Source organism: Lacibacterium aquatile, from assembly GCF_042683105.1.
Classification (GTDB): Bacteria; Pseudomonadota; Alphaproteobacteria; order Elsterales; family Elsteraceae; genus Lacibacterium; species Lacibacterium aquatile.
Window position 1 is genome coordinate 109912 of the sequence record NZ_JBHUIP010000016.1, and the last position, 109561, is coordinate 219472.

Annotated in this window: 117 protein-coding genes (1 of these 117 cut by a window edge); 54 read left to right on the forward strand and 63 right to left on the reverse strand. The window is 62.0% G+C overall.

Translation table 11 applies throughout. The features are described from left to right. The first annotated feature begins 59 nt into the window (after positions 1 to 59). Entirely contained in the window at positions 60 to 446 is a 387-nt protein-coding gene (locus tag ACFSM5_RS19950; protein ID WP_379878359.1) for a thermonuclease family protein, read from the forward strand. Between the two features lie 4 nt (positions 447 to 450). Here the strand turns inward: ACFSM5_RS19950 and ACFSM5_RS19955 are convergent, their stop codons facing one another. After that, on the reverse strand, positions 451 to 1728 hold the full coding sequence (locus ACFSM5_RS19955) for an MFS transporter (RefSeq protein ID WP_379878360.1): 1278 nt from the start codon (positions 1726 to 1728) through the stop codon (positions 451 to 453). 85 nt (positions 1729 to 1813) lie between these two features. Here ACFSM5_RS19955 and ACFSM5_RS19960 point away from each other — a divergent pair, with 85 nt between their 5' ends. Then, positions 1814 to 2413, forward strand: coding sequence for a TetR/AcrR family transcriptional regulator (locus tag ACFSM5_RS19960; protein ID WP_379878361.1), 600 nt, complete (start codon positions 1814 to 1816; stop codon positions 2411 to 2413). Here ACFSM5_RS19960 and ACFSM5_RS19965 read toward each other — a convergent pair. Further along, entirely contained in the window at positions 2410 to 3120 is a 711-nt protein-coding gene (locus ACFSM5_RS19965; protein ID WP_379878362.1) for a class I SAM-dependent methyltransferase, read from the reverse strand. The two genes, ACFSM5_RS19960 and ACFSM5_RS19965, sit on opposite strands and share 4 nt — an antisense overlap. Before the next feature lie 12 nt (positions 3121 to 3132). Then, positions 3133 to 3744 carry a peptide-methionine (S)-S-oxide reductase MsrA gene (gene msrA / locus ACFSM5_RS19970; RefSeq protein ID WP_379878363.1) on the reverse strand — a complete coding sequence of 204 codons (612 nt, stop codon included), beginning with the start codon at positions 3742 to 3744 and terminating at the stop codon, positions 3133 to 3135. Between the two features lie 199 nt (positions 3745 to 3943). Here msrA and ACFSM5_RS19975 point away from each other — a divergent pair, with 199 nt between their 5' ends. Next, entirely contained in the window at positions 3944 to 7969 is a 4026-nt protein-coding gene (locus tag ACFSM5_RS19975) for a CHASE domain-containing protein (RefSeq protein WP_379878364.1), read from the forward strand. 49 nt (positions 7970 to 8018) lie between these two features. Here the strand turns inward: ACFSM5_RS19975 and ACFSM5_RS19980 are convergent, their stop codons facing one another. Further along, positions 8019 to 8861 carry an oxidoreductase gene (locus tag ACFSM5_RS19980; protein ID WP_379878365.1) on the reverse strand — a complete coding sequence of 281 codons (843 nt, stop codon included), beginning with the start codon at positions 8859 to 8861 and terminating at the stop codon, positions 8019 to 8021. A gap of 116 nt (positions 8862 to 8977) precedes the next feature. On the opposite strand from ACFSM5_RS19980, the gene ACFSM5_RS19985 reads away from it, so the two are divergent. Beyond that, positions 8978 to 9868 (forward strand): LysR family transcriptional regulator, encoded by an 891-nt coding sequence (locus ACFSM5_RS19985; protein WP_379878366.1) that lies wholly within the window; start codon positions 8978 to 8980, stop codon positions 9866 to 9868. Between the two features lie 15 nt (positions 9869 to 9883). Here ACFSM5_RS19985 and fabF read toward each other — a convergent pair whose 3' ends face one another. After that, positions 9884 to 11170, reverse strand: a complete 1287-nt coding sequence (fabF, locus tag ACFSM5_RS19990) for a beta-ketoacyl-ACP synthase II (protein ID WP_379878367.1) — start codon at positions 11168 to 11170, stop codon at positions 9884 to 9886. 79 nt (positions 11171 to 11249) lie between these two features. Next, positions 11250 to 12428 (reverse strand): Tet(A)/Tet(B)/Tet(C) family tetracycline efflux MFS transporter, encoded by a 1179-nt coding sequence (tet, locus tag ACFSM5_RS19995; protein WP_379878368.1) that lies wholly within the window; start codon positions 12426 to 12428, stop codon positions 11250 to 11252. 49 nt (positions 12429 to 12477) lie between these two features. Between tet and ACFSM5_RS20000 the strand changes: the two genes are divergently transcribed. Then, positions 12478 to 13035, forward strand: coding sequence for a GNAT family N-acetyltransferase (locus ACFSM5_RS20000; protein WP_379878369.1), 558 nt, complete (start codon positions 12478 to 12480; stop codon positions 13033 to 13035). Positions 13036 to 13222: 187 nt separating this feature from the next. Here ACFSM5_RS20000 and ACFSM5_RS20005 read toward each other — a convergent pair whose 3' ends face one another. Together ACFSM5_RS20005 and ACFSM5_RS20010 are read right to left on the reverse strand one after the other, a co-directional pair. After that, positions 13223 to 13723 carry a heme-degrading domain-containing protein gene (locus ACFSM5_RS20005; RefSeq protein WP_379878370.1) on the reverse strand — a complete coding sequence of 167 codons (501 nt, stop codon included), beginning with the start codon at positions 13721 to 13723 and terminating at the stop codon, positions 13223 to 13225. Next, on the reverse strand, positions 13723 to 14769 hold the full coding sequence (locus ACFSM5_RS20010; protein ID WP_379878371.1) for an oxidoreductase: 1047 nt from the start codon (positions 14767 to 14769) through the stop codon (positions 13723 to 13725). Before ACFSM5_RS20010 ends, ACFSM5_RS20005 begins: the two co-directional genes overlap by 1 nt. A 122-nt stretch (positions 14770 to 14891) precedes the next feature. On the opposite strand from ACFSM5_RS20010, the gene ACFSM5_RS20015 reads away from it, so the two are divergent. Both ACFSM5_RS20015 and ACFSM5_RS20020 read left to right on the forward strand, forming a co-directional pair. Continuing rightward, positions 14892 to 15734 carry an AraC family transcriptional regulator gene (locus tag ACFSM5_RS20015; RefSeq protein WP_379878372.1) on the forward strand — a complete coding sequence of 281 codons (843 nt, stop codon included), beginning with the start codon at positions 14892 to 14894 and terminating at the stop codon, positions 15732 to 15734. Positions 15735 to 15786: 52 nt separating this feature from the next. Then, complete coding sequence (locus ACFSM5_RS20020) at positions 15787 to 16194, forward strand: DUF2000 family protein (protein ID WP_379878373.1); 408 nt, start codon at positions 15787 to 15789, stop codon at positions 16192 to 16194. Here the strand turns inward: ACFSM5_RS20020 and ACFSM5_RS20025 are convergent. The 3 genes from ACFSM5_RS20025 to ACFSM5_RS20035 all read right to left on the reverse strand — a co-directional run bounded on the left by ACFSM5_RS20025 (position 16191) and on the right by ACFSM5_RS20035 (position 18266). After that, on the reverse strand, positions 16191 to 17069 hold the full coding sequence (locus tag ACFSM5_RS20025; RefSeq protein WP_379878374.1) for an SDR family oxidoreductase: 879 nt from the start codon (positions 17067 to 17069) through the stop codon (positions 16191 to 16193). The two genes, ACFSM5_RS20020 and ACFSM5_RS20025, sit on opposite strands and share 4 nt — an antisense overlap. Further along, positions 17066 to 17791 (reverse strand): hemerythrin domain-containing protein, encoded by a 726-nt coding sequence (locus ACFSM5_RS20030; protein WP_379878375.1) that lies wholly within the window; start codon positions 17789 to 17791, stop codon positions 17066 to 17068. Before ACFSM5_RS20030 ends, ACFSM5_RS20025 begins: the two co-directional genes overlap by 4 nt. 163 nt (positions 17792 to 17954) lie before the next feature. Next, positions 17955 to 18266 (reverse strand): Dabb family protein, encoded by a 312-nt coding sequence (locus tag ACFSM5_RS20035; protein WP_379878376.1) that lies wholly within the window; start codon positions 18264 to 18266, stop codon positions 17955 to 17957. 131 nt (positions 18267 to 18397) lie between these two features. Here ACFSM5_RS20035 and ACFSM5_RS20040 point away from each other — a divergent pair, with 131 nt between their 5' ends. Both ACFSM5_RS20040 and ACFSM5_RS20045 read left to right on the forward strand, forming a co-directional pair. Further along, a complete protein-coding gene (locus ACFSM5_RS20040) occupies positions 18398 to 18871 on the forward strand; it encodes a hypothetical protein (protein WP_379878377.1) in 474 nt (157 codons plus the stop codon). Continuing rightward, entirely contained in the window at positions 18868 to 20208 is a 1341-nt protein-coding gene (locus ACFSM5_RS20045; protein WP_379878378.1) for a pyridoxamine 5'-phosphate oxidase family protein, read from the forward strand. Before ACFSM5_RS20040 ends, ACFSM5_RS20045 begins: the two co-directional genes overlap by 4 nt. 19 nt (positions 20209 to 20227) lie before the next feature. On the opposite strand, the gene ACFSM5_RS20050 is transcribed toward ACFSM5_RS20045, so the two are convergent. Together ACFSM5_RS20050 and norR are read right to left on the reverse strand one after the other, a co-directional pair. After that, positions 20228 to 21559: a BNR-4 repeat-containing protein gene (locus ACFSM5_RS20050; protein WP_379878379.1), complete on the reverse strand. Its 1332-nt coding sequence runs from the start codon at positions 21557 to 21559 to the stop codon at positions 20228 to 20230. Between the two features lie 229 nt (positions 21560 to 21788). Continuing rightward, positions 21789 to 23339 (reverse strand): nitric oxide reductase transcriptional regulator NorR, encoded by a 1551-nt coding sequence (norR, locus tag ACFSM5_RS20055; RefSeq protein WP_379878380.1) that lies wholly within the window; start codon positions 23337 to 23339, stop codon positions 21789 to 21791. 142 nt (positions 23340 to 23481) lie between these two features. Here norR and hmpA point away from each other — a divergent pair, with 142 nt between their 5' ends. Then, the gene (gene hmpA, locus ACFSM5_RS20060; protein ID WP_379878381.1) at positions 23482 to 24654 is read left to right on the forward strand and encodes an NO-inducible flavohemoprotein; all 1173 of its coding nucleotides are present in this window, start codon (positions 23482 to 23484) and stop codon (positions 24652 to 24654) included. Between the two features lie 13 nt (positions 24655 to 24667). Next, complete coding sequence (locus tag ACFSM5_RS20065) at positions 24668 to 25069, forward strand: hemerythrin domain-containing protein (protein WP_379878382.1); 402 nt, start codon at positions 24668 to 24670, stop codon at positions 25067 to 25069. Between the two features lie 48 nt (positions 25070 to 25117). Here the strand turns inward: ACFSM5_RS20065 and ACFSM5_RS20070 are convergent, their stop codons facing one another. After that, the gene (locus tag ACFSM5_RS20070) at positions 25118 to 26398 is read right to left on the reverse strand and encodes an MFS transporter (protein ID WP_379878383.1); all 1281 of its coding nucleotides are present in this window, start codon (positions 26396 to 26398) and stop codon (positions 25118 to 25120) included. Between the two features lie 193 nt (positions 26399 to 26591). On the opposite strand from ACFSM5_RS20070, the gene ACFSM5_RS20075 reads away from it, so the two are divergent. Beyond that, a complete protein-coding gene (locus ACFSM5_RS20075) occupies positions 26592 to 27179 on the forward strand; it encodes a TetR/AcrR family transcriptional regulator (protein ID WP_379878384.1) in 588 nt (195 codons plus the stop codon). Positions 27180 to 27359: 180 nt separating this feature from the next. Here the strand turns inward: ACFSM5_RS20075 and trhO are convergent, their stop codons facing one another. From trhO to ACFSM5_RS20090, 3 genes are all read right to left on the reverse strand, one after another. Continuing rightward, positions 27360 to 28271: an oxygen-dependent tRNA uridine(34) hydroxylase TrhO gene (trhO, locus tag ACFSM5_RS20080; protein ID WP_379878385.1), complete on the reverse strand. Its 912-nt coding sequence runs from the start codon at positions 28269 to 28271 to the stop codon at positions 27360 to 27362. A 71-nt stretch (positions 28272 to 28342) separates the two neighbouring features. Beyond that, the gene (locus tag ACFSM5_RS20085; RefSeq protein WP_379878386.1) at positions 28343 to 28732 is read right to left on the reverse strand and encodes a DoxX family protein; all 390 of its coding nucleotides are present in this window, start codon (positions 28730 to 28732) and stop codon (positions 28343 to 28345) included. 68 nt (positions 28733 to 28800) lie between these two features. After that, the gene (locus ACFSM5_RS20090) at positions 28801 to 29670 is read right to left on the reverse strand and encodes a pirin family protein (RefSeq protein ID WP_379878387.1); all 870 of its coding nucleotides are present in this window, start codon (positions 29668 to 29670) and stop codon (positions 28801 to 28803) included. 113 nt (positions 29671 to 29783) lie between these two features. Here ACFSM5_RS20090 and ACFSM5_RS20095 point away from each other — a divergent pair, with 113 nt between their 5' ends. Next, positions 29784 to 30686: a LysR family transcriptional regulator gene (locus ACFSM5_RS20095; RefSeq protein WP_379878388.1), complete on the forward strand. Its 903-nt coding sequence runs from the start codon at positions 29784 to 29786 to the stop codon at positions 30684 to 30686. 61 nt (positions 30687 to 30747) lie between these two features. On the opposite strand, the gene ACFSM5_RS20100 is transcribed toward ACFSM5_RS20095, so the two are convergent. Beyond that, the gene (locus ACFSM5_RS20100) at positions 30748 to 31500 is read right to left on the reverse strand and encodes an SDR family NAD(P)-dependent oxidoreductase (RefSeq protein WP_379878389.1); all 753 of its coding nucleotides are present in this window, start codon (positions 31498 to 31500) and stop codon (positions 30748 to 30750) included. Positions 31501 to 31675: 175 nt separating this feature from the next. On the opposite strand from ACFSM5_RS20100, the gene ACFSM5_RS20105 reads away from it, so the two are divergent. Further along, positions 31676 to 32596, forward strand: a complete 921-nt coding sequence (locus ACFSM5_RS20105) for a LysR family transcriptional regulator (RefSeq protein WP_379878390.1) — start codon at positions 31676 to 31678, stop codon at positions 32594 to 32596. On the opposite strand, the gene ACFSM5_RS20110 is transcribed toward ACFSM5_RS20105, so the two are convergent. The 3 genes from ACFSM5_RS20110 to ACFSM5_RS20120 form a co-directional block, all read right to left on the reverse strand. Further along, positions 32593 to 33219: a glutathione S-transferase gene (locus tag ACFSM5_RS20110; protein ID WP_379878391.1), complete on the reverse strand. Its 627-nt coding sequence runs from the start codon at positions 33217 to 33219 to the stop codon at positions 32593 to 32595. The genes ACFSM5_RS20105 and ACFSM5_RS20110 overlap by 4 nt on opposite strands. Positions 33220 to 33408: 189 nt before the next feature. Beyond that, positions 33409 to 34443 (reverse strand): glycosyltransferase family 4 protein, encoded by a 1035-nt coding sequence (locus tag ACFSM5_RS20115; RefSeq protein ID WP_379878392.1) that lies wholly within the window; start codon positions 34441 to 34443, stop codon positions 33409 to 33411. Continuing rightward, positions 34440 to 35249: a UDP-2,3-diacylglucosamine diphosphatase gene (locus ACFSM5_RS20120; protein ID WP_379878393.1), complete on the reverse strand. Its 810-nt coding sequence runs from the start codon at positions 35247 to 35249 to the stop codon at positions 34440 to 34442. Before ACFSM5_RS20120 ends, ACFSM5_RS20115 begins: the two co-directional genes overlap by 4 nt. A gap of 208 nt (positions 35250 to 35457) precedes the next feature. On the opposite strand from ACFSM5_RS20120, the gene ACFSM5_RS20125 reads away from it, so the two are divergent. The 12 genes from ACFSM5_RS20125 (at position 35458) to ACFSM5_RS20180 (ending at position 48559) form a co-directional block, all read left to right on the forward strand. Continuing rightward, positions 35458 to 36348, forward strand: coding sequence for a diacylglycerol/lipid kinase family protein (locus ACFSM5_RS20125; RefSeq protein WP_379878394.1), 891 nt, complete (start codon positions 35458 to 35460; stop codon positions 36346 to 36348). 84 nt (positions 36349 to 36432) lie between these two features. Beyond that, the gene (locus tag ACFSM5_RS20130) at positions 36433 to 38715 is read left to right on the forward strand and encodes a DUF262 domain-containing protein (protein ID WP_379878395.1); all 2283 of its coding nucleotides are present in this window, start codon (positions 36433 to 36435) and stop codon (positions 38713 to 38715) included. 313 nt (positions 38716 to 39028) lie between these two features. Continuing rightward, the gene (locus ACFSM5_RS20135; protein WP_379878396.1) at positions 39029 to 39823 is read left to right on the forward strand and encodes an IclR family transcriptional regulator; all 795 of its coding nucleotides are present in this window, start codon (positions 39029 to 39031) and stop codon (positions 39821 to 39823) included. Between the two features lie 41 nt (positions 39824 to 39864). Continuing rightward, positions 39865 to 41385, forward strand: a complete 1521-nt coding sequence (locus tag ACFSM5_RS20140; RefSeq protein ID WP_379878397.1) for an ABC transporter substrate-binding protein — start codon at positions 39865 to 39867, stop codon at positions 41383 to 41385. A gap of 157 nt (positions 41386 to 41542) precedes the next feature. Then, positions 41543 to 42484 (forward strand): ABC transporter permease, encoded by a 942-nt coding sequence (locus tag ACFSM5_RS20145; RefSeq protein ID WP_379878398.1) that lies wholly within the window; start codon positions 41543 to 41545, stop codon positions 42482 to 42484. A gap of 3 nt (positions 42485 to 42487) precedes the next feature. Continuing rightward, entirely contained in the window at positions 42488 to 43360 is an 873-nt protein-coding gene (locus tag ACFSM5_RS20150) for an ABC transporter permease (RefSeq protein WP_379878399.1), read from the forward strand. Between the two features lie 2 nt (positions 43361 to 43362). Continuing rightward, the gene (locus ACFSM5_RS20155) at positions 43363 to 44499 is read left to right on the forward strand and encodes an amidohydrolase/deacetylase family metallohydrolase (RefSeq protein ID WP_379878400.1); all 1137 of its coding nucleotides are present in this window, start codon (positions 43363 to 43365) and stop codon (positions 44497 to 44499) included. A gap of 2 nt (positions 44500 to 44501) precedes the next feature. Then, on the forward strand, positions 44502 to 45515 hold the full coding sequence (locus ACFSM5_RS20160) for an ABC transporter ATP-binding protein (protein ID WP_379878401.1): 1014 nt from the start codon (positions 44502 to 44504) through the stop codon (positions 45513 to 45515). After that, on the forward strand, positions 45515 to 46504 hold the full coding sequence (locus tag ACFSM5_RS20165; RefSeq protein ID WP_379878402.1) for an ABC transporter ATP-binding protein: 990 nt from the start codon (positions 45515 to 45517) through the stop codon (positions 46502 to 46504). Before ACFSM5_RS20160 ends, ACFSM5_RS20165 begins: the two co-directional genes overlap by 1 nt. Further along, positions 46501 to 46965: a RidA family protein gene (locus tag ACFSM5_RS20170; RefSeq protein ID WP_379878403.1), complete on the forward strand. Its 465-nt coding sequence runs from the start codon at positions 46501 to 46503 to the stop codon at positions 46963 to 46965. The genes ACFSM5_RS20165 and ACFSM5_RS20170 overlap by 4 nt, the downstream gene beginning before the upstream one ends. Before the next feature lie 2 nt (positions 46966 to 46967). Further along, the gene (locus ACFSM5_RS20175; RefSeq protein ID WP_379878404.1) at positions 46968 to 48161 is read left to right on the forward strand and encodes an aminotransferase class V-fold PLP-dependent enzyme; all 1194 of its coding nucleotides are present in this window, start codon (positions 46968 to 46970) and stop codon (positions 48159 to 48161) included. A gap of 101 nt (positions 48162 to 48262) precedes the next feature. Then, positions 48263 to 48559, forward strand: coding sequence for a hypothetical protein (locus ACFSM5_RS20180; RefSeq protein WP_379878405.1), 297 nt, complete (start codon positions 48263 to 48265; stop codon positions 48557 to 48559). A gap of 13 nt (positions 48560 to 48572) precedes the next feature. Here the strand turns inward: ACFSM5_RS20180 and ACFSM5_RS20185 are convergent, their stop codons facing one another. The 4 genes from ACFSM5_RS20185 to ACFSM5_RS20200 are packed head-to-tail and all read right to left on the reverse strand — an operon-like array spanning position 48573 to position 50955. Then, positions 48573 to 48878: a SemiSWEET family sugar transporter gene (locus ACFSM5_RS20185; RefSeq protein WP_379878406.1), complete on the reverse strand. Its 306-nt coding sequence runs from the start codon at positions 48876 to 48878 to the stop codon at positions 48573 to 48575. Positions 48879 to 48938: 60 nt separating this feature from the next. After that, the gene (locus ACFSM5_RS20190) at positions 48939 to 49688 is read right to left on the reverse strand and encodes a copper homeostasis protein CutC (RefSeq protein ID WP_379878407.1); all 750 of its coding nucleotides are present in this window, start codon (positions 49686 to 49688) and stop codon (positions 48939 to 48941) included. Further along, positions 49688 to 50209: a hypothetical protein gene (locus ACFSM5_RS20195; protein WP_379878408.1), complete on the reverse strand. Its 522-nt coding sequence runs from the start codon at positions 50207 to 50209 to the stop codon at positions 49688 to 49690. Before ACFSM5_RS20195 ends, ACFSM5_RS20190 begins: the two co-directional genes overlap by 1 nt. Further along, the gene (locus ACFSM5_RS20200; protein ID WP_379878409.1) at positions 50209 to 50955 is read right to left on the reverse strand and encodes a hypothetical protein; all 747 of its coding nucleotides are present in this window, start codon (positions 50953 to 50955) and stop codon (positions 50209 to 50211) included. The genes ACFSM5_RS20195 and ACFSM5_RS20200 overlap by 1 nt, the downstream gene beginning before the upstream one ends. Before the next feature lie 306 nt (positions 50956 to 51261). Here ACFSM5_RS20200 and ACFSM5_RS20205 point away from each other — a divergent pair, with 306 nt between their 5' ends. The 6 genes from ACFSM5_RS20205 to ACFSM5_RS20230 all read left to right on the forward strand — a co-directional run bounded on the left by ACFSM5_RS20205 (position 51262) and on the right by ACFSM5_RS20230 (position 57753). Further along, positions 51262 to 52320 (forward strand): LacI family DNA-binding transcriptional regulator, encoded by a 1059-nt coding sequence (locus tag ACFSM5_RS20205; RefSeq protein WP_379878410.1) that lies wholly within the window; start codon positions 51262 to 51264, stop codon positions 52318 to 52320. A gap of 35 nt (positions 52321 to 52355) precedes the next feature. Beyond that, positions 52356 to 53642 (forward strand): ABC transporter substrate-binding protein, encoded by a 1287-nt coding sequence (locus tag ACFSM5_RS20210; RefSeq protein WP_379878411.1) that lies wholly within the window; start codon positions 52356 to 52358, stop codon positions 53640 to 53642. Positions 53643 to 53722: 80 nt separating this feature from the next. After that, on the forward strand, positions 53723 to 54571 hold the full coding sequence (locus tag ACFSM5_RS20215; RefSeq protein ID WP_379878412.1) for a carbohydrate ABC transporter permease: 849 nt from the start codon (positions 53723 to 53725) through the stop codon (positions 54569 to 54571). Further along, positions 54568 to 55377, forward strand: a complete 810-nt coding sequence (locus tag ACFSM5_RS20220; protein WP_379878413.1) for a carbohydrate ABC transporter permease — start codon at positions 54568 to 54570, stop codon at positions 55375 to 55377. The genes ACFSM5_RS20215 and ACFSM5_RS20220 overlap by 4 nt, the downstream gene beginning before the upstream one ends. Positions 55378 to 55408: 31 nt before the next feature. Continuing rightward, entirely contained in the window at positions 55409 to 56452 is a 1044-nt protein-coding gene (locus ACFSM5_RS20225) for an ABC transporter ATP-binding protein (protein WP_379878414.1), read from the forward strand. Positions 56453 to 56478: 26 nt separating this feature from the next. Then, positions 56479 to 57753 (forward strand): amylo-alpha-1,6-glucosidase, encoded by a 1275-nt coding sequence (locus ACFSM5_RS20230; RefSeq protein ID WP_379878415.1) that lies wholly within the window; start codon positions 56479 to 56481, stop codon positions 57751 to 57753. Between the two features lie 290 nt (positions 57754 to 58043). Here ACFSM5_RS20230 and ACFSM5_RS20235 read toward each other — a convergent pair whose 3' ends face one another. Next, positions 58044 to 58916 carry a DMT family transporter gene (locus tag ACFSM5_RS20235; protein ID WP_379878416.1) on the reverse strand — a complete coding sequence of 291 codons (873 nt, stop codon included), beginning with the start codon at positions 58914 to 58916 and terminating at the stop codon, positions 58044 to 58046. 114 nt (positions 58917 to 59030) lie between these two features. On the opposite strand from ACFSM5_RS20235, the gene ACFSM5_RS20240 reads away from it, so the two are divergent. The 3 genes from ACFSM5_RS20240 to ACFSM5_RS20250 are packed head-to-tail and all read left to right on the forward strand — an operon-like array spanning position 59031 to position 60946. Then, positions 59031 to 59702, forward strand: coding sequence for a PIG-L deacetylase family protein (locus ACFSM5_RS20240; RefSeq protein ID WP_379878417.1), 672 nt, complete (start codon positions 59031 to 59033; stop codon positions 59700 to 59702). Positions 59703 to 59751: 49 nt separating this feature from the next. After that, positions 59752 to 60564 carry a hypothetical protein gene (locus tag ACFSM5_RS20245; RefSeq protein WP_379878418.1) on the forward strand — a complete coding sequence of 271 codons (813 nt, stop codon included), beginning with the start codon at positions 59752 to 59754 and terminating at the stop codon, positions 60562 to 60564. Between the two features lie 7 nt (positions 60565 to 60571). Further along, positions 60572 to 60946, forward strand: coding sequence for a hypothetical protein (locus ACFSM5_RS20250; protein WP_379878419.1), 375 nt, complete (start codon positions 60572 to 60574; stop codon positions 60944 to 60946). A gap of 92 nt (positions 60947 to 61038) precedes the next feature. Here ACFSM5_RS20250 and rplS read toward each other — a convergent pair whose 3' ends face one another. The 7 genes from rplS to ACFSM5_RS20285 all read right to left on the reverse strand — a co-directional run bounded on the left by rplS (position 61039) and on the right by ACFSM5_RS20285 (position 66342). Continuing rightward, positions 61039 to 61422: a 50S ribosomal protein L19 gene (gene rplS, locus ACFSM5_RS20255; protein ID WP_379878420.1), complete on the reverse strand. Its 384-nt coding sequence runs from the start codon at positions 61420 to 61422 to the stop codon at positions 61039 to 61041. A gap of 38 nt (positions 61423 to 61460) precedes the next feature. Continuing rightward, positions 61461 to 62177 (reverse strand): tRNA (guanosine(37)-N1)-methyltransferase TrmD, encoded by a 717-nt coding sequence (trmD, locus tag ACFSM5_RS20260; protein WP_379878421.1) that lies wholly within the window; start codon positions 62175 to 62177, stop codon positions 61461 to 61463. Then, entirely contained in the window at positions 62174 to 62779 is a 606-nt protein-coding gene (gene rimM / locus ACFSM5_RS20265; RefSeq protein WP_379878422.1) for a ribosome maturation factor RimM, read from the reverse strand. The genes trmD and rimM overlap by 4 nt, the downstream gene beginning before the upstream one ends. A gap of 31 nt (positions 62780 to 62810) precedes the next feature. Continuing rightward, the gene (gene rpsP, locus ACFSM5_RS20270; protein WP_379878423.1) at positions 62811 to 63161 is read right to left on the reverse strand and encodes a 30S ribosomal protein S16; all 351 of its coding nucleotides are present in this window, start codon (positions 63159 to 63161) and stop codon (positions 62811 to 62813) included. Between the two features lie 54 nt (positions 63162 to 63215). Continuing rightward, on the reverse strand, positions 63216 to 64592 hold the full coding sequence (ffh, locus tag ACFSM5_RS20275; RefSeq protein WP_379878424.1) for a signal recognition particle protein: 1377 nt from the start codon (positions 64590 to 64592) through the stop codon (positions 63216 to 63218). A 116-nt stretch (positions 64593 to 64708) separates the two neighbouring features. Further along, entirely contained in the window at positions 64709 to 65110 is a 402-nt protein-coding gene (locus tag ACFSM5_RS20280) for an aconitase X swivel domain-containing protein (protein WP_379878425.1), read from the reverse strand. Next, positions 65107 to 66342, reverse strand: coding sequence for an aconitase X (locus ACFSM5_RS20285; protein WP_379878426.1), 1236 nt, complete (start codon positions 66340 to 66342; stop codon positions 65107 to 65109). The genes ACFSM5_RS20280 and ACFSM5_RS20285 overlap by 4 nt, the downstream gene beginning before the upstream one ends. Before the next feature lie 54 nt (positions 66343 to 66396). Between ACFSM5_RS20285 and ybaK the strand changes: the two genes are divergently transcribed. After that, positions 66397 to 66870, forward strand: coding sequence for a Cys-tRNA(Pro) deacylase (gene ybaK / locus ACFSM5_RS20290; protein WP_379878427.1), 474 nt, complete (start codon positions 66397 to 66399; stop codon positions 66868 to 66870). Positions 66871 to 66879: 9 nt separating this feature from the next. Here ybaK and ACFSM5_RS20295 read toward each other — a convergent pair whose 3' ends face one another. Then, positions 66880 to 67599, reverse strand: a complete 720-nt coding sequence (locus tag ACFSM5_RS20295; protein WP_379878428.1) for a hypothetical protein — start codon at positions 67597 to 67599, stop codon at positions 66880 to 66882. 251 nt (positions 67600 to 67850) lie between these two features. On the opposite strand from ACFSM5_RS20295, the gene dusA reads away from it, so the two are divergent. Beyond that, the gene (gene dusA, locus ACFSM5_RS20300) at positions 67851 to 68840 is read left to right on the forward strand and encodes a tRNA dihydrouridine(20/20a) synthase DusA (RefSeq protein WP_379878429.1); all 990 of its coding nucleotides are present in this window, start codon (positions 67851 to 67853) and stop codon (positions 68838 to 68840) included. Continuing rightward, positions 68837 to 69646 carry an arylamine N-acetyltransferase family protein gene (locus ACFSM5_RS20305; protein WP_379878430.1) on the forward strand — a complete coding sequence of 270 codons (810 nt, stop codon included), beginning with the start codon at positions 68837 to 68839 and terminating at the stop codon, positions 69644 to 69646. The genes dusA and ACFSM5_RS20305 overlap by 4 nt, the downstream gene beginning before the upstream one ends. Here ACFSM5_RS20305 and ACFSM5_RS20310 read toward each other — a convergent pair. Then, positions 69636 to 70235, reverse strand: coding sequence for a dihydrofolate reductase family protein (locus tag ACFSM5_RS20310; RefSeq protein ID WP_379878431.1), 600 nt, complete (start codon positions 70233 to 70235; stop codon positions 69636 to 69638). The genes ACFSM5_RS20305 and ACFSM5_RS20310 overlap by 11 nt on opposite strands. A gap of 146 nt (positions 70236 to 70381) precedes the next feature. Next, the gene (locus ACFSM5_RS20315) at positions 70382 to 70876 is read right to left on the reverse strand and encodes a glutathione peroxidase (protein ID WP_379878432.1); all 495 of its coding nucleotides are present in this window, start codon (positions 70874 to 70876) and stop codon (positions 70382 to 70384) included. A gap of 183 nt (positions 70877 to 71059) precedes the next feature. On the opposite strand from ACFSM5_RS20315, the gene rdgB reads away from it, so the two are divergent. Genes rdgB through ACFSM5_RS20330 form a run of 3 tightly spaced genes read left to right on the forward strand, consistent with a single transcriptional unit; the run spans position 71060 to position 73090 of the window. Beyond that, positions 71060 to 71662: an RdgB/HAM1 family non-canonical purine NTP pyrophosphatase gene (rdgB, locus tag ACFSM5_RS20320; protein WP_417498535.1), complete on the forward strand. Its 603-nt coding sequence runs from the start codon at positions 71060 to 71062 to the stop codon at positions 71660 to 71662. Next, the gene (hemW, locus tag ACFSM5_RS20325) at positions 71655 to 72845 is read left to right on the forward strand and encodes a radical SAM family heme chaperone HemW (protein WP_379878433.1); all 1191 of its coding nucleotides are present in this window, start codon (positions 71655 to 71657) and stop codon (positions 72843 to 72845) included. Before rdgB ends, hemW begins: the two co-directional genes overlap by 8 nt. Positions 72846 to 72847: 2 nt before the next feature. Next, positions 72848 to 73090: a hypothetical protein gene (locus ACFSM5_RS20330; protein WP_379878434.1), complete on the forward strand. Its 243-nt coding sequence runs from the start codon at positions 72848 to 72850 to the stop codon at positions 73088 to 73090. Here the strand turns inward: ACFSM5_RS20330 and ACFSM5_RS20335 are convergent. The 5 genes from ACFSM5_RS20335 to ACFSM5_RS20355 form a co-directional block, all read right to left on the reverse strand. Continuing rightward, complete coding sequence (locus ACFSM5_RS20335; RefSeq protein WP_379878435.1) at positions 73084 to 74304, reverse strand: MFS transporter; 1221 nt, start codon at positions 74302 to 74304, stop codon at positions 73084 to 73086. The genes ACFSM5_RS20330 and ACFSM5_RS20335 overlap by 7 nt on opposite strands. A 144-nt stretch (positions 74305 to 74448) precedes the next feature. Next, complete coding sequence (locus ACFSM5_RS20340) at positions 74449 to 76107, reverse strand: methyl-accepting chemotaxis protein (protein ID WP_379878436.1); 1659 nt, start codon at positions 76105 to 76107, stop codon at positions 74449 to 74451. Positions 76108 to 76121: 14 nt separating this feature from the next. After that, complete coding sequence (locus ACFSM5_RS20345; protein WP_379878437.1) at positions 76122 to 77150, reverse strand: cytochrome-c peroxidase; 1029 nt, start codon at positions 77148 to 77150, stop codon at positions 76122 to 76124. A 171-nt stretch (positions 77151 to 77321) separates the two neighbouring features. Beyond that, positions 77322 to 78167 (reverse strand): DMT family transporter, encoded by an 846-nt coding sequence (locus ACFSM5_RS20350; protein ID WP_379878438.1) that lies wholly within the window; start codon positions 78165 to 78167, stop codon positions 77322 to 77324. Then, a complete protein-coding gene (locus tag ACFSM5_RS20355; RefSeq protein WP_379878439.1) occupies positions 78164 to 78643 on the reverse strand; it encodes an Lrp/AsnC family transcriptional regulator in 480 nt (159 codons plus the stop codon). Before ACFSM5_RS20355 ends, ACFSM5_RS20350 begins: the two co-directional genes overlap by 4 nt. A 117-nt stretch (positions 78644 to 78760) precedes the next feature. On the opposite strand from ACFSM5_RS20355, the gene ACFSM5_RS20360 reads away from it, so the two are divergent. Next, entirely contained in the window at positions 78761 to 79297 is a 537-nt protein-coding gene (locus ACFSM5_RS20360) for an RBBP9/YdeN family alpha/beta hydrolase (RefSeq protein WP_379878440.1), read from the forward strand. Here the strand turns inward: ACFSM5_RS20360 and ACFSM5_RS20365 are convergent. Then, positions 79294 to 80595, reverse strand: a complete 1302-nt coding sequence (locus ACFSM5_RS20365) for a penicillin-binding protein activator (protein WP_379878441.1) — start codon at positions 80593 to 80595, stop codon at positions 79294 to 79296. The genes ACFSM5_RS20360 and ACFSM5_RS20365 overlap by 4 nt on opposite strands. Positions 80596 to 80809: 214 nt before the next feature. Between ACFSM5_RS20365 and rsmI the strand changes: the two genes are divergently transcribed. Together rsmI and ACFSM5_RS20375 are read left to right on the forward strand one after the other, a co-directional pair. Further along, positions 80810 to 81661 carry a 16S rRNA (cytidine(1402)-2'-O)-methyltransferase gene (rsmI, locus tag ACFSM5_RS20370; RefSeq protein WP_379878442.1) on the forward strand — a complete coding sequence of 284 codons (852 nt, stop codon included), beginning with the start codon at positions 80810 to 80812 and terminating at the stop codon, positions 81659 to 81661. Then, the gene (locus ACFSM5_RS20375) at positions 81654 to 82028 is read left to right on the forward strand and encodes a YraN family protein (RefSeq protein ID WP_379878443.1); all 375 of its coding nucleotides are present in this window, start codon (positions 81654 to 81656) and stop codon (positions 82026 to 82028) included. Before rsmI ends, ACFSM5_RS20375 begins: the two co-directional genes overlap by 8 nt. Positions 82029 to 82526: 498 nt before the next feature. On the opposite strand, the gene ACFSM5_RS20380 is transcribed toward ACFSM5_RS20375, so the two are convergent. From ACFSM5_RS20380 to ACFSM5_RS20405, 6 genes are all read right to left on the reverse strand, one after another. After that, positions 82527 to 83738, reverse strand: coding sequence for an MFS transporter (locus ACFSM5_RS20380; RefSeq protein WP_379878444.1), 1212 nt, complete (start codon positions 83736 to 83738; stop codon positions 82527 to 82529). A gap of 45 nt (positions 83739 to 83783) precedes the next feature. Beyond that, positions 83784 to 84455 (reverse strand): hypothetical protein, encoded by a 672-nt coding sequence (locus tag ACFSM5_RS20385; RefSeq protein WP_379878445.1) that lies wholly within the window; start codon positions 84453 to 84455, stop codon positions 83784 to 83786. Then, positions 84445 to 84990 (reverse strand): hypothetical protein, encoded by a 546-nt coding sequence (locus tag ACFSM5_RS20390; RefSeq protein WP_379878446.1) that lies wholly within the window; start codon positions 84988 to 84990, stop codon positions 84445 to 84447. The genes ACFSM5_RS20385 and ACFSM5_RS20390 overlap by 11 nt, the downstream gene beginning before the upstream one ends. A gap of 30 nt (positions 84991 to 85020) precedes the next feature. Next, a complete protein-coding gene (locus ACFSM5_RS20395) occupies positions 85021 to 86388 on the reverse strand; it encodes a glutamate--cysteine ligase (protein WP_379878447.1) in 1368 nt (455 codons plus the stop codon). Between the two features lie 66 nt (positions 86389 to 86454). Then, positions 86455 to 87225 carry a 16S rRNA (uracil(1498)-N(3))-methyltransferase gene (locus ACFSM5_RS20400; protein ID WP_379878449.1) on the reverse strand — a complete coding sequence of 257 codons (771 nt, stop codon included), beginning with the start codon at positions 87223 to 87225 and terminating at the stop codon, positions 86455 to 86457. 40 nt (positions 87226 to 87265) lie between these two features. Beyond that, positions 87266 to 88426, reverse strand: coding sequence for an MFS transporter (locus ACFSM5_RS20405; RefSeq protein ID WP_379878451.1), 1161 nt, complete (start codon positions 88424 to 88426; stop codon positions 87266 to 87268). A gap of 132 nt (positions 88427 to 88558) precedes the next feature. Here ACFSM5_RS20405 and ACFSM5_RS20410 point away from each other — a divergent pair, with 132 nt between their 5' ends. The 4 genes from ACFSM5_RS20410 to ACFSM5_RS20425 all read left to right on the forward strand — a co-directional run bounded on the left by ACFSM5_RS20410 (position 88559) and on the right by ACFSM5_RS20425 (position 92198). After that, positions 88559 to 89008, forward strand: a complete 450-nt coding sequence (locus ACFSM5_RS20410; RefSeq protein WP_379878453.1) for an Lrp/AsnC family transcriptional regulator — start codon at positions 88559 to 88561, stop codon at positions 89006 to 89008. Positions 89009 to 89202: 194 nt separating this feature from the next. Further along, entirely contained in the window at positions 89203 to 89850 is a 648-nt protein-coding gene (locus ACFSM5_RS20415) for a substrate-binding periplasmic protein (protein WP_379878455.1), read from the forward strand. Positions 89851 to 89939: 89 nt separating this feature from the next. Next, positions 89940 to 90671, forward strand: coding sequence for a substrate-binding periplasmic protein (locus ACFSM5_RS20420; protein ID WP_379878457.1), 732 nt, complete (start codon positions 89940 to 89942; stop codon positions 90669 to 90671). Positions 90672 to 90788: 117 nt separating this feature from the next. After that, positions 90789 to 92198, forward strand: a complete 1410-nt coding sequence (locus ACFSM5_RS20425; protein ID WP_379878459.1) for an undecaprenyl-phosphate glucose phosphotransferase — start codon at positions 90789 to 90791, stop codon at positions 92196 to 92198. A gap of 3 nt (positions 92199 to 92201) precedes the next feature. Here the strand turns inward: ACFSM5_RS20425 and ACFSM5_RS20430 are convergent, their stop codons facing one another. Genes ACFSM5_RS20430 through ACFSM5_RS20445 form a run of 4 tightly spaced genes read right to left on the reverse strand, consistent with a single transcriptional unit; the run spans position 92202 to position 94417 of the window. Then, positions 92202 to 92717, reverse strand: coding sequence for a GNAT family N-acetyltransferase (locus ACFSM5_RS20430; RefSeq protein ID WP_379878462.1), 516 nt, complete (start codon positions 92715 to 92717; stop codon positions 92202 to 92204). Beyond that, positions 92714 to 93100 (reverse strand): type II toxin-antitoxin system VapC family toxin, encoded by a 387-nt coding sequence (locus ACFSM5_RS20435; RefSeq protein ID WP_379878464.1) that lies wholly within the window; start codon positions 93098 to 93100, stop codon positions 92714 to 92716. The genes ACFSM5_RS20430 and ACFSM5_RS20435 overlap by 4 nt, the downstream gene beginning before the upstream one ends. Beyond that, the gene (locus ACFSM5_RS20440) at positions 93097 to 93336 is read right to left on the reverse strand and encodes a type II toxin-antitoxin system Phd/YefM family antitoxin (protein ID WP_379878466.1); all 240 of its coding nucleotides are present in this window, start codon (positions 93334 to 93336) and stop codon (positions 93097 to 93099) included. The genes ACFSM5_RS20435 and ACFSM5_RS20440 overlap by 4 nt, the downstream gene beginning before the upstream one ends. Positions 93337 to 93388: 52 nt before the next feature. Further along, positions 93389 to 94417 (reverse strand): methyl-accepting chemotaxis protein, encoded by a 1029-nt coding sequence (locus tag ACFSM5_RS20445; protein WP_379878468.1) that lies wholly within the window; start codon positions 94415 to 94417, stop codon positions 93389 to 93391. A gap of 428 nt (positions 94418 to 94845) precedes the next feature. Here ACFSM5_RS20445 and ACFSM5_RS20450 point away from each other — a divergent pair, with 428 nt between their 5' ends. Genes ACFSM5_RS20450 through ACFSM5_RS20460 form a run of 3 tightly spaced genes read left to right on the forward strand, consistent with a single transcriptional unit; the run spans position 94846 to position 96990 of the window. Continuing rightward, positions 94846 to 95610 carry a gamma-glutamyl-gamma-aminobutyrate hydrolase family protein gene (locus ACFSM5_RS20450; protein WP_379878470.1) on the forward strand — a complete coding sequence of 255 codons (765 nt, stop codon included), beginning with the start codon at positions 94846 to 94848 and terminating at the stop codon, positions 95608 to 95610. After that, positions 95610 to 96398: a YhjD/YihY/BrkB family envelope integrity protein gene (locus tag ACFSM5_RS20455; RefSeq protein ID WP_379878472.1), complete on the forward strand. Its 789-nt coding sequence runs from the start codon at positions 95610 to 95612 to the stop codon at positions 96396 to 96398. Before ACFSM5_RS20450 ends, ACFSM5_RS20455 begins: the two co-directional genes overlap by 1 nt. Further along, positions 96391 to 96990 (forward strand): class I SAM-dependent methyltransferase, encoded by a 600-nt coding sequence (locus ACFSM5_RS20460; protein ID WP_379878474.1) that lies wholly within the window; start codon positions 96391 to 96393, stop codon positions 96988 to 96990. Before ACFSM5_RS20455 ends, ACFSM5_RS20460 begins: the two co-directional genes overlap by 8 nt. A 3-nt stretch (positions 96991 to 96993) precedes the next feature. Here the strand turns inward: ACFSM5_RS20460 and phoB are convergent, their stop codons facing one another. From phoB to ACFSM5_RS20500, 8 genes are all read right to left on the reverse strand, one after another. Further along, on the reverse strand, positions 96994 to 97704 hold the full coding sequence (gene phoB / locus ACFSM5_RS20465) for a phosphate regulon transcriptional regulator PhoB (protein ID WP_379878476.1): 711 nt from the start codon (positions 97702 to 97704) through the stop codon (positions 96994 to 96996). Beyond that, positions 97704 to 98447 carry a phosphate signaling complex protein PhoU gene (phoU, locus tag ACFSM5_RS20470; RefSeq protein WP_379878478.1) on the reverse strand — a complete coding sequence of 248 codons (744 nt, stop codon included), beginning with the start codon at positions 98445 to 98447 and terminating at the stop codon, positions 97704 to 97706. Before phoU ends, phoB begins: the two co-directional genes overlap by 1 nt. A gap of 17 nt (positions 98448 to 98464) precedes the next feature. Next, positions 98465 to 99253 (reverse strand): phosphate ABC transporter ATP-binding protein PstB, encoded by a 789-nt coding sequence (pstB, locus tag ACFSM5_RS20475; protein WP_379878481.1) that lies wholly within the window; start codon positions 99251 to 99253, stop codon positions 98465 to 98467. 4 nt (positions 99254 to 99257) lie between these two features. Further along, entirely contained in the window at positions 99258 to 100565 is a 1308-nt protein-coding gene (pstA, locus tag ACFSM5_RS20480) for a phosphate ABC transporter permease PstA (protein WP_379878484.1), read from the reverse strand. Then, on the reverse strand, positions 100558 to 102030 hold the full coding sequence (gene pstC / locus ACFSM5_RS20485; protein ID WP_379878486.1) for a phosphate ABC transporter permease subunit PstC: 1473 nt from the start codon (positions 102028 to 102030) through the stop codon (positions 100558 to 100560). The genes pstA and pstC overlap by 8 nt, the downstream gene beginning before the upstream one ends. A gap of 76 nt (positions 102031 to 102106) precedes the next feature. Then, positions 102107 to 103129 carry a PstS family phosphate ABC transporter substrate-binding protein gene (locus tag ACFSM5_RS20490; protein ID WP_379878488.1) on the reverse strand — a complete coding sequence of 341 codons (1023 nt, stop codon included), beginning with the start codon at positions 103127 to 103129 and terminating at the stop codon, positions 102107 to 102109. 375 nt (positions 103130 to 103504) lie between these two features. Then, complete coding sequence (gene mltA, locus ACFSM5_RS20495; protein ID WP_379878490.1) at positions 103505 to 104698, reverse strand: murein transglycosylase A; 1194 nt, start codon at positions 104696 to 104698, stop codon at positions 103505 to 103507. 12 nt (positions 104699 to 104710) lie between these two features. Next, complete coding sequence (locus tag ACFSM5_RS20500) at positions 104711 to 105349, reverse strand: Tim44/TimA family putative adaptor protein (RefSeq protein WP_379878492.1); 639 nt, start codon at positions 105347 to 105349, stop codon at positions 104711 to 104713. A gap of 112 nt (positions 105350 to 105461) precedes the next feature. Between ACFSM5_RS20500 and ACFSM5_RS20505 the strand changes: the two genes are divergently transcribed. The 3 genes from ACFSM5_RS20505 to secB all read left to right on the forward strand — a co-directional run bounded on the left by ACFSM5_RS20505 (position 105462) and on the right by secB (position 107073). Next, positions 105462 to 105965, forward strand: coding sequence for an FxsA family protein (locus ACFSM5_RS20505; protein ID WP_379878494.1), 504 nt, complete (start codon positions 105462 to 105464; stop codon positions 105963 to 105965). 9 nt (positions 105966 to 105974) lie between these two features. Next, positions 105975 to 106532, forward strand: a complete 558-nt coding sequence (locus tag ACFSM5_RS20510) for a histidine phosphatase family protein (RefSeq protein WP_379878496.1) — start codon at positions 105975 to 105977, stop codon at positions 106530 to 106532. Positions 106533 to 106593: 61 nt separating this feature from the next. After that, complete coding sequence (secB, locus tag ACFSM5_RS20515) at positions 106594 to 107073, forward strand: protein-export chaperone SecB (protein ID WP_379878498.1); 480 nt, start codon at positions 106594 to 106596, stop codon at positions 107071 to 107073. A gap of 201 nt (positions 107074 to 107274) precedes the next feature. Here secB and ACFSM5_RS20520 read toward each other — a convergent pair whose 3' ends face one another. The 3 genes from ACFSM5_RS20520 to ACFSM5_RS20530 all read right to left on the reverse strand — a co-directional run. Further along, on the reverse strand, positions 107275 to 108078 hold the full coding sequence (locus tag ACFSM5_RS20520; RefSeq protein WP_379878500.1) for an exodeoxyribonuclease III: 804 nt from the start codon (positions 108076 to 108078) through the stop codon (positions 107275 to 107277). A gap of 75 nt (positions 108079 to 108153) precedes the next feature. Beyond that, positions 108154 to 108747: a LysE family translocator gene (locus ACFSM5_RS20525; protein WP_379878503.1), complete on the reverse strand. Its 594-nt coding sequence runs from the start codon at positions 108745 to 108747 to the stop codon at positions 108154 to 108156. 387 nt (positions 108748 to 109134) lie between these two features. After that, positions 109135 to 109561: the 3' portion of a fumarylacetoacetate hydrolase family protein gene (locus ACFSM5_RS20530; protein ID WP_379878505.1), read on the reverse strand. 260 nt of this gene lie beyond the right edge of the window; 427 of the gene's 687 nt are visible here — the last part of the coding sequence; its start codon lies beyond the right edge, outside the window; its stop codon occupies positions 109135 to 109137.

Consider the following 109561-nt stretch of genomic DNA (forward strand, 5'->3'; position numbering starts at 1 on the left):
TTTTTCTTTTGGTTGAATTGTCTCAGGTATTTTTCCCGTTTTATGGATAGGGTGGGGTCATGAAATCGCTCGTCCTCACCCTATGCCTGCTTTCCCTGCCTGCCAGCGCGCAGACACTGACCGGGACCCCGGCCATCCTGGATGGCGCTACCCTGGCGCTCGCCCGGCAGGAGATCCGCCTCTACGGGATCATCCCCCAGAAAGAGGCGACCAAGGCCCTGGCCGACAGGATCGGCAGTGCCGATATCTCCTGCGATATCCAATCGGAAGATCCCCAGGGTCGCGCTATTTCGGTCTGCCATCTCGGCAGTCTGGATCTGAATGGCTGGCTGGTGGAGCAGGGCTGGGCGCTGGCGGATCGGCAGACGAGTGCGACCTATACATACCAGGAAGACCTCGCCCGGCGGTTCGGGCGAGGTCTCTGGGCATCCTACTTGCGCAACTGACGGATCAGGCGGGTTGGGCTGCGGCTACGCCGACCCGGTTGCGCTTGATCATCAGCGAGATGACGGCGGCGATCAGACCGGTGAAACCCGCAATGACGAAAGCCCACAGGTACGACCCAGTATCCTGGCGCAGATAGCCGCCCATGAAGGCCGCACTGGCCGCCCCCATCTGATGACCCGCCGCGATCCAGCCGAAGACCACCGGCGCATCGCGATCCCCGAAGGCATCATTGGCAAGGCGCAGGGTCGGCGGCACGGTCGCGATCCAGTCCAGGCCATAGAACACGGCGAAGATCGACAAGCTGACCACCGAGAAATCGGTATAGGGCAACACCATCAGCGACAGGCCGCGCAGGGCGTAATAGACGAACAGCAGCTTGCGCGGATCGAACCGGTCGGTCAGCCAGCCCGAGGCAGTGGTGCCGACCAGATCGAAGATCCCCATCAACGCGACCAGCCCTGCCGCCTGCACCGGGGCGATCCCCATGTCGGCGCAGAAGGAGATGAGGTGCGTTCCGACCAGCCCGTTGGTCGTGAATCCACAGATGAAGAAGGTGGCGAAGAGATACCAGAAGACCTTGGTCTTCATGGCCCGGCCCAACACACCGAAGGTAGCATCCAGCAGCTTGGCCGGGTTGCGGTCAGGCGCGACATAGTCGGCCGGAGCCCCCAGCGGCAACTGTCCTATGGCGGACGGGCGTTCGGGCACCAGGAAAAACACCAGCGGAATGAGCGAGGCGGTCACGATGGTGACGGCCCAGACCACCGGCTGCCAGCCGCCAGTCGAGGCGAGCCAAGCCATGACGGGCAGAAAAATCAGGGAACCCGTGGCCGTGCTGGCGGTCAGCAGGCCCATCATCAGGCCACGGTTGGTGACGAACCAGCGGTTGATCACCGTCGCGCCCAGGACCAGGGCCACCGCGCCCGATCCGACGCCGGACAGGATTCCCCAGGTGGCCAGCAGATGCCAACTTTCCGACATCAGCGAGCTTAAGGCAGCCGAGGCCGACATGATGGCCAGCGATGCCATCAGGATCCGGCGCAACCCGAACTTTTCCATCATGGCGGCGGCGAAGGGACCGACGAGCCCATAGAGGAAGATACCGATAGCGGCGGAGAAGGAGATGGTATCGCGTCGCCAGCCGAAGGCTTCTTCCAGCGGAACGATCATGACGCTTGGTGCCGAGCGGACACCGGCGGCCGAGAGCAGCGACAGGAAGATCACCGCCGCCACGACAAACGCATACTTCTGGCCGAAGGGCCGACGAGAGATTATATTCATGTTACTGACCGGTACGTTTTGCGATGGACAAACGTACGTACCGGTCAGTAACATCGTCAAGAGCAAAATTGTACCGACAGAAGATATGGCCCCGACCCCTCCCCAGCCTGCCGAGACAGAGAAGCCGAAACGCGCCGCCGACCGCATCCGCGAGACGGCTCGTCAGCTGTTCTATAAGGAAGGCATCCGCGCCATCGGGGTGGACGAGATCGTCAATAAGGCGGGGGTAACCAAGCCCAGCCTCTATCGCAGCTTTTCGTCGAAGGACGATCTGGCGGCTGCCTATCTGACGGATTATGAAGCTGAATTCTGGGCGCGCTTCGATGCCGCGATTGCCGATCATCCCGGCGACGCCAAGGCCGGGTTCCTGGCCTATTTCGGCCCTTTGAGCGAGCGCGCAGCCGTTATGGGCTATCGCGGCTGCGGTCTGACCAATGCCGCCGTCGAATATCCCGACCGTGAGCATCCGGCACGTCAGGTTTCGGAGAACAATAAGCTGGTGCTGCAGCAGCGTCTCGTCGACCTCGCCCGCCAGATGGGCGCCCGCGATCCGCAAGCCTTGGGCGACGGTCTGCTGCTGCTGATCGAAGGGACCTTCGTCACCGGCCAGATGTTCGGCAATGGCGGCCCATCGCTGTCAGGGGCCAAGGTTGCCGAAGCGCTGATCGACGCCTTCTGCCGCTAGGGCTTCGCCCACTCCATCACCAGGAAGTAGGGTACCCGGCGGTAGCGATCCGCGACCGCCGGGTTGCCGCCATGGGGCGCGGGTTCGTCGAAGAATTTCAGAACCAGCCCGGCTTCCAGCAGCAGCGTCATGTAAGCCGACAGCGGCCGGTGCCAATTCTCGATGGCGATGCCACGCCAGGCGACGCGGTTGGCCCGTTCTTCCAGATAATGGTCGATCTCGAAGCGCAGGGGCTGACCGTTCTCGTCGCGTATCCAGCCCGTGGGGGGCCCTGCGGTATTGAAGCTGTTGAGGTTTGCGATCAGCAGGGTGCCGCCGGGCTTCAGAACCCGCGCCATTTCCGGGATCGCCGCCCGAATATCCGGGATATCGATCAGCGACAGATAACTCACCACCAGATCGAAGCTGGCATCGGGAAAGTCGAGAGCCTCGGCCCGGCCGTCGCGGTAGTCCCCTTCAGGATCGCGGCGGCGCGCTTCCGCCAGCAGGGCCAAAGTCGGATCGATGCCGACACTCGCGATGTCCCGCTCCTGAAGCATCCGGCAGAAGCGCCCCTCGCCGCAGCCGACATCGAGGGCGCGGGTAAAGCCCCGCCCCGCGATCCGGTCCAGCATCACCTTGTCGAGGACGAAGCGGCGACCGTAGTCGCCGGTATCGCCCTGATCCGCGATCCAGGCCGCCGCCGATTCAGTCCAGCCGTTGCTCAAGTGATGCCTCCTTTACGAGGCGAGACGGCCTTTCAGAAGCTTGCCGTGGACCGCCTTCAGCTTTTCGACCTTCGGGGTCGAGACGGCCCGGATATAGCCCTGCATCGGATTACGTGCAGCAAAATCATGGTGATATTCCTCGGCCTCGAAGAATTCGACCAGGGGCACCACCTCGGTCTGAACCTTATCTTCGAAGAGAGCAGCGCCATCGATCTGGCGGATATAGGCCTCCGCCACCTGACGCTGATCGTCGTCGGCATAGAAAATAGCCGAGCGGTACTGGCGCCCGACGTCATTGCCCTGGCGATCCTTCTGGGTCGGATCATGGGCGATGGAGAAGAAGATCTTCAGGATCTGCCCCAGGTCGATCCGCCCGGCATCATAGGAGACCTCGATCACCTCCACATGGTCGGTCGCGCCGGTGCAGACGGTCTTATAATCCGCCGTGGCCGCCGTTCCGCCCGCATAGCCGGGGCGCACATCGAGAACGCCGTCGAGCTGACGATAGACCGCTTCGGTGCACCAGAAGCAACCGCCGCCCAGCACGATCTTCTGCAAACCATCTCCCGTCTTGGCAGTGGTCTGGGGATCGGGAAAAGTCCAGGGATCGATCTTGAGGGCCATGGGAGCATTCCTTGCTGTCGAAAGCCATGCGGCGACTGTTCCTCATATAGGAAGCCGCCGGGGGCAGGATAAGGGCAAAAACCCCGGCAACCCTAGGGCGCAAACGCTTCGGTTAAGCCTACTAATATTCCAGGCAAACCCCGCAGCTTCATGGTAGTTTTTTTACCTTCAAACGCTTGCCGGGGAGAAGGAACGACTTATGTGGGGGTTGAGGTCGCTGCCGCTTGCCCTTTTCATCGCCGGGCTGCTGGCGGCAATCGGTGCCGGTTTCCAAACCAAGAAGCTGAACGAGACGAAGCTTCAGGAGAGCTTCGACGCGCTTTCTGCGCGCGCTGTCGTTCAACTTGCGACCCGCATTTCGACCTATGAATATGGGCTTCGAGGGGCGCGCGGCGCATTGATCGCCGCCGGAGACCGCCTGAGCCGCGAAGGCTTCTCCCACTACAGCCAGTCCTGGGATCTCGCACGCGAATTTCCCGGCGCCCTTGGCTATGGCTATATCCGCCGCATCCCGGTCGAAAAGGAGGCCGAGTTTCTCGAAGAAGCCCGACGGGATGGTGCGCCCAACTTCGCGATAAAGAGCTTCGGCCCGAACCTCGGCGAACGCTTCATAACGCAATATATGGAGCCGGCAGCTCGGAATGAAGCTGCCATCGGCCGTGACCTCGCTTCCGACCCGGTCCGTAAGGAAGGCGCCTTAAGTGCGCTGGATAGTGGCAATGCGACCCTGACTGGCCCGTTGAAGCTGGTGCAGACCACCAATAACGCCACGGGCTTGGTTTTCCTGCTGCCGATCTATCGGGCGGGCGAACCGATCCGGTCACCCGAGGAACGACGCCGGGCTGGTGTCGGTTGGGTTTTCACCGCCTTTTCGCTCGAAGATGTGCTGTCGGATTTCGATTATCTCAACGGCGAATTCTTCATCTCAATCTCCGATATCACCGATGAAGCGCACCCGATCACGCTGTTCAATTCGATTCCAGGGCAACATGTGGCGGCGGCGGGCCTGATCAAAAGCATTCCAGTCGATGCCTATGGCCGCTCCTGGATGATCGACATCAAGGCCCAGCCGCCCTTCGTCAATCACCTCAATCTCTATAACCCACTGGCCGTCTTCCTGATGATCGCCAGCCTGAGCGCGCTGATCGCCAGCCTGCTCTATATCTATTTCTCCAACCTGGAGCGGGCGCTGAAAGCCGGTCTGGCCCAGGCCCATCTCGCCGCAATCGTCGAACATTCAAGCGACGCCATCATCGGCGAAACCCCGAACGGCATCATTACCAGCTGGAACAAGGCGGCCGAGCAGATGTTCGGCTATACCGCCGCCGAGGCCATCGGACGCGCCACTATCGATCTGGCGGTGCCGGAGGAGCGGGTGGCGGAGGTCGAGACGATCTTCAGCCTGATCCGGCGCGGCGAAACCATCGCCCAGTTCACCACCGTCCGCCGCCGCTCCGACGGCTCGCGCTTCGATGCATCCATCAATATCTCCCCCATCCGCTCGCGCAGTGGGGAGGTGGTGGGGGCGGCGAAGATTGTCCGCGATATCAGCCTCGAGAAAGCCGCCGAAGCCCGCATTCTGGAGCTCAATTCCACCCTGGAGCAGCAGGTGGTCGCCCGCACGGCCGAGGTGCATGCCTATTCCAATCTGCAGCGTGCCATCCTGGCCGAGGCCGGTTACGCCATCATCGCGACCGATACCGAAGGTCGCATCACCCTCTTCAACCCCGCCGCCGAAGCTCTCCTGGGCTATACGGCAGGCGAAGTGGTGGGCCACGCCAACCTGACCATCGTGCATGACAATGGCGAGTTGGCGGCCCATGCCGAAGCCCTGTCGCGCGAACTCGGCACCCCTATCGAGGCAGGTTTCGAAGCCATCGTCGCCAAATCGCGCGCCGGGGCCGCCGATGGCAAAGAATGGACCTATGTGCGCAAGGATCGCTCGCGCCTGCCGGTGCTGCTGTCGGTCAGTGCCCTGCGCGACAATGACGGCCCGATCTCCGGTCACCTCGCTATCGCGTTCGATCTGACCGAGCGTAATCAGCGGGCAGGCGAGCTGTCCCGCGCCCGTGATGCCGCCGAAGCCGCTAGCCGCGCCAAGAGCCAATTCCTGGCCAATATGAGCCACGAGATCCGCACGCCGATGAATGCCATCAACGGCTTCCTGCAGCTGCTGAGCCGCACGGATCTTTCTTACCGCCAGCAGGACTACGTTCAGAAATCGACCGCCGCTTCGATCTCGCTGCGCGGCCTGATCAACGACATCCTCGATTTTTCCAAGATCGAGTCCGGCAAGCTCGAACTCGATCATTCGCCCTTCAGCCTGGAAGAGGTGCTGCGCAACCTGTCGGCTGTGCTGTCCGCCGCTCCGAACGAGCGCGATGTGGACATGCTGTTCGATATCGCCCCCGAAATCCCGGATCACCTGGGTGGGGATTCCCTGCGGCTTCAGCAGGTGCTGCTGAATCTGGTCGGCAATGCGGTGAAATTCACCCGCGAGGGCGAGGTCGTCCTGCGCATTCTGCTGAAGGAGCGTTTGGAGCGGTCGGTCCGGCTGGAGTTCATCGTCGCCGATACCGGCATCGGGATCGCGACCGAACAGCTGCCGAAGATCTTCGAAGGTTTCGTCCAGGCCGAAACCTCGACCACCCGCCGCTTCGGGGGAACCGGCCTGGGACTGGCCATCAGCCAGCGCCTCGTCCGACTGATGGGGGGTACCATCGAGGTGACGAGCAAGCTGGGCGTGGGATCCACCTTCTGCTTCACGATCGAGCTTCCCGTTGAACAGATCGCCGGGGAACCGCCGGTCCTGCACAAAGGCCGCCGCCTGCTGCTGATCGAAGACAACGAGACCAGCCAGCATATCCTGACCGCCATGCTGGGTGCTTTAGAAGCCGACCCCACGGTCGTCAAATTCCAGCATGAGGCGCTGTATCTCTTAAGCGAAGGCCACAGCTACGATGCCATCCTGATCGACCGCAACATGCGGGATAAATCGGCTTTTGAGGCTGTGCAGCGGATCCGAACCATCGAGGATGGCGGCACCCGCACCCCTGTCGTGCTGCTGACCGGCTTCGATTACGAACGTCTGGCCGCCGCCTCGCCGGAGGAAAGCACCAGCGTCGATATGTTCCTGGCCAAGCCCTTTACCCGCGCGATGCTGGCAGACGCGATCACAACGGCCATCGAGGGGCGCAGGGACGCCGGGCGCCGTCGCCCCATCCAGCCCATGGGTGAACCGCGCCTGTCCGATCTGACCCTCCTGGTGGTCGAAGATAATCCGATCAACCAGCAGATCGCCCGCGAACTATTGGAGCTGGAAGGGGCCAAGGTCACTGTCGCCGGAGATGGTGCCGAGGCGATCCGACGCTTAAGCGAACAGGGCGAAGTGTTCGATGCGGTGCTGATGGATATCCAGATGCCCGCGATGGACGGCTATGAGACGACACGCGCCCTGCGCAAAGACCCCAACCTCACCGACCTGCCGATCATTGCCATGACGGCCAATACGATGATCGAGGATCGTGAAAACAGCCTTGCCGCAGGCATGAACGACCATATCGGCAAGCCGATCGAGCTCGAAACTCTGGTCGCCGCTCTGCTGCGCCACTGCCGGGCGGGAGAAGGTGGGGCGTCGGATCTCAATGTCTCGGCCGCCCTGGCCCGGCTTGGCGGTAACCGGCCGCTCTATGACAAGCTGGTGCAGAGCTATCTGCTCACCCGCGCCCAGGCCCCGCTTGCCATCGACACGATGTTGGAAAAAGGCGATATCGACGGCGCCCGCCGTGAGGCTCACACACTCAAAAGCATCGCCGCGACCTTAGGCGCGATGCGGCTTTCTGAACTGAGCGCCACGGTCGAACATCGTCTGGAACAGGGTGACACCGACGGATCCCTTGGCGGATTGGTCGCCGATATGCTGGCGGAAGATCGCGACCTCTGTGAACGGCTGAAAACTCTGCTAACCACCCCGACTGGCACCGATCAGCCGTTACTCTCGCCCGAGCGCGCGATGGAACTGCTGCTCGAAATCCGGGCTCAACTGGAGAAGCGCAATCTGCGCGCCATGGATCTCTATGAGGAAAATGCCGCGGGTTTCCCGCCAGATCTCATATCCCCCGGTGGTTTTCTTTCCCAGGCCATGGCGCGGCTGGATTTCGAAGGCGCCCTGTCGGAAATAGATGCGGTTCTGGGCCGGATCGAGGCCACGCAAGATATCACCTGACAGGAAACCCCGCCCCTGACGGGCGGGGTTCGACTGTTCATCTCAGGCTTCAGGCGGCATCCTTCTCCCAGACATCCGTCGAGACGGCGACAGCATGCCAGACGGCCACTTCCGCATCGACAGAGGCATGTTTGCGGGCAATGGCGGCGACGGTATCGCTACCCAGCGGCAGACGCAGCGGCGGGTTGGGGGCATTCACCAGGGCCAGCAGGGCTGTCGCCAGCTTTGCCGGATTACCCGGTTGGGCGTGGTTGGCATCGGCCATCGCGCTGCGCATTGCACCCACCGTCTCCGCATAGTCCGGAAGCTCGAGGGCAGTTCGGACCAGGGACTGATCGTCCAGGAAGTCGGTGCGGAAGAAGCCCGGCTCCACCACCGTTGCCTTGATACCAAGCGGCGCCAGTTCGATAGCCATTGATTCCGTCAGCCCTTCCACCGCGAATTTGGTGGCGCCATAAGCCCCCCAGCCGTGGAAGCCGGTATAGCCGCCGATGGAGGAGATATTGAGGATATGGCCCGAGCGCTGACTGCGCATATGGGGCAGGACGGCACGGGTGACGGCCAGAAGCCCGAAGACATTGGTCGCAAATAGCTTCTCAACCTCCGGACCGCTCGACTCCTCGACCGCCCCCAGCAGACCGTAGCCTGCGTTATTGACCAGGACATCGATGCGCCCGAACCGCTTGATGGCTTCGCGGGCGGCCTCATGGGCCTGGGCTTCGTCGGTGACATCCAGGGCAAGGGCCAGGAGGTTGGGGTGATTCCCCAAACGCTCCGTGATCGTGGCCGGGTTGCGGGCGGTGGCCACGACGGCGTCGCCTGCCGCCAGAACCTGCTGGGTGATGAGGGCGCCGAAACCGCGCGAGGCGCCGGTGATGAACCAAGTACGCATGGGTCTGATCCTCTCTCTTTTGCTAGGCCCCTTGGGCCGGTGAGAGAAAGCTAACCCCCTCGCTTCGATGAATTAATCCGCTATATTGGCATCAGGTTACTGAGCAGGATTCATCAATGCAGCGGATCGATACCGCCGACCTTGCGGTCTTTCTGGCCGTCGCCCGGCACCGCAGTTTCAGGGCGGCTGCCGTCGAGCTTGGGGTTACCCCATCGGCCCTGAGCCATGCCGTGCGGGCGATGGAGGAGCGGCTGGGCTTACGTCTTTTCAACCGCACAACCCGGTCGGTCGCGCTGACCGAGGTCGGGGAGAGACTGCATCAACGGGTCGCGCCTGCCTTTCGCGATATCGGGGATGCCCTCGACGATCTGAATAATTTCCGTGCAACCCCCGTCGGCACCCTGCGCCTGAATGCACCCCGCATCGCGGCGACACTGGTGCTGTTGCCGCTCATCACCCGTTTCCGGGCATCTTTTCCTGAAATCCGGGTCGAGCTGGCGGCCGAGGATATGCTGGTCGATGTGGTGGCGGGGGGCTTCGATGCCGGTGTGCGGTTTGGCGAGCGGATTGCCGCCGACATGATCGCCGTGCCTTTGGGCCCCCGCCATCGCTTCGCCGTGGTCGCCCGGCCGGATTATTTCGAGCGCCATCCACGTCCCGTGACGCCCCATGACCTCGCGCATCATGAATGCATCCGCTTCCGTTTCCAGAACGGCAGCCTCTATCGCTGGGAGTTCGAGCGTGGCGGGATCGAGCTGGATGTGGAGGTCGACGGGCCGCTGACCTTAAGCGATCAGGAACTGATGCTGGAGGCCGCGCTGGCGGGCAGCGGCATCGCCTATGTCTTCGAAGCCCAGGTGACCGAGCATCTGGCGGCCGGACGGCTGGAAAGGGTTCTGGAGGATTGGTGCCCGTTCTATCCGGGATTTTTCCTCTATTACCCTTCCCGCCGCCAGCTACCGGCGCCCTTGCGGGCCTTCATCGATTTCACCAGGACGCAGTCCTGAACCGGCGAGGGTAACTTAGCTATACCGCCCCATCACGACGGAGGCATTGACACCGCCGAAGCCGAAGCCGTTGGACAGGGCATAGGTCACCTGTTCCTTGCGGGCCTGCGGTCCGATGATGTCGAGGCCCTTGGCGGCTTCGTCCGGGTTTTCGAGGTTCAAAGTTCCCGGCAGCACGCCATCGCGCAGGGCGAGCGCGGTGAAGATCGCCTCGATCCCGCCCGCAGCCCCCAGCAGATGGCCGGTGGCCGATTTGGTGGAGGAAACGCGCAGGCCGCTATCGGGGCCGAAGACCGCCTGCATGGCCGCGATCTCGCCCTTGTCGCCTACGGGGGTGGAGGTCGAATGGGCGTTGAGATAGCCGATCTCGGACGGCTTCAGACCGGCCTGTTTCAAGGCCAGCTTCATGGCGCGCTGGGCACCCGAACCGTCTTCAGGGCCGGAGGTGATGTGATAGGCATCGGCGCTGGTGCCATAGCCCAGCACTTCGACAATGGGGGTGGCGCCACGGGCCAGGGCATGATCGAGGGACTCGACCACCAGCATCGCCGCGCCTTCGCCCATCACGAAACCATCGCGATTTGCATCGAAGGGACGAGAGGCCTTTTCCGGCGTATCGTTAAAGCCTGTCGAGAGCGCGCGCGCGGCGGCAAAACCACCCAGCGCCACCCGGTCGATACAGGCTTCGGCACCACCGGCGAGCACCACATCGGCTTCGCCAGCGCGGATCATCCGGACGGCGTCACCCAGGCTCTGCACCGAGGCGGCGCAGGCGGTGACCGGCGCGCCGAGCGGACCCTTGAAGCTATGGCGGATCGAGACGTGACCAGCGGCCAGATTGACCAGGAAGGAGGGCACGGTGAAGGGCGAGAGGCGACGGGCGCCCTTTTCGTCCGTCGTGCGGGTGGCTTCGGCCATGCTGGGGAAACCGCCGACACCCGACGCGATGATGGTGCCGGTACGCTCCTGCGAGGCTTCGTCCTGGGGATGCCAGCCCGCCTGATCCAGCGCCTCATCGGCAGCCGCGATGGCGAAATGGATGAAGCGATCCATCTTCCGCTGGTCCTTGACCGGAATATAGCGGTCGGGATCGAAGCCGCCTTCGGGATCCTGAGCCAGGGTCGGCACCTGGCCGCCGATCTTGCTGGGGATATCCGGCACGATTTCTTCCGGCAGGGCGCGGATGCCCGACTGCCCAGCGATCAGACGCTGCCAGACCCGCTCCACACCGCATCCCAGCGGCGAAACGAGGCCCATGCCCGTGATGACGACCCGCTTGGCGGTCTGTTGCCCGTTGCTCATGTTTCTTCCTGCTCGTTGGCCCGGTTGACGCGTCTATATGGGGGCAGACACCCGGTCGCTTAAAGATAAAAGCGTCAAATTACTGTCGCGAAAGACGTCGCTGCCAGTTCAACAGCGGTATACAGGCGATATAGACCAGTGCCGCTGCCAGCCAGACGGCCCCCATCCAATAGGCTGCTGTGACGGCGTACATCAGGGTGAAACCCAGGGTCGCCACCGTTGTGGCAAGATGGCTGAGGCTCGCGAGCAGCCCTTGCAATTCACCCTGTCGATCCTCGTCCACCTGCCGGGTCAGCATCGCCTGCATCGCGGGCTGTTCGATCCCGCCCAGGCACATGAGCGGCATCAGGGCAAACGCCATCCAGCCTCTGGCGGCAAACGCCATCAGGCCATAGGAGACAAAATCGATGGAGATACTGGCGATGAAGGAACGCCGTTCGCCATAGCGCGCGATCATCGGTCCCGGCAGGAACGCCTGCACCGCCGCATGCATGATGCCGAACCCCGCCAGCGACCAGCCGACCACCGCCGGGCTCCAGGCATAGCGGTCCTGGCCGTGGATCACCCACAGCGCCGCGCCGACCTGCCCGACGATCTGCACGATACAGAAAACCGCCAGCAACGGCACCAGAGCCTGGGACTTCAGCGCCATCTTTAGCGGCGCAAAAGGATTAAGCGCCCCCCAGACCATGGGCAAGGGCGAGGCTTTGCGCGACTCCGGCAGCACAAACAGGGCCAGCAACAGGTTCAATCCATTGCAGCCCGCCGCCAGCCAGAAGGGATACCGAACCGAAATCTCGCCCAGCCAACCGCCCAGCACCGGCCCGGCAATCAGCCCCAGGCCGAAGCAGGCGCTCATCCAGCCAAAGCGGCGCCCACGATCCTCGGGCTTGCTGATATCGGTGATATAGGCGGTGGCGACGGCTGTATTGGCCCCGGCAATACCGGCGATGATCCGGCCGACGTAGATCAGCCACAGCGTCGGCGCCACCGCCATCATCCCATAATCGACCGTCGCCAACGCCAGCGAGACCAGCAGCACGGGTCTGCGGCCATAGCGGTCGCTCAACATGCCCAGGACAGGCGCGCAGATGAACTGCATCAGGGAATAGAGAGCGGAGATCACGCCGTACTGACCGGCAATCGCCGAACTATGGGTCAGTTCCCGCAGCAGGTCGGGCAGGATCGGCAGAATCAGACCGATGCCGACGGCATCAAGGGTGACGGTCGCAAGGATAACAAAGAGCGCGTGGGACACGAGGTACTCCCGCTTGAATGAAGGTGCTTATGGTGGATAGGGTCATATCATGAAGCTACCGACGCTAGAAACTCCCCGTCTGCTGCTGCGGCCCTTGGAACTTGCCGATGCCGAGGCGGCCCAGCACCTGTTCGCCCATTGGGAGATCGTGCGCCATCTGAATGCCGTCGTGCCTTGGCCCTATCCGGGCGATGGTTGCCATATCTTCTATCGCGACGTCTGCCTGCCGGAGATGGAACGGGGCGACGCCTGGCATTGGTCGTTACGACTGCGCAATGATCCCTCCATTTTCATCGGTGCGATCAGCCTTTACCGGCTTGCGGGGAATAATCGTGGCTTCTGGGTCGGGCTGCCCTGGCAGGGGCAGGGCTATATGAGTGAAGCCAGCGAGGCCGCCACCGACTATTGGTTCGATGTCCTGCAGTTCCCGCTGCTGGAGGTTCCAAAAGCCATCGACAACAAGGGATCGCGCCGGATCTCCGAGAAGACCGGCATGCGGGTCGTCCGCACCGAGGAGCGGGCTTTCGTCGAAGGCCGCATGCCCGCCGAGATCTGGCAGATCACGGCGGAGGAGTGGCGGGTACGGCGGGGTGCCCCCACAAAATAAGGCTCGTCATGCCGGGACTTGATCCCGGCATCTCCTCCGAGGGTGCTTCAGGCACCAGAAAGCCTTGTCATCCCGGACTTGATCCGGGATCCGGCCGTTGTTTCTTGCAATGCACCTCTTTAGGCCAGCCACCCCGTATGGCCGGATCCCGGCTCGGGGGCCGGGATGACAATTGTCTTTAACTAAGCTACTCCGCGCTTAGCGCGATGTCGGTGATATCCAGACCCAGGACCTTCGCCATCGCCGCCACCGCCCAATTATGGTCCTGGCGCTGCGGCAGGCCCGAAACGGTCAAGGCGCCGATGAAGCCCGCGCCCTTGACCCGGATCGGCACGCAACCACCGTGGGAGACATAGTCGCGCGGCGGCAGGGCCAGCTTTTCCTCAAGGCTGGTCTGCTGCTGCTCCAACCGCCGACCGATAGCGTAGGAGCTTTTGAACAGCTTGAAGACACTGTTGCGCTTGCGGCGGATCCAGTCGGCATTGTCCGGCGTCGTGCCGGGCAGGGCGAGGTAGGCGAGCGGCATCGACACCAGAGTTACATCGATGGCGATGGCGGCACCTTCCGCTTCTGCACGCGCCTTGAGGTACTCGATCAGGGACCAGGCGGTATCGGCATCAAACCGACCGAACACCAGCCGTTCTTCCTGCAACGCCAGTTTGGCGAGATCATCGTCGAGAGAAGGCATCAGGGAACCTCGTTCCACAGGAGTTCGCGGCGGGCATTGGAGCTGGCGATCCCCAGATCCAGCAGCTTCATGAGATCCAGCGCCTCGCGCGGGGTCACCGGCGGCGGCCCCTTGCCCAGGATCGCGTCGCGCATGGCGGCATAATAGGCGCGATATTCCCCGCGCACGACCGGCCGATCGATCACCTGCGGCCAGTCGTTTTCCGACACGATCAACTCACCGGGAATAGGATCATCGCCCCAGCCCTCGTCGCCCGGCTTCTGACCCGCCTTCAACATATCTTCCTGGGCATCGATGCCATATTTGACGTAGCTGGCCTTGGAGCCATGGGCGATGTAGCGCAGACCATTGGCCTGGGCGAGCGAGCTGCCGTGCAGGATCACCCGCACCTCCTGATAACGCAGCAGCATGTGGAAATAGTCCGTCGTAACCGAACCGGGGCGGCGGTTGGAAATCTCGCCATAGACCGCATCCGGAACCCCGAACAGCTGCAATGCCTGATCGGCCAGATGGGCGCCCAGATCGACCCAGATGCCGGTGCCCGGCCCCGCATGCTCGCGCCAGCGGTCCCGCACGGTCGGGCGCCAGCGGTCATAATGGGAATGGAATTCCGCCACCGCGCCCAGCTTGCCGGTCTGCACCAGATGGCGCAGCGTCATGAAATCGCTGTCCAGGCGGCGGTTCTGGAACACCGAGACCAGCTTGCCCGCCCGCTGCCCATGACCCATGACCGCCTGCGCCTCGGCCAGCGACAGGGTGAAGGGCTTATCGACCACCACATGTTTGCCCGCGTCCAGGGCCGCATGGGCCTGGGGAGCATGCAGGTCATTCGGCGTCGCGATCACCACCAGATCAATGGCATCGTCCAGCGCCTCCGCAAGGTCGGCCACCACCCGCACGCCCGGCCGCTCCTGCGTCACCGCCGCGCCCTTGGAGGAGACGATGGTGTGGAGATTGAGACCCGGCACGGCTTCGATCAGGGGCGCGTGGGTCGTCTTACCGACAAACCCATACCCCACCAGCGCGACATTCAGCGGTTCGCTCATCGTAATTCCCTTGGCAAAAGCAGACGCGGGCTATTTGGCATCGCCGCGCTTGCGCTGTCGATGGCGTACCCACAATGTCGGGAAGATTTGCCACATCGGAGCGCTTCGGACACTCTTAAGGCATGTGCACTTTGACCGGCGACCGGGTTTCCCTGTTCCACGACGCCCCGTCCGGGATCGAAGCGATCCGGGCGCGCTTCTCCGGTCATGCCTACGACATGCATCAGCATGATGAATGGCTGGTCGGGGTTACCGAACGGGGCGTGCAGGATTTCTATTGTCGCGGCGCCCGCCGTCAGAGCACACCCGGCCGAGTGATCCTGATCGAACCCCAGGAAGCCCATGACGGTCAGGCGGGCCATGCGGATGGCTTCACCTATGCCATGCTCTATCTGCCCCGGCCCTGGCTGAAAGCAGCCTTGCAGGAGGATGGGGCAGGAGACCCGGGCTTTTCCGCCAGCCTGCTCGACGATACAAGGCTGGGTCAGGCGATCTGGCAGGCCTATGGCGCCCTGACGCGACCGGATAGCCGGTTGGCGGTCGATGCAGCCTTGGATGGGGTCGTTGACCGGCTGCGCCCGCACCTGGGACGCGCGGAGAAGAGGGGGCGACCGGGCCGCGATGGGATCATCGCCCGCCGGGTGCACGAGCGGTTGCGCGCCCTTCCGGCTGACGATATCGGCGCCGACGCCCTGGCCGATGAAGTCGGGGCTGTCAGCCGTTTCCAACTGGCCCGGGCTTTTCGCGCCGAATATGGCACCTCCCCCCACCAGTTTCTGGTGCAGATCCGTCTGCAGGAAGCGCGGCGTCTGTTGGCGAAAGGTAAAACTCCGGCGGATGTCGCCAGCCTGACCGGCTTTGCCGACCAGAGTCATCTGGGCCGCTGGTTCCGCCGGGCCTATGGGCTCACCCCCGCCGCCTATCGCGCCACCTGCCTGGCCGACCGTTCCGCACGGACGTTCTAGACCCTGCTTCCAGCACGCCGCGAGAATGCCCCATCAGCAAGGGGAAGCCGTCATGTTCGATACCAAGGTCGCGATACTGGTGCTGGAGGATTTGGCCGTCTGGCAGAAACTGAATGTCACGGCGTTCCTGGCGACCGGCATTGCCGGGGCCGCGCCCGACGCGATGGGAGAACCCTATGAGGATGCGGCGGGACGGCAGCATGCGCGCCTGCTGGGGCAGCCGATGCTGGTCTTCGCAGCAACACCCGCCGATCTGCAGCGGGCGTTTCGCATCGGGATCGAGCGCGACTTGACCCGTTCCGTCTATGTCCGCGCCATGTTTTCGACCGGCCATGATGCCGCCAACCGCGCGGCTTTCCTGGCCGAACCGGCAGACGCGCCCGATCTGGTCGGGATCGCGCTGCGCGGGCTTAAGAAGGACGTGGATAAGGCGATCAAGGGCGCGAAGCTTCACCTTTAAGCCGGGGCGGTCAGCCGCTCGGCAATGGGCAGGAAGACGTCGTGCAGGTAATCGTCGAAGCTGCGCGGCGGATGGCCCACGACCCAGCGGCAGGCCGCCAGATCCTCTGCCGAAGCCTTCAGGCCTCGGGCCTGAAAATGCTCGTACATGATGCGGAAATCATGGCGCAGCCAATCGGGCAGGAACGGCTTGAAGGCCATGTCCCAGGCATCGAGGTTGTCACCTGCATACTGGACCTTGCGGCCCAGAAGCCTGGTATAGGCGGCGGCGATACGCGCGCCCGTCAGTGCTTCAGGCCCGACCAGAGGCCAATGGCGATCGGTGAAGCCATCGCGCGTCAGGCAATTGACCGCCGCTTCGGCGATATCCCGAGTATCAACGCGCGAAATTCCGACACTGCCAAGTGGCTGCGGATAAACCCCACCGCCGGCGATGGCATGGGTGAAGAAGGCGCCATCGTTCTGGAAGAAATTGTTCGGCTCCAGGATAGACCATTCCATCCCCGAGGCCTTGATCGCCGCCACGACCGGCTGCTTGGTCGCGAAATGCGGGATATGGAGGGCTTCATGACAGCGATGGACCGAGAGATAGACGATCCGACGGACGTTGGCCTGTTTGGCCGCCGCAACGGCATTCAACCCCTGCTGCGTTTCATCCTGGGTCAGGGCATTCAGCAGGAAGACCCGGCTGACACCTTGCAAGGCTGGCTCCAGCGTATTGGGCCGCGACAGATCACCTTTGACAGCCTCCATACCCAGTGGCAGGTCCAACTGGGGGTCGCGCATCAGAACCCGGGCACGCAAGCCCGACTTCGAAAGGGTGCGGAGAATCTCCCGGCCAACGACGCCGGTACCGCCAATGATCAGAATGCTCATGCCGCGAGACCCAGGCGGTCGGAGAGATCGGCAAAATCCTCAGCCGACAGCGTCGGGCGGGCCGCAAACTCAATGACCGCGTTAAAAGCCTGGGGCGGAGCGCCGGTCTTGACCTTGGCCAGGAAGATTGCGCGTTCGACCCGGTTCATGCTGGGGATCATCAGGCGCATGCTGAAAATCGCCTCGTCCGGCGACAGCTGGGACACGATCTGGCCTTCCTGCGCTTGCAGCTCCTCGTCGGTGAAGAGGGCGCAGAGCGTCGGCCACATCACCGTCTCCTCCTCCCGCATATGGGCGAAGTCCTCGGACATATAGTTGGTGAATGCCAGATACAGCGCCCGACCCAGCGGTGCCCGCTGGCGGGCCGGGGTCGCCTCGATGGTCGCGATCAGCTGTTCAAGCTCGTGGAAACGGTAGCGATGTTCGTCATGCTGCTCTTCCAGGCGCGCCATGGTGCCGGGGGCCTTGGCCTCGACCGCCGCATGCATCACCTCTTCCTCGTGGCGCAGATGGGCCTTGAAGAAGTCGAGATTGGACTTGAGTTCATCCAGCAGGGCAACGGTCGCCACTGCATCTTCGAAGTCGGTCGACCCGATCCGGGTCAGCAAACCGGCCTGTGCCAGGCGCAGGCCCTTGTGGATCGGGCCGTAGATATCGTGGCGGCCCACAAGGCCGGTTCCGGAGAGATTATTCCCAGAAAAACTGTTCGGGGTCTCAGACATCGCAATCCTCGTCAAAGCTTGGGCGGCAAGCTGTATGACGGGATGGGCAAGGGGGCTTCCTAAATGCTTCCTAAATCAAGGATGGAAATATCCTAAAACAATACTATTGAAGAAAATTATAAGCGTTCAAAAAAGATTAAAGCATGGATGTGCAAAAGAAAGATTAACGGATCAACGATGTAACGGCATCCTCCGCAACATAATCTGCTGCTATTCTCATCTCACGCAGAGGCCGAACAATATCGATTGAGCGTTGATAATTCTCATGGGATTTATAGGCGGCCAAGGATGCAGCGTCGGCAAACTCCCCATACACTACCAGATCGACGACATTGCCCAGCTGATCGGTCTTCACATTCTCGCCGATCTCCAGTTTCAAGGCATGGGGGATTTCGGTGAGGAGCGAGAGACCGGCCCGGATAGTTTCCAGATCCTGGGGATCACGGGCGGTGAAAAAAACGATATGGCGGATCATCGGCGGGCCTCCCTTTTCGCGCCTTCGACTAGCACGCCAACTCGCCCCGCTTCAACGCGGGCGCCCCATCGGTTCCTAAATTAAGGTCTTTAGGATAGGGTGCCGCCCATAACCTCGTCTTATGGTTTTGCATGTTCGACAAGGAAATCGCCGCGCTGATGGAAAGTGCGGTCATGATGATCATTGCCACCCGCAACGACGCTCAGCGCGCCGCCATCGGCCGCGCTGTCGGTGCGCGCCTGATCGATGGCGGTGCCTTTGTCGATATCTATATTTCGGGCACGCAGTGGAGCGAGGCGGTTAGCAACTGTGCGCCAGGAGTGCCTGTCGCTTTCACATTCTGCCGTCCCACCGACTATCGGACCTTCCAGGTGAAAGGCGCGGTCGTGGATGTCGCTGTCCCTGATTCGGCCGATATCGCTACCGCCGGGCGCTATATCACCGGCATGGGCACGGTCATGTTGGGGCTGGGCGTCACGCAGCAGCAGTTCCATCACTGGTGCACGGCGGAGGGGCTGGTTCGGATCCGCCTGAAGCCACACGCAATCTTCCAGCAGACCCCTGGCCCAGGCGCGGGTCAACAGATTGCGGGCGGACCAGCATGAGCCTCACTCTGCGCGATCTGCGCCCCTGCTTCGAGGGAGTCATCCCCTCGATTATCGCCACCGTCGATGCCGATGGGATGCCGAACGTCTCCTACCTGTCGCAGGTGTTTTTTGTCGACGAGCGCCATGTCGCCCTCTCGAACCAGTATTTCACCAAGACGCTGGCAAACATCCGCCGCACCGGCAAAGCCACGGTCGTCGTCGTTGATGGGCGGACCGGCGGCCAGCATGAGCTGGATGTCAGTTTTCGCCGCTCGGAAACCACGGGCGAACTGTTTGATCGCATGGACGCCCATCTGCGCGCCCTCTATTTCGGTAGCGACCTTGGCAAGGTGATGGTCTTGCGAAGCGCCGACATCTACGAGGTGACGGCGGTCCGCAGCGTCTTTGCCCCACCCGCCACCCTCGGCTTTCCCGACCCCGCTCCCCAGCCCGGACGGCTAGAATTGGCCGCTTCGCTGGCGATGACAGTCGCCCAGGAACCGGATTTCGACCGCCAGATGGATCGGGTGCTGGATGGGCTGACGAGATGTTTCGGCTTTCCCCATGTCATGGTGCTGGTGACCGACGAGGCGACCCGCAGCCTGACAACCCTCGCCAGCCGGGGCTATGAGCATGTCGGCGTCGGAGCCCAGGTGCCCTGCGGCCAGGGCGCCATCGGGATCGCCGCCCAGGCATCCCAGGCGGTGCGGATCTGCGATATGAGCCGGGGCCGCCGCTATGTCTCCGCCGTTGTCGGCGTGCCCGAAGAGCAGGGCCGCGTCATTCCGCTGCCGGATATTCATGAGCCGAACAGCCTGCTGGCCGTGCCGATGATCTGGCAGGGGCAGATGCGGGGCGTGATCTTCAGTGAAAGCAGCCAGCGCTTCGGCTTCACCCATGAAGACGAAGCTGCCGTGACCCTAATCGCAAGCCAGCTTGCCGCCGGGCTGGCGGCACTTGCGGAAGACGAGCTGCCCGAACAGCCCACCACTCCCGAGTTACCGGTCGAAAAGGGGGAACAGGGCAGTTTCACCCTGCGTTATTTCGACTATGACGACAGCGTCTTCATCGACGATGCCTATGTGATCAAGGGGCTACCCGGTCGGCTGCTCTACCATTTCCTCTGCTGCCATCGCGACAGCGGGCGGCGTGATTTCACCAACCGGGAAATCCGTCTCCACGCCGACCTGAAGCTGCCGGATCTGAAAGATAACCTCGAAACCCGGCTGATCCTGCTGCGCCGACGCCTGGAAGAGCGCGACGCTCCGGTTCGGCTGGAGCGTCCGGGACGCGGACTCATCCGCCTCGACCTGCGGGGCAGCCCCCGGATCGAGCGGGTGAAGGACCGGCCCTAACTTCCGCTGCCGCTACCCCTTAGCTTCCGCTGCCGCTCCAGGGCATCAGGACCACCTTCACAAGGCTATGATCGCAGGCCTGGGCATGGACCAGAAAAGCCTGCTTGGTCGGCATAGCCAGCGCCTTGACCGTGCAATAGCCGGTTTCCTGGTGCAGCAGGGTCCAGCGCTGCCCCAGATCGCCGTCGAGAATGCGGGGGCCGGAGGCAAAACTCCAAAGCTCCGGCGAGCCACCCGACATGACCACCTGTCCACCATAGGGCGCGGCATAGGGCTGTCCCCAGGCACCGCTTGCCTGCCGATCCACCATCGCGAAACCGGCGGCATAATTCTGGAAGGAAATCAGCGGACGGCCATCGACCGTCGAATCGATCTCCGTCCGGCAAGACACCTTGGTCGTCGGGCTGGCGAGTACGCTTCCCCCATCATTGACCCGGATCGGCAGCGTGTAGGCGGTGCCGTTGGAGCGCCGGAAGGTCTTCCCGCCATCGGTCGAATAGGCATAGGACAGGTTGGTGCAATCACCGCCCGCATTGCCCTGCCGCCAGGCCCAGCTGACATGCATCACATTGGCGGTATCGAACCAGAGGCGCGGATGATAGCCCCACCAGCCGGACTGTGCGCAGAAGGCGGTCACTGTCCCCGCTTCCTGCGCATCGGCTGCCGTCACATTGATCGCGCCGCCCAGGGCCTTCCAGGTCCTGGCACTGGCGTCGAAGCGGGCGATGCCGCAGGCATATTCGCGCTCGGCAAAGGGTCGCTTCGGGCGCACCGCCTGCCGGTAGGTGACAAAAAGCTCACCCCGCCGATCCTTGAAAAAAGCCGGGTAGGTGATCTGGGTGCCGGGGATGGCGGCGCTTCCAAGGCTGGGAAAAGGGGTCGCGGATTTGAATTTGACGAGGCTGATGGTCTCGTCGGTCACGAACTCGCCCTTGAACTCGAAACTGGAAATGTCGTTCGCCTTGGCCGAAACCGCATATTGCCAGGGCATATTATGCATGTTGTAGACGATGTGGATGCGCCCGGTCCGGTCCAGCGCGATGGAGGGCTGGGTGTGGAACGGATCGTCCATCGTACGATTTTCGATGACCTTGGAGGTCCAGCTCCAGACACCCGTCGTTAGGTTCTGCCTGCCCCGCCGCACCACGGTCTGAAGATTGACGCCGGTCGGCGTTCCCGCCGCTGGCTCCACATTCACCGTATAGACTGCGCCGTCGTTCCCATAGGCCAGCTGGGTCGCAAAAACATTCATGTTCCCGGCGGCTGGGGTGGCCGGAAGAATGGTTTCGCCTGCACTTGCGGCACTGGCAATCCCCAGGCCCAGCAGAAGAACAAAAACGCTTAGACGCATGGCCCGATCCCTTGATGACGAGTATCAGCGGATCTCCTCGGGCGGGCGCAAAAAGGCACCCCGTCGCCATAGCCAGACGCTTCTAAACCGGGAGCTTGGCGGGAGGTCTGTTGAAGATGGGAAGCCACATGACAGACGGTGGAATCCACACAGAATTATCTCTCGCTTATCCCAAGTTTGTCGCAAATCGGCCGCTTACGTACAAGCTGTCGGCTCTCTCAGGTTATGGTTAATTAATGGCCAAGCCCAAGCGTTTGGCCAGTCGCAGCAGGTTCGAGCGGTCGATACCGAGCGAGCGGCCCGCTGCCGCCAGATTGCCGTTGGCTGCCGCGATACGCTCGGTCAGCAGGCGGCGCTGAAGCGCGTCCATGGCGTCGCGCAGGGAGCTTTCGGTATCCACCTCGGGCAGCGGCGCTTCCAGGGAAGCAACTGGGATCGGCACCACCGCGTCGACCGGCTGCAGATCCAGATGCCAGCGGGTCAGGGTCAGAACCCCGTGCAGCGCCGAGCCATCAGCCAGCGCCCGTACCGCCGCCCGGCTGATCACATGCTCCAGCTCACGCACATTGCCCGGCCAGCCATAATCGAGCATCAGGCTTTCAGCATCGGGGGCGAGGCGGATGTTGCGCAGGCGCAGGCGCGCCCGCTGCAATTCCAGAAAATGCCCTGCCAGCAGCAGGATATCCCGTCCGCGCTGGCGCAGGGGCGGCACCTGGAGGGGATAGACGCTGAGCCGGTGATAGAGATCGGCGCGGAACCGGCCCGCCCGCACCTCTGCCGACAGATCGCGGTTGGTTGCCGCCACGATGCGGACATCGACGGTGATATGCCGGTCCGACCCGACGCGCTGGATTTCGCCATTCTGCAAGGCGCGCAGCAGCTTGGTTTGGGCCGCGAGCGGCAGTTCACCTACCTCATCCAGGAACAGGGTCCCGCCATCGGCCAGTTCGAACCGTCCGCGCCGGTCGGCAATGGCGCCGGAGAAGGCACCGCGCACATGGCCGAACAGCTCGCTTTCCACCAGGTTTTCCGGCAGCGCTGCGCAATTCAGATAGATGAGGGAGGCATCGGCCCGGCGGGAACGGCGATGCAGGCGCAGGGCCGCCAGCTCCTTGCCCACCCCTGTTTCGCCGGTCACCAGCACCGACAGATCGCTGTCGGCGACCGTATCGATCTCGCGCAGCATGGTCTGCATCGGCGGGCTTTTGCCGATAATCTCGCCGCGCGCGGGCAAGGCTTCCGTCAGGCTGCGGTGCGCCTCTCCGGCGCGGGCCAGTTGTTCCTGCAGACGGCCTTCGCGACTCTCCAGGGTCACCAGCGCCGAAAAGACCGTCGCCAGATGCTCCAGCACCGGCTCTGCCCCATCAAGGCCTCCAGCCTCCAGCGCATCCAGAGTCAGGACACCCCAGAGCTTGCCGTCCGCCACCAGCCGCACCCCGGCACAATCATGGATATGCAGGCGGTCAGCGGTATTGGGAACCAGACCATCATAGGGATCGGGCAGATCGCTATCAGCGGGGAAACGGGTCAGGCCGGATCCACCCAGAATGGCGTCAAGCCTTGGCTGCTCCTCAGGCTTGAAGCGGCGGCCCATCACCTCCGGGCTAAGGCCATGGATGGCGACCGGCACCAGCACCGACCCTTCTTTGCGCAGAAAGGCGACGGCGTCGCAGGGGATCGCGTCCCGGACATAGGTGAGGGCCCGCGACCAGAAGACCTCTTTCGCCTCTCCGGCAAGAGCTTGCAATAAGGGCAGCAGGGTATTTTTCTCTGATGTCATAATGACAGCATTGTAGTCTCTTTGACCGCATCTGTCAGCGGTCATAATGACCTTTATTTTCCTGAAATCCAGAGAATCCGCCGGTTATATCTCTGGCACGCCGATTGCCATTCACGGTTCATCATTCAAAAGGACCTAAAGAATGCTCACCCAACGCCAGATCGAAATCGTCAAAGCTACCGCGCCCGTCGTCGCCGAGAATGCGCTCGCCATCACCAGCACCTTCTACCCGATCCTGTTCCAGGACTTCCCCGAGGTGCGCGCCGTCTTCAATCAGACCCACCAGGGCGGCGGCGCCCAGCCCAAGGCGCTGGCCAATGCCATCATCGCCTATGCCGCCAATATCGAACGGTTCGAGCAGATCAAGCCCGCCCTGCGCGGCATCGTCGAAAAACACGTCTCGCTGAATATCGCGCCCCATCAGTATGAAGCCGTCGGCGCCAGCCTGATGAAGGCCATTGGCAAGGTGCTGGGCGCCGCCGTCACCGACGAGGTGGCCGATGCCTGGGGCGCCGCCTATTGGCAGCTGGCCGAGTTCCTGATCGGCGAAGAGGAAAAGGAATATACCCGCAAGGCCGAGCTGACCGGCGGCTGGCGTGGTCCGCGCAAGATGCGCCTGAAGGAGAAGGTCGTGGAAAGCGACGTCATCACCTCCTTCTATTTCGAGGCGGCAGACGGCGGCGAGCTGATGAGCTTCCAACCCGGCCAGTTCCTGGGTCTCAAGCTGACCATCAATGGCGAGGTCACCCACCGGAACTACAGCCTGTCGGATCTGCCGAACGGCCGCACCTATCGCATTTCGGTCAAGCGCGAGCGCCACGGCCTTGCCTCACGTTTCCTGCACGACGACATGCAGGTCGGCCAGGAAATCGAAATCTATCCGCCGTCCGGCGAATTCACGCTGAAGCCGGGCAAGGGCGATGTGGTGCTGATCACAGCCGGTGTCGGCCAGACGCCCGCCATTCCGATGGCCAAGCGGGCCCTGGCAGACGGGCGCAAGGTCACCTATCTGCACGCGGCCCTCAACAGTGGCACCCACGCCTTCCGCAACTCGATCGCTGCTCTGGCAATGGCCTATCCCAGCCTGAAGACCGTCTATGGCTATAGCGAGCCTTTTGCCGAGGATAATGCCGATTTCACCGGCTTCGTGACGCCGGAGATCCTGGCCGATGCCCTGAGTGGCCAGGATGTCGCCGCCTATATCGTCGGCCCCAAGCCCTTCATGCGCACCGTCATCGATATCCTGAAAGCCCTGAAGGTACCCACCGATAACATCCATTTCGAATTTTTCGGCCCCGCCGAAGAACTCGCATAAGGGAGCGCTGGAAATGGCCACTATCGTCAGCCGCCTGAAACACGACCATGGCGCCCTGCGGGACGTGCTGGAGAAGGTCCGGCTTGAAGGCATCGGCACGGAGGCAGGGCGCAAGACCCTGCTGACCGCCCGCGCCCTGTTTGTCGAACATATCCAGCGCGAGGACCGGGATTTCTATCCCGACTTCAAGCGCCTTGCCCACGAGCGCGGCGGTCAGGCCGCGACCGCCGATCAGTTCGCCGACGAGATGGGCGATCTGGGCGCCCAGGTCCTCGGGTTCTTCGACAAATACAAGGACGGGGGGTCAGGCATGGAGTTCGCCCGCGACTTCGGCCGGATGCACGCCATGCTGAACGCCCGCCTGCGCAAGGAGGAAGGCATTCTCTACGCAAAGTTCGAGGAAATGGCGGGCTAAAAGCCCGCGACATGCCCCAGTCGAGCCAGGGCATGTCGCGGGGGTTCGTCAATGCCCCTTCGGCATGTCCTTGACCGACACACCGGACGCATCCGGATTCCGGCCCGATACCCAGACCGAGAGGATGGCAAGCCCGGCAATGATGCCGCCCAGGATCATCGTCGCGGACAAGCCTATGCCGTCCACGACCCAGCCGCCGAAGGCAGAGCCGACCGCGATGAAGATCTGGAAGGTCGAGACGAAGAGGGCCGACCCACTCTCCAAGGCCTCCGGTGCCGACTTGAACATCCAGGTCTGCAGCGAGATCGGGAAGCCGCCGAAGGCCAGACCCCAAAGGATCAGCAGCACGGTCGCGCCGATCTGGGTCGTGCCATAGATCGGGAACAGCACAGCGGAGGCGGTCAGCAGCACGACCGAGATGGTGAGCGTGTTGCGCACATTCTTGGCCGCTTGGATGCCGCCGATGAAATTGCCGATGAACCCTGCCACGCCATAGGCCAGCAGCAGCGAGGTGATCAGCGTGCCATCAAGACCCGCGATCTGTTTCAGGAAGGGCGTGACATAGGTGTAGGAGGCGAAATGCCCGATCACGATGAAGACTATGGCAAGGAATCCGGCCCGTGCCGTCGGGTTACGCAGCAAGGCGGGCAGATCCCTGGCTTTGATCGCACGGGTGGGCGGCAAGGGCGGCAGCAGAAGGATCTGGGTCAGTAGCAGCAGACCGCCCAGGGCAGCCGTCACGCCAAAGGCCGCACGCCAGCCCGCGATCTCGCCGATCAGCGTCCCCGCCGGAACGCCCAGCACCGTGCCAAGCGAGATACCGGCAAAGATGATGGAGGTCGCCTTGCCGACATCCTGCGGCTGGACCAACCGATTGCCGAGACCGCTGGCGATGGCCCAGAAGCCGCCGACACTGATGCCCAGCATCAGACGTCCGGCCAGCATCAGCGGGAAGTTTGGCGCGACCACAGCCAGAGCATTCGTCGCGATCATCAGGGCCGTCAGGATCCACAGGACGATGCGCCGGTCGAGCTTGCCCGATCCCACGGCCAGCGCCGGGGCAGCAATGGCGCCGACGATACCCGGCAAGGTCAGCATCAGCCCGGCTGTGCCCGACGTGACATTCAGGTCGTGGGCCACATGGGTCAACAGACCGACGGGCAGAAACTCGGACGTGACGAGCGCGAAGGTCCCGACCCCCATCGACCCGACGGCCAGCCAGGATTTCAGAGGCGTGCGCTCTATACCGGCGGGCGGTGCGGCGTCGGTTTCAGACAAAGAGGGCACAGCCTCCGGGCCCGACGCAGTGTCGGCCAAGGTCTTGGACATCGGTCTATCCTCTGAAGCAGGTTTCTATACCAACAGGTAATATACCGATTGGTATAATTGTTGGACGGGCCCTGTCAAGCAGGTTATATATTGATTGGTATGAAATGAGCTTGAGCGCCTAGCAATAGGCCGCCATAACCAAATCCGGTCTCAAGCAGCGAAGCGATAGACCAACCTAAAACAAGTGAGCGAGATGGGACGCCCCCGCGAATTCGACAGTGACGATGCCCTGGAGAAAGCCCTGAATGTCTTTTGGCGGCAGGGGTATGAGGGCGCGTCGCTAACGGATCTGACCGACGCCATGGGCATTACGCGCCCCAGCCTTTATGCGACCTTCGGCAATAAGGAAGATCTCTTCCGCAAGGCGCTCGACCGCTACAACGCCAAGCATCTGTGCTTCGTCGACGAGGCGCTGAAGCAGCCGACCGCCCGCCTTGTGGCCGAACGTGTGCTCATCGGTTTTGCCGAAGCGCAGACCCAACCGACTTATCCCCCCGGCTGTATGGGAACAGGCGCGGCGGTTGCCTGTTCGGATCAATCGGCAGCGGTGCGCGAGGAAATCATCACCAAGCGGGTGGCGATGGAAGTGCGCATCCGCCGACGCCTGGATGAAGCGAAAGCGGCAGGCGACCTGCCCGCCGATGCCGAACCGGCGGACCTTGCCAGCTATCTGATGACCGTAGTCCAGGGCATGGCCGTGAAGGCGGCGGGCGGCGACGACCGCAGCTGCCTCTGCCGCGTGGTCAAGACCGCCCTTATGGCCTGGCCGACGGCGGCTTAGAACCCCTAGGGATATCCTCCAGGATATATCAAACAAAGACTGTCATCCCGGGACTTGATCCCGGGATCTCGGGCAGGGGGACCGCGTCGAGACGGCTGAAACAGTGGCTACGCGGTGTGGCCACACAAGATCCCGGGATCAAGTCCCGGGATGACGAGACTTTTCTTTAAATCCGGCGCGCTACCGCTGAGGCCCCAGATGCGTGGTGCCACGCGCCAGGGCGAGTTTCATCTGACGATGACGTTCGCGGGCTGAGGCTTTCTGAGTCTCACTCAAGGAACCGACGCAGCTGGGGCAGCTGACGCCTTCCTCATGACCGGGCGCGCCGATCTCTTCTGCGCGCAAGGGACGTCGGCAGCCGTGGCAGGTCTCGAAGTCGGAAATCGCGAGGCCATGGCCGACCGCGACCCGGCTGTCGAAGACGAAGCAGCCGCCTTCCCACAGCGAGTCCTCGGGTTCGACCCGCTCCAGATACTTCAGGATCCCGCCCTTGAGGTGATAAACCTCCTCGAACCCTTCGTTCAGCATGAAGGAGGAGGCTTTCTCGCACCGGATGCCACCGGTGCAGAACATGGCGATCTTCTTGTGTTTCGCCGGGTCCAGCTGGCTGCGCACATAGGCCGGAAACTCGCCGAAGGAGGTGGTTTCCGGATCGATGGCGCCCTTGAAGCTGCCGACGGCCACTTCGAAGGAATTGCGGGTGTCGATCACCAGCACCTCAGGGTCGCTGATGAGATCGTTCCAATCTTCCGGCTCCACATAGATCCCGACTTTTTCAAGCGGATCGACGCTGGCATCGCCAATGGTGACGATTTCGGCCTTGGGCTTCACCTTCATGCGCAGGAACGGCATGTCGGGTGAGAAAGAGAATTTCACCTCGATCTCGCCGATGCCTGTGACGGTCTCGATCTCCGCCAGGGCCGCGCGCAGGGCACTCGCCTTGCCCGCGATGGTGCCATTGATGCCCTCATGAGCAATCAGCAGGCTGCCCTTGATGCCATGGCGCTCACACAAAGCTTGGAGCGGCGCACGCAATTCCTGGAACTGCGGCAGGCGGGCAAATTTATAAAGGGCGGCGATTTCGTAGGTCATGGGGTGCTTATACCCAAAAGCAAACCGCGCGGGCAGGGGCCCGCGCGGCATAGCTGGGTTTAGCGAGATAATTACTTATTCCGATTATCGACGCTCAAGGCACCCGCCCCGAAAGCAACGACCTGGAGCAAACCACCGGCGACGGCGATGTTCTTCAGGAAGTGGATCATCTGGTTCTGGTCGGACAGCTGATTATGGAAGAACAGGGCGGTCGCGACGCTGAAACCAGCCAGGATCAAGGCGGTGATGCGGGTCTGGAAGCCGACCAGCAGCAGGATGCCGCCGCCCAGCTCGACAATCAGGGCAATGACATAACCGAGCGCCGGGAAGGGCAGGCCAACCGAGGCGATGTAACCGACGGTGCCTTCATAGGCACCGATCTTGCCAAAGCCGCCCAGAATGAACAGCACGGCGATCAGGAGACGGCCAAAGGCCGGAGCGTAGGTCAGAAGAGCGTTCATGATTGGAGTTCCTTCTTTGTGTTGGCCTACCGCGCTTTGCGCTACTTGAGGCCGGTTGATACTGGCCGTTAAGCCGCGATATGGCCCATAAGGCCGGATTGGAAATCGTGAACTGCCTGGCGCAGTTCGTCGGTCGTGTTCATCACAAAAGGTCCGTAGCGCACGATGGGAGCATCGAGCGGATCGCCGCCGACCAGCAGCAGATCGGCCGCGCCATCCGCGCTGATCCGCAAGGCGTCCCCGGCGCCGATCCGGGCAATCTCGCCTGCCTTGACCGGCCGCTGGTCGGGTCCAACCCGCACCGATCCGACCATGACGTAGAGTGCAAGCTCGCTGACATTGGCGACAGGCAAGAACAGGTCGGCCCCGCTTTCCCCGATGGTGACATGGCTGACAAAGGGCGTGCCGGTGGTCTCGATCGGACCCTTGGCGCCGCAGACCTCGCCCGCGATCAGCCGGGCCCGCACCCCCGCCTGTTCGGTTGGGATCAGCGGGATCTCGCCAACCAGCACATGGCGATAGGCGGGATCGCCGTGCTTCTGGCCCTTGGGCATGTTCAGCCATAGCTGCACCCCATGGACCGGGCCGCCCTTGGCGCGGATCTCCTGGTCGGGGCCTTCGTCATGGACGATACCACGGCCAGCACGCATCCACTGCACCTCACCCGGCCGCATGGCGCTGCGGTTGCCCAGGCTGTCCTTATGTTCGAACCGACCCTCCAGCAGCAGGGTCAGCGTCTCGATCCCAGCATGGGGATGGGTCGGGGCGCCCTTGGCATCGCCCGGCTTCACATCGATGGGGCCGAAGTGATCGAGGAAGATGAAAGGGCCGACGGCCTCGAAAGCCCGGGTCGGGATCGCCCGGCGAACCTCGAAACCCTCGCCTTCCAGGGTGTGGAAAGCAGGAGTGACGGTCTGGATGCGGCGGTCTTCAGTCATCGATCAAACCTTTTCGTTCGGCGGTTACCGTTGCGTTGACTGGACAATGCGCTCGCTTGAATGATCTGAAAATTGGGATAATTTGGATCATCAGATTCGAGAAAGTTGATAAGTTGAAGCCACGCTCTCCCACGCTCGACCAGTTGCAGGTCTTCCTCGCCATCGTCGATGCGGGCAGTTTTGCCGGGGCTGCCCGCAAGCTGGGACGGGCGACCTCCGTCATCAGCTATGCGATCAGTAATCTTGAAGGGCAGCTTGGTCTTGTGCTTTTCGACCGTGATCAGACCCGCAAGCCGCAATTGACGGAGGCTGGGCGGGCCATGCTGCTGGAGGCACGGACGGTCGCTCACGGCATCGACGGGCTGCTGGCCAAGGCACAGGGATTGATCGAGGGGCTGGAGGCAGAGGTCGGGCTGGCGGTGGACGTCATGCTGCCCACATCCCGGCTGGTGGAGGTGCTGGACGCCTTCCGGGCCGAATTCCCGACCGTGGCCCTGCGCCTCAATATCGAAGCGCTCGGCGCCATCGTTCAGCTGGTGCTGGATGGCGGGGCGCAGATCGGCATCAGCGGCCCGCTGTTCCACCGCGTGGAGGGGATCGAGATGCGACGGGTCGGCTCGGTCAAGCTGGTGCCGGTCGCGGCCCCCAGCCACCCCTTGAGCCTCCTGACCGGCGAGGCGCCGACGTCGGAGCTGCGCAACCATATCCAGCTGGTGCTGACCGACCGCTCGCGCCAGACCGAAGGGCAGGAGTTCGCGGTGCTCGCGGTGCGCACCTGGCGGCTGGCCGACCTGGGCGCCAAACATGCGCTGCTGCTGGCCGGGGTCGGCTGGGGCAGCATGCCGGAGGCGATGGTGGCGGACGATCTGGCGGCGGGGCGGCTGGTGAAGCTCGCCCTCGACCATTGGGACAACCTCGTCTACCCGCTCCAGGCCATCCACCGCAGCGACACGCCGCCAGGACCTGCCGGTCGCTGGCTGCTGGAGAAGTTCAAGGCGGCGGTGGGAGAGGGATAACAGAGAACCCCGACCAAAAAGGCCGGGGTTCCGTGGCGGGGTTTCGTGGGTCGGGCACGCGTCAGATCTGCGCCATGCCGCCATCGACAAAAAGCTCGGCACCATTCACGAAGCTGCTGTCGTCTGAGGCCAGAAACACGGCGGCCTTACCGATCTCGTCGGCTTCCCCCAGGCGGCCCAGGGGAACGAGGCTGGTCAGGAAATCGCCCAGCTGGGCCTTCTGTTCGTCGCTCTCGGCGAGGCCAAACAGGCCGGGGGTGCTGATCGGGCCGGGGGCGATGGCGTTGACGCGGATCTTGCGGTCCTTCAGGTCCAGGACCCAGTTGCGGGCAAAACTGCGAATGGCGGCCTTGGTCGCTGCATAGACGCTGAAAGCGGGCGTGCCCTGAATTCCGGCGGTCGAGGAGGTAAGGATGATCGAGGCGCCGTCTTTCAGGAGCGGCAGAGCCTTCTGCACCGTGAAGAGCGTGCCTTTCACATTGATGTCGAACGTCTGGTCGAAATGCGCCTCGGTGATGGCGCCCAGCGGCGCGAACTCGCCGCCGCCCGCATTGGCGAACAGCACGTCGATATGGCTGTGCTTCTGCTGGACGGTGTCATAGAGCCGGTCGAGATCGGCGAGGTCGGAGACATCCATGCGCACGCCGATGGCCTGGGGACCAATGGCCTTCACAGCGGCATCGAGCTCGGCCTGACGGCGGCCGGTGACATAGACGGTCGCCCCTTCCAGGGCGAAACGCTTGGCGGTGGCAAGGCCGATGCCGCTGGTGCCACCGGTGACGATGGCGATCTTACCGTTGAGTTTCTTGCTCATGATTTCAGTCCTTCGCTTGAAAGCGGCGTCCAGTGCGCCGCCGATGCAAAGAACCTATTTCAGGAACGATAAGCCCTGTAGTCGGTGAAATCGGCACTTTGCGTTCAGAAAAAGGAACGATAAACTGGCCTCAAGCAGCGCAACGCGCGGTAGGCCAACGTTAAAGAATCCGCTTATGCAGGACTGGAACGACCTTTATTTCTTCGCGCAGGTGGTGGCCAACGGCGGCTTTGCGCCAGCTGGCCGGGCGCTGCGCCAGCCCAAATCCAAATTGTCCCGTCGGGTGGCTCAGCTCGAAGAGCGGCTGGGAGTGCGGCTTATCGAGCGCTCGTCCCGCCGGTTTCAGGTGACCGAGATTGGCCGTGCCTTCTATGAGCGCTGCCGGACGGTGATGGCGGAAGTGGAGGCCGCGGAAGCCGTCGCCGCCGAGGCAAGATCCGAGCCCCGAGGTATCTTGCGGTTTTCCTGTCCCACAGGATTGATGGAGATGGTGGGCCCGATTTTGCCTGCGTTTCTGACCCGCTATCCCAAGGTCGACCTGATCACCCTCGCGACCAACCGCAGGGTCGATATCATCGACGAGCGGATCGATGTCGCCTTGCGCGTGCGTCAAACGCTCGACAGCGATGCGACCTTGACCCTGCGTACGTTGGGTAAAAGCCGCCGGATCCTGGTGGCGAGTCCGGGCATGGCGGCGGGCTTGGATCAGGGCGGGATAGAGGCGCTAAAGACCGTGCCGACCTTGAGCATGGGGGATGAGGGCGGCGAAGTGACTTGGCCGCTGGTCGGGCCAGAGGGCGCGAGTTTTGAGCTGCGCCATACCCCCCGGTTTTCCTGTGCCGACTTCCCCGCCCAGCGCGATGCGGCAGCGGCTGGAATTGGTGTCGCCTTGCTGCCCGACCACACCTGTTGGGAGGCGTTGCGGGCCGGTCGCCTCGTCCGGATCTTGCCCGACTGGCATGCCCAGGAGGGTATCGTCCATCTGGTTTTCACCACCCGCCGCGGCCTACCCCCCGCCGCCCGCGCTCTGATCGACCATCTGGCCGAGAATTTCAGAAAGCGCGAGGCAGAGATGCGGGGTCAGGATCCCTTTTAGGTCAGCCCGATGGTGATGCGTTTGCGATAGGCCGGGCGATCCTGGAGGCGGGCGTACCAGGCGGCGAGATGGGGAAGCTCGCGGCGCAGGATCGGCATCTCGAACCAGGCATAGATGAAGCTGCCCAGCGGAATATCGCCCATGCCGAAGCTGTCACCCGACAGATAGGGCTGCTTGGCCAGCACATCGTCGACGATCTGGAGGAGGGTGTTGCAGCGCTCGATCCCCTTGGCGACGGCTTCCATGTCGCGCTGGGGGGCAGGCGTGCGCACGATGTTCCAGAACACGTCACGGAAAGCACCGGCGGGCGCGAAGGTGGAGGTCGTCCAATCCATCCAGCGGTCGCCATCGGCGCGCTTGGCCGGATCGGTCTGCCACAGGGTGCCTTCAGCATATTTGGCGGCGATATAACGGACGATAGCGTTGCTTTCCCACAGGACAAGCTCGCCATCCTTGAAGCAGGGGACAAGGCCATTGGGGTTGAGGGCGCGGTATTCCGGTTCGTTCACCAGGCCAAACTGCCCGCCTGCATTGACGTGAACAAAGGACATGTCTGCTTCGTCGGCGGCCCAGAGGACCTTCTTCACGTTGCTCGAATTGGCCCTGCCCCAGATCGTCCGCATTTTTCTCTCCCCGGTTGTCTTTGGCGTGAGCATAGCCAAAGGACAGAGGCTGTCTCAAACAAGAACTGTCATCCCGGACCTGATCCGGGATCTTGTGTGGCAAACCTCCGTCCCCATTTTCGACGCGGTCCGTCTACACGAGATCCCGGCTCGGAGGCCGGGATGACGAGGTTCTTTGGGACGTTTCGCTTATTCCGCAGCCGTGGCCGTAACCATCGCAACGTCACCCGGAAAGGGTTCGAGATTTCCCAGAAACTGCCGGGTCGAGGCTTCCCAGGAGTAGGTTTCGGCATGTTTGCGGCATTCGGCCCGGTCGGCCTGGAGTGCCTTCACCGCCGCTACCGCTATATCTTCATCCAATGCCCCCACGGGTGCATCCCCAAGCACATCCATCGGCCCGGTCAAAGGATAAGCCGCTACCGGCACCCCGCAAGCCAGCGCCTCCAGCACCACAAGTCCGAAGGTGTCGGTTCGGCTGGGGAAAACGAAGACATCAGCCGCGCAGTAATGCCGGGCCAGATCCTCGCCGAACTTGGCGCCGACGAAGGTCGCGCGCGGATATTTCTTCTCCAGCTCCGCCCGCTGTGGGCCATCGCCGACGACAAGCTTACTGCCCCGCAGATCCGCCTCCAGGAAAGCGCCGATGTTCTTCTCCACCGCCACCCGGCCGACATAGGCAAAGATCGGACGCGGCAGATCCAGATCCACTGGCTCACGGGGCTTGAACAGGTCGAGGTCTGCGCCGCGCGACCAGCGCACGAGGTTCTTGAAGCCGTGGGTCTTGAGTTCGGCCTCAAGGCTGGGCGTGGCGACCATCACCCGGGCGGCGCCATTATGGAACCAGCGCAGGAAGGCATAGCTCCAGATCAGCGGCAGTTTGGTGCGGGCGTGGACATATTCGGCAAACTTGGTGTGGAAGGAGGTCGTGAAGGGCCAATAGAGCTTCCTGGCCACCGACCGCGCCGCTAATCCCAAGGGACCTTCGGTCGCGATATGCACGGCGTCGGGTTTGAAGTCCCGCAGCAGCTTGCGCAGGCGGTGACCGGGCAGGATCGCCAGGCGGATTTCGGGGTAAGTCGGGCAAGGGATGGTGCGGAAGCGGTCCGGCCCGAAAACCTCGACGATATGCCCTGCTTTTCTAAGCTCTTCTGCCACCGTGCGCAGGGTGCGGACCACGCCGTTGACCTGCGGTTCCCAGGCGTCCGAAACAATCGCAATCTTCATCGGCTCATCACCAGCGGCATGGGTTGGCGCGAGGGCTGCCAGCCGAAAAGCTGCCGGATTTCCGCCCAATGGAGGATTTCGAGGCTGCCGTCGAAATGCTCGACCAGGGCCGTGCAGCTTTCGACCCAATCGCCGTCGTTGCAGTAGAGGATGCCGTCGATGTCGCGCATCTCGGCCTGATGGATATGGCCGCAGATCACCCCGTCGACATTGCGCTTGCGGGCCTCGTTGGCGACCGCCAGCTCGAAGCGGCTGATGAATTCGACCGCGTTCTTGACCTTGGCTTTCAGGTACTGCGACAGCGACCAGTAGGGGTAGCCGAGCAGGCGGCGCCCCTCGTTGTACCAATGGTTCACCCGGATCATCGTGTTGTAGGCCCAGTCGCCGAGGTGGGCGAGCCACTTGGCATAGCGCACCACCCCGTCGAACTGATCGCCATGCAGCACCAGGAACCGCTTGCCGTCGGCGGTTTCATGGATCGCCTCATCCAGGATCGAGATATCGCCGAACTGCATTTCGACGTAGTTGCGCAGGGCTTCGTCGTGGTTGCCGGGGATATAGACGACCTTGGTCCCCTTGCGGGCCTTGCGCAGGACCTTCTGCACCACATCGTTATGGCTCTGCGCCCAGAACCAGGAGCGTTTCAGCGCCCAGCCGTCGACGATATCGCCGACCAGATAGAGGGTTTCGCATTCGGTGAAGCGCAGGAAATCCAGCAGAGCCTCGGCCTTGCAGCCACGCGTGCCGAGGTGGACGTCGGATATCCAGATGGTTCGGTAATGATTGACCGGAACTTCAGCATCCATCGGACTGACCCTCCAACGGGCAGGTTGCGACAAGATGCTTAGCGGTAATAAGAGTCTTCGAAGTCAGTTCAATGACAAACAAGAACAACACGAGAATTTCAAAATACTGACGGCGCTTTGACTTTATTCTGTTTCTCAACTGTCATGATTGATTTCAGCGGCGCGAAATTCCTTGCGGATGAGCGACGCTCATGCATTCTCATCGCCCATGAAAGCCGATAGCGACCGTCCCGCCCCCAAAACCGCCCTGGTCATCCTCAATCCCACCGCCGGTTCCGCCAAGGGCGAGCGTCTTGCCAAGGCGCTGGCCGTCCTGGCCGAAGGTGACTGCCGCGTCGAGATCCGTCCGACCGGCGCGCGCGGCGACGCGGAGACCTTCGCCCGGCAGGCAGCGGGCCTGGGCGAGTTCCGGGCCGTGATCGCGGCAGGCGGCGACGGCACGATCAACGAGGTTGTGAACGGCCTAGCGGGATCGAGCATGCCTCTGGGTCTGCTGCCTATGGGGACCGCCAATGTCCTGGCGTCCGAATTGGGCATCGCCGACCCGCAGGCCGCCGCCAAGGCCATCGTCAACGGCAAGACCCGCACCATTCATCTGGGTCGCTGCGGCGGGCGCTATTTCACCATGATGGCGGGTGTCGGCTTTGATGCCCGTGTGGTCGCCGGTATCCGCACGGCCGAGAAGCGGCGCCTGGGCAAGCTTGCCTATGTGCTGCAGTCGGGCCGCGAACTCTTCGCCCGCCCCTCCCCTCGGCTGGAAGTCATGCTGGATGGCACGGCGGAGATTGCCTCGTCGGTCATCATCGCCAACGGTCATTATTACGCCGGACGCTACGTGGTGGCGCCCGAAGCGTCCCTCAATCGACCCGAGCTGATCGCCTGCCGTTTCACGCGCGGCGACAAGTTCGGCATCCTGCGCGCGGCAGCTTTCCTTGGCATGGGCATTATGCCCCATCTGCCGGATCTTTCCCGCAAGCCGGTCAGCCGGATCGAGCTGAACGAGCCTGCAGGTGAGCCGGTACAAGCCGATGGCGATATCGTTGCGCATATCCCTTGCGTGATCGAAGCCGGGGTCGCGACGGTGACGGTGCTGGCTTAGGGACCGGCACCAACAGTTTTTATACGCCCCTCAAGGTAGAATTTTATATAACTGTGACATCCTATGATTTCACGGGGCGCCGAAATGTCGGACGAATCTGCTGCTGTACGCAACTGCTTGCTCTCCTTGCCCGATATCGCTGCCTGGCAGATCGAAGAACTTCCAACTCCGCAGCTCCTGGCCACATTGCCTGCCATCCAGCGCGGCGCCGTCTGGGCGCCGCGCCAGACAGAGGCCCTCTGGGATAGTATACTGCGAGGGTTTCCCGTCGGCTCGCTGCTATCCGTAGCGTTCGATTCCGATCGGGGTGACCGTGCCTTGGCCTATGGCCGGGGTGCTGCGAAAGCGTCCCGCCATGTTCATCTGCTGGACGGGCAGCAGCGCGCCAATGCCATCGCCCTGGGTTTTCTCGACGTCTGGAAACCCGCTTCTGGAAAGTCTGGGCAATCGCCGCGTGCCGCGCTCTGGGTCGATCTTTCCCCGGGGGAGATCGGTAGTGATAATGAATTCCTTTTCCGGCTCTGCACTGCCTGGCATCCCTGGGGGTATCGCCGGAACGGTGAAAGTCTCGGCATTGCGGACCGGCGGCGCGCGATCGATGCCTTTAGAACCCGAAACAGACTGTCACCGGACGACGTGCGGCTGGCAGCCGGTCGGGTAGATGTCAGTCTTACTTGGCCGCTGGAGGCCAACGCTCCGGTTCCGGTCGCCTTCCTGATTGACGCATTGCGCGCCAAGGGTGATCCCTGGACATCCCTCCAAGCAGCAATGGCTCGCTTGCCCTATTGGGACGAGGACGAAAAGTGGATGCTGAATGTGCGGACGATGCTGACCAATCGGAAGGATGAACTGCAGCATCTGGCCGACAGGATGCGCCATGCCGTCGGCCTTACGGATCCCTGTTCCTACCGTATTCCAATCCTCGATACGACCGGGATGACGAGGCCGGCCGGGACCGGCAAGACCGATCCCATCGAGACAATGTTCATCCGGGTGAACAGCGGTGGCACCGCCCTGGTGGGGGAGGAGCTGAATTACTCCATCCTCAAATCGATCAACCCGTTTTTTGAGGGTCTTGTCGATGATCTGTCGTTGCGCCTCACGACCCCGGCCCGGCTTGTCGCTCTTATGACGCGGGTAATACTGGCGCGAGATCTCAAGGAGCAGATGCCACAAACTCCTCCAGCCCGCCAGTTTCGCAGTTTTTTTCAGGATAAGGGCTCAAGCTTCGGAGCAGATTTCTCCAAGGCGCTAATGGAGGAAAGCCGGCCCATGAAGCGCCTGTTCGATGCTGCTTGCGATCTGCTGATTGCCCCCGACGACGCCGACGAGAGCGACAAGCGGCTATCGCGGGACCAGGCGGCCGAGATCTTCCGCAATTCGCCCGATGTGGCGCTGCTACTGCTGGTCTGGCTGGAGCGATATCTCGAGCAGGCACGCATGCAGGACCTGACGGATAATCAGCGTCAGCGGTTGCTCGGCATTGTCACCGGAGTCGCGTGGTTCGCCACAGATAAGGCGAGGTGCGTCAAACTGCTTTGGCCCCGTCTGGCGGATCCTTTGAAGTTTCTGCGCGGCAAACCGCTGACCGCCTGTTTCCGCAACGCCCCGGACAAGTGGGATGTGCCGCCGATGTTCGCCCTTTTCGAACCTGCGACGGTTCGCGCGGCGGTGGAGGCGGGGTTGAACCTGCGTGACGGCGGGGACGACTGGTGGGACCGGAAAATGGTCAACCTCAGCCGGGGCGCCAGCGGGCGCTGGGATGCCGTCATCAATTGGGCAGAGCAGTCAGCGGGCTGTCAGGGCAAGGATGCCGCCCAGGCGATGTGGTCCGCCTTTCTGGATCACCTCTGGTCGCAGCGCGGGCTGGTCTATTATGCCCAGCGCCGGTGGCTGACCCGCTGGTTTGCCTTTTTCGACCGCACGTCGGTCCATGCCATCGAGGAAACCGACGTTCCCTGGGACGTCGACCACATCCATCCCCTGAAATATGTTAAGCGGCAGAAGGCAGTCGCGGCCGTCAAGGAAATGCAGAATTGCATTGGCAACCTGCGCGTCTGGCCAATGGAGCTCAACCGCCAGGACGGGGAAACCCACGCGGTGATAAAGCTCGACTTCAACGGAGAGAGAGACTGGCCGGACAGGTTCAACGTCAGATCGACAGCAGATATCCTGGCGGCGAGTAGCGTTTCAGAAGAAGAGCGGGATTTCTGGGATCAGGCCTATCCCGGTCCAACCGCGCCTGTCGGTTACCTCGGTCAGGCCAAATACAGCGGCTATGAAAAGCCGCTGCTGAGGGCCATCTGCACCCGCTGGATCCGGCTTTATGAGGAATGGTACGACGGCCTGAAAATCGGCGTCCTTTAGACGCGGGTTGTCCTGATCGGTTTTTCAACCAGCCTTACGAACTGCTTGCAACACAAAGAAAACCCGCCCGGCTTATCGCTCGGCGGGTTCTTTTATTGCGTAAAAGCGGAATACGGATAGCGATTCGACCCCTTGACACAAATCGGCAAGGGGCGCAGGCTCATCGTAATAACAGAGTATATTCCGGTGTAACGGAATAAAGCAAGTAGAATTCTTGCAACGGCCTCAAGTAGCGCGATGCGCGGTAGGCCAACGTTAAGACCACGGCCTCAAGCAGGGCGAAGCCCGGTGGGCCAACGGGAAGGGGTCAGGGATGGTTGAAGCGAAGCGATCACGCGTCAGCGGTATCGACCGGGCGTTTCAGGTGCTCGATTTCCTCACCGAGAAGGGCGAGGCCTCGACGGCCTATGACATCGCCAAGGCGGTCGGCGCGCCGACGTCCACGATCTATGAAATCATCGACACGCTCTGCGCCAAGGGCATCCTGCAGCGCCGGGGTGACCGGGGGCAGGTGTTCTTGGGCGCCAAGCTGCATTTCTATGGGCTCGGGTATGTCAAGGACACCAATCAGGCGGCTGTTTTCCAGCGTGCCATGGAGGATCTGGCCCGCGACACCGGCGAAACCGTGCAGATCTGCGGGCGCGACGACGACAAGATGGTCGTGCTGATGATGGAGGAAGGCTCCGGCCACTTCCATGTCTCCTCCCGCGTCGGCAGCCGGGTTCCCTGGAACTGGACCGCATCCGGCCGTCTGCTGGTGGCGGGTCTGCCGGACGCCCAACGCGCCGACCTCTGCGCCCGCGCCGTGCCCTCGCCCACCGGCCGGGCGGAAATCGATCCGGCCAAACTGGCCGATTCCTGCAAAAGCGCCTGGGAGCAGGGCCTGTCGGTCCAGGTTTCCGAAAGCGACTATGCGGTCGCCTGCATCGCAGCCCCGATCCGCAACGACCAGGGCGAGTGCGTGGCGACCATCTCGCTGGTGGTGCCGGACAGCCGGGCCAGCGATCCGGCCCATGACTTCACGAACAAGGCGCGGGTTGCCGCCAAACAGATCGAGGTCGCGCTGGGATGGCGCAGGCCTTCTGCGGGTTCGCTCGCAGCCGAATAACAAACAATCCACCAAAATCTAAAAACAAGGGGATGGGGCTTATGAAGACACGTATTGGAGTTGCGCTTCTGGCGACCCTGCTGCTCGGCGTTTCGCCGATGGCAATGGCGCAGAAGGCTGGCGGGGCCATCGATGTGGCAACCATCGGCGAGCCGCCGACACTCGATCCGATGACCAGCACGGCCGATCTGGTCGGTATCATCACCCAGCATTTCTTCGAGACGCTTTATACCTTCGGTGAAGGCTGGAAGATCGTCCCGCTGCTGGCTGCCGAGCAGCCCAAGATCTCGGCCGACGGCAAAGAATATGTCATCCCCCTGCGCCAGGGCGTGAAGTTCCACGACGGATCGACCATGACCCCCGCCGATGTGGTCGCCAGCCTCAAGCGCTGGACCGAGGTTGCGGTGCGTGGCAAGCAGGCGAACGAACAGATCGCGTCCATTGAAGCCGGCGATAATTCGGTCAAGATCACTCTGAAGCAGCCCTTCGCGCCGCTGCTTGCCCTGCTGTCGCTGAACAATAGCGCCGCTGTGGTCATGCCCGCCTCCAAAGCCACCGCCCAGCTGACGGAGTTCGTCGGCACCGGCCCCTATAAATTCAAGGAGCGCCAGCCCGACCGCTATATCCTGGTCGAGAAGTTCGCCGATTATTCGGCCCGCGCCGACAATGCAGCCTTCTACGGCGGCAAGCGCACAGCCTATGTGAACGAAATCCGCTTCGTGCCGGTGCCGAACGCCAATACCCGCATCGAAGGCGCACTGGCCGGTCAATATACCTATGCCGACAGCCTGCCGGTCGAGGCCTATGACCGCTTCAAGGGTCAGGCGAAGTCCGAAGGCATGCTGGTGAAGCCCTTCGGCTGGCCGGTCATGTTCTTCAATACCAAGGAAGGTGCGCTCGCCAAGGAAGGCGTCCGCCGCGCCCTGGTCGAAGGCATCAGCTATTCCGACATGCTGGAAGCTGCCTTCGGGTCCAAGGATTTCTACGAACCCGATGGCTCGCTCTATCCCAAGGGCTATGCCTTCCATTCGGCCGAAGGCATCGGCAGCTACACGGTTGCCGATCCGGCCAAGGCCAAGGCAGCGGCCAAGGCTGCGGGCTATGACGGCAAGCCGGTGCGCATCCTGACCTCGATGCAGTATGAGTTCCATTACAAGATGGCGCAGGTTGCCGCCGAATACATGAAGCAGTCCGGCTTTGCCGTCGACATGCAGGTGGTGGATTGGGCGACCCTGACCCAGCGTCGTAACGATCCGGCGCTCTGGGACATCTACTTCACCCACAGCCCGTTCCTGCCGGAACCCGCGCTGAATTCCATGATGAACAATAATGCGCCGGGCTGGTGGGCAACCCCGGAAAAGGACGCGCTGGTCAAGCAGATCAACACCGAAGCGGACAGCGACAAGCGCGCCAAGCTGATGGTCGATTTCCAGAAGCTGGTCTACCAGCAGGTTCCGATCCAGAAGGTCGGCAACTTCAATGCGGTTGCCGGCAAGTCCAAGTCCCTAAAGGGCGTGACGCCCGCCCCCTGGCCGTTCTTCTGGAACACCTGGGTCGAGTAGTCCAACCCCTGTTGTCATCCCGGACTTGATCCGGGATCCGGCCGCCAGTTGTTGCCGCCCTCCGACGCATGAGGATGGCCACACGGTACGGCCGGATCCCGGCTCGGGGGCCGGGATGACAAAACGCTAAAGAAAAAACTTCGGAACGGGTTCCTAGATGCTCTCCTACGTCCTCAGGCGCCTTAGCGGCATGCTTGTGGTGATGGCTGTCGTCGCGACGATGGTCTTCATCATCGTGCGTGTCGTGCCCGGCGATCCCGCCGCGATCATGCTGGGGCCCGATGCGACGGGTGCCGATGTGGCCGCCCTGCGCCTGAAGCTGGGCCTCGACGAGCCCTTGCTGGTGCAATTCGGCCAGTTCCTGTTCGATCTGGTGCGCGGCGACCTCGGCCGCTCCATCTTCCTCGACCGTCCGGTGACCCAGGCCCTGGCGGAGCGGGCGGAACCCACCCTACTGCTAACCCTCATGTCGATCCTGGTGGCGGTTGCCATCGGCGTTCCGGCGGGCGTGATCTCCGCGGTCAACCGGGGGCGTTTCCTCGATCAGGCAACCTCCAGCCTTGCGATGCTGGCGGCCAGCATGCCCAGCTTCTGGCTGGGGCTGCTGTTCATCCAGATTTTCGCGGTCAAGCTTGGCTGGTTTCCCGTGGCGGGCTATGGGCCACCGGGGGCGAGTTTCCTGGAGCGCGCAGGCCATCTGGTGCTGCCCGCCATCGTGCTGGGCCTGATCTCCTCCGCCCTCATCACCCGCTTTACCCGTGCCTCGATGCTCGATGTGTTGGGCGAAGACTATGTACGCACCGGCCGCGCCAAAGGCCTGGGCGAGGGGGTCGTGATCCTGAAGCATGCCTTCCGCAATGCGCTGATCCCGATCCTGACCGTCGTCGGCCTGACCATGGCGCTGCTGCTGGGCGGCGCTGTGGTGACCGAGACGATGTTCGGACTGCCCGGCGTCGGCAACCTCGTGGTTTCGGCGGTGCTGCGCCGCGACTATCCGGTGATCCAGGGCGCGCTGATCGTCATCGCCGGCGTCTATGTTCTCGTCAATCTTCTGATCGATCTGGCCTATCTGCTGGTCGATCCGCGTGTGAGGTACTAGGCGATGGCCGGTGCATCCGCCCCCTCAGCTTCGGCCCTGTCCAAGGGTCGTATCTGGCAGATCCTCTGGCGGCGCAAGGCGGCCCTGTTGGGCCTGACGCTGCTGGTGATCATGATCCTGGCCGCCCTCTTCGCGCCCTGGGTTGCGACCCATAAGCCCGACGCCATGCGCATCGCCCAGCGCCTGAAGCCCCCCAGCGGGATCAATTTCTTCGGCACCGACGAGTTCGGCCGGGATCTTTTCAGCCGGGTCGTCTATGGCGGACGAATTTCGCTGACTGTCGGCTTTCTGACGGTGTGTATATCCTGCGTATTGGGCGTGACGCTTGGCATTCTGGCCGGTTTTTTCAAGCGCCTCGATACAGGTCTGACCCGGATCATCGACGCCATGATGTCCTTCCCCGATATCCTGCTGGCCATCGCCCTGGTGGCGGTTCTGGGGCCGTCGTTGGTGAATGTCGTGACGGCGCTGGGCATCGTCTATACGCCGCGCGTCGCCCGTGTCGTCCGCGCCTCGACCCTCGTCATCCGCGAGCTGCCGTTTGTCGAAGCAGCCCGGGCGCTGGGTACGCCCACCTGGCGGATCCTCGGGACCCATGTGCTGTGCAACCTCACCTCGCCGATCATGGTGCAGGCGACCTTCATCTTCGCCTACGCGATCCTGGCCGAAGCGGGTCTGTCTTTCCTGGGGGTCGGCGTTTCGCCGGAAATCCCGACCTGGGGGACCATCATTTCGACCGGTCAGCAATATGCGGGCAAGGCCGACTGGATCATGATTTTCCCGGGCATCGCCATCGTGACCGCCGTTTTCTCCCTCCAGATGCTGGGAGACGCGCTGCGCGACATGCTCGATCCCAAGCTGCGTAAGGACCTTTAGTCATGAGCGCCCTTCTTATCCGCAATGCCAAACCCATCGGCTTTGCAGCGGCCCCGCAGAGTGCGGACATCCTGATCGGCGGCGATGGCAAGATTGCCCAGGTCGGCAACGGCATCAGTGCTTCGGGCGCGCAGGAGCTTGATCTCAAAGGCGCCTATCTCTCGCCCGGCTGGGTCGATCTGCACACCCATGTCTATTATGGCGCCACCGACATCTCGGTCCGTACGCGGGAGATCGGGGCGGAGACCGGCGTCACCACGCTGGTTGATGCGGGATCTGCGGGCGAGGCGAACTTCGTCGGCTTCCGCGAATATGTGGCGGAACCGGCGCGCGAAGAGATCTTTGCGATCCTCAATCTCGGCTCCATCGGCCTTGTCGCCTGTAACCGGGTGTCCGAGCTCCAGGACCATCGCAGCATCGACGTTGACCGCACGCTGGCCTGTATCGAGGCCAACCGCGATATCATCAAGGGCCTGAAGGTGCGGGCGAGCGGCGTCATCGTCGGCTCCTGGGGCATCACGCCGGTCAAGATCGGCAAGAAACTCGCGAAACTCACCGGCCTGCCGCTGATGGTGCATGTGGGCGAGGTGCCGCCCCTGCCCGAAGAAGTGTTCGAGATCCTGACCCCCGGCGACATCATCACCCACTGCTTCCACGGCAAACGCGGCGGCAACCTGATGGAGGACGAGGAACTCTTCCAATGGGCCGAACGTCTGGCGGACCAGGGCGTGGTGCTGGATATCGGCCATGGCGCCGCCTCCTTCTCCTATGAAGTCGGCATGGCGGGGCTGAAGCGCGGCTTGTTGCCAACCACGATTTCCTCCGATCTGCATAACCGCAATATCAACGGCCCGGTCTGGGATCTGTCGCTGGTCATGTCCAAGATGCTGGCCCTGGGCATGCCTCTGGATGCCGTCATCACCGCCGTCACCGGCAATGCCCGCAAGGCGATCCGCGTTCCGCACGAGGGGTTCTTGAGTGTCGGATCCAAGGCGATGCTGACCGCCTTCACGCTGGAAGACTGCGACCTGTCGCTGCCGGACGCCATGAAGGTGCCGCTGACCCTGAAGCAGCGCTTCGCGCCCAAACACGTCATCCTCGGGAATACCGCCATCACGGCGGCATCCAGAAAGGCATAAGCATGCTGGCGGATGATGAAATCCTGAAAATCGACGGGCTGAAGACCTACTTCAGCGCCGGGTCGCGCGACATCAAGGCCATCGACGGCGTCAATCTGACCGTGAAGCGGGGCGAGACGCTGGCGGTGGTGGGGGAAAGCGGATCGGGCAAGTCGGTCACCAGCCTGTCCGTCATGCGGCTGATCCCAACGCCGCCGGGCCGCATCGCGGGGGGACAGATCCTGTTCCGCCAGCGCTCGGGCGAGGTGGTGGATCTGGCGACCCTGCCCATCGACAGGATGCGCGCCATCCGGGGGCGGGAGATTTCGATGATCTTCCAGGAACCAATGAGCAGCCTCAACCCGGTCTTCACCGTGGGCGACCAGATTGCCGAGGCGGTGATGCTGCATGAGGGCAAAAGCAAGTCGGACGCTTTTGCCGTCGCCAAGCAGATGCTGGAACTGGTGGAAATTCCGGAAGCCGGTCGGCGCGTCCATGAATATCCCCACCAGATGTCGGGCGGCATGCGGCAGCGCGTGATGATCGCCCTGGCCTTGGCCTGCCGTCCCTCCCTGCTGATCGCGGACGAACCCACCACGGCCCTGGATGTCACCATCCAGGCCCAGATCCTGGATCTGATGCGCAAGCTGCAGCGGGAACTGGGCATGAGCGTGCTGTTCATCACCCATAACCTGGGCGTGGTCGCCGAAGTCGCCCATCGCGTCGCCGTCATGTACGCAGGCCGGGTGGTGGAGGAAGGCGAGTCCAAGGCACTCTTCGCCCGCCCCAGTCATCCCTATACGCGGGGGCTGCTGGCCTGCGTACCGCGCCTGGATCGTCGTCAGCCGCGCAACCGGCGGGGCCGTCTGCCCGCCATTCCCGGATCGATCCCCAATGCCCTCGACCTGCCGCCCGGCTGTGCCTTCGCGCCGCGCTGCGAGCTGGCGGTCGATAGCTGCACGGCCGGTTTACCGGGCCTCGATCCGGTCGGCAGCGACCATCAGGTGCGCTGCTATCGCTGGCAGGAGGTTGCGTGATGCCGCTCGATGAAACCCAAGATCCCGTTCTGCTGCGGGTGCGCGGCCTCACCAAACATTTCGAGACCAAACGCGCCTGGCGCGGGCCCAAACAATATGTGAAGGCGGTGGAGGATATCAGCTTCGATGTGAAGCGCCGCTCCATCGTCGGGCTGGTGGGCGAAAGCGGGTCGGGCAAGACCACGGCGGGCCGCGCACTGCTGCGCTTGATCGAGCCGACAGCGGGCAAGGTTGAGTATGAGGGGACCGATCTACTCGGCCTCTCAAGCGCTGCCATGCTGCCCTACCGCAAGCATCTGCAGATCATCTTCCAGGACCCCTATTCCAGTCTCAATCCCCGCATGACGGTGGAGGAGATTATCGGCGAGGCGCTGCGCACCCACTCCGATCTCTCGAAGTCTGGACGCCGCGACCGGGTGGCCGATCTGCTGACCCGCGTCGGTCTGCGCGCCGAACAGATGAGCCGCTATCCGCACGAGTTTTCGGGTGGCCAGCGTCAACGTATCGGCATCGCCCGCGCCCTGGCGGTCAACCCCAGCTTCATCGTGGCGGATGAAAGCGTCTCGGCCCTCGATGTCTCGGTCCAGGCCCAGGTGCTGAACCTGTTGCAGGATCTGCAGGAGGAACTGGGCCTGACGCTGCTGTTTATCGCCCATGACCTTGCTGTGGTCGATTATCTCTGCGACGAGGTGATCGTGATGTACCTCGGCCGGATCATGGAGATGGGGCCGACGGATACGCTGCTCACCAACCCGCGCCATCCCTATACCCGTGCGCTGCTCAGCGCGGCGCCGATTCCCGATCCGACCCTGGATCGGACACGCATTCTGTTGAAGGCCGATATTCCAAGCCCTATCAACGCCCCTTCGGGCTGCGTCTTCCGCACCCGGTGTCCCCATGCGATCGCCGACTGCGCGGTTGCCGTGCCGCCTCTGACGGAAGTCAGCCCCGGCCATGTCAAAGCCTGCATACGTGAGGATCTGTTTTGAGCGCTTCCGCCAATCTCGCCAAACACGGCATCATCCTGCCGCCGCCCCACGCGCCGATTGCCAATTTCATCGGTTACCGCCGCGTCGGAAACCTCCTCTATATCTCCGGTCAGGGGCCGGTGGAGCCGAACGGCAAGGTGCATTCCGGCAAGGTCGGCGGCACCGTGACGGTGGAAGAGGCCTATCAGCACGCCCGCATCGTCGGCCTCAATATCCTGGCGCTGGTCAATGAAGCGCTGGGGAGCCTCGATAAGGTCGATTATGTCGTGAAGCTGCTGGGCATGGTGAACGGCACGCCGGAATTCGCCGAGCATCCCCAGGTGATCAACGGCTGCTCCGACCTCTTCATCCAGGTCTTTGGTGACGAGGCCGGGCCGCACGCGCGCTCCGCGGTCGGCATGGGGTCGCTGCCGATGCAGATCACCGTCGAGATCGAAGCCATCTTCGCCGTGAAGGAATAACCATGCACGACCCTCGACCGGCGCAGGGCCTGCGCCCGATCATCAATGTCTCCGGCACCATGACCGGGCTTGGCGCCTCCATCGCCGCCCCGCAGGTGGTGGAAGCCATCGCGGCTTTCCTGCCGCAGTTCGTGGAGATCGATGCGCTGCAGAAGCAAGCCAGCAAAGTCATTGCGCGCCTGACGGGCGGCGAGGCGGGCTATGTCACGGCTTCCTGTGCCGCCGGGATCACGCTGGCCATTGCCGGTGCCATGACGCGCGAGGATCTGGCGGCTATCGAGCGGCTGCCGAATACGGCGGGTCTGAAGGACGAAGTGGTCATCCAGATGGGCCATATGGTCCATTACGGCGCCTCCATCGAACAGGGCATCCGACTGTCGGGCGCCAAAGTGGTGACGGTCGGCACCTCCACCTATGCCCAGGAATATCAGCTGGCGGGTGCGATCACGGACAAGACGGCGGCGGCTTTGTTCGTGGTCTCTCACCATGTGGTGGAATACGGCCAGATCGGCCTGAAGGAATTCTGCGACGTCTGCCACGCCAAGGGCGTGCCGGTGATCGTCGATGCCGCGTCGGAATATGATCTGAAGCGCTTCCTGGCCGATGGCGCGGACATTGTCCTCTACAGCGGCCACAAATTCCTCAGCGGCCCGACAGCGGGCATCGTCGCCGGGCGCAAAGATCTGGTGCGCGCCACCTACCTCCAGAACCTTGGCATCGGTCGCGGGATGAAGGTCGGCAAGGAAGGCATGATCGGTGTCATTGCCGCCCTGACTGCCTGGGAAACCCGCGACCATGCGGGCATCAAGGCCAAGGAAGACGGCTACCTCGCCCTCTGGCAGGAGAAGCTGAACGGCTTGCCGGGCGTGACCGCGACGGTGCTGCCCGACCCGACCGAAAATCCGCTGAACCGCCTGAAGGTGCAGATCGACGCGGGCGAGGCGCGTATCACTGCCTGGGACCTGGCCGACATGGTCGCTGCCAACGATCCGCCGCTGATCGTGCGCGATCACGAAGCCGAGCATGGCTACATCTGGCTCGACCCCTGCAACCTGCATCCGGGGCAGGAGGGGTTGGTCGCCGATATCCTGGTGAAGGCCTTTACCGCAGCTCTCCAGCGCAATGATTATCAGCCCACACGAGTTGGCGACAGGCAACGCAAGCGGTTCGAGCGGATGAGGACATGGCCGGATTAAATCTTTCAAGAGCATATGTCGGATCGTGACAAATATATTACTTGAGAAAGCTGTGACTTAGGCAGAGCGTGAGGCGGTAAGTTCTGTCTTAGGAGAGTTGAATGAGCGCGAAGACTTGGTTAATTTCCGCCGGTGTTTTCTTTACCATTTCCGGCGTGGCAATGGCTGCCACGTTTAAGGAATCCTGCATCGCCGGCGGCGGTGGCATGTTCGAGGAAGCGCAGTGCGCCTGCCTCGAAAAGAACACCGACGCGACCGAGAAGAAGGATCTGCAGCGCTATTTCGAGCTGCAGGTGCAGCTGCTGGCGGGCAAGGCTCCGGCCACCCAGGCGACCTCCGATGAACTACAGAAGGGCGGCAAGGTCCTGGAGAAGCATCTCGCGGCCTGCATGGGCTAATTAGTCCGAAGGATCAACCGTTGCCGGGTGCGGGATCGATCGCATCGGCAACGGCATTCTTCCCATCCCTGGGCAAGATCTTCATCGTCAGGATGAAAGCCGACAACACAAGACAGACGCCGTTGGTCACGATCAGCGGCCATTCCAGCAGCAGAATCCCATAAGCCAGCCAGAAGGCGAAACCCGCCACCGTGAAGCTGTAGGTCAGCATGGAGATGGCAGCGGTATCGCGGCTCTTGATGATCTTCCAGGCTTGCGGTGCAAAGCTGACCGTCGAACATAATGTTGCGGCAGCACCGATCAGCGTGACGGGTTCCATGGCGGCATTCCCTGGCCTGTTACCCAAGGTAAATGCCAAGCCCTTCGCCCGGTTCCCAGTCTATCGGCGCGCAGCCTGGATAGTCGCTGACACAGCGGCACCATCGGTGACCGTGTTCTGATATTCGCGATCAAGATCGGTCCCGCCCATGCCCACATGGGGATTGCGATAGACCATGCCGCTCGCCTCGGTCTTCAGGGCGGCAAAATGCAACTCGGTCAAGCCCGTGGCATCGCGCACCTTGGCGATATTTCCGGCATCCAGCTCGCCACATCCCATGATGACGATCCGGCCCTTGGCTTGCTCCACGGCCGCTTTCAGCACCGGCACCCCGTCCACCGCCGTATTGCGCTGGCCGGAGGTCAGCACGCGGTCGATGCCGCAGCGGATCAGGGCTTCCAGCGCCTCTATAGGATCAATGGTCATGTCGAAAGCCCGATGGCAGGTCACGGACATCGGACGCGCGGCATCGACCAGCGCCGCCATGCGGTCTTCATCGATGCGGCCATCCTCGGTCAGGCAGCCGATCACCACGCCCTTGACGCCCAGGTCTTTCAGCATCGAGACATCGAGCAGCATCCCCAGGAATTCGGCTTCGGAATAGAGGAAGTCGCCACCGCGCGGCCGCACGATCACATGGAACGGGATGGTCGCGACCGATAGCGCCGCCGACACTACACCGAAACTGGGGGTGAGGCCGCCTTCCAGCAGGCTGGCGCAAAGCTCGACCCGGTCCGCCCCCGCATTCTGCGCTGCCACCAGCCCGTCGACGCCTTCGACGCAGATTTCGATGGTGACTTGGTTTGACATTATAATGGAAGACTTTGCTGAGGGTTTTCGGGAGGAAGAGATAGCTGCCAACTGCTTTCAACCTCGATTCCTGCATCGCGAGCTAACGGTAGGAGATCACCATCATCCCCATAAATTTTTGAGATTCGCTCAACGATACCTATCGCAATTATTTGACGATCTATTTTTACCTTCTGCCATGGCGCCGCGCTTCCAGACTTCTTTTTTCCCGTGAGCAATGCATCGTTAGTCATAGCTGCGCATTCAATTGCTGCCCGAAGGTCAAATGGTAGAACTCTGAAATTGCGGTTCTGCGTAATGATTCCAACATAAGATGGCCCCGCTACTCCGGCATAGACTAGAACCTCTGCCATCACCGGGGTCGGTATACCAATCGTTTCATGTGCTGCTGCCAAGGTAGCAATCAGATGCTCAACTCGCTCCTTGGCTCGCTCCAACGGAGCCCCTGTCTGCGGATCTTTAGGGACACTGATATCCGGATCCAGCAGTAACAGGAGAAAATTGGCATCAAAGAGGACCATTAGTGCAACCTGTCCTCGCCATCGCGCAACTCGCGGAGCACCTCGAAAGGATCCTCGGCTGCCCGCCAGTCACTTCCCTCGACTCGCCGCAGTTCGGTTACGACTTCCGATAGGGACGTATCATTTAGCACCTCGAATTCAGCGATTGTGAATCTTTCCAAAATCCAACCGCCACCGACTTCTCGCTTCCAGCACCCATTCCCATGAACTCGGATCGTGCGATCAAAAAGATGTCCAGCAATCTTTCGAACGATATCTCGAGTGGTTATGCACTTATACAATCGGCCATTTGGCCCTGTTTCCTGTAAGAGCACTTCAGCCATTTCCTTGGGGCCACCGACTTTGATCGGGATACCGTCAAGGCTTCCGGGCTGGTGAATCAGGCCGTATTCAGCAGGCTTTGGTTTGGTGCGACCAGGGAAAGGGATGACCACATCACCACTATTTTCCGTCAACTCACCAATCGCATTGTCGTTTGCCAACATGCTGTCGAGTTTGCGGAATGCCTTTACGACATCCGCGGCACCTTCTCCGCGCTTTAAGGCGCTCAAACGTGCTTCAACCTTGGGCTGGTCTGCAATATCGATCCGATGAACCAGCTGAACGCTTCCGGCATCTAAGCGCACGAAATGCACACTCTTCTCATGTCCGAGTAGAGCGGCTAATGCCGTCATGTATTCTCCCAGCCGTTCCATCGGGATGGTTTCTGGCTGAAAGACATCGATCCTGAAGCGCAGTTCGTCCAAAACGTCCTCCAACTCGATCTTTATATGTGGGGACTCTCCTCGTCTACCGCCATCAAGCACAACTCTAGCGACAACTCTGTGGGCCAAATTCAGCTGACCGACCAGGGAAGAAGTAGAAACTACTATAAACCACCGCTGTTACCGCTTGCTCGCTTTTCGCGAGAATCACTCAAAACGCGTAATAAACCGGGAATATGCAGTCACTTTAACGTTTAAGGAAATCATTTGACGGAGGTTCAGGACTCATGCAAGCCTTTCTGAAACGTTTAAGAGAGTGGCCGAACAGGCTACCGCCGGAGGAAACCCATGGCTGACCGTCGGCAACCCCGACTGAAGGAGATTGCGTCCGAGGTGGGCTTGTCCATCGCGGCGGTCTCGCGCGCCCTGGGTGGTCATTCCGACATCGCGGCCGAAACCCGTCAGCGGGTGCAGGAAGCCGCCAACCGCCTGGGCTATATCCCCTCCCGCGCTGCCCGCATGCTGGTGTCTGGCCGTACCGACTTCATTGGCATGGTGATGCCGGTACGCGAACAGCCCATGCTCGATGCCTCCCTGTCGGAATTCGTGGCGGGTCTGGGCGAAGGGCTGGCAGACCGGGGGCGCGATCTCTTCATCGCCACCGTCACCCCGCGCCAGGACACGCTGGAGGTGCTGAAGCATATCGTCGATGGTGACCGGGCCGATGCCGTGGTGGTCAACCGCACCCTGCACGATGATCCGCGCATCTCCTTCCTGCTCGACCGGCGCTTTCCCTTTGTCGCCCATGGCCGGGCAGAGGGCGAAACCCGCCCCTTCGCCTGGGTCGACACCGATAGCGAGGCGGGGTTTTCCGAGGCGGTCGATCTGCTGTTCAGCCTGGGCCACCGCCGGTTCGGGCTGCTGACCTCCACCACGCCCTTCAACTTCTCGACCATCCGGCGCCGGGCCATGGAAACAGCCCTGGCTCGCCACGGGTTGACGCTGGACGCCATCGCGGAAACCCCGCTGGGCGATAATCCGGCGGCCGAGACGGCAGCGCTGCACCTGCTGACCGGCAACGACCGGCCGACGGCGATCCTCTGCGTCACCGATGCGCTGGCGCTCTCAGTCCTGGAGGTCGCGCGCAAGACGGGGCTGCGGGTGCCGGACGATCTGTCGGTCATCGGCTTCAACAATATCCCGGTCGCGGCCTATTCCAGCCCCCCGCTCTCGACCTTCGATCAGTCGGTCCGCAAGGCGGCCATGGCGGTCGCCGCCATGACCATCGATCTGCTGGAAGACCGCGAGCCCAAGACCCGCAACCAATTGCTGCCCGTCCGGTTTATCCCGCGGGCCAGTCACGGCCCGGCCCCGGCCGCGCCTCTTCGTCCACCGACTATCAAGTAAGGGCAGCCAAGCCCGCACAAGGAGAGGGAACACTTATGAAATCGAACCGTCTGGCCGGCGTCGTCTCGGCCGTTGCGCTGTCTGTCGCGGCTTTTGCCGCCTCGGGCGCCCATGCTCAGAGCCTGCTATTCTGGTCGACCCAGGCAACGCCGCTCGAAGAAGGTCAGAAGATGCGCGACCTGGTGCTGAAGCCGTTTGGCGCGCCGGTCGAGTTCCAATCCATGGATGCAGGCCCCTTCAATACCCGTATCAAGGCTGAACTCCAGGCCAATAAAGGCACCATCGCCGTCATCGGCGGTCTGCATGGCGAATTCACCGTCTATGAAAAGAACCTCACCGACCTGTCCGACGTCGCCAAGGGTTTGGGCGATGTGAAGGTCAATGAGACTTTTGCCAAGCTCGGCAAGCTCGGCACCGATCAGCAGAAGTATCTGCCCTGGATGCAGGCGACATACCTGATGGCCGCCAACAAGAAGGCGCTGGAGTATCTGCCCGCGGGCGCCGATGTGAACGCCCTGACCTACGATCAGCTGATCGCCTGGGGCAAGACCCTGAAGGAAAAGACCGGCGGCCCGAAGATCGGCATCCCGGCAGGTCCGCGCGGCCTGCTGGCCCGTTTCGTCCAGGGCTATCTCTATCCGTCCTTTACCGATTCGATGGTGACCAAGTTCCGCTCGGCCGAAGCCGAGAAGATGTGGGGCACCATGAAGAGTCTGTGGGCCGAAACCAACCCGGCCTCCACCAGCTATAACTTCATGCAGGAAGCCCTGCTGACCGACGAAGTCTGGGTCGTCTGGGACCATGCCGCCCGTCTGCAGGAAGCCTTCAATACCCGTCCTGACGACTTCATCGCCTTCCCGGCGCCCGCCGGTCCGACTGGCCGTGGCTTCATGCCGGTCATCGCCGGTATCGGTATTCCCTCGACCGCACCGGATCAGGCTGCCGCCAAGAAGCTGGTCGCCCATCTGATGCAGCCCAAGACCCAGATCGAGACCCTGCGCGCCACCGGCTTCTTCCCGGTTGTCGATGTCCAGGTGCCCGATGACGTGCAGCCGTCGGTCAAGATCTCGGCCGCCGCGATCGCCAGGCAGTCGTCGGCCAAGGATGCCAAGCCTGGCCTGCTGCCCGTCGGCCTGGGCGACCAGGGCGGTCAGTTCAACAAGGTCTATACCGACACCTTCCAGCGCATCCTGCTGGCCAACCACCCGATCCGCGAAGTGCTCGACAGCCAGGCAACCCAGCTGAAGGCAATTCTGGAGCGGACCGGCGCCCCCTGCTGGGCCCCGGACAAGCCCTCGACCGGCGCCTGCCCCGTCGAGTAATCGACCGACACTCGACCGGTCGAGTGATTGAAGACGGAGGGGCGGTGCCCCGTCCCTCCTCTTTTTAAAAAGGTTTCCGTATGAAGTCCCAGCGCACGCTCGCTTATCTGCTGCTGCTGCCGTCGACCCTGTTCCTGGTCGCCTTCTTCCTGATCCCCTTCGGGCAGGTGGCGTGGCTGGGGCTGACGGTCGAGGGCTCGCCCACCTTGCAGCATTTCACCACGCTTTCGGCGGACTGGAAGTTCGGCCCGGCGATGAAGAATACCTTCATCCTGGTTGGCATTCTGGTGCCCATTCAGGTGATCTTCGCCCTCGCCATGGCGCAGATGGTCGCCAAGCTGGAGCGCGCCCGGGACATCATCCTCTATATCTGGACCATCCCGCTCGGTGTCTCCGATCTTGCGGCGGGCCTGATCTGGCTGGCGATCCTGGAGCAGACGGGCTTTCTCAACAGCCTCCTCAACGCCATGGGTCTGATCAAAGGCCAGGTGAACTGGCTGCAGTACGGCAATATGTGGGCGCTGTTCGCCGCCGTGATCATCGCCGAAATCTGGCGCTCCACCGCCCTGATGCTGGTGATCCTGGTCGCGGGCATGGGACTTATCCCGAAGGAATATGCTGAGGCTGCCGAAGTGTTCGGCGCCGGTCCCTGGAAGCGCTTCACCAAGGTCACCCTGCCCCTGCTGAAGCCCAGCCTTCAGACCGCCCTCATTCTGCGCACCATCCTGGCCTTCGAGGTGTTCGGCGTCGCAGCGGCCCTGACCGGCACCAATCTGCCGGTCCTGCTGGGCGAGACCTTCAACTGGCAGTTCAATCTCCAGGACCGCAACGTCGCTTCGGCCTATGCGTTGATCGTGCTGGGGATTTCCGTCGCCTTCACCCTGGTCTTCCTGCGTGTCCTTAGAGTCCGGGCGGAGCAACGCGCATGAACCCGTCCAAGGCCTCCCGCAATCTCTTCATCGCCGGGGTCGTGCTGATCTGCGCCTGGATCCTGGTACCGATCTACCTCGTGCTAGTGAATACCCTCTCCACCCCCGCCGAAGTCACCGGCTGGCCGAAGAGCTTTTTCCCCAGTTTCCACCTGGACAGCCTGATCTTCTTCGTCAACTACGCAGGCGTGCTGAAGGCGCTGATGAACTCCCTGCTGGTCGCCGTCATCACGATGCTGATGGCCATCGGCATGGGCGCCCCCGCCGGTTATGCGCTGGCCCGCTACGAGTTTCCGGGCAAGAGCACCTTCCGCCTGCTGGTGCTGATGACGCGCGCCTTCCCGCTGCCCCTGCTGGCCCTGCCGCTGGCGGTCTTCTTCATCCGCTCCGGCCTCGACGACACCATCTTCGCCCTGGCCCTGGTGCATTCGACCCTGGCGCTGCCCTTCGCGATCCTCGTCACCTTCTCCCTCTTCTCCGGCATTCCGGTGGAGCTGGAGGAAGCCGCCTGGACGCTGGGCTGCACACGGATCCAGGCGGTCTGGAAAGTCGTGATGCCGCTGGCCCTGCCCGGTATCGCCGCCTCCGGCGTCTTCGCCTTCGTGACCTCCTGGAACGAGGTATTCGCGGCGGCGGTGCTGACCATCGAGAACAAGACCCTGACCGCCTTCCTGATCCAGAGCCTCGACTATTCCCCGGCCCCGCTGAAGTTCGCGGGCGCGGCGGTGCTGGTCCTGCCCGCCCTGATCTTCCTGTTCGCGGTCCGCAAATATCTCTTCTCGCTCTGGGGGATCTCGAACCGATGACCCCCGCTATCCAATCGCTATAGGAGCCGACATGGCCAATATCTCCATCGCCGGCGTCACCCGCAGCTACGGCACCTTCACCGCCTTGCATGGCATCGACCTTGCCATCGCCGACCAGGAATTCATGGTCCTGCTGGGCGCGTCGGGTTGCGGCAAGACCACCCTGCTGCGCCTCGTCGCCGGGCTCGACCAGGCTTCGGGCGGGCGCATCAAGATCGGGGACAAGGATGTCACCGACCTGCCGCCCCGCCAGCGCGGCATCGCCATGGTCTTTCAGAATTACGCCGTCTTCCCGCATCTGACGGTGTTCGAGAATATCGCCTTCGGCCTGCGCATGAAGAAGCTGGACGAGGCCGCGATCAAATCGAAGGTCCAGAAATCGGCCGAACTGATGCATATCGAACAGCTGCTCCAGCGCTATTCGGGGCAACTCTCAGGCGGTCAGCGCCAGCGCGTCGCCGTTGCCCGCGCGCTCGCCATGGAGCCGGAAGTCCTGCTGATGGACGAGCCGCTCTCGAACCTCGACGCCCTGCTGCGCCTCGAAATGCGCGCCGAGCTGAAAAGCGTGCTGCGCGAAAGCAAGACCACCACCATCTATGTCACCCACGATCAGGTGGAGGCCATGAGCCTCGCCGACCGCATCGCCGTCATGCAGGGCGGCAAGATCGTGCAATGCGCCGATCCGGTGGAGGTCTATCGCAACCCCGCCACCCGCTTCGTCGGCGGCTTCATCGGCAATCCCCCCATGAACTTCCTGCCCGCCCGCCGCGCGGGAGGCGGGATCGAAGTTGCGGGGCAGATCATCCCCGGCCCGGCAACCGGCACGCCCGTCTTCGGCATTCGACCCGAAGATGTGGCCGAAGGCGGCGAGGGTCCCCAGCTGACCGGGACCGTGCGGGTGGTGGAGCCACTAGGCGCCCATCTGCTCGCCACCCTCACCGTCGCCGGTGAGCTTTTCCGTGCCGTCCTGGACAGCGACAGGAAGATCGCGCCCGGCGACACGCTCACCCTGACCGCCCGGCCCGACCGCATCCGCTGGTTCGATGCCGAAACCGGCCTCGCCCTCCCCGCCTAAATTAAAAAGACGCGAGTATCCTCACCATGGCTTCCCAAGACCTTTTCAACGCAGCCGCCGAGATCCTGGCCGAGAATGACCGCGGCACCTACACCGTGCCGACCAAGGGCCTCTATCCCTTCCAATGGAACTGGGACAGCTGCCTGACCGCGCTCGGTCAGCAGAAGATCGACGAGGCGCGCGCCTGGACCGAGATCGAGACGCTTTTCGCCCACCAGTGGCCCGACGGCATGGTGCCGCACATCATCTTCCACCAGCATGACGACGGCTATTTCCCCGGCCCCACCGTCTGGAAGACCGGACGCCCGACCGACACCTCCGGCATCACCCAGCCGCCGGTCGCGGGCCTCGTTCTGCGCCTGCTGATGCGCCGGGCCAAGGATCTCGGCACCTGTACCGAACGCCTGCGCACCCTGCTGCCCAAGGTCGTCGCCTGGCACGACTGGTTCTACCGCTGCCGCGATCCCCAAGGCACCGGCGTCATTGCCCTGCTGCACCCCTGGGAAAGCGGCCGCGATAATTCCATCGATTGGATCGACGCGCTGATGAATGTGCCGGACGACGGCATCGATCCCTATGTCCGCCGCGACACCCAGCATGTCGACGCCTCCCAGCGCCCGACCAAGGCGGAATACGACCGTTATCTCTATCTGGTGCAGCATTTCCGCTCGCTTGGCTGGGACAATGAAAAGCTGCATGACGCCTCCCCCTTCCAGGTCGTCGATCCCGGTTTCAACGCCATCCTGATCCGGTCCGAAGAAGACCTCGCCCATCTGGCGGACGAGCTGGGAATGGCCGAGCTTGCCCAGCGCCTGCATACCCGCGCCGAGAAAGCCCGGGTCGCATTGGAAACCCTCTGGAGCGAGGAAGCCGGTCAGTATCTCTGCTTTGACCGCAAAAAGGGCGCGCTGGTCGACAGCCGCTCGGTCGGCGGGTTGCTACCGCTGCTGGCCAAAGCTGGCACGCCGGAACGTCAGGCGCAGCTTGCCGAACGCATCCGCGAGTGGCGGTCCAAGGGCAAGTTCAGCGTACCGAGCCATGATCCCGCCGATCCGCGCTTCGAGAGCAAACGCTACTGGCGCGGCCCCTGCTGGCTGATCGTGAATTATCTGCTGACCCTGGGGCTTGCCGATTGCGGCCAGGGCGAGGTCGCGCGTGAGGTTGTCGACGATAGCCTGGCGATGATCGAAACCGGCTTTGCCGAATATTACGACCCCATCAGCGGCGAGGCCCTGGGCGGTGGCCGCTTCACCTGGACGGCGGCGATGATCCTGGAGTTCCTGCGCTCGCCGCCTGCTTGAGTCCCCACCTCAATCGTCATCCCCCGACTTGATCGGGGGATCTCCTAACGGTTCTCTCTCTGTCGTCATCCCCCGACTTGATCGGGGGGATCCCCTAACGGTTCTCTCTCTGTCGTCATCCCCCGACTTGATCGGGGGGATCCCCTAACGGTTCTCTCTCTGTCGTCATCCCCCGACTTGATCGGGGGATCTCCTCCGGGCGCATATCCAAGAGAGACCGAGACAGTGTGGAAACGCCCTCGGAGGAGATGCCCCGGATGAACCGGGGCATGACGACAGAGCAGAGAAGGTCACGTCTCCACCACCGGACTTGGCTTCATCGCCTCCTTGCCCGTCAGGAACGCCAGCACCCCTGACAGCACGACAAACCCGATACCGACCATGGCCACGCTATCCGGCTTCTCTTGAAAGAAGATCCAACCCAGCAGCACCGCCCAGATGATCTGGCTGTACTGGGTGGCGCCGATGCGGCTGGCGGGGGCGAGGCGCATGGCGGTGATGAGGCAGACGGATCCCAGACCCGAGGTCACGCCCGCCAACGCCATCAGCGCGAAATCATACCCCGCGGGCCAGTGAAAGCCGGGCAGCATAGCGAACCCATTGAAGGTGATGACGGCGACACAGACCCAGCCCAGCAGCGCCACCGGTTTTTCGGTCGGTGCCAGGGTGCGCAGAATAATGATGGTGATGGAGGAGGCGAGCGCCACCCCGACGGCGGCCAGATGGCCCAGTTCCAACTCCCGGAACCCCGGCCGCACGATCAGCAGCACGCCGACCAGTCCAACCGCCACGGTCGCCCAACGCTGCCAAGGCACATGTTCCTTCAGCACCAGTTTAGAGAGCAGCGTCACGAAGAAGGGGATGAGGAAGATCAGCGCATAGGCTTCGGCCAGCGGCAGGGCGGTAAAGGCATAAAGCCCCAGCAAGGACGCCGACAGCCCGCAGCAGGCCCGGATCGCCAGCAACCCCGGCCGCGTCACCCGCAGGGCCACCCGCCAGCGCATGCCGCTGGGCTTCATCCAGAAAACCGGGAAGATGCCGAAGATGGTGATGAAGAACGCCTTCTCGAAGACGCTCAACCGCAACCCCAACTCCTTGGTGATGGCGTCGGTGGAGGAGAAAAACAGGTATGTGAGAAAGCCGAGCGCGATGCCGCGGAGCATGATATGTCGCCAGAAAAAGGATAGTCCGATTTGTCGGACAAATGGCACGCTAGACCCGTCGGTGAAGGGCAGCAAGCCTGACAGTGACTTTAATTTTTGCGAGGGATTTTAGGGATGAAGATCCTGGCTTTAGGCGCCCATCCGGATGATGTGGAGATCTATTGCTTCGGCACGCTGCTGGCCTACAAAGCCTTGGGGCACGAGATCGCCTGGGCCGTCGCGACCGATGGATCGCCCAAGGGCGCCGCGCCCGATATGGCCGCGACCCGCAAGGCTGAAGCCACGGCAGGCGGTGCACTGGCTGGCGTGACACCGATCTTCCTCGGCTTCCAGGACGGCGCGCTGGGTCAGGAACAGGCGCTGGTCGCCACGCTCGAAGCCCTCTATGCGACCGAGAAGCCGGACCTGATCATCACCCATCCACCCGAAGACTATCACCCCGACCACCGCGCCCTATCGGTCGCCGCCCTGGACGCCGGGCGCTTCCGGGTGCCGGTGCTCTATGCCGATACGCTGAACGGCACCGGCTTCACCCCGCAGTACTGGGTCGATATCTCGGCCCATATGGCGACCAAGCAAGCCGCCATCCGCTGCCACGTCAGCCAGCGGCCGGAGCGTTTCGTCGATAGCGCCACGACGCTCAATCACCTGCGCTCCCTCCAGTGCAATGCCGGGGGCGAGGGCGCCTATGCCGAATGCTTCCGCTTCGACCCGCATGCCCCCTTCTCAGACGTCCGCAACCTGCTCCCGCCCAGCCCGGAGGTAAAGCCGCTTGTGAGGTGGTGATTTTCCAACTAAACTTAACTTTGAAAATTAATTATTCAGAATAAAAAATATGACCAACATAATGTTTTGGAACATAAAACAAGGTTCCGCCGCAAATTATTTAGAGCATGCATGTTTAGAGAATGATGTAGATGTATTAATAATTGCAGAAGATTCGACTGAAAATGGTAATGTTGAATCTATTCTTAATAGATCATCGGATAATCAGTTATATTTCGAATACAAACCAGTGCCGAGTCTAATAAAATTTTTCTTTAAAGGCACATCTGAATTAAATCTCGTTTCTGATGTAAGCGACCGAGTTTCCGTAAGATCAGTTAAAACCAAATTTGGAAATACTATTTTAATTGCTGGCGTACATATACCAAGTAAGCTTCATAACGAAGATGTTGATCAATATTATTTTTCCAGGAGAATTAAGTCGTCTATTGAGCAGGCCGAGATGGACAACAATAATAATAAATCAATAATAATAGGAGATTTAAATATGAATCCATTTGAACATGGGGTAACTGCCCACGATGGGCTACATGGTGTGATGGATAAGGATGTGGCCCTTAAGATTAGTCGAGAATACTCTGGAAATGAGTCTGGATTTTTCTATAATCCAATGTGGAGCCGTCTTGGAGATGAATCAGACGGGCCGCCCGGGACATATTATTATAACAAATCTGGGGCGGTAAATTATTACTGGAACACATTTGATCAAATATTGATAAGACCATCTTTATTACCATATTACACCAAGGATGGTTTAAAGATTTTAACAAAAATAGGAACTACTAATCTTCTAAAGAATAATAATATAATTGAAAGTCGCGTTTCTGATCATTTACCAATCATGCTGACGCTAGATCATTGAGGAAATAATGACCAGCTTCTGGAATATACCGAATGTTCAAGAGATAAAAACACCTCTGTCTCTCTTAAGAGAACAATCATCTATACTTTACGAACAGACTGAAGGCCGTCTAATTGGAGAAACACAAGCAGTCGGCACAGGAGACAATATAATTATTGATCTGAAAATAATAGTCCCCGCCTTAAATAAATATACATATACCGTTCTTCAATACAAACAACAAGCAATTCTACTGTACCCAGGTAAATTAATATCAAATTTACACAGAGAATCCTATGAAATAAATAGTGAGGAGAACTTCATAGAAGCATTAAAATACATATTATCATCGAAAGAAATGAAAACATTACTGTTAAGCCTCTTATCGCAGGCAAAGACCTAACAATCATAGAAAAACCCCCGCCGTTTCCGGCGAGGGTTTTAAAGGTTTCCGACGCAGAAGCGGCGGATGAGCCGTAGCTCGAAGATCGGCGATTAGCCGTTGTTCTTCGGCTCGCGGGCTTCGACCTTTTCGGCGATACGGGCAGACTTGCCGCGACGGCCACGCAGGTAGTACAGCTTGGCACGACGGACGGCGCCGCGACGCACGACCTCGATACCCGCAAGGCGCGGGCTGTACAGCGGGAAGACGCGCTCGACGCCTTCGCCATACGAGATCTTACGAACGGTGAAGTTCGAGTTCACGCCCGAGTTCTTGCGGGCGATTACAACGCCTTCATAAGCCTGAACGCGTTCGCGAGTGCCTTCGATGACCTTCACCTTCACGCGGACGGTGTCGCCCGGCGCGAATTCGGGGCTCGGGTTCTCGGCGGTCAGCTTCGCGATCTGTTCTTGCTCGATCGTCTCAATGATATTCATAGCTACTTCCTTTTGCCTCTTCCTCTAAAGGCGATGGATCAATGCGACCCGGCGCCATGCCGGGTGCAGTAGCGGGCCCACAGATCAGGCCGGCGATCGGCCGTGATCCGCCGCGCCTCGGCTAAACGCCAGGCGCGGATCCGCTCGTGGTGGCCAGAGAGGAGGATGTCTGGCACTGGGCGTCCGTTCCAATCGGCCGGACGCGTGAAATGGGGGTATTCCAGCAGGCCTTCTTCGAAGCTTTCCTCATCCAAGGTCGCTTCCGAGCCCATCACACCAGGGATGAGGCGCACACAGGCATCGATCAATGTCAGCGCCGCCGTCTCGCCCCCGGAGAGGACATAGTCGCCGATGCTGACCTCTTCGAGGCCGCGCGCTTCGATTACCCGCTGATCGATCCCTTCGAACCGCCCGCACAGGACAACGACGCCCGGTCCGGCCGCGAGATCGCGCACCCGGTCCTGATTGAGCATCCGGCCGCGCGGCGTCATCACCAGCGGGGCAAGCCCCGCCGACAAGGTCGCTTCCAGCGCGGCGTCCAGCACGTCCGGCCGCATCACCATGCCTGCCCCGCCACCAAACGGCGAGTCATCGACAGTGCGATGTTTGTCGGTCGCAAAGTCCCGGATCTGCACGGCTTCGAGCTGCCAGAGGTTGTTCACCATGCCGCGCCCCGCCAAGGAATGGCCAAGCGGACCCGGAAACATCTCGGGGTACAGCGTCAGAACCTTCGCAATCCAGGGAGCCCTGCTCATACCGCCCCCTCTGCCGCTTCGTCTGCGTCGCCTTGGCCACGATCCTCGCCGTCGATCTCGATCGGCTCCTGGATGGTGAGGCGCTTGGCCGCGATATCAACCGCAGGCACGCAGGCACGGGTAAAGGGCAGCAGCAACGTTCCGCCAAGGACACGGCCGATTTCCAGCACGTCACCCGCGCCGAAATCGTGGAACGCCTTCACCCGGCCAACCTCCTGCCCCTCGGCGGTAAACGCCGTGCAGCCGATAAGGTCCGCCTGATAGAAGTCGTCGTCATCCTCGGGGGCCGGGAGAGCCTCACGCGGGACATAGAGTTTCAGACCGTTCAGGGCCTGAGCATCCTCGCGATTAGCCAAACCCTTAGCGTTTCCTTGGCCCTTGGCCTGAGCCACCAGCACGTCGGCCTTGGCACCCTTGGGCGCCATGCCGGTCAATGTCAGGACCCAGACCTTGCCGTTTTCATCCGTGAGCGGCCCATAGGCCGTCAGATCCCGCGGCGAGGCCGTGAAACTGCGCACCCGCACCAATCCGCGCACGCCATGGGAGCCGGAAAAATTTCCGACGCACACGAAGTCTGCAAGATTGGGGCGGGGCGCGTTCATGGCTCTGACCTAGGGACGGATGGTGCCGAAATTACTCGGCAGCAGCTGCTGCAGCGGCAGCGGCCTTGGCGCGTTCCTGGGCCTTCTTCTTCGGCGCCGACTGGGTCGGGGTCTCACGATACTTCGGGGCCGGAATGACGCCAGCGGCGCCCAGCATGCGGGCAACACGATCGGTCGGCTGTGCGCCAACCGACAGCCAATGCTTCACGCGCTCGGCGTTCAGGACGACGCGGTCAGCGTGTTCCTTCGGCAACATCGGGTTGTAAGCACCCAGCTTTTCGATGAAGCGGCCATCGCGCGGAGCGGTCGCTTCGGCAACGATGATGCGATAGTACGGGCGCTTCTTGGCGCCGCCGCGGGTCAGACGAATCTTGAGAGCCATAGTATCCTCGTTTGGTCTTAGTAAGGTGATAGTCGATAGGTGGATTAGTCCGGGTTAGCGGGGCGGAAAGCCCCCCTTTCCCATCATGGATTGCAGCTTGGGCATCATGCGTTGCAGGGCGCCGCTCTTCTGCATGGATTGGACCTGCTTCATCATCTTCTGCATGTCGCTGAACTGTTTGATGAGGCGGTTGACGTCGGAAACCTGGGTGCCCGAACCGGCGGCGATCCGCACGCGGCGCTTGGCATTCAGGATCTTGGGATCTTTGCGCTCGCGCTTGGTCATCGACAGGATGATGGCTTCCTGGCGCTTCACGATCGACTCGTCGATGTTCGATTCGGCCATCTGCTTCTTGATCTTCGCGACGCCCGGCAGCAGGCCCATGATGCCACCCATGCCGCCCATCTTCTTCAGCTGGCGGATCTGGGACAGGAAGTCATCGAGGTCGAACGACCCCTTCTGCATCTTTAGGGCAAGCTTTTCAGCTTCCTGCTGATCGATGACCTCGGCGGCCTTTTCGACCAGCGAGACCACGTCGCCCATACCCAGGATGCGCCCGGCGATACGGTCCGGGTGGAAATCTTCCAGCGCATCCATCTTTTCGCCGACGCCGATCAGCTTGATCGGCTGGCCGGTGACGGCACGCATGGCCAGCGCCGCACCGCCGCGCGAATCGCCGTCGATACGAGTCAGCACGATGCCGGTCAGGGTGACACGCTCGTGGAAGATGCGGGCGGTATTGACCGCGTCCTGGCCGGTCATCGCATCGGCGACCAGCAGGGTTTCGGCCGGGCTGGTGGCATCGCGGACTGCCGCGACTTCCAGCATCAGTTCTTCGTCGATTGACAGGCGACCGGCGGTATCCAGCATCAGCACGTCATAGACGCCGGTACGGGCAGCCTGGAGGGCGCGCTTGGCGATATCGACCGGCTGCTGTCCTGCGATGATCGGCAGGGTATCGACACCGACCTGCTCACCCAGAATGCGCAGCTGTTCCTGGGCGGCAGGACGCGCGACGTCCAGCGAGGCCATCAGGACCTTTTTGCGTTCCTTGTCCTTGAAGCGCTTGGCGATCTTGGCGGTCGAGGTGGTCTTACCCGACCCCTGCAGACCGACCATCAGCACCACGACCGGGGCGGCGGCGCGCAGCTCCAGCGTCTGAACCGTGCCGCCCAGCATCTCGACCAGGTGATCATGGACGATCTTGACGACCATCTGACCCGGCGAGATCGACTTCACGACCTCCTGACCGACGGCCTTTTCCTTCACCGCATTGATGAAGTCCTTGACCACCGGCAGCGCCACGTCGGCTTCGAGCAGCGCGACGCGGATCTCGCGCATCGCCTCGGCAACGTCGGATTCAGAGAGGGCGCCGCGCTTGCGCAGGCGGTCGAAGACCTCTCCCAGACGATTGCTCAAACCCTCGAACACGACGCTTAAGTACCTTTCACCCAAACAAAAAACGCCGGTGCGCGAGCCTTCGCGGACCGGCGGAATCCTCCCCTGATGGGACGACCCCTTGCATTACAGGCGGCCTGTGTACGCCTTCAGGCGCCAAGAGTCAAACGGAGTCCCTGAGTTTCCAACGCATAGCGTCCCTCCGCTAATCCTGCGATCTCCTCCGCCGTCATCTCAACCGCCGGGGGACAGGCATATCCCAGCTCGCGCCCGACGAGACAGCCGACGATCAGGATCGCATCGACCGCCCCCATGATCACCGCCGCCGGGGCCTTGCGCGCGCGGATCAACTCCAGCATCACGGATGAAGAGGAGGAGGAGCCGATGGCTTCCGGAAGCGCGAGGATTTTTCCGGCGATGCTCACCCCGCGTTGGGGATGCTGGGCCGCGATGATGGTGCCGCTGGCAGGATCGACCCCGCCCCAGAAGCTCAAAGGGGCCTCCAGCCGCAGCAACTCGCCCTCCGCCACGCCGGGATAGAGCACTCTCATGACCAGCTTGCCTCGTCCCGCACCAGCCGCCCGGCAACGGCAGTTTCAACACAGTCGGACAGGCTGCCGTACTGGACGCCATAGCCGGTATTGCCGGTGGCGTAATGGGCGAACTTGCCGGAATTGGTGATCAGCACCCCGTCCATCTCCTTCAGGATCGGGGTTACCACCACGCAGGTGTCCACGACAAACTCGATCCCTTGGTCTTTGAGCGGCTGATAGAGCCCGACGGCTTCCAGCGCCTTCACCGCATGGCGGCCGGTATTGGCATAGAAGGGCATGCGCAGCTTGCGGCCGTTCAGCAAGCGATGGAGATCGCGGAATTCATCGACCGAAAAATGCGGACTGCCAACCGCCACCGCATCGACTTGGCTACCGCTCGCGGTCGAAAGTTTGGCACGCGCCTCGCGGATCATCGCGGCATCCACCCGGATCATCCTGGGATTGTCAGCAATAGCCTCCAGAGTTGGCGCTTCGGGCGTTACCCCGACAATATGGAACAGGCCAACAGCGCCACTGGAGGCGGCGGCTGCGCCGAAGGCTTTCAGTTTATCCTCGCTGGTGAAGCCCTGAAGCCCCACCACCGCGCCGATCTCGGTTCCGACCGTGCGTCCGAACCAGGAGCCCAGCACGGGATAGAAAGCATCCATGGCACGCAGCTCGGGCGACAGGCCGGAGACATCGACGACAATGCTCGCCCGCCGATTTTCCGGCAGATGCAGCCCATAGTTCGGGGCTCTGGCCACCAGCGCGCAGGCGATATCCATGAAGTCGCCATAGCGGTTGGTGCGCGCGCCCAGCACGGAATTGCAGAAGGCGACCGCATTGGACTCGCCCCAGGCGACATCCGTGCCGACAATCGGTCGATGCCCCGCCTGATAGGGCGCGCAGGTCCAGGTCCTGGCGCAGCCCATCGCCTCATAGGCTTGCATCAGCCGCAGCGCCATCTCGCGCGGATGCCCGGCAAGCCGCACGACGCCGGGGTGATGCAGGTCGAGGGAGCCGACATTCAGCGTGGTCGGCACCGCCACTGTCGCCCCACCCGCCACCAGCCGCTCGGCGAACTCGGTGCCGGAATCCCCATGATAGAGCGCGCCATCGATATGGGAGGAAGCGATGGGAATCAGCCGATCCGCCCCCAGCAAGCGCCCGGCATCGGCAACGATCCGCATCGCCATCGCCTGGGCATCGGCCCCGGCGGCAATCTCGCGTTCTTCAGCGGTCAGATGCACGCTGCTCGCCCTTCCCTTATAGTCTTTTGACCTTTTTACCGCTGCCGGTTCGCCATGTCCAAGACCACCCGTGCCACCCAGGAACTCACCAAGGCCAAGGTCGCCTTCACCGCCGTCACTTATGACTATGACCCTGGGTCGGAAAAAGTGGGGCTGCAAGCCGCCGAGGCCTTGGGCGAGGAACCCCACCGCGTTCTGAAGACCCTGATGGCGGAAGTGGACGGCAAGCCAGTCTGCGCTGTGGTGCCGTCGGACCATGAGGTCTCGATGAAGAAGCTTGCCGCTGCTTTTGGCGGTAAGTCCGCAGCCATGATGAAGGTCCCCGATGCCGAACGCCTGACCGGTTATCACGTCGGCGGCATCAGCCCCTTCGGCCAGAAACGCAAGGTGCCGACCGCCATTGAGGAAACCGCGCTGGTGCACGCGTATGTCTATATCAACGGCGGCCAGCGCGGCTTGCAGGTCAGGCTGTCGCCCCAGGACGCCGCAGCTGTTCTGGGGGCGAAGGCGGCGGCGTTGATCGCCTAACGATCCTAACTATTCTTCCTTACGGGAATAGATCTTTGGATTATAATTTCTCGCATATCTTTGGGTGAATGCCTCTTCAATATTATCAAGCCTTCTGCGAGACGGCTCTGTTAGGCGAGAGCTAATGTTGAAATAAGGATATATACCGCGAATATCGGGATGCATAAACGCAGCAACATCTACGTCAGAAGCAGATACATAACGACCGGCCCATTTCTCAATAATATGTTTAATTGCAAAGGGTTTACGGATCATAGATTTAATTTTTACTTGAGCATCAAGCCACTCATAAGCGATACGAATACAATCCCTATGCTCATGGTGGGGTGTTTCACCGCTGCGAATTGCAGTTGTTTTTGCCTGATCGATCTGGGCATCAGTTAGCCCCCCTACAAGCTGATATAACTGGCGCTGACAAGCCTGATGCCGCGCATCGGTCCAAGCTTGATTATCAATAAGCTTTGTCCTGGCAACAATGAGCTGAACATCGCCCACATCAATACTTAATTCTCCCGCAAGGCGAGCGATAAAATTAGCGTCTATTTCAGCTGAACTTGCATGATCTTTGGTATAACGGAAGGAACTTGCAGAAAGCTCATGCCAGTCTCGATACCCGCTAGCTCTCGCCAACGCTTCTTGTGCAGCGGAAAGTTTTATATCCTGCGAACAGACAACGAGATGTTTCGCAGCAGATTTCAGCCGCTGAATATCGCTATAAATGATGCGCATTGATCCAATCCCACGGTGCTATAATGAGGCGCGTCCACTAGGCCCACGAGCACCTTTGAGAAAGGTCGAACGGGGAATTGGATATTCCTGCCTAAGGCTTCGCCATTGTGGACGGCATGACCGGATCAGCCATATTTCAATAATGTATCTTATTCTTCTTTCTAACTGCAATACGATCAATGCAGCGACGAAGGGCTGCCATCGACTTTGGTTGCTGGACACCCGCGCCTGCTTGCGCCACATAAACTCCCATGAGCAGCCCCAGCACCATTTCCGTCGCCCCGATGATCGATTGGACGGACCGGCATTTCCGCACCTATATGCGGAAGATCAGCCGTCGCACGCTGCTCTATACCGAGATGATCACCACGGGCGCGATCCTGCATGGCGACCGTCAGCGCCTGCTGGGCTATGACGACACCCAGCATCCCGTGGCCCTGCAGCTGGGCGGCGCGGATCCTGCGCAGCTGGCCGAATGCGCCAAGGTTGGCGCCGACTGGGGTTATGACGAGATCAACCTGAACTGCGGCTGCCCGTCCGACCGGGTGCAGTCGGGCAAGTTCGGCGCCTGCCTGATGGCCGAACCCGATCTGGTGGCGGCCTGTGTCGAGGCGATGCGCGGCGCTGTCTCCATCCCCGTCACGGTAAAACACCGCATCGCCATCGACGAGATGGAGGAATGGCCGACGCTGGAACGCTTCGTCCGCACCGTGTCCAACGCCGGCTGCACCCGCTTCATCGTCCATGCCCGCAAAGCCTGGCTGAAGGGCCTCTCCCCGCGCGAAAATCGCGAAGTACCGCCGCTCAATTACGATCTGGTGCATCGCCTGAAGGCTGAATTCCCCCATCTGACCATCGAGATCAATGGCGGCATCAAGACTCTCGACACCGCCGCCGAACAATTGGCGCTGGGTCTGGACGGCGTCATGATCGGCCGGGCAGCTTACGAGAATCCCTGGATCTTCGCCGAGGTGGACCGCCGCTTCTATGGCGACAGCCACGCCCCGGCCGACCGGCATTCGATCATCGAGTCCTTCCTGCCCTATATCGAGGAGCGGCTTGCCGATGGCGCGCCGCTACATGCCGTCACCCGCCATATCCTGACCCTCTTCCATGGGGAAAAGGGCGGGCGTCAGTGGCGCCGTCACCTGTCGGAAAATGCCCATAAGCCGGGTGCGACCCTGCAGGTGGTTCTCGATGCCCTGGCCCTGGTTCCCAAAGCCGAGAAGCTTGCCGCGTGAGCATTGCCGTTACCGATTTCGACGCCGCCATCGATCTTGACGCCTATCTTGCCCGCATCGGCCTGTCCGGGCCGGTGCAACCGACCGAAGACTGGCTGATCCGTCTGCACAGCGCCCATGCCCAGGCGGTGCCGTTCGAGAATCTCGATATCTTTCTCGGCACCCCGATTCGGGGCGATTTGCCGGGGATTTTCGACAAGCTGGTGACCCGTGGGCGCGGCGGTTACTGCTTCGAGCAGAATGGGCTGTTTGGCGCCATGCTGGCCAAGTTCGGCTTCGAGGCAACCTCGCTGCTGGGCCGCACCACCTTCGGCAGCCCCAGCCCCCGGCCGCGCGGCCATCTGATCACCCAGGTACGCATCGGCCAACAGCTGTGGATCGCCGATGTCGGCTTTGGCGGTTATGGCCTGATCGAACCCCTGCGGTTCGAGCCGGAAGTGGCGCAGCAGGCGGGCGGCGAAACCTATCGTATCATCGCGTCCAGCACCGGCTTTGAGGTCGAGATGCGCACCGGCGATGCCTGGAAGTCGCTCTATTGGTGCGACTTCGCGCCCTGCTTCCCGGTCGATGTGGAAGTGCTCAACTTCTACCACGGGCATTCGGCGGCTTCGTTTTTCAACCAGAACCGCGTGGTCGCCCGCACCTTTGCCGACCATCGCCTGCTGCTGACGAACAACGAGCTGAAGACCGTCACCAAGAATGGCATCGGTCCCGCCGAGGTGATCGACGGGCTCGATCAGTATAAGAGGGTTCTGGCAGAGCGTTTCGGCATCCGCCTGCCGGAAGGCGTCCTCCTCACGGTCTGATCACCCGATAGGTGATATGGGTCACCGTCGACGCGGCCCGCGACGAAACCTGCTCCAACTTCAGGGGTGGCACCCCGTCGAAAATGCGTGTCCCCACCCCCAGGGTGAAGGGCGTGATATGCAGGCGCAGCTCGTCGATCAGGCCCGCCGTCAGATATTGATTGATGGTCGAAGCACCGCCTGAAATCGCCACATCCTGATCGCCCGCCACCTGCCGGGCTTGGCGGAGTGCCGACTCGATCCCATCGGTCACGAAGTGGAATGTGGTTCCGCCTTCCATCGGCAAGCTGGCGCGCGGGTGGTTCGTCAGCACAAACACCGGCGCGTGATAGGGCGGGTTCGAGCCCCACCAGCCGTTCCAATCGCTGTGCCAGCCGCCCCGAATCGGGCCGAACATATTGCGGCCCATGATGAAGGCCTTGGCCGCCGTGATCTGGGCAAGTTCGGCCTTGTTCTCGTCAGGCGCGTCGAACATCCAGGAATGCAGCATTCCCATGTCGCCATCGCCGAACGGCCGTTCTTCGCACTGGTTGAGACCGGCTGAAAACCCGTCGGCCGAAACCGCGACGTCGCAAACCACCTTGCCCATGATGCCTCCATCAAACCGATTGTTTTATGCAACTGGTTTCACGTTAAGTGAACCGATTTCATTTTGCAATCAGCTTGAGAGAGACTCATGAGTCAAATGGATCAATCGCAAGCAAATGATCTATCTGACTCATGAGTCGGGCGCGATCAGGCCCTCAAGGCACCTTCGATCGCCTGGATCACCGGATCAGACGATGGGCGGAAGACCGAGGCCCAATAACGAACGATCGCGCCGTCCTTGCCCAGCAGATATTTATGGAAGTTCCAGCGCGGGGCAGCATCCTCGCCCTTCTGCTCCACCAGCCATTTGAAGAAAGGATGGGCGGTTGCGCCGATGACGCTTTCCTTGCCCGCCATGGTGAATTCGACACCATAGTTCTTCTGGCAGAAGGCGCCGATTTCCGTAGCGCTGCCCGGCTCCTGCTGGCCGAAATCATTGGACGGCACCCCGATGATCGTCAGGCCCGCATCGGCGTATTTGGCATGAAGCGCTTGCAGATCCTCGTACTGATTGGTGAATTTGCACTGGGAGGCAGTATTCACCACCAGCACCGGCTTGCCCGTGAAAGCCGACAGATTGAGGGTTCCCCGGCCATCGAGGCGCGAGAAGCTGAAGCGATGGGCAGATGGTGCGAGGCTCATGTCCGTATCTCCTGTTGATACAAATTAGAATTATTCCAAAAATATTGTTTGGCAAGCAAAAACTTGTGCACAATCTATCTCTCGTTCACCGACGAAGTGACCTCTGCGCAAGCGAGGTGTCTTCCGCCCCGCACCCCACAGGTCTATATAGGGGGCATCCACCCCATCCCGGAGCATATCCCCGTGACCTCGACCCGCCTCAATCCCGGCGAAACCATCGTGCTGGCCACCCACAACAAGGGCAAAGTGCCGGAGATCGCCGCCCTGGTTGAACCCTTCGGCATCAAGGTCGTATCGGCGGGCGAGCTGGGCCTGCCCGAGCCGGAAGAAACCGCGCTGACCTTCACCGGCAATGCCGAACTGAAGGCGCGCGCTGCTGCCGCTGCCGCCAACCTGCCCGCGCTGGCCGACGATAGCGGTCTGGCGGTAACGGCACTGGACGGCGCACCGGGGATCTATTCCGCACGCTGGGCGGGGCCCACCAAGGATTTCGGCATGGCGATGAAGAAGGTGGAGCGCGAATTGGCAGATGCCGAGGATCGCAGCGCCGCCTTTGTGTCCGCCCTGTCGCTCGCCTGGCCCGATGGGCGCATCGTGACGGTCGAAGGCCGCTGCCCTGGCACGCTGACCTTCCCGGCCCGCGGCGCCAACGGCTTCGGCTATGACCCGATCTTCGTGCCCGAGGGCCATGACAAGACCTTCGGCGAAATGGATAAAGAGGCGAAATACGCGATCAGCCATCGCACCCTCGCCTTCAAGCAGCTGGTTGCCAAAGTCTTTGCCTGAGAATCGAAACACCGGGCATCGCCCCATCGAAGAACGGCCTTTCGCCGTCTATGTGCATTGGCCCTTCTGCCGGTCCAAATGCCCCTACTGCGACTTCAACAGCCATGTGCGGGAGCGGATCGACGAGCAGGCCTGGCAGGACGGGCTACTCGCCGCCCTCGACCATCAGGCCGCCCGTACCCAGAGCCGCACCGTCAGCAGCGTCTTCTTTGGCGGTGGCACGCCCTCTTTAATGAGTGCTCGCACCGTCGGCGCCGTGCTGGACCGGATCGGCGCGCGCTGGACCATCGACCCGAAGATCGAGGTGTCGCTGGAGGCCAACCCGACCTCCGTCGAAGCTGCGAAATTCGCCGACTACCGCGCCGCCGGGGTCAATCGCCTGTCGATGGGCGTGCAGTCCTTACGCGATCCCGACCTGAAGTTCCTGGGTCGCCCCCATGATGTGTCCGAAGCCAAGGCGGCCATCGCGCTCGCTAAACGCTCGTTCGACCGCTTCAGCTTCGACATGATCTATGCCCGCCCGCAGCAGACCGTGGCCGATTGGACGGCCGAGTTGGACGAGGCGCTGGACCTCGCCGTGCATCACCTCTCACTCTATCAGCTGACCATCGAACAGGGCACGGCGTTCCATACCGCCTATGGGCGCGGCGACTTCGCCCTGCCCGACGACGAGTTGGCAGGCGATCTCTATGAGGCGACCCAGGAGCGGTTGCAGAAGCGCGGCCTGCCCGCCTATGAAATCTCCAACCACGCCCGCCCCGGCGAGGAAAGCCGCCATAACCTCGTCTATTGGCGCTATGGCGATTACGTCGGCGTCGGCCCCGGCGCCCATGGCCGCGTGACCCTGGGCAACGGCGAGAAGCTCGCGACCCGCCAGCACAAAGCCCCTGAAACCTGGCTGACAGCCATGCAGAAGGGTGAAGACGGAATGGCGGAGGAAGTGCCGGTCACATCCGCCGAACAGCTGGACGAGATGCTGATGATGGGGCTGCGCTTGAAGGAAGGTATTCCCCGTGCCCGCTTCCGCCGCGATTTCGGGCAGGAGCCGGAAGCGCTGGTCGATGGCGATAATCTGGCGGTCCTGATCGAGGGCGGTTTCCTGACTCTCGACGAGACCCGACTTGCCGCGACCGAGGAAGGTCGCCAACGCCTGAATGCCGTGCTGGCCAAGCTGGTGGCCTGACAATGCTGCTGATCCTGACCGACCACGACCGGGCCTATTTCGCGATCCTGGGACCGGTCGAGGATAGCGCTGAGACATCAGCCATGGTCGACGAAGCCCAGGCCGAGGGCCGTGACGTCACCTGGGAAGTGGCCGCGGCGACCACCGCCTGGGAAGCTGCCGATCAGTATCTGGCCGTGCGGTCGGACTATCGCCGGGTGCTGCCCGACCTGATCCTCTCCACCCCGCTACCGCCCCATTATTGAGGCAGGCGGAAACGCCGCAGGGTCGGAACGGCCAGGGCAATGGCTCCGATAGCGGCGACACACATCAGGCCGCCCGCCGCCATCGCGCCTGCCGGTGACAGAAATCCGGCCATCAGTCCGGCGCGGAAATTCCCCAGGTCCGACCCGGCCGTCCCCACAACCTGCTCAACCGCCGCGATCCGCCCGCGATAGCCGTCCGGGATCGCAGTCTGGAGCAGCGTTCCCCTGGAGATCACGGTAATAGTGTCGGCAGCCCCAGCCAGGGCCAACAGGGCAAGCGTCGACCAGAGGTCCGAGACCAGCGCCACCCCGGCCAAGGCCAGGCCCCAACCCGCCGCCGTCAGTAACTGCAAGGCCCCGACCGACGCAATGCGGGTGAAGAATCCAGAGAAAGCCGCCATCCCGACCCCGCCCACCGCAACGGCCGAGAACAGCAGCCCTAGCGTCCGCGGATCATCCCCGAAACGCGCCGCATTGATCGCCGGAAACAACGCCATGGGCATCGCCAGCATGGTCACCGCCAGATCGGTCAGGAGCGCGCCTGTCAGCAACGGACGGCCGACAAGAAACCGCAAACCCGCGACGATGCCGCTGCGTTCCACCGCCTGTTCCGGCTGCATCCGAGGCAAGCGAAACGCGCCAAACAGGGAAACCGCGAAAGCCAACGCCTCCAGCAGATAACAGGCCTCGACTCCATAGGCGCCGATCACCAGCCCCGCCAGAGCCGGCCCCACCAGTGAACCGATCTGGGAGGCCAGTTGAACCAGCGCCAGACCCGCCGTCACCTGATCGGTCGGCAGGACTCGCGGGATGAAGGCACGGCGGGCAGGCCCACCCAAGGCAACAGCCGCAATCTGGATCCCGCTGAGCGCAAAAATGATGGCAAGAGACTGGTTCCCCGCCAACGCCTGGACAGCCAGCGCGATAGCCGCCAGCAGCGCGCCGACGGTGGTCCAGAGCACAAGATATCGCCGGTCCAATCGGTCGGCCAGACTCCCGCCCCAGAGGCCAAACAGGATCATGGCCGCCGCTTGCACGACCCCGACCGCCCCCACCCAGAAACTGCTGCCGGTCAAGCTCCAGACCTGATAGAGGACCGCCACCGCCGTGATCCGGCGCCCCAATAGCTGCGCCGCCGTCCCGATCCAGAGATACCGGAAGTCCGGGTTGGCGGCCAGGGGCCGCAGATCGATGAAACGGTTGAGGAACGACACCGGGACTACCTTTAGATTGCAATCCGGGGCGATCAAAGAAAAAGCCGTCATCCCGGGACTGGATCCCGGGATCTCCAACCTCTTTGTGCGGGTCGTCATCCCGGGACTGGATCCCGGGATGACGTGCTGATGGTTTTTACGCTCTTACGCGCTGCGCACCTGTTCCAGGAAAGCCCCGGATTCCGAGCGCAACTGGCGGGCATTGTCGTTGAGGGCGCCCAGCAGTTCATCGAAGCGGCGGGTCGTATGGGAGACTTCGTCGAAGGCATTGCGCACGGCATCCAGCGTGTCATGCACATGGACGGTAGCGTCCGATGCCCGCGACATGGAGCGCGAGATATCATCGACCGCCGTCTGCTGGCCATTCATCGCCGTCGCAACCTCGTGGGAGGAGGAGCCGATAGCGCCGATGCTGTCGCGGATCGAACCGATGATCTGCACCACCTGCTCCGCCGCCGTCTGAACCTTGGAGATATTGCCGGTGATGGTTTCGGTCGCCCGGCGGGTCTGATCCGCCAGCGCCTTCACTTCCGAGGCAACGACGGCAAACCCCTTGCCCGCTTCGCCTGCCCGCGCCGCCTCGATAGTCGCATTCAGGGCCAGCAGGTTGGTCTGGGCGGCGATATCGCCGATCAGCCCCGCCATCTCGCCGATCTGGGCCGAGGTTTCGACCAGCATCTGGGTGGCTTCCTGCGAGGTTTCGACGGTGGCGACCATACGCTGGGCCAACTCCCGCGACTCGGTGGTCTGGCCGTGAGCCCGGCGGGCCGCCATCGCCATCTGATCCGACGCCGCCGCCACCGCGATGACATTGGTCGAGGCTACCTCGGCCGCGCCGACAGCATCCACCACCTGACGGCGGGTACGCTCGGCTTCACCCGACAGGCTGCCGGCCGCATCCTGCAGAGCACCGACGGCGGTTTCCACCTGACCGATCACACCCGCGACCTTGGTCTCGAAGCTGGCCGCGACTTCCGCCATCAGCGCCGTGCGTTGGGTAGTGGCCGCTTCGGCATCCAGTAGCTTCTCGTCTTCCAAACGCTTCACCTCCAGGGCATTGGCGCGGAAGACATCCAGCGCCTTGGCCATGGTGCCGATTTCGTCCCGGCGTCCGCTTTCCGTGATCTGCACTTCAAGATCGCCACCCGACAGGCGTTGCATGGCAGCTTCCAGGCGCGCCATGGGCCGGGTCAGCGAGAGGGCGGAGCCGATGGCAAGGACAATCCCGACCAGCGTCGCCGTCAGCAACAAAGTCCAGGTCGTCCGCTGAATGGTGATCACGTCGGCAGCGATTTCGGCGCGGACATTATCCGCCTCGGCCACCGCCGCCTTCACACTGCCCTCCAGCAGGACGCGGATTTCGCGCTCCAGCCGGTCCATCGTATGGGGCGAGGGGATCGAGTTCGATGGCGTGGTCCCCAGAAGCGTCACCCCATGGGCCTTCCAGGTCGCGACCAGATCCGCCAGTTTCTGCTGGTCAGCCGGGATAGAATTGCTGCCCTGAGCATCCCGCAGACGGGCGAGTTCAGCCTCCGCCAGCTCGATCATCCCCTTGAAGCGCGGCAGTGTGTCGCTGCTGCTCTGGATGCGGACGCCTTCGGTCACCTCGTCGAGATAATCCTGCGCGCGGCGGAAATTGTCCCAGGCAGCGCGCGCGGCATCGACCCCGGCGATGGGACGGCTGGTCGCCACCTGCACCTGATCGGCCAGATCGGCCAGCTTAAACGCCGCGATGCCGCCCTGAAGGCAGCCGACAGCGATGACAAAGCCAAAGGCAATAAGCAGACGGGAGAAGATCTTCATGACCGCAGACGCCCCTAGTTCGGGAGGATCGGGAGGGTAACGACCTGCTTGGAGCCGGTCAGGGATTTGATGAAGTCGATGACATCGCGCTGCTCGTCGCCCGAAAGCTTCAGCGGCTTCATTTCGACCGCCAGCGAGGGAGAACTGCCGCCGCCATCCACGTAATGCATCATCACTTCTTCAAGCGTGGCCATGGAACCGTCATGCATGTAGGGTGCGCGCTGCGTGCTGTCGCGCAAGGTCGGGGTCTTGAAGGCATTCTGCGCCTTGATGTTTCCCGCCTCGAATTTGCCGCGGCCAATGTCGCGGGTCGTGGTGCCGATGTTATGGAACTTATTGTCGGTGAAGTTCCAACCGGAATGGCAGACGCTGCAGTTGGCTTTGCCCGTAAACAGCGTGAAACCACGTTTCGCGCTGTCGGAAATGGCGCCCTCGTCCCCGTCGATCCAGGCATCGAAGGGCGCGTAGCTCGCCACCACTGTCCGCTCGAAGGTGGCAATCGCCTGCACCATCGTGTCGACCGTCAGGCCTTGGGCCGGGAAGACGCGGTTGAACCATTGCTTGTATTCATTGATCTTGCCCAGGCGAGCCACGGCTTCGGGCAAGGGCAGATTCATCTCGACCGCGGCCTCGATAGGACCCTTGGCCTGTTCTTCTGCGCTCGCCGCCCGCCCATCCCAGAAGAAGGGATGCACCCAGGCCGTATTCAGGATCGTCGGTGCCTGACGTTCCAGCGCCGTATTCTGCGCACCGATGGCGGTTTTCACCGGCACTTCCCATCCAAAGGACGGGTTGTGGCAGGTGGCGCAATTCATATTCTGATTGCCCGACAGACGCGGCTCGAAAAACAGCGCCTTACCCAGCGCGGCCTTTTCAGGCGTGTAGGGATTGGTCGGTGGAAAGGGGATCTCGCTGGGTCGGCGGTAGCTCTCTTTGAGCGCCGCAATATCCTGAGCTTTAGTTGCCGTTATTGGAGATAGTATTACAGTCGCCAACAAGATGACGGGAAGACTATTTTTGTAACGCTTATCACTGAAGTACATAACGGTCTTCTCACGATAAAAGAGTCGTGAATTGTTAAGTATTATTATAAAATTTTATCAACCTGTCGAATCTGACAGGCATTAAATTCTAAGAGAAATAAGTAGTTTGCGTACTATTAATCTAATCTTTACGATTTTTACTCGGCAGGCTGAGATTCCTTGGGAATCTCTTCAGCGCCGCTGCCCTGCCAAAGTAGAGGCCACGATGATGGCCATGCCCACGATGCTCCAGACATCCGGCACTTCGCCGAATATCGCGAGGCCGAGGAACAGCGCGAAGACGACCTGTAGGTAGCCGATCGGGGCAAGACGGGCAGCTTCTGCCCGCTGCAGCCCCCAGAGCAACAGAGTCTGCACCCCGCTCATCAGCACCCCCGCCAGCGCCATCCAGCCGAAAGCGGCAAGGTCGGGTGTCCGCCACAGGAACGGCAGGGGCAGAGACGCAGCAATCAGGCCGATCAGCGCGCCCGCCAAAAGCAGCTGGCGTCCGTCATAGCCACGCACCAGACGCGTCAGGATCTGGTTCCCCGCAAAACAGAGCGCGCAGGCGAGCGGCAACAGGATTGTACACCCAAACAGCGCCCCACCCGGCCTTGCGATCAGCAGCATGCCGCCAAAGCCGCACAGGACGGCGATCAGCTTGGTCCGCGAAATGCGCTCCTTCAGGAACCAGACAGCGAGCAGCACCGTCACCAGCGGGGCGGTATAAAAGAGGGCCGTCGCATCGAAGAGCGGCAGGCGCTGGAGCGACAGGATCGCGAACAGACCCGACCCCAAGGGCATCAACGAACGGAAAATCACCATCCGGTCGCGCAGCAGGGGCGGGATCCGGCGCAGATCGCGGCGCCACAGAACCGACATCACCAGGAACATTACCGCAAACCGGGTCCACAGGATCATCGCGGGTTCGACACGCCCGGTCAGATGCTTGGCAATCGCATCCATGCTGGCAAAACCGGCATAGACGAACACGGTGGCCAGGACAGGCTGCCAGAGTGGGGTGGGACGGACACTCATTCGGCGCGCATCGCGGCGATGAGTGCGCGGCCGATGATCTTCGGCTGTTCGCTGCGCAGGACAATCGCGGTCGTGACGCTACCATAGCGGGCGATGGAGTCGATGATGGTTTCCAGCTGGCCCGGCATCGGCACCACCACCTTCAACAGGAAACAATCCTCACCCGTCATGCGATGGACCTCGATCACGTTGGGAATTTCGGCAAACCGCGTCAGGCAGGCGCGGATATGCTCATGCGCCGTCTTGACCCGTATCATGGCTGTCATGCCAAGACCAAGGGCAGCCGTATCGATGCGCGCACCATAGCCTGCGATGATGCCGCGCTCCTCCAGCCGCTTCACCCGCTCCGAGACGGCAGGCTGGGACAGACCGATGCGGCGGCCGATCTCCGACAGCGGCTGGCGGGCGTCCTCTTGCAGGGCCTCCAGGATTTTAAGATCGAGCGGATCGACCTCCGTCTTATCGCGCGCAGACATCATCTTCCTTTAAATCATCAGTATTCCGAGCAGTTTTCCGATGACCCTCCATGTACCGCCCATCAGGCGCGCCCGATAATAGGCAGCGTTACCTTAATAATATCGGAAGATCCACAAATGACCATTCTGCTGCTACCAGGGATAAACAACTCCGGTCCCGATCATTGGCAAAGCCTCTGGGAAGAGGTCGAATCGGATATGAAGCGCTTTCAACCCGCAGATTGGGACAGACCGCGGCTAGAGGATTGGCTCGCCACTCTTGAGCGGACCGTGGCCGATACGCCCGGCCCCTGCCTCCTTGTCGCCCACAGCCTTGCCTGCCTGCTGGTGGCTCATTGGGCCGAACGCACGCAGCGAAAGGTCAAGGGTGCCCTGCTGGTCGCCGTCCCCGACCCCAGCGGCCCGGCTTTTCCGGTAGAGGCCCGCACCTTCGGCCCCCTGCCGACCGGCCGACTGCCCTGGCCCAGCCTGATCGTCGCCAGCAGCAACGATCCCTACGGCAGCCTTCCCCATGCCAGGCATTGCGCCGAAACATGGGGAGCCGGGCTGGTCGAGATCGGTCCTTACGGCCATATCAACGGTGCCCATGGGTTAGGCAGATGGGAAGAAGGCCGCCGGTTGTTGACGGCCTTTGCAACGGGTATCGGCGCCTAGTTCACTACCGCCTCGAAGGAGCCGGGGGCCCCTTCGATCATCTTGCCACCGCCGCGCTGCACTTCAAAGACGGCAAGGCCACGCTGCGAGATGCCGCTGGGCAGGAAGCGGAAGATGCCGTCCACACCGGCAAAGCCGCTGGGATTGGTCAGTTGGTCGGGCGTGAAGTTCGGGCCATTCGTCATGCGGGCGATGACCGCCAGCAGGGCGACGCCATCATACCCGATGGTCGCGACGCGCGGCGGCACCCGGCCATAGGTATCGCGGAACTTGGCCTCAAAGGCGGCGCGCCCGGCGGGGTCGGGTGCCGCGAACCAGGCACCGGCAAGGCCGGGCTCGCTGCCAAGCGACGGATCATCCCAGGTCGGGGTGCCGATGACCTTCACCAGGGCCGGATCGATGTTGTGGTAGGGCATCCAGGGCGCCAACTGCTTGAGCTTCGGCCCGCTTTCCGACAGGACCAGCGCACGATAACCGGGGCCGGTCTTTTCCTTGGCGGCGCCGCCGGATGCACGGCGGGCGACACTGCTGAAGTCGTTGGTTCCCGCCGAATAGGTTTCAACCTTGGCGAGATGCCCACCCGAAGCCGGGATGAATTCCTGCACCATGGCGCCGACGCGCACGCCCAGGGCGTCGTCCGACACCAGGGCCGCGAAATCGGTATAACCACGATTGCGGGCGAAAGCGATGGTCCGCTCCAGCGCCTGCAACGGCGACAGCCCCAGGACATAGACCCCCGGACCCGCGACCATCCGGTCGTTGGAGAAAGTGATGACCGGGATATTAGCAGGCATGGCGACGGTCGCCACTTCCGGCACCTGGGCGGCAAACAGCGGGCCGAGGATCGCCTGCGCGCCCTGGCGGATCGCCTCCTGGGCAGCGGCAGCAGCGCCCGCCTTCTCGGTATCGATCGGCAGCAACACAAAACCTTCGGTGCCGATGTCGAATACAGCCAGTTCACCCGCATTCTGCAACGCTTGGCCCACGGCCGCATTCCGGCCCGATAGCGGCGCCAGCAGCGCGATTTTGATGCCGCCACCGATCACGACCGGCGGCGGGAGAACCGGCGCGGGACCGGCATCGGGCAGAGGCGTGGCAGGATCCAGCGGCTGCGGTTCGATGGCCCCCTGAGGCGCGGCGGTGATCTGCTCCTTCTCCCCCGGGCGCGTTACCCAGGTATCTGACTGGGCAGTAGCCGGGTTCCCTTGCGAGGCGGCAGGTCCCTCGGATACTTTCGGTTGAGCGCAAGCCGCAAGGGTGGCAGCGAGAAGAAGCGGCAATAGGCGGCGAAACATCATGGTCAAAGCAATCTCCGGCGCGCGGGCGGGCATTCCCGACCGTAGAGGAAATCGCGATCAAAAGGGATCGCAATTTCCTCTCACCCTAACGAGTCTGGAGGAAACAGCGGCCGGTCTCGACCAATTGGACGCCGTTTCCTCCGGTGTAAATGCCGCACGGATAGCTACTGCCGCAACGACATCTGACAGTAAAGACGCCGAGGGCGATGCAGGGTTGCAACGTTCCGGCCCACTAAGCCCCGCGCTATACCTCGTCGCAACCCCCATCGGCAACGCGCGCGATATTACGCTGCGGGCATTAGATATCCTGAAACGTGCCGATATTTTGGCGTGCGAAGATACCCGCGTCACCGGCAAGCTGCTGTCAATGCACGGCATCTCGCGCCCGCTGACCCGTTATGACGATCATGTCGGGCCGAAAGTGCGCCCGAAACTGTTGGCAGCCCTGGCTGCAGGGCAATCGGTTGCCCTGGTGTCCGATGCCGGAACGCCACTCGTGTCCGATCCCGGTTATCGCCTGGCCAAGGAGGCTGGCGACGCCGGTTACGTCGTGACAACTGCCCCCGGTGCCTCCGCTGCCCTGGTCGCCCTGCAGCTATCGGGGTTGCCCGCCGACCGCTTTCTGTTCGCCGGATTCCTCGACAGCAAAACCGTTGCCCGCAAGAAGGCGCTGGAGGAGCTGAAGGCCGTTCCGGCCACTCTGATCTTCTTCGAAGGCCCCTCGCGGGTCGCCGACAGCCTTGCCGATATGGCCGCTGTCCTGGGCAATCGCCCCGCCGCCGTCACGCGTGAGCTGACAAAGCTGCATGAGGAAGTGCGTCGGGGCAACCTGCTGGACCTCGCCGACCATTATACGCTGGCGGGTGCTCCACGCGGAGAAGTCGTGATCGTCGTCGGCGGACCACTGGCAGCCGAGCCTGTGGGCGAGGATCAGTTGGACGATCTTCTGCGCGCCGCCCTTGCCAGCCAGAGCGTGCGCGATGCTGCCGCCAGCGTCACCGCGGCAACCGGCCTGCCGAAGAAGCAGGTCTATGCCCGCGCCCTTGCCTTAAGTGCAGATGAGTGAAGCCCGCCGCCGCCGGGGTGCAGCAGCCTTTGCCCGTGGACGCAGAGGCGAAATGCTCGCCGTCGGCTGGTTGCGGCTTCTGGGATGGCGGATCCTGCATCGGAACCTCAAGACCCCTTTTGGCGAGATCGATCTCCTGGCCCGACGCGGCTCAATCTTGGCGGTTATCGAGGTGAAGATCCGCGATGACCTTGACCGTGCTGCCGAGGCTATCCAGTTCGAACAGCAGGCGCGTCTGCTGCGGGCAGGTGCCTGGATCCAGGGCAAGAAGCCACGCCTTAAAGATCTGGATCTGCGATTCGATGCCCTGCTGATCCGTCCCTGGCGGCTACCATTGCACGTTCAAGGTGCCTGGATGGAACGATAGCGCTGGATAGTACTTCTTTTCAGGAAAGCGTGCGATATCATCTCTATCTGCGAGACCACTCGTCGGTGAAGCCGATAGGCTGTCCTAAATTTAATCCCCGCAACCGATGATCGGTAAGGTCAGCGGCCCTATACTTGTAGAACCTTTTGCCCATGAGGTCGTTAGAATGATCGGCCCCCGTCTCGTCCTGTTCGGTTCCTTATCCCTTCTTCTCGCAGGTTGTGTGCCGTCGAACGGCTATAATAATTCGCCCAGCTATGGCGGCGGCTCTTATTATTCCTCCTACGACGATGACGACGATTACTATTATCGCGACCGGCCGCGTCGTTACCGCGACCGCGATAGGGATAGGGATAGAGACAGGGATAGGGACGACAAGCCAGATCCCAAACCGACCCCAAAACCGACGCCACCGAAGCCGGCTCCAAAACCGGATCCCAAGCCGTCGAAGCCACCGCCGCCCAAAAACAATCACACACCCCATCATAATGATGAGCGCTAGGCGGCACCCGGCATGATTTTGAGGCGGGCCGCGCTTGAAAGGGCTACCGGAAGGATACAAAGCCCGAACAGCAGGCCCGCTGCCGCGACGGTGGCCTCAATGCCGATCAGGCTGCCCAGCGCCCCGCCTAGAATCGCCCCCAGCGGCCGCATTCCAGCGGTGGCAAACCGGATGGTCGCATTCACCCGCCCCAGCAGGCTCGATGGTGTAACCGCCTGACGCAAGCTTGTCTGGGTCACCGTCCAAACCGAAGGTCCTATGCCAAGCAGGAACAGGGCGGCCCCAGCCATCGGCAGCGCCGTTCCCGGTCCGGCCAGCAGGAGAACGGGCAAGGCTGCGGCGCTCGTTACAGGTCCAACCAGCAGCGATATGCCGATGCCCAGGCGCCCCACCAGCGGGCGGGCAATCAACGCCCCCATCCCCATGCCGACCCCTTGCAAGGAGAGCGCGATTCCAATCTCGCCAGCGCTCAAGCCAAGGGAACTACCCGCATGCAGCACAAACACGGTGTTGAAAACGAACCAGGCGACGTTCCACAGCAGCGCGCAGAGGGTCAGCGCCCGCAGCACCGGATGGCGCACGACAAACGCCATGCCTTCCGCCACTTCCCGTAAAGCCCCGCTGTGGGGAGCGACGGGACGGCTCCTTTCCGGCAAACCGGCATAAAGCCCGGCGGCGCCCAGATAGAACAGCATCGACACCGCCAGCGGCGCCAGTGCGCCAAAAGCCTGGAGCAGACTGGCGGCAAGGGCAGGCCCACCCGCCGTGCCCGCTGACCGGCTAAGCTCCAACCCGCTGTTCGCGCCGACATAACCATCGGCCGATACCAGTTCGGGCAGGATCGACTGGGCGGCCACATCGAAGAACAGGGTCGCCGACGCGACGGTCAAGGCTGTCAGATAGAGGGCGGGCAGGCTCAGGGCATCGAAAAACATCGCCAGCATCAATCCCGCCATCGCCGCCGCGCGCACCAGATCGGCCAGGATCAGCACCCGGCGCCGCGACACCCGGTCGACCAGCACCCCGGCAGGCAGAGCCAGCAGCAGAAAGGGCAGGGAGATCGCAAACCCGAGGATCCCCATCTGTCCCGGACTCGCCGACAGATGCAGCCCGGCAATCAGCGGCAGCAGGGCAAGACAGGTTGTGTCCCCCAGCAGCGATGCCGTCTGTCCCCACCAGAATTGTAAGAATCTCTGCCGCTGCGCCATAACCGCCCGCTCCTGTTTATTGGAGGCGGCAGTGTGGTTTCACTTCTACGGCGGCGACACCCGATCCTTGCCGGAAGAAACGAGGAAACGCAGGAGGGCGGCGATATACATCTGGAGCTGTTCCGGCAAACCCGCCGCAAAGACCAGATGATCGCGAACCCCAGCGATATGGATCGCGCGATATTTATCCCTATTACTGCCGGGATTGCTGAGTTCCACCGTGATCTCGTCGATATCCTGCCAGGAGAATGTCTGACGAAATCCGATCCGCCCAACCCCGGTGAAGATCCATCCGCGATCCCCATCGGCCCCGATTCTGGTCCGGACCAGCAGAAAAGCAGCAAAGGCGAAACCCAGCATCACACCCCAGAATGTTGAATCATACAGATCCAGACGTTCATGGTTTGCACCTGCCAACACAATCACCGCCAGAACGATAATCCCTCCGGCCAGAGGAAAAGGTGTTGGGGCGATACCGAAGCGAGCGTTCAATTCGATTTCGAAACCTGTCTCACTTTTTAGGAGCTTGATTCCCTTGGGTGGCGGCCCCGGATCGGGTTCCCGAAGCCGTCGCGTGATTCGCCCTGGACGGGGAAAATAATGATTGCATGACCGGCAGGTAAGAACGGGAGCAAAGGCCGTCACCGCGTCCTCCAAAAAAGGCGCGCGGCACTGCGGGCAGGAGAAGCCACGGATTGTGGCCAGATCAGCCTCCATATCCGCACCACCCACAGAAATGGCTAATAGCCTGAATGACAAAACGTCGGCGCTCCGATGAGAGCTGGTCGGCAAAAACCATCTGTCGCCCCGACCCTTGAAGAACAGCCACGGGAATCTGTGCGGGGCGTGAGGCTTCAAAATCCTCGACCTGCTTGACCCCTTCCACGATGCCGCTGAAGTCAGTCCAGGAGAAGCGCTCGGTATATTTGCCCAATCCGGTCCCGTGGGTGACCCAGCCCTGACTACCGCGTTTACCGATAGCGAAGGCGCTGAAATAGGAGGTTGCTGCAACACCAAGCAATATCAGGCCGATGAGCAGAAGAAGGATTGCAACCGCCACGCCCATGCGCCCCTCGATGCGCATACCGGCCATCAGGCCTGCGATGAGCCAAGCAATCGCAAAACCGGCGATAAGGACAGTAGCGGCAGAGCGTGTGGTTGACCGGATCTCGAAGCCATCCGGAAAGCGAGCAACCGTAACCCCTTCGGGCGGGGGAGCCAGATAGGGGACGCCGAAATCCGTGGTGGTCATCGACGCCCCTAAAGTGGTTGTAGCTGCCTCTTAGTATGCACGTTCCTTATAGAGGCAGTCGATATCTCCCTGCCAGACGCCGTGATAGGCCTCCAGCAGTTCGTCCGACAGGGTGCGGCCGGAACCGGCGATGGCGAACAGCGTGTCGAGGAAGATCGACTCGTCTTCGCCAATCGCATTCAGACGACGACGGGCGCGCAGGCCTTCGCGGGCAATCGCCAGCATCTGGGTCGCCACATCCTTGACGGTGCCGCCCTTGAACGGCGTCGCAAGCGCCATGCGGGGCGTGTCGCGACGCAGCTGGTCGTGATCCTCAATGCTCCAGTTCTTGACGAGATCCCAGGCGGCATCCAGCGCGACATCGTCATAGAGCAACCCGACCCACAGTGCGGGCAGGGCGCAGAGGCGACGCCAGGGGCCGCCATCGGCACCGCGCATCTCCAGGAACTTCTTCAGGCGCACTTCGGGGAAGGCGGTCGACAGATGATCGACAAAATCGCCGATGCCCGGCAGTTGACCCGGATAGGCGGGCAGCTTGCCCGCCAGGAAATCCATGAAGGACTGGCCACTGGCATCGATGTATTTGCCGTCGCGATAGACGAAATACATCGGCACCTTGGTGATGTAGTCGACGTAACGCTCGAAGCCGAAGCCATCCTCGAACACAAACGGCAGCATGCCGCAGCGGTCGGGATCGGTGTCGGTCCAGATGTGGCTGCGGAAGGACTGGAATCCGTTCGGGCGGCCTTCGGTGAAGGGGGAGGCGGCGAAAAGCGCGGTCGCAATCGGCTGCAGGGCCAGCGAGACGCGGAATTTCTTCACCATGTCAGCTTCGGAGGCATAGTCGAGATTGACCTGCACCGTCGAGGTGCGGGTCATCATGTCGAGGCCGAGCGAGCCGACCTTGGGCATATATTCCCGCATGATCTTGTAGCGGCCCTTGGGCATCCAGGGGATGTCCTCGCGCTTCCATTTAGGATTGAAGCCGACGCCCAGCATCCCGGCATCCATCGTGTCGCAGATCGCCTTCACCTCTTCCAGGTGATCGCCGACTTCCTTGCAGGTCTGATGGATCGTCTCCAGCGGGGCGCCCGACAGTTCGAACTGCCCGCCCGGCTCCAGGCTGACCGAGGCATTGTCCTTCAGCAGAGCAATCGGGTTGCCGCCTTCGAGCACCGGGGTCCAGCCGTATTTCGAGGACAGGCCTTCAAGCAGCGCCCGGATACCGCGCGACCCTTCATAGGTCAGCGGGCGGAAATCGTCGCGCTGGAAGGCGAACTTCTCGTGTTCCGTGCCGATCCGCCATTGCTCGCGCGGTTTCGATCCGCTGGCGAGGTAGTCGATCATCTGGCTCTTGTCGGTGATGATGGCGCCCGACGCGGTGGGAGTTCCGGCCATGGTCTGTCCTTATTGTTCTTGTATTTGTTACGATTGAGCGGCTTGGAGGGCCGGATAGGAAGGCTGTCAGCTCGGCTGCGACGAGCGGGGAAGGAGGGAGCGCCAGTCTCCCAGCAGCGATTGCACGACCGACAATACCGCAACTGCGGCCGTGTCGGCACGCAAGATTCGCGGACCTAGGCTGACACGGGTGACTAGGGGAATGTCGGTCAGAGTTTCAAGCTCCCCCGGTGCAAATCCTCCCTCCGGCCCGATCAGAACCGCCAGCGGTCCAGGCGCCAGATCGGCAAGAACCGAGGCAATAGGCCCGCCACCGCCGGTTTCGTCACAGATGATCAGCCGCCGTTCGGCAGGCCAGTCGGCAGGCAGATCGACCAGGGAGACGGGTTCCGCCACCTCCGGGATCGACAGGCGTTCACATTGTTCGGCAGCCTCCACCGCGATAGCAGCCAGGCGATCCGTCGGCACCCGTCCGCCCTGGGTGCGGCGGGTGATGACCGGGGCAAGGCGGCTGACCCCCAGTTCGGTTGCCTTCTCCGCAATGAAGTCCACCCGCGCCCGCTTCAAGGGCGCAAACAGCAGCCAGAGGTCGGGTTCGGGGGTCTGGGGACGGGTCTGTGAGAGCACGCGGGCGCTGCCGCTTTTCTTGCCCAGAGTCTGGAGTTCGGCCGCAGCCTCGCCATCCCGGCCGTTGAACAAGGCGACACGGGCACCGGGCGTCAGACGCAGCACATTGCGCAGATAATGGGCCTGCCCTTCGTCCAGCGCGACCTCGGCACCAATCGTCAGATCGCCTGCCACATGGAGCCGTGCCGCGCCTGCCTCTTTCTCGTCCATAACCCGCCCTTACCAGGAAACCGTTCCCGGCAATCCTATGTCAGCTTGCGGCGGCAGGCGCCAGCCCCGGCTTGCGCATGGCGGTCAGCCCGACCACTGCCGACGCCCAATAGAGCAGTGCTACCCCGAGGGTCACCGGCACAAAACCCAGATGCTCATAGACCCAGCCGAAACTGGCCGTCCCCAGGGTGAGGCCCGCATAGGTAACGGCGCTATTGACCGCCATGATGCTGCCCCGGCGTGCCGGATCACATCCGCCCAGCCAGCTGATGATGCTGTTCAGTACCATATGCTGGGTCAGACCGAAGCAGGCCATCACCCCCAGCATCGCCGGCACGCTATAGGCCGCCCAGGGCATGGCGAGCACAAGGCAGCCCGCACCGACCCCCACCAGCACCAGCATGCGGCCGGACCCCCAGCGGTCGATCCAGCGCGCCCCGCCTACGGCCAACGAGAAACCGAGGCCATAGGCCAGCGCCAGCAAGCTAGCGGCGCCGGCCCCACTGCCGTTCAAGACGCGGAAATAGCTGCCGACATAGCTGAAGACGCCATAGAAGGCCGCCATCACACACCAGCAGGCCACCAATCCGGCGATGACACCCGGCACGGTTACCGCCTGCCGGATCGATGGCTTGGGCGCCACTCCGGTCCGGGCTTCGGGCAGGAACCAGACGGCCCCCGCCACCAGCAGCGCGACCGCGCCAAACGAGCCATAGGCTCCCCGCCAGCCAAACGCTTCACCCAATACACCCCCAACCGGAACGCCCAGTACCAGGGCAACCGACCAGCCGAGCAATACCTTGCCCAGCACCGCTGAACGTTTTTCGGGCGGCGCGATATCCCCTGCGGCGGCATAGGTTCCCGGGAGAAGCACCCCGGCAGCCCCACCCGTCAGAAGATGGCCCACGGCGAATAGCGCTAGATTTGGACTGACCGCGATCAGACCGAGGCCGACCGTCATCACAACCATGGCCAATCCCAAGGCTCGACCTCGGCGGAAACGATCGACGCGCGGCGCCACCAGCAGCGCGCTCAAAGCCGTGGCGATTCCATAGACGGAGAGGGCAGTGCCGACAGCCGCCGTGGTCACGTCAAAGCTTGATCCGATATCCAGCAGAAGCGGAGAAGCGACCATCGCCTGGGCGCCAATGATGCCGACCGTCGCGACCAGAACGGCAATTGCCCGAGAGAGATATGTCACGGTAGCCTCCCATGCTGAATTTCATTAGGTGATTTCTAAGATCGACCTAATAGTATGAGAGTTCCACCGCGAAACGCTGGTGTTAACGAAAAACATACGGCATTCGGCAAAAACCCTGAACGGACCAGACAGATGGACCTGATTGACCGAAAATTATTAAGTCTTTTGCAACGGGACGCTGGACAGACCTATGCCGAATTGGCCCAGCAGCTGAATCTGTCGGCGCCCGCGCTCCATGACCGGGTGAAGAAGCTGAAAGCCAAAGGCGTCTTGAAACGCACGACGGTCGAGCTGGATGCCAAGGCGCTCGGCCATGCCATCACCGCCATGGTTCATGTGGATACCGAAGGCTGGCATACGGCCGAGGTCGCCGAAGCCCTCAGCAAGAATGGCCGGGTGGAAGAGATCCACTGCGTTTCCGGCGACACATGTTTCATCCTCAAAGTCCGCTCGGCCACCACCGAAGCGCTGGAGGATGTGCTGCACGAGATCAAACATTTGCCCGGCGTCAAACAGACCAACAGCTATGTCGTGTTACGCACCTATCTGGAACGGGGGCCTGACCCGCTGATCGTCGACTGACTATTCATAGCGGTTCGACGGTATCCTGATACAACATACCGGTGATAATATTTTAACTCATCACTATAGATACTAACTCCCCTAAATAACAAAATATACCCGGGGGGATTCGGATGTATAAAATAGCAACAGCACTCGCCGCGAGTGTGGTCTTTTCTGGCTTGGCCGCACAGGCCAAAGAAATTCATATCGGTATGCGACTAGTCGCACCCTATACGGTGAAGACCGAGACCGGGTACGGCGGGCTGGATTATGAATTGATCCAGGCGGCGCTGGCCAAGAAGGGACATACCCTGAAGGTGACGATCCTGCCGTTCGCGCGTCTGGTCGCGACCTTCAACGAGAACAAGGAACTGGAGGCTGCGGCCCCCGTCCTGCCATCCTTCAATATCCCAGGCACCCTGTCCGAGCCGTTCATCACCTATACGAACGTCGGCCTGTCGCTGGAAAAGACCAAGCTCTCTGTTTCCACCATGGCCGATCTCTCGAATGTCCGGGTGATCGCTTTCCAGAATGCACGCTCGGCCCTGGGGCCTGATTTCGCGGCAGCGGTCGAGAAAGGCGGCAAATACCGCGAGGAAGCCCTTCAGCAGCTGCAGTTGAAGGCACTTTTCAACGACCGCGCAGACCTGGTGGTCGGCGAGCGCCGCATCCTGAAGTATTTCATCCAGGATCCTGAAACCGGCGTCGATTCCACGCTGAAGACGGTTGAACATCCGCTGTTCAATCCAGTGCACTACAGCGTGGTTTTCCGCGACCCTGCATTGGCTGCAGACTTCAACGCCGGACTGGCCGCCTTGAAGGCATCTGGGGAATATGATGCCATCGTCAAGAAATACTGACGTCCTCTCCTAAAAGAGGGATCCCGGTCTAAGCACCCCCCGTGTTACCGTTCCAATGGTAGCTGCGCTGCCAGAGGAGGATACGGGGGGTGAGAACCAGCACCGCGCTCTATGCCTTCGTAACGGGGGCTTTCGTCTTTGGCCATGCCGACGCACGGGAGATCCGCATAGGGCTACGCGAGGTGCCGCCCTATGTGGTGCAGGCGGGCGACAGTTATGTCGGCCTCGATTATGAGGTGATATCGGCCGCACTGGCGGCGCGTAGCCATACGCTCCGGGTCACCTTGATGCCCTTCGCACGCCTGACGGCCACCTTCCAGCAGAATCTCGCCCTAGATGCGGCAGCGCCGGTTATTGCCGACTTCAAGGTCGGGGGCGAGATCTCCGACCCCTATGCCGTCTATACAAATGTCGCTTTGACCCTGGCGAAAAACGATATCCGCCTCGAGAGCATTGCCGATCTCGCGCGGTATCGGGTCATGGCCTTCCAGAACGCAACTTCCGCCCTGGGGCTGACCTTCAGCAAGACGATGGCGGGCAATCTCAACTATCGTGAAGAAGCGACACAGTTGGTTGCCGTACGCGCGCTGTTTTTCGAGCGCACCGATGTCGTGATCGGGGAACGTCGGATTTTGCGCTATCTGATGGGCGATCCGTCGAGCGGCATCGATCCCGACATCAAGACAGTCGAACATCCCCTCTTTGCACCCGTCAGCTACAGCGTGGTCTTCCGCGACCCCATGCTGGCAGCCGACTTCAACGCCGGATTGGCGGCAATCCGCGCCGATGGTACCTATGACGCGATCCTGAGGAAATATTAGAGCGGCCGGGAGCGACGCAAAAAGGAAACAGGTTCAATAGATACATTTGAATCCTTCCTCTTCCCTTTGTTCGCTAAGCTGTTACCCTGGCGACGATTTTTCCGGACCCCAATGAATATGAATCGTAAGAATACCGCCAGCCTCACAACCGATTGGCACATCTTCATCGCCGGCATGTTACGCCTGGGCGACGTCGCTATCTGTGTCGCAATGGCCTTCGTCTCGTACCGTCTGTGGCACGAGACCTGGACCATGCCCGCCTATTATCAATGGGCGATCGCGCTGGCGGCCTTGCTGATTCTGAACTTCACCCATATCGCCGGGCTCTATCGCCAGGAGGCGCTGGGCAGCGCGTCGGTGCAGATTGTTCGCATCGTCACGGCCTGGACGGCTGTTTTCGCCATCCTGATGGCCCTGGCCTATGCGACCGATATCCCCAGCTGGTTCAGCCTGGATTGGGCATTCCTTTGGTATGGCATGACGCTGGGCGGTTTTGTCGTGGTGCGTGTCATCGCCTGGCTGCGCCGCCGCCGCCTGCGTCGCCAGGGCCGCCTGAAGCTCCGCATTGCCCTGGTCGGCGCCCGTGAGCTCGGCCGCCATGTGCTGCGCCAGCTTTCCGCGTCCGATCAGATCGAGGTTGTGGGCGTCTATGACGATATCCCCTCGACCGATGCGCTGATCGAAGGCGTCCCCTATCGCGGTCCGGTCGCCAATCTGGTGGCCCTGTCCCGGCGCGAACAGCTGGACGAGATCGTCATCGCGATGATCGACCGCTCGCCCGAAGAGATCGAAACCGTGCTCGCCAAGCTGCGCGAAGTGCCGGTGAACGCCAAATTCTGCGCCCATACCCTGCGCTTCAACCTGCCGGTGCGCGGCTATTCAGCCGTCGGCGGCCTGCCGCTGCTGCATGTGTATGAGCGCCCGATGTCCGGCTGGGGCGCCATCTGGAAAGGCACCGAGGATCGCATCCTGGGCCTTGCCCTGCTGATCCCCCTGCTGCCCATCATGGGCATCATCGCCCTATTGGTGAAGATGGACAGCCCCGGCCCGGTGCTGTTCCGTCAGAAGCGGTACGGCTTCAACAACAACGAGATCGAGGTCTTCAAATTCCGCTCCATGCGGCATGACCCGAACCCCGATCCCAATGTGCCACAGGCCCGCAAGAACGACGCGCGTATCACCCGCATCGGCGCCTTCCTGCGCAAGAGCAGCCTTGACGAGCTACCCCAGCTTTTCAACGTGCTCGCCGGGACCATGTCGCTGGTCGGCCCCCGTCCGCATGCCGTTGCCCATAACGAGCATTATGCGAACATCATCGACGGATACCTCGGCCGTCACCGGGTGAAGCCCGGCATCACCGGCTGGGCCCAGGTCAACGGCTATCGCGGCGAGACCGACACGCCCGAGAAGATGCGCATGCGCGTGCAGTTCGATCTCTATTACATCGACAATTGGTCGATCAGCTTCGATCTGAAGATCCTGGCCCTGACTGCCTTCGTTGGCTTCGTCCACAAGAACGCTTACTGATACCTAGTCGGACGTGATGTCGATCCGATAGGCCAGCAGCCTGAGTTCCCCCTGCCCCTCCGGATCGGGAATGAGCAGGTCGTATTCTCCGCAGCGACGGAACCCGAGCCCCTCATACAGCGCAACCGCAGGGGCGGCAAAACTCGCGGTATGCAGCGCCAGCACATCCGCGCCGCGGTCCGACGCCGCCTTCAGGCAGGCCTTCACGAGACGTTGAGCAATGCGGCGTCCGCGTGCCTCGGGCAGCACCGCGAGCTTACGGATGCCCGCCCAGCCCAGCGGCAGACCTTCGGAGGAGATATCCGGATAGAAGAGGGCGCTGCCCAGGATCCGGCCGTTCTCCTCCACCACATAGGCCTCGGACTCCTCCCAATAGTCGGCCAGACGACGCAATTCTTCAAGGTAGCCCTCGAAGATCGTCTTGGGCGAATGGGCGGCATATTCCGAGAAAGCCGCGACGCAGACCGCCTCGATAGCGGCGATATCGGACCGGTTGGCACGGCGGAGGGTAAGGTTCATATCAGCCTCACCGGATGTCCATAGCGCGCAACAACGGTATCTGCCGTCAGAAGCGGGATTCCTTCGACCAGGGCCTGGACGACCAACATCCGATCAAAAGGATCTTTATGAAGCGCAGGCAATCCGTCGATCGCGACTGCATGTCCGCCGGTTATCGGCAATTCTTCATATCCATTATCCAGCAATCCGCGGCGCAATTCCCGGTGGTCGACCTGAAAATCCTCCCGGCCCAGCCCCCGTTTAATCGCAATTTCCCACAGGCTGGCCGCGCTGAAGACCGGCTGATTCTGCATGTCGCCGATCAGCGCTTTTGCCTCGGCCGACAATTTTTCCGGATCATTGGCCGCCCATAACAGAAGATGGGTATCGAGCAGCAGCCTCATTCACCAAACAACCGCTCGATCTCAGTCGCTCCCATCCGATCAAAATCATCGGGAACGGAGAGGCGGCCCTGCATGAACCCCAGGCGACGTTGCTGGCCATCATCCACGGCAGTCAGGGGAACCACCTTCACCATGGGCCGGCCGGCTTTGGCGATGACAAAGCCCTCCCCTTGCGCAGCCAGTTCTACCAGCCGGGAAAGATGGGTCTTGGCTTCGTGGATATTGACGGTCCGCATGAGCATTCCCCTGAACTTAGTCTATTAAACTTAGTTCAGATGCAGCGGCCCTTCAAGACCGCAGCGGCACCTGTTCGATCACGCCGTACCAGCCGAGTCCCCGATAAGTTTCGTAGCCTGGCGTCAGGGCATAGCCGACGATGGTACCATCGGGGCGGACATAGGCATCCTGATCGGTACCGGTCTTGCGCAGATCGTACCGCTCGCTCAAGACCCCCTTGCGATCCGACGACGCGATGATCCGCCCCTTGGCATCGATCAGCAGGCAACGGGTGCGGGTGCGCTCTTCGTCCGACAGACGCACCCCATCGACCACGGCTTGGCTCTGGTTCTGCCAGTCGAAGAAGATTGCCAGAACCCCCACCACCTCGCCGGTGGTCGCGCCGCCGCGTCGGATGGCCGTGGCGTAGGTTGCGACCGATTGGCCGCCCAGGCGCGGTTCGGTTTCGATATCCGCCACGGCGAACTCCGACCCGTCACGAGTGGAAAGAGCCTGCCGGAACCAGGAGGCCCCGGCACAGGTCTGCGTCACGGCATTGGGATAGCGGTCAGGGCGACCGTTGGCGATGACCCGGCCGTCGAGGTCCAGCACCCAGAGATCCAGGTAGACGGTGTAGCTGTCGAGAATCACGCCTAAGCGCTGGGTGGCGAAGATCGCGGTGTCGGTTCCCGGCCGCGCTGCTGCCTCGACAACGGCGCTGTCGGTGGCCCACCAGCGCACATCACAGGAGCGTTCATAGAGATTGCGATCGATGATCTCGATCATATTAAGCGCCAGATCGGTGGCACGGGCGCTGCGCTGACTTTGCACCAAAGTCGTCCCCACCTGATTGAGCGCGCCGATGCGGTCGGCCATGGTCTTGTTGAGCGTCTGGGCGATATCGCTGATCTGCTGCGAGATGGCATTGACCTCATGGGCAACGACCGCAAAGCCGCGCCCCTGGACCCCGGCACGCCCCGCTTCGATCAGGGCATTCATTGCCAGCATCTTCGTCGTCCGCATGACGGATTGGATTTCCGTCACCTTGGCTGTGGCGAGATCCGATACTTCCTTCGATAGCGCTAAGATCTGTTCCTGCATGGCCCCGACTGCTTTCCCCTTCAAAAAGCCGGAGCGCATTGATAGGCGGAACCCCTTGAGGCACAAGGCAAAAATCGGGCTTTTTTCTGACCGAACAGGCAGGAATATTGCCTAATTTTTAACACTCGTTTTTGCCTATACAAATAAATTAGCAACAGTTTAACCAGCTTAAACCAAAGTTGGTCAGTATTGCTGACAAACTTGCTGCGCCGCGCAAAAGTTGCGACATTCTGACGCAGATCGTCAAACTTCATACAAAACGGCATTTCGACGGCTAATTCGACAGAAGATTGCCGTTATTGCGTCTCATGCAGAATATCCCTGTCCAATGGCCCGTTTTTGCGTCGGTTCCCCGCACGCCACCCTTGCAACCGGAGCCGGGGTTTTCCACAGTACCACCATACGGTCTGACCCTAGAGGCGATGAGAATGCGCAAACCCCTGATCGGCGTAACCTGCTGCCGCCGTGAGTTCGATGCTGCTCCCGGCCATTTTGTCGGCGAGAAGTATATCCGCGGGGCAACCGACGGGGCCGATGCGCTGGGCGTTCTGATCCCGGCGCTGGGGGCAGGCGATCTGGATGACCTGCTGCTCTCGCTCGATGGGGTCATTGTCACCGGCAGCCCCTCGAACGTGGAGCCGCGCCTGTATAACGGGCCTGCCAGTGCGCCGGGGACTCTGCACGACCCGCACCGCGATGCCACCACCCTGCCGCTGATTCGGCGGGCGGTTCAACTGGGTGTGCCGCTGCTAGGGATCTGCCGGGGCCATCAGGAACTGAATGTGGCCTTCGGTGGCACCCTGTTCCAGCGCGTCCATGAAGTGCCGGGACGGATGGATCATCGCGAACCGTCGGATGTCTCCTACGACGAGAAATACGCCTATACCGCCCATACGGTCAGCTTCCCCGAAGGCAGCATGCTCCATCGCCTCAACGGCGGGGCGGAAGCCTGGGTGAACTCGCTGCATTGGCAGGCTGTCGACAAGGTCGGCGAGGGTCTGGCGGTAGATGCCGTCGCCCCCGATGGCACCATCGAGGCCTTGCGCGTCGTCAATGCCCCGGCCTTCGCCTATTCGGTGCAGTGGCATCCTGAATATAAGGTTCTGGAGAATCCCCTCTCGCTGGCGCTGTTCCGGGAATTCGGGGCAGCGGCACGCGCACGGCAGGCCAAGACCACCAGCCGCGCGGCGTGATGCCGCTTTTCATCGCCATTCCGATAGCTGCCTGGCGGCGGTTTCTGGGCGAGCGCGGCTTGGTGCTGGCCGGATCCCTGGCCTTTACCACCATGCTAGCCATGGTGCCGCTTGCCACCCTCGCTTTTGGCATGATTTCGGGAGTGAGCGGCATCGGTCCGCTGGTCGCGCCTGCCCGCCGTTTCATCCTGGATAGCTTCGTGCCGGGCGTGTCGGCGACGCTAGATCAGCAGCTCGACCTCTTCATCGTCAACGCAGCCTCACTGCCCGCGATCATGCTGCCGGTCCTGGGGCTCGCCGCTGTTCTTCTGTTGATCGAGATCGAAGCTGCCGTCGCGGACGTCTGGCGGCAAGAGAAGCGCCCATCCTGGAGGCGTCGCATGCTGCTGGTCCCCGGCATCCTGTTGGCAATGCCGCTACTGGCAGCGGTCAGCGGCTGGGCGGCCACCTCGGTCCTGACCAGGGCCGACATCATTCCCGGCTCCGTGCTGTCTCATACCGCGACGCCGGTCATCGGCTTCATGACGTTTCTGCTGATGTATCTGGTGTTCCCGCGCCCGCGTCCGCCGGTCAAAGCAGCCGCCATTGGCGCCGCCTTCGCCGCCGGTCTGCTGCAGGCCGCCAAGGTGATCTTCGGCTGGTACGCTATCGTCTCCCCGGTGCAGAACCTGATCTATGGCGCGCTCGCCGCCATCCCGCTGCTGCAGCTGTGGCTCTTCATCCTCTGGATCATCGTGCTGGTCGGCGCGGCCCTCGCCGCTGAACTGGCGGAGCGCCACTATGCCTGAACTGACCAGCAATGCCGGTTACGCCAACGAGGCCGATAAACTGGCAATCCAGTATGAAAAGCTGCGGTTCGAGGATACCCAGGCCGACCTGATCCCCTTCCTGCCCGCACCTGGTCTGGCAATCGACATTGGTGCCGGAACGGGTCGGGATGTCGGTTGGTTGGCGGCCCACGGCTGGACCTGCGTTGCCGTCGAGCCGACAGCCGAACTGCGCGCCCATGCCCAGCGCCTCCACCCGGATCCGGCCATCACCTGGATCGACGATGGTCTGCCCACTCTTGCGAGCCTGCAGCCTTATGCCGGTCAGGCACAGATGGTGCTGATGACCGCCGTCTGGATGCATCTGACCCGCGAGGAGCGGGTTGCCGCCATGCCCAGGTTGGCGGAGCTGCTGGCGCCGGGCGGCATTCTGGCGATGACGGTACGCCATGGGCCGGTGCCCGAGGGACGGCGCATGTTCGAAATTGCCGACAGCGAAGTGCTGGCGGATGCCATCGGCCTTGGCCTTACCACGGTCCAGCACAACGACCGGCGGGCCGATACACAAGCCCGGCCCGGGGTCTTCTGGAGCCGGTTTATCTTCCGGCGCTAGCGGTCAGACCCGCGCCGGAACCGTTTCGTCGAGGGCATAACCGGCCGAGCGGACCGTGCGGACGATATCCATCTCGCCATCGCCGTTCAGTGCCTTGCGCAGGCGACGGATATGCACATCGACCGTGCGCGGCTCGACATAGACATCCGATCCCCAGACCGAATCCAACAGCTGTTCGCGGGAGAAGACGCGGCCCGGATGCTCCATCAGATAGCGCAGCAGGCGGAACTCGGTCGGCCCCAGATGCACATCGCGGGTATTGCGGCGGACACGGTGGGCGACGAGATCCAGGATCACGTCGGCAAAGGCCAGCACGTCGCCATCCACACTCGGGCGGGTACGGCGCAGAACCGCCTTCACGCGGGCAACCAGTTCGGTGACCGAGAAGGGCTTGGTGACATAATCGTCGGCGCCGCTGTCGAGACCGCGGATCTTGTCCGCTTCCTCGCCGCGGGCGGTCAGCATGATGATCGGCGTGGTGCGGGCCGAGGGCAGCCGACGCAGACGGCGGCAGACCTCGATGCCCGACAGCATCGGCAGCATCCAGTCGAGCAGCACCAGATCCGGATTCTGTTCGGCGGCGACGATCAGGGCTTCTTCGCCATCCATCGCTTCGACGACACGAAAACCTTCACGTTCCAGGTTGTACCGTAGCAGGGTGGAGATCGAAATCTCGTCTTCCACCACCAGGACCAGAGGCGTAACCGGCGACATCAGTGAGCTTCCTTGTCAAGGACGGTGGCGAGACCGGTGGCATCGACCATGGTCAGGCTGGAAACATCGCTCTTGGGGCGATCGGCGGGCATATGCTGGCCTTTTACGATGAAATAGACCGTTTCCGCGATATTTGTCGCGTGATCACCCACCCGTTCCAGATTCTTCGCCATGAAGAGGATATGGGTGCAGGGGGTGATGTTGCGCGGGTCTTCCATCATGTAGGTCAGAAGTTCGCGGAAGATGCTGGTGTAGAGCTCGTCGATCTCAAGATCGCCGTCGCGCACGGCCTGGGCCTTGGTCGCATCGCCCTGGGCGAAGGCATCCAGGGTCTCCTGGATGACGCTCTGCACCTGCTTGCCGAGGCGGATGACAGCCGCCGTCGGGCGCATCGAGGGGGCCGAGTTCAAGGCGATTGTACGTTTGGCGAGGTTCGCCGCGTAGTCACCGATGCGCTCCAGCTCGTTCGCGATCCGCAGCGAAGCGATGACGGTCCGCAGGTCCGAGGCCATCGGCTGACGCAGCGCCAGCAGGCGGACCACCTGGTCGTCGATTTCGCTCTGCAGGGTATCGATGCGCTGATCGGCACCGACAACCGCGCTTGCCAGCTGGCTGTCACGCTTGGACAGCGCCGTAATCGCCTGCGCCAGGGCTGCCTCGACAAGGCCGCCCATCTGGCTGATCGACTGCGCCAGACGCTTCAATTCTTCATCGAAGGAGCGGACGATATGGTCGTTCGACATGGGAAGTCCTTTCGGGATCAGCCGAAGCGGCCGGTAATATAACCCTGGGTGCGCTCGTCCGAGGGGTTGGTGAAGATCTGCGCGGTATCGCCCACTTCCACCAGATCGCCCAGATGGAAGAAGGCAGTGCGCTGGGAGACGCGCGCGGCCTGCTGCATCGAATGGGTGACGATCACGATGGTGTAGTTGGTGCGCAGCTCGTCGATCAGTTCTTCGATACGGGCCGTGGCAATCGGATCGAGGGCCGAGCACGGCTCATCCATCAGAATGACTTCCGGATCGACCGCGATGGCGCGGGCGATACACAGACGCTGTTGCTGACCGCCGGAAAGCGAGGTACCGCTTTCATGCAGGCGATCCTTCACTTCCTTGTGCAGGCCAGCGCGCTCCAGCGAACGCTGCACAACCTCGTCCGTCTCTTCCTTGGTGCGCACCAGACCATGGATGCGCGGGCCATAGGCGACATTGTCGTAGATCGACTTGGGGAAGGGGTTGGGCTTCTGGAAGACCATCCCGACCCGGGCGCGTAGCTGCACCACGTCGATCGAAGGATCATAGATATCCTGGTTGTCGAGGGTGATCTGACCCTTGACCCGACATCCTTCGATCACGTCGTTCATGCGGTTCAACGTGCGCAGGAAGGTCGACTTGCCGCAACCCGAGGGGCCGATCAGAGCCGTAACTTCATTCTCGTGCACATCGAGCGCAACCTTCTTCAAGGCTGGCTTTTCGCCGTAGAAGACCTCGACATCGACAGCCTTCATCTTGGTCGGCTTGCCGGTCGATTTGGCGGCGTGGAGCGTCATCGGATCACCACTTACGTTCGAATTTTTTGCGCAGGAAGATAGCGATGGCATTCATCGCCAGCAGGAAGGCCAGCAGCACCATGATGGCTGCCGAAGTTTTTTCGACAAATCCGCGCTCCGGACTGTCTGCCCAGAGGTAGATCTGCACCGGCAGGACAGTTGCCGCATCCGTCACGCTATGGGGCGTATCGACGATGAAGGCGACCATGCCGATCATCAGCAGCGGGGCGGTTTCACCCAAGGCATGGGCCAGCGCCAGGATCGTGCCGGTCAGGATGCCGGGCATCGCCAGCGGCAGCACATGGTGCGTCACCACCTGCAGTCGGCTGGCGCCCAGGCCCATCGCGGCCTGACGGATCGACGGGGGAACGGCGCGCAGGGCGGCGCGGGACGCGATGATGATGATGGGCAGGCTCATCAGCGCCAGCACCACACCACCGGCCAGCGGGGCCGAGCGCGGCAGACCGAAGAACTGCAGGAAAACCGCAAGACCTAGCAAGCCGAAGACGATGGAGGGGACAGCGGCGAGGTTGTTGATATTGACCTCGATCAGATCCGTCCATTTGTTCTTCGGGGCGAATTCTTCGAGGTATACCGCCGCCGCGACACCCAGCGGGAAAGCCAGGGCCAGGGTGATCGCCAGGGTCAGGATAGAGCCGATAACCGAGCCCCAGACACCGGCCAGCTCAGGCTGACGGCTATCGCCGCTGGAGAGGAACCAGCCGTTGAAATCGGTGGAGATCAGGCCCCTGGCGTCGAGCTGCTTGTAGTAACCCAGCTGCTTGGGCGTGATGCGGGCGTTACCGCTGGCGATATCGCTTTCCTCGATACGTCCCTTGTTGAACATGTCGATATCGGAGGACACCGGCACCTTCAGCGTGATGCTTTGACCGATCAGCGACGGGTCCTTCAGAACCCTGTCGCGGATCATGACCGAGGCACCATCGGACAGCAGGGCATACAGCTCGCGCAGATCCTGGCGGGCGGTCACCTCGGGCAGATCGGCGCGGATCGCGCGGCGGGCGACATTGATATAGTCGCCGCGACGCAGATCATTCAGCTCACGCTTGCCGTTCGGATCGACGAGTTCGGCGTCGATCTGGGCGGTGACAGTGACATTCGTCGTCACGAAGGCCGAATAGCCGTCCGAGATGATGGTGTAGAGCAGCATAGCCAGGGCGGCGATGGCGAACATAACCGCCCCAAGACCGAGGGCACGGAAGTTCCGCTCGGAGGCATAGCGCTTCGCCAGGCGCTTGGCGGCATCGTCCGAGGTATGGGCCCCGGTCCGGCGATCGACGAGATCAGTCATATTTCTCTCGATACTTGCGCACCACCCGAAGGGCGATGAAGTTGAGGGTCAGGGTCACGCAGAAGAGCACCAGACCCAGGGCAAAGACCGACAGCGTCTTAGGGCTGTCGAATTCCTGGTCACCGACCAGCAGCGTCGCAATCTGGACGGTGATGGTGGTGACGGCTTTCAGCGGATTGAAGTCGAAGTCGCCTGCGGCAAGACCGGCCGCCATCGCCACGATCATCGTCTCGCCAATCGCGCGGCTCACGGCCAGCATGACGGCGGCGACTATACCCGGCAGCGCTGCGGGCAGCACCACCTGACGGATGGTCTCCGACTTGGTCGACCCCAGGCCATAGGCACCGTGGCGCAGGCTCTGCGGCACCGCATGAATGACGTCGTCGGCCAGCGAGGAGATATAGGGAACGATCATGATCCCCATGACCAGGCCAGCGGCAAGCGCGCTTTCACCCGCGATATCGAGATCAAAGCTGAAGGGCAGCCGGAAGGTCAGGGTGCCGAAGGCACTGAAGATCCCGAACAGGGTCTGGGTCCAATCGATACTGACGACGGGGTCCTTGAAGAACACACCCACGTTCCGGATCGCCGGAGCCACGGTCAGGGCCGCGAAGAAGCCATAGACGACTGACGGAATACCGGCCAGCACTTCAAGGGCGGGCTTGGCAACGGCACGAATCCGGGGCGTCGCATAGTCGGCCATATAGATCGCGCTCATCAGTCCGACCGGCACCGCAATGATCATCGCGATCACGGTGATCATCATGGTGCCATAGAGCAGCGGCAGGAAGCCGAAGGCACCCGACGAGCCAACCTGATCGGCACGGATCGCAGTCTGCGGCGACCATTCGGTGCCAAACAGGAAAGCGAGGACCGGGTACTTGCCAAAGAAGCGCAGGGCTTCAAACAGCAGCGACAGCACGATACCGAGCGTCGTCAGAACCGCGACGATGGAGCAGGCCAGCAGGGCCACCATCAGGAAGCGTTCGACCGCGTTGCGCGCTCGCATCTTCGGAGAGATCCGGCTGCGGGCGTAGGCAAGACCGGCGACGGCCAGCGCCAGCGCTACGACGGCAAGGGCGGCATGGCTGAGGCTGTTGAGGCTGGAGTAATGGGCCGCTGCGGCGATCAGATCGGGCGAGGCCGTGGCCTGCGCCTTGATGCCGGAGACGAGATTGAAAAGATCGCTCCAGACCAGTGACAGTTCGGACGGTGAGCCGGCGAAGAGAGCGGGATGACCGCCTTCGACCAGCAGTCGGACGATCGGACCCTGGGCAATCAGCCATAGGCAGGCGAGCAGCAGGGCCGGGACGCCGCACCAGACAGCGACGTAATAGCCATAGTAGCCGGGCAGGGAGTGCAGCGCGCCGCGTTCGGGCGCAAGGCCGACGGCCCGGCGACGGCCCATCCAGAAGCCGACGGTCGCCAAAATCGCCAAAGTCAGAAAGACGACACTAGGTGACATGGACCAACCTCAAGAGGACCTGAAACAAAAAGGGTGGAGCCGCTCCCCGGGGGCGGGAAGCGGCTTCCGGTCTTCACTACATTGCGAGCTTGGAACCCGAGGTCGCAGCGGCGCGAACCTTGGCCAGCTCTTCCTTCGGCAGGGGGATCAGACCCTTGTCGACGGCGTAACCTTCGGTACCGATGGCCTTTTCAGACACGAATTCGGCAACGAATTCCTTGATGCCCGGAATGACGCCAGCATGGGCGTTCTTCACGTAGAAGAAGATCGAGCGGGCAACCGGATACTTCGAGGCAGCGATGTTTTCGAAGGTCGGATCGACGCCTTCGATCATGTTCGCCTGGACCTTGTCGCGGTTCTGGTCGAGGAAGCTGTAGCCGAAGATGCCCAGGGCGTCCGGCGAGCTGTTCAGCTTCTGGACGATCAGGTTGTCGTTTTCGCCTGCTTCGATGTAGGCGCCGTCTTCACGGACGGTGTGGCAGACAGCCGACTTCTGCTTGGCATCGGTCAGGGCCTTCACGCCAGCGAATTCCTTGCAGCCTTCGGCCATCACCAGCTCGACGAACGCATCGCGGGTGCCGGAGGTGGGGGGCGGACCGTAGACTTCGATCTTGGTCGCGGGCAGCGACGGATCCAGCTGGCTCCAGGTCTTGTACGGGTTGGCGATGATCTGGCCGCCGACATCAACTTCCTTGGCCAGGGCCAGCCACAGCTGCTTACGGGTCAGGTTCAGCTTGCCCGAACCGATCTTGTCGGCGATGACGATGCCGTCGAAGCCGATCTTAACTTCGGTGATGTCAGTGACACCGGCCTTGGCGCAGCTCTCGATCTCGGACTTGGTGATCGGGCGCGAGGCGTTGGTGATGTCCGGGTGCTGGGTACCGACACCGGTGCAGAACAGCTTCATGCCGCCGCCGGTACCGGTCGATTCGACAACCGGGGTCTTGAACTGGCCCTGACGGCCGAACTGCTCGGCGACAACCGACGAGAAGGGGAACACGGTCGACGAACCGACGATGCGGATCTGATCGCGGGCAGCAGCCGGGAGGGCGAGGGCAGAGCAAGCCAGGGCGGCCAGCGCGAGGGACTTGTAATTCATGTCGCGTCCTTTCGGTTTAAAAGGGGTCGGCGCCTGACCTCGGCAACTCGCCTTCAGATCAGGTGCGCGGCGACCGGAAACTACCTACCGACGGCGCTATTCTTATGACGCTCATGTTACAGGATGATGACATCGCGCCCGGCCCCCGGAATGGCTGGGTTGCAGGCTTGGATTGGAGATCGAAAATCTCTTGCGACGCCTCAAATAGGAGTCGTCATCCCGGCCCACGAGCCGGGATCTCGTGTAGACGGCCCGAGTCGAAAAGCGGGGTGGAGGTTTGCCACACGAGATCCCGGATCAAGTTCGGGATGACCGTGTTTTAGTGGGAAATGCGCCCGGGACTTGATCCCGGGACGACGACCAAACAAAAAGCCCTTAACCGACCGGCGGCTTCAACGCCTTGGGCAGCAGCAGGAAATAGCGCCCCGGCTGCTTCATCTTGCCCGCCAGCTCTGCGGCATCGGCGCCAGCGCCCCAGAAAACATCCGCCCGCACCGCGCCGCGAATGGCACCGCCAGTGTCCTGTGCCACCGTCAGGCGGCGCAGCGGCTTGCCGTCGGGCAAGGTCAGGTCCAGGAAGACAGGCGCACCCAACGGCATGAACTTCGGATCCACGGCGATGCTGCGTCCCGGCGTCAGCGGCAGATTCTGCGCGCCCAGCGGCCCGTCACCCTGCAGTTCGCGGAAAAACACGAACGACGGATTAAGGTTCATCACCGACTTGGCTTCGCCGGGGTTCTTTTCCAGCCATGCCTGAATCGATTGCATCGAGACGGTTTCAGCCGTCAGCGCGCCGCGCCGGATGAGATCGCGACCGATGGCGTTATAAGGACGGCCGTTCTGCGCAGCATAGCCGACGCGCATAATCTTGCCGTCGGGCAGCTTGACCCGGCCCGAGCCCTGGATCTGGAGGAAGAAGGCTTCGATGGCGTCATCGACCCACACCAGCTCCAGCCCCCGGCCCGCAATCGCGCCGCCTTCGATGGCAGCCCGGTCGGGATAGGGACGCAGACGGCCATCGACGACACGACCGCCGATCCGCTCGCCCTTCCAGTCGGCGCGGAAATCCACCAGCTCGACCGTGACCAGATCGTCCGGGCGGCGATAGAGCGGAGTCTGATAAGCGCCTTCGCGACGGCGTGAGCCGCGCAGTTCCGGCTCGTAATAGCCGGTATAGAGGCCAGCCGTGCCGTCCTTGCCGCGAACTTCGTAAGGCTGGAATTCCTTTTCCACGACAGCGCGCACCGTGGCCGGTGTCGCCGCTTGAACGGCTGTGCAGGCCGGGCGCCAGTCGGCAACCTTGCCAGCCATGCCATCGGGGCCAACCGCGCGATCGTCAGCCTGCCGCAACAGCTGCCCGCAGGACAACTTCAAGGCAGGCAGGGCGGCGGCTGGGTCGTCCTGCGACCAGTCGGGGAGCGCATTGAATCCGACAGCCGACAGGCTGAGCTTTTCGGGCGTATCGGTGGCTACCGACGGGCCGGACTTTTCGCCCGGCGTGCCGCAGGCAGCCAGAATCGTCAGTGAAGCTGCCGCCAGAAGGCGAGCCGTCGCAGAAAACAATGCCATATGGGAAGTACCCTAAGACGCCTGGGTTTTGGTCGCGCTCAAATGCCAGTTTGGATCGGCCGACTTTGTATCACGGCGGAAGGTCCAAAGTTCGGTGACTTCGGTGGGTTTATCGTCCTCGCCAGCCTGTTCAGAAGCAAAGCGGACGGTCACCACGGCTTGACTACCTTCCAGCGTAACCTCGGCCAGATCGGCGGCCAGCACCTTCAGCAGGGGGCTCGGGGTCGGCTCGCCGCGCTCATCGATGCCACGGGCAAAGCTGTTGAAGACCGACGGCGACAGCAGGGGACGCAAGGCGTCTTTATCGCCAGCCGCATAGGCATCGACGATCATCTGAAAAGCGGCACGGGCGCCACCTAGGAACTGCATCTCGTTGAAGGACGGATCGACGCGCTGCAGCCGCTGAACGGATTCTGCCAGCGACAGCGGACCCTCCTCGACCACGACCGTGGTTTCCTTGTCCTTCTGCCATGTGCGCGACGGGAACGGCGTAACGTTCCCCTGATCGGTCTGTTGATCGGCCTCTGGCCGCTCGAACGGGTTCGGGCGCTGCTTCTCAAGACCCGTGCGCTTGCCGAAAACACCCAGCAAGCGGATCAGAAGAAAAGCGGCGATGACGGCGAACAACAGAATTTCAACGAACAGGCTCATGGAGCCGACAGGCCTCCCCGGGCATTACGGTAAAAGCGATTGCCAACCACGCAAGTGGCATGGAACAACCTTCCCCAGGTTACATAGGCTGCGATAGAGGAAAGAGCAAGCATTGGCCCGGCTTTTCGCCCTAGTTCCCGTTATATTGGAAGTCGCATCGCTTCTGATCGCCGGACAAGTGATCGGACCATTGGCAACTTTCGGGGCTGTCGTCGCAGGTGCGATCATCGGCGGTGCGATCCTGGTTCGGCTGGGCCGCGCCTTTTTCGCCGATCTGGACCGGACCCTGAAATCGGGTCAGGCGCCCGAAGGCCCGGTGCTGCGGGCGATTTGTCTACTAGCGGCGGGCCTGCTCTTCATCTGTCCCGGCTTCTTCTCCGATATCCTGGCGGTGCTGTTGCTGGTGCCAAGCGCGCGCGCCTTGCTTGCCCCCATGGTCTGGCGCCGGATGGTCCGACCCGGCCAATCGGCTGGGCCGCGCGGTCCCTTTGGCGGATCTCACAGCAGGGACGGACGGGGTGGCTCGACGACGATCCTCGACGGCGACTATAAGGATGTGACGGACGAGCAGAAGAAGGACGCCCCAGAAATCCTGCCGCCGCGTCGCGAAGAATAGAGGGTTAGTATGTTCCTGGTGCGTCACGGCCAGTCCGAGTTCAACAAGCACTTCAGCGCCACCGGCATCGATCCCGGCATCCGCGACCCGGCCCTGACCGACCTGGGGCGCGAACAGGCGAAAATCGCGGGCGAGGTCCTGATCGGGCGGGGGGTCGAGCACCTCTGGTGCAGCCCCTATCGCCGCGCCATCGAAACTGCCTCGATCATCGCCGACGTGCTGGGCCTGCCGATCTCCCGCATCGAACCGATGGTCGGCGAGCGGGCAGCCTATTTCTGCGACTACGGCAGTGCGCCAACCGTCCTGTCGGGCCATTTCCCCCACCTGGATTTCAGTCATCTTGCCGATCAATGGTGGCCGGATCACGAGGAGCCGCTGGCCGGCATCCAGGCCCGGTCGGTGGCCTTCCGCAGCGCGACCGACGGCCATCCGAGCCGCGACCGCCTTGCCATCGTCAGCCATTGGGGATTCATCAATGCCCTGACGGGCCTGCCAGTCCCCAATTGCGCCATCGTCCATTACCGCCTGACACCGGATCCGGTGGCCGAGGTTGTGCACGGCGAATAGACGTGCTAACCGGCTTGCAACCGGGTCTTTCGACTAAAGCCTTTCCAAAAGGAACTGTTAGATGAGTGAAGCCACTACCCCGAACGGCGCCGAAGCAACTGCTGGTGGCCCGCCGGTCGTCATCAATGCCCAGTACATCAAGGACATGTCGTTCGAAAACCCGAACGCGCCCGGTTCGCTGGTTCAGCAGACGGCCCCGCAGATCGAACTGCGTGTCAATGTCGGCGCCCGCGCGCTGACCGATGCCCTCTATGAAGTGCAGCTGTCGGTGAACGGCACCGCCAAGCATGGCGAAGAAACCGCCTTCATCGTCGAGCTGAGCTATGGCGCCGTCGTCACGCTGAACGGCGTGCCCGAAGAACACATCCAGGCTGTGCTGCTGATCGAAGTGCCGCGCCTGCTGTTCCCCTATGCCCGCAACATCGTGTCGGACACGGTCCGCGACGGCGGCTTCCCGCCGCTGATGCTGCAGCCGATCGATTTCGTCGATCTCTACCAGCGCCAGTTCGCGAACCAGCAGGAACAGACCGCCACCGCCTAATTGGCGTTGCCGATGTTTCACGGGAAACGGCCGCTCCAGGGATGGAGCGGCCGTTTTCATTTGCTCTACTTTTCGTCGTCCCCCGACTTGATCGGGGGATCTCCTCCGGGAGCTTGTCTGATTCGGCCTGACATGGTGTGGAAATCCCCCGAAGGAGATGCCCCGGATAAACCGGGGCATGACGGTAGAAATTGGGTTTTACTAGACGCTCATCGTCACAACGACGGGCGCATGGTCGCTGGCCTTTTCGACACCGCGCATGGCCTTGTGGATCTTGTAGGATTTGAGAGCCGGCACTAGATCGGGCGTCACCCAGATATGGTCCAGGCGACGGCCCTTATCGGCCAGCTCCCATTCCTTGGCGCGGTAGGACCACCACGTATAGAGCTTCTCGCTGTCCGGCACGAAATGACGCACGGCGTCGCGGAAATCTGACGCAGCCCGCCAGGCTTCGTATTTCTCCACCTCGATCGGCGTGTGGCTGACCACATCCAGCAGCTTCTTGTGCGACCAGACGTCATGTTCCAGCGGCGCGATATTGAGATCGCCCACCAGCACCATGCGATGGGCAGCGCTGGGCGGACGTTCGGTCGCGAACCACTCGCGTGTCTCATCCAGGAACGAGAGCTTGTGGGCGAATTTGTCGTTCAGCGCCGGATCCGGGATATCGCCGCCAGCGGGAACATAGAAATTATGCACCTCGATCCCCATGACCGAGGTAGCCACATGGCGGCAATCGACCTTGGAGCACCAGTTACGGTCGTCCAGCACCGTCATTGGGTGGCGGGATAGGGTGGCGACGCCGTTATAGGACTTCATGCCGCGCACTGCCTGATGCACATAGCCCAGCGCTTCGAAAGCTGCCGTCGGGAAGACGCCGTTTTCGCCTTTGATCTCCTGTAGGCACAGGACATCCGGCTGCGCATCGCGCAGGAACTGCTCGACAGTCGCGATCCGCAGGCGAACCGAATTGATGTTCCAGGTGGCGATGGTGAAGTCAGTCACGACGGGGGCTCCGCTGTTCTGGGTTTGGTCCCGTACTATAGCGATGCGGGCGCTCCCGTCATTCCGAAAGTTGCCCTAGGCTAGGATCATCACCACGCAGGCCGCCGTCAGGATCGCCATCGATCGGTTGAGCCAGGTCAGCACGGTCGGATTATCGAGCCAGCGGCGGATGGCGGCACCAAAGGCTGCCCATACGCCGACGCTGGGCAGATTGACCAACGAGAAGACGGCCGTGCCGATCAGAAGACTGGTGATGAAGCCTTCGCCTTCGGGAATGAAGCTCGCCACCGCCGTCAGCGCCATGATCCAGGCCTTCGGATTGACGAACTGGAAGGCTGCGGCCCCGAAGAATCCCAGCGGCTTGGCTCCCGTCGCCTCGCCCGGTGCCCCAGCGCGCCACAGCTTCCAGGCCAGATACAGCAGATAGGCAGCGCCCGCGATCTTCAACACCGCATGCAGACGCGGCTCGGCAGCGAACAGGGCGCCCAGCCCCAGGCCGGAGACGAACATCAGCACGGCAAAGCCAACGCTGATCCCCACCATATGCGGCAAGGTCGGCCAGAACCCGAACCGCAGACCCGAGGCGGCCAGCATGATGTTATTCGGCCCCGGCGTGATGGAGGTCACGAAGGCATAGGTGGCAAGCGCCAGGATAAGAGCCAGGGTCATAGCGGCATTCCTTTAGATCGAGGACTACAGCTTTCGACGATGAATGGCGGGCGGGCGAGCAAAAGCGTGTCGCGGTGACAAGATTTTCGGGGAGCCTACCAGCACTCCGTCGTCATCCCGGGACTTGATACCGGGATCTCCTCCGGGAGCCTGTCCCCTCTAAAACTCTGTCATCCCGGCCCCCGAGCCGGGATCCGGCCATATGTAGTGGCCAACCTCAGGCAGGGCAGAGCAACAACCAACGGCTAGATCCCGGATCAAGTCCGGGATGACAGGCTTTGCCTTACCTAAAACGCCCCAGAGGAGACCCCGGGATCAAGTCCCGGGGTGACGCGTGTTTGGGGAGATCAAAGGTCGGGATGACGAAGCAACAAGCGCTCGAAGCGCCTACTCCACAATCACCGACAACGTGCCAAGGCCTTCGATCTCGCCGTCCAGACGCTCGCCCGCCTTCACCGGGCCAACACCCTCGGGGGTGCCGGTATAGATGAGGTCGCCCGGCTTCAGTTCGACGAGGGCGGAGATTTCGGCGATGATCTCCGGCACCGACCAGATCATGTCCGACAGATCGGCCTGCTGCTTGGTGACACCGTTCACGGCGACGCGGATCGCACCTTTGCTGGGATGGCCCACGAGTTCAACCGGCCGGATCGGATTGATCGGCGCCGACTGATCGAAGCCCTTGGCCATGTCCCAGGGCTTGCCGCCCTTCTTGGCGGTTTCCTGGAGATCGCGCCGAGTCATATCGATCCCGACGGCATAGCCATAGACATGGGCCAAAGCATCGTCCGTCGCGATATTCTTGCCGCCCTTG

Bases quoted from the DNA above. Each gene is read 5' to 3' on its own strand.
- ACFSM5_RS20010 (WP_379878371.1), bottom strand. From the start codon at position 14,769: ATGAGCGAACCGCTGAATGTCGCGCTGGTGGGGTATGGGTTTGTCGGT.
- fabF (WP_379878367.1), bottom strand. From the start codon at position 11,170: ATGAGCAACGGGCAACAGACCGCCAAGCGGGTCGTCATCACGGGCATG.
- ACFSM5_RS19980 (WP_379878365.1), bottom strand. From the start codon at position 8,861: ATGCGTACTTGGTTCATCACCGGCGCCTCGCGCGGTTTCGGCGCCCTC.
- ACFSM5_RS20050 (WP_379878379.1), bottom strand. From the start codon at position 21,559: ATGCGTCTAAGCGTTTTTGTTCTTCTGCTGGGCCTGGGGATTGCCAGT.
- ACFSM5_RS19955 (WP_379878360.1), bottom strand. From the start codon at position 1,728: ATGAATATAATCTCTCGTCGGCCCTTCGGCCAGAAGTATGCGTTTGTC.
- pstA (WP_379878484.1), bottom strand. From the start codon at position 100,565: ATGACTGATCTCGTCGATCGCCGGACCGGGGCCCATACCTCGGACGAT.
- ACFSM5_RS20445 (WP_379878468.1), bottom strand. From the start codon at position 94,417: ATGCAGGAACAGATCTTAGCGCTATCGAAGGAAGTATCGGATCTCGCC.
- pstC (WP_379878486.1), bottom strand. From the start codon at position 102,030: ATGTCACCTAGTGTCGTCTTTCTGACTTTGGCGATTTTGGCGACCGTC.
- ACFSM5_RS20345 (WP_379878437.1), bottom strand. From the start codon at position 77,150: ATGTACTTCAGTGATAAGCGTTACAAAAATAGTCTTCCCGTCATCTTG.
- ACFSM5_RS20195 (WP_379878408.1), bottom strand. From the start codon at position 50,209: ATGGTCCTCTTTGATGCCAATTTTCTCCTGTTACTGCTGGATCCGGAT.
- ACFSM5_RS20390 (WP_379878446.1), bottom strand. From the start codon at position 84,990: ATGACCACCACGGATTTCGGCGTCCCCTATCTGGCTCCCCCGCCCGAA.
- ACFSM5_RS20120 (WP_379878393.1), bottom strand. From the start codon at position 35,249: ATGGATGCTGAAGTTCCGGTCAATCATTACCGAACCATCTGGATATCC.
- ACFSM5_RS20245 (WP_379878418.1), top strand. From the start codon at position 59,752: ATGACCAACATAATGTTTTGGAACATAAAACAAGGTTCCGCCGCAAAT.
- msrA (WP_379878363.1), bottom strand. From the start codon at position 3,744: ATGGCCCTCAAGATCGATCCCTGGACTTTTCCCGATCCCCAGACCACT.
- ACFSM5_RS20310 (WP_379878431.1), bottom strand. From the start codon at position 70,235: ATGGGCAAGGTGGTTTGCGACGTCGCGGTTTCGGCCGACGGGTTTTCA.
- ACFSM5_RS20030 (WP_379878375.1), bottom strand. From the start codon at position 17,791: ATGTCTGAGACCCCGAACAGTTTTTCTGGGAATAATCTCTCCGGAACC.
- rpsP (WP_379878423.1), bottom strand. From the start codon at position 63,161: ATGGCTCTCAAGATTCGTCTGACCCGCGGCGGCGCCAAGAAGCGCCCG.
- ACFSM5_RS20070 (WP_379878383.1), bottom strand. From the start codon at position 26,398: ATGTCCAAGACCTTGGCCGACACTGCGTCGGGCCCGGAGGCTGTGCCC.
- ACFSM5_RS20385 (WP_379878445.1), bottom strand. From the start codon at position 84,455: ATGGAGGCTGATCTGGCCACAATCCGTGGCTTCTCCTGCCCGCAGTGC.
- hmpA (WP_379878381.1), top strand. From the start codon at position 23,482: ATGCTCACCCAACGCCAGATCGAAATCGTCAAAGCTACCGCGCCCGTC.
- ACFSM5_RS20525 (WP_379878503.1), bottom strand. From the start codon at position 108,747: ATGACCCTGGCTCTTATCCTGGCGCTTGCCACCTATGCCTTCGTGACC.
- ACFSM5_RS20280 (WP_379878425.1), bottom strand. From the start codon at position 65,110: ATGAGAGTGCTCTATCCCGGCGTGGCGGAGGGCGAGTTGCTGCGGCTG.
- ACFSM5_RS20350 (WP_379878438.1), bottom strand. From the start codon at position 78,167: ATGAGTGTCCGTCCCACCCCACTCTGGCAGCCTGTCCTGGCCACCGTG.
- ACFSM5_RS20115 (WP_379878392.1), bottom strand. From the start codon at position 34,443: ATGAAGATTGCGATTGTTTCGGACGCCTGGGAACCGCAGGTCAACGGC.
- ACFSM5_RS20510 (WP_379878496.1), top strand. From the start codon at position 105,975: ATGTTCCTGGTGCGTCACGGCCAGTCCGAGTTCAACAAGCACTTCAGC.
- phoU (WP_379878478.1), bottom strand. From the start codon at position 98,447: ATGTCGAACGACCATATCGTCCGCTCCTTCGATGAAGAATTGAAGCGT.
- norR (WP_379878380.1), bottom strand. From the start codon at position 23,339: ATGACATCAGAGAAAAATACCCTGCTGCCCTTATTGCAAGCTCTTGCC.
- ACFSM5_RS20085 (WP_379878386.1), bottom strand. From the start codon at position 28,732: ATGAACGCTCTTCTGACCTACGCTCCGGCCTTTGGCCGTCTCCTGATC.
- ACFSM5_RS20105 (WP_379878390.1), top strand. From the start codon at position 31,676: ATGCAGGACTGGAACGACCTTTATTTCTTCGCGCAGGTGGTGGCCAAC.
- ACFSM5_RS20210 (WP_379878411.1), top strand. From the start codon at position 52,356: ATGAAATCGAACCGTCTGGCCGGCGTCGTCTCGGCCGTTGCGCTGTCT.
- ybaK (WP_379878427.1), top strand. From the start codon at position 66,397: ATGTCCAAGACCACCCGTGCCACCCAGGAACTCACCAAGGCCAAGGTC.
- rplS (WP_379878420.1), bottom strand. From the start codon at position 61,422: ATGAATATCATTGAGACGATCGAGCAAGAACAGATCGCGAAGCTGACC.
- ACFSM5_RS20185 (WP_379878406.1), bottom strand. From the start codon at position 48,878: ATGGAACCCGTCACGCTGATCGGTGCTGCCGCAACATTATGTTCGACG.
- ACFSM5_RS20355 (WP_379878439.1), bottom strand. From the start codon at position 78,643: ATGTCTGCGCGCGATAAGACGGAGGTCGATCCGCTCGATCTTAAAATC.
- trmD (WP_379878421.1), bottom strand. From the start codon at position 62,177: ATGAGCAGGGCTCCCTGGATTGCGAAGGTTCTGACGCTGTACCCCGAG.
- ACFSM5_RS20490 (WP_379878488.1), bottom strand. From the start codon at position 103,129: ATGAATTACAAGTCCCTCGCGCTGGCCGCCCTGGCTTGCTCTGCCCTC.
- ACFSM5_RS20175 (WP_379878404.1), top strand. From the start codon at position 46,968: ATGCACGACCCTCGACCGGCGCAGGGCCTGCGCCCGATCATCAATGTC.
- ACFSM5_RS20020 (WP_379878373.1), top strand. From the start codon at position 15,787: ATGTTCGATACCAAGGTCGCGATACTGGTGCTGGAGGATTTGGCCGTC.
- ACFSM5_RS20380 (WP_379878444.1), bottom strand. From the start codon at position 83,738: ATGGCGCAGCGGCAGAGATTCTTACAATTCTGGTGGGGACAGACGGCA.
- ACFSM5_RS20015 (WP_379878372.1), top strand. From the start codon at position 14,892: ATGTGCACTTTGACCGGCGACCGGGTTTCCCTGTTCCACGACGCCCCG.
- ACFSM5_RS20400 (WP_379878449.1), bottom strand. From the start codon at position 87,225: ATGGACGAGAAAGAGGCAGGCGCGGCACGGCTCCATGTGGCAGGCGAT.
- ACFSM5_RS20410 (WP_379878453.1), top strand. From the start codon at position 88,559: ATGGACCTGATTGACCGAAAATTATTAAGTCTTTTGCAACGGGACGCT.
- ACFSM5_RS20140 (WP_379878397.1), top strand. From the start codon at position 39,865: ATGAAGACACGTATTGGAGTTGCGCTTCTGGCGACCCTGCTGCTCGGC.
- ACFSM5_RS20230 (WP_379878415.1), top strand. From the start codon at position 56,479: ATGGCTTCCCAAGACCTTTTCAACGCAGCCGCCGAGATCCTGGCCGAG.
- ACFSM5_RS20375 (WP_379878443.1), top strand. From the start codon at position 81,654: ATGAGTGAAGCCCGCCGCCGCCGGGGTGCAGCAGCCTTTGCCCGTGGA.
- ACFSM5_RS20360 (WP_379878440.1), top strand. From the start codon at position 78,761: ATGACCATTCTGCTGCTACCAGGGATAAACAACTCCGGTCCCGATCAT.
- ACFSM5_RS20180 (WP_379878405.1), top strand. From the start codon at position 48,263: ATGAGCGCGAAGACTTGGTTAATTTCCGCCGGTGTTTTCTTTACCATT.
- ACFSM5_RS20035 (WP_379878376.1), bottom strand. From the start codon at position 18,266: ATGATCCGCCATATCGTTTTTTTCACCGCCCGTGATCCCCAGGATCTG.
- ACFSM5_RS20250 (WP_379878419.1), top strand. From the start codon at position 60,572: ATGACCAGCTTCTGGAATATACCGAATGTTCAAGAGATAAAAACACCT.
- ACFSM5_RS19975 (WP_379878364.1), top strand. From the start codon at position 3,944: ATGTGGGGGTTGAGGTCGCTGCCGCTTGCCCTTTTCATCGCCGGGCTG.
- ACFSM5_RS20090 (WP_379878387.1), bottom strand. From the start codon at position 29,670: ATGACTGAAGACCGCCGCATCCAGACCGTCACTCCTGCTTTCCACACC.
- ACFSM5_RS20135 (WP_379878396.1), top strand. From the start codon at position 39,029: ATGGTTGAAGCGAAGCGATCACGCGTCAGCGGTATCGACCGGGCGTTT.
- ACFSM5_RS20295 (WP_379878428.1), bottom strand. From the start codon at position 67,599: ATGCGCATCATTTATAGCGATATTCAGCGGCTGAAATCTGCTGCGAAA.
- ACFSM5_RS20440 (WP_379878466.1), bottom strand. From the start codon at position 93,336: ATGCGGACCGTCAATATCCACGAAGCCAAGACCCATCTTTCCCGGCTG.
- ACFSM5_RS20040 (WP_379878377.1), top strand. From the start codon at position 18,398: ATGTTCGACAAGGAAATCGCCGCGCTGATGGAAAGTGCGGTCATGATG.
- ACFSM5_RS20190 (WP_379878407.1), bottom strand. From the start codon at position 49,688: ATGTCAAACCAAGTCACCATCGAAATCTGCGTCGAAGGCGTCGACGGG.
- dusA (WP_379878429.1), top strand. From the start codon at position 67,851: ATGAGCAGCCCCAGCACCATTTCCGTCGCCCCGATGATCGATTGGACG.
- ACFSM5_RS20240 (WP_379878417.1), top strand. From the start codon at position 59,031: ATGAAGATCCTGGCTTTAGGCGCCCATCCGGATGATGTGGAGATCTAT.
- ACFSM5_RS19985 (WP_379878366.1), top strand. From the start codon at position 8,978: ATGCAGCGGATCGATACCGCCGACCTTGCGGTCTTTCTGGCCGTCGCC.
- ACFSM5_RS20165 (WP_379878402.1), top strand. From the start codon at position 45,515: ATGCCGCTCGATGAAACCCAAGATCCCGTTCTGCTGCGGGTGCGCGGC.
- ACFSM5_RS20065 (WP_379878382.1), top strand. From the start codon at position 24,668: ATGGCCACTATCGTCAGCCGCCTGAAACACGACCATGGCGCCCTGCGG.
- ACFSM5_RS20415 (WP_379878455.1), top strand. From the start codon at position 89,203: ATGCGACTAGTCGCACCCTATACGGTGAAGACCGAGACCGGGTACGGC.
- secB (WP_379878498.1), top strand. From the start codon at position 106,594: ATGAGTGAAGCCACTACCCCGAACGGCGCCGAAGCAACTGCTGGTGGC.
- trhO (WP_379878385.1), bottom strand. From the start codon at position 28,271: ATGACCTACGAAATCGCCGCCCTTTATAAATTTGCCCGCCTGCCGCAG.
- ACFSM5_RS20225 (WP_379878414.1), top strand. From the start codon at position 55,409: ATGGCCAATATCTCCATCGCCGGCGTCACCCGCAGCTACGGCACCTTC.
- ACFSM5_RS20450 (WP_379878470.1), top strand. From the start codon at position 94,846: ATGCGCAAACCCCTGATCGGCGTAACCTGCTGCCGCCGTGAGTTCGAT.
- ACFSM5_RS20330 (WP_379878434.1), top strand. From the start codon at position 72,848: ATGCTGCTGATCCTGACCGACCACGACCGGGCCTATTTCGCGATCCTG.
- ACFSM5_RS20150 (WP_379878399.1), top strand. From the start codon at position 42,488: ATGGCCGGTGCATCCGCCCCCTCAGCTTCGGCCCTGTCCAAGGGTCGT.
- ACFSM5_RS20460 (WP_379878474.1), top strand. From the start codon at position 96,391: ATGCCTGAACTGACCAGCAATGCCGGTTACGCCAACGAGGCCGATAAA.
- ACFSM5_RS20220 (WP_379878413.1), top strand. From the start codon at position 54,568: ATGAACCCGTCCAAGGCCTCCCGCAATCTCTTCATCGCCGGGGTCGTG.
- ACFSM5_RS20045 (WP_379878378.1), top strand. From the start codon at position 18,868: ATGAGCCTCACTCTGCGCGATCTGCGCCCCTGCTTCGAGGGAGTCATC.
- ACFSM5_RS20315 (WP_379878432.1), bottom strand. From the start codon at position 70,876: ATGAGCCTCGCACCATCTGCCCATCGCTTCAGCTTCTCGCGCCTCGAT.
- ACFSM5_RS20215 (WP_379878412.1), top strand. From the start codon at position 53,723: ATGAAGTCCCAGCGCACGCTCGCTTATCTGCTGCTGCTGCCGTCGACC.
- rimM (WP_379878422.1), bottom strand. From the start codon at position 62,779: ATGAACGCGCCCCGCCCCAATCTTGCAGACTTCGTGTGCGTCGGAAAT.
- ACFSM5_RS20365 (WP_379878441.1), bottom strand. From the start codon at position 80,595: ATGATGTTTCGCCGCCTATTGCCGCTTCTTCTCGCTGCCACCCTTGCG.
- ACFSM5_RS20075 (WP_379878384.1), top strand. From the start codon at position 26,592: ATGGGACGCCCCCGCGAATTCGACAGTGACGATGCCCTGGAGAAAGCC.
- ACFSM5_RS19960 (WP_379878361.1), top strand. From the start codon at position 1,814: ATGGCCCCGACCCCTCCCCAGCCTGCCGAGACAGAGAAGCCGAAACGC.
- phoB (WP_379878476.1), bottom strand. From the start codon at position 97,704: ATGTCGCCGGTTACGCCTCTGGTCCTGGTGGTGGAAGACGAGATTTCG.
- ACFSM5_RS20395 (WP_379878447.1), bottom strand. From the start codon at position 86,388: ATGGCCGGAACTCCCACCGCGTCGGGCGCCATCATCACCGACAAGAGC.
- pstB (WP_379878481.1), bottom strand. From the start codon at position 99,253: ATGACGCTCCACGCCGCCAAATCGACCGGCAAGCCGACCAAGATGAAG.
- ACFSM5_RS20125 (WP_379878394.1), top strand. From the start codon at position 35,458: ATGAAAGCCGATAGCGACCGTCCCGCCCCCAAAACCGCCCTGGTCATC.
- ACFSM5_RS20455 (WP_379878472.1), top strand. From the start codon at position 95,610: ATGCCGCTTTTCATCGCCATTCCGATAGCTGCCTGGCGGCGGTTTCTG.
- ACFSM5_RS20500 (WP_379878492.1), bottom strand. From the start codon at position 105,349: ATGAGCCTGTTCGTTGAAATTCTGTTGTTCGCCGTCATCGCCGCTTTT.
- ACFSM5_RS20130 (WP_379878395.1), top strand. From the start codon at position 36,433: ATGTCGGACGAATCTGCTGCTGTACGCAACTGCTTGCTCTCCTTGCCC.
- ACFSM5_RS20205 (WP_379878410.1), top strand. From the start codon at position 51,262: ATGGCTGACCGTCGGCAACCCCGACTGAAGGAGATTGCGTCCGAGGTG.
- ACFSM5_RS20100 (WP_379878389.1), bottom strand. From the start codon at position 31,500: ATGAGCAAGAAACTCAACGGTAAGATCGCCATCGTCACCGGTGGCACC.
- ACFSM5_RS20025 (WP_379878374.1), bottom strand. From the start codon at position 17,069: ATGAGCATTCTGATCATTGGCGGTACCGGCGTCGTTGGCCGGGAGATT.
- ACFSM5_RS20430 (WP_379878462.1), bottom strand. From the start codon at position 92,717: ATGAACCTTACCCTCCGCCGTGCCAACCGGTCCGATATCGCCGCTATC.
- ACFSM5_RS20235 (WP_379878416.1), bottom strand. From the start codon at position 58,916: ATGCTCCGCGGCATCGCGCTCGGCTTTCTCACATACCTGTTTTTCTCC.
- ACFSM5_RS20005 (WP_379878370.1), bottom strand. From the start codon at position 13,723: ATGCCTTCTCTCGACGATGATCTCGCCAAACTGGCGTTGCAGGAAGAA.
- ACFSM5_RS20000 (WP_379878369.1), top strand. From the start codon at position 12,478: ATGAAGCTACCGACGCTAGAAACTCCCCGTCTGCTGCTGCGGCCCTTG.
- mltA (WP_379878490.1), bottom strand. From the start codon at position 104,698: ATGGCATTGTTTTCTGCGACGGCTCGCCTTCTGGCGGCAGCTTCACTG.
- ACFSM5_RS20435 (WP_379878464.1), bottom strand. From the start codon at position 93,100: ATGAGGCTGCTGCTCGATACCCATCTTCTGTTATGGGCGGCCAATGAT.
- ACFSM5_RS20110 (WP_379878391.1), bottom strand. From the start codon at position 33,219: ATGCGGACGATCTGGGGCAGGGCCAATTCGAGCAACGTGAAGAAGGTC.
- ACFSM5_RS19950 (WP_379878359.1), top strand. From the start codon at position 60: ATGAAATCGCTCGTCCTCACCCTATGCCTGCTTTCCCTGCCTGCCAGC.
- ACFSM5_RS20145 (WP_379878398.1), top strand. From the start codon at position 41,543: ATGCTCTCCTACGTCCTCAGGCGCCTTAGCGGCATGCTTGTGGTGATG.
- ACFSM5_RS20155 (WP_379878400.1), top strand. From the start codon at position 43,363: ATGAGCGCCCTTCTTATCCGCAATGCCAAACCCATCGGCTTTGCAGCG.
- ACFSM5_RS20160 (WP_379878401.1), top strand. From the start codon at position 44,502: ATGCTGGCGGATGATGAAATCCTGAAAATCGACGGGCTGAAGACCTAC.
- ACFSM5_RS20425 (WP_379878459.1), top strand. From the start codon at position 90,789: ATGAATCGTAAGAATACCGCCAGCCTCACAACCGATTGGCACATCTTC.
- ACFSM5_RS20340 (WP_379878436.1), bottom strand. From the start codon at position 76,107: ATGAAGATCTTCTCCCGTCTGCTTATTGCCTTTGGCTTTGTCATCGCT.